The organism is Candidatus Dependentiae bacterium, from assembly GCA_040878395.1.
Taxonomy (GTDB): Bacteria; Babelota; Babeliae; order Babelales; family Vermiphilaceae; genus JAKBEL01.
The window spans coordinates 26,917-133,822 of the sequence record JBBDMI010000006.1; the positions used below are offsets into that span (position 1 = coordinate 26,917).

General features: G+C 34.6%; 108 protein-coding genes. 29 read left to right on the top strand and 79 right to left on the bottom strand.

Annotated elements, in window-relative coordinates; all coding sequences use genetic code 11:
• A partial coding sequence (locus tag WD055_02270; protein ID MEX0849028.1) for a hypothetical protein occupies positions 1 to 562 on the bottom strand: 562 nt, incomplete at its 3' end.
• Between the two features lie 52 nt (positions 563 to 614).
• Between WD055_02270 and WD055_02275 the strand changes: the two genes are divergently transcribed.
• The 4 genes from WD055_02275 to WD055_02290 all read left to right on the top strand — a co-directional run bounded on the left by WD055_02275 (position 615) and on the right by WD055_02290 (position 4,301).
• Positions 615 to 824, top strand: coding sequence for a hypothetical protein (locus WD055_02275; protein ID MEX0849029.1), 210 nt, complete (start codon positions 615 to 617; stop codon positions 822 to 824).
• Positions 825 to 1,277: 453 nt separating this feature from the next.
• The gene (locus WD055_02280; GenBank protein MEX0849030.1) at positions 1,278 to 1,409 is read left to right on the top strand and encodes a hypothetical protein; all 132 of its coding nucleotides are present in this window, start codon (positions 1,278 to 1,280) and stop codon (positions 1,407 to 1,409) included.
• 471 nt (positions 1,410 to 1,880) lie between these two features.
• Positions 1,881 to 3,740 (top strand): ABC-F family ATP-binding cassette domain-containing protein, encoded by a 1,860-nt coding sequence (locus WD055_02285; GenBank protein MEX0849031.1) that lies wholly within the window; start codon positions 1,881 to 1,883, stop codon positions 3,738 to 3,740.
• 66 nt (positions 3,741 to 3,806) lie between these two features.
• A complete protein-coding gene (locus tag WD055_02290; GenBank protein ID MEX0849032.1) occupies positions 3,807 to 4,301 on the top strand; it encodes an adenylyltransferase/cytidyltransferase family protein in 495 nt (164 codons plus the stop codon).
• Between the two features lie 10 nt (positions 4,302 to 4,311).
• On the opposite strand, the gene ligD (WD055_02295) is transcribed toward WD055_02290, so the two are convergent.
• The 3 genes from ligD (WD055_02295) to WD055_02305 all read right to left on the bottom strand — a co-directional run bounded on the left by ligD (WD055_02295) (position 4,312) and on the right by WD055_02305 (position 6,392).
• Positions 4,312 to 5,208, bottom strand: coding sequence for a non-homologous end-joining DNA ligase (ligD, locus tag WD055_02295; protein MEX0849033.1), 897 nt, complete (start codon positions 5,206 to 5,208; stop codon positions 4,312 to 4,314).
• Entirely contained in the window at positions 5,201 to 5,815 is a 615-nt protein-coding gene (locus WD055_02300) for a DNA polymerase ligase N-terminal domain-containing protein (GenBank protein ID MEX0849034.1), read from the bottom strand. Before WD055_02300 ends, ligD (WD055_02295) begins: the two co-directional genes overlap by 8 nt.
• Positions 5,816 to 6,002: 187 nt before the next feature.
• A complete protein-coding gene (locus WD055_02305; protein ID MEX0849035.1) occupies positions 6,003 to 6,392 on the bottom strand; it encodes a hypothetical protein in 390 nt (129 codons plus the stop codon).
• A gap of 195 nt (positions 6,393 to 6,587) precedes the next feature.
• Here WD055_02305 and speE point away from each other — a divergent pair, with 195 nt between their 5' ends.
• Complete coding sequence (speE, locus tag WD055_02310; protein MEX0849036.1) at positions 6,588 to 7,451, top strand: polyamine aminopropyltransferase; 864 nt, start codon at positions 6,588 to 6,590, stop codon at positions 7,449 to 7,451.
• Positions 7,452 to 7,519: 68 nt separating this feature from the next.
• On the opposite strand, the gene WD055_02315 is transcribed toward speE, so the two are convergent.
• Positions 7,520 to 8,314 (bottom strand): GNAT family N-acetyltransferase, encoded by a 795-nt coding sequence (locus tag WD055_02315; protein MEX0849037.1) that lies wholly within the window; start codon positions 8,312 to 8,314, stop codon positions 7,520 to 7,522.
• Between the two features lie 74 nt (positions 8,315 to 8,388).
• Here WD055_02315 and WD055_02320 point away from each other — a divergent pair, with 74 nt between their 5' ends.
• The gene (locus WD055_02320) at positions 8,389 to 9,264 is read left to right on the top strand and encodes a hypothetical protein (protein ID MEX0849038.1); all 876 of its coding nucleotides are present in this window, start codon (positions 8,389 to 8,391) and stop codon (positions 9,262 to 9,264) included.
• A 474-nt stretch (positions 9,265 to 9,738) separates the two neighbouring features.
• Here WD055_02320 and WD055_02325 read toward each other — a convergent pair whose 3' ends face one another.
• Together WD055_02325 and leuS are read right to left on the bottom strand one after the other, a co-directional pair.
• On the bottom strand, positions 9,739 to 10,284 hold the full coding sequence (locus WD055_02325; GenBank protein MEX0849039.1) for an ankyrin repeat domain-containing protein: 546 nt from the start codon (positions 10,282 to 10,284) through the stop codon (positions 9,739 to 9,741).
• Positions 10,285 to 10,374: 90 nt separating this feature from the next.
• The gene (gene leuS / locus WD055_02330) at positions 10,375 to 12,822 is read right to left on the bottom strand and encodes a leucine--tRNA ligase (GenBank protein ID MEX0849040.1); all 2,448 of its coding nucleotides are present in this window, start codon (positions 12,820 to 12,822) and stop codon (positions 10,375 to 10,377) included.
• Positions 12,823 to 13,000: 178 nt separating this feature from the next.
• Between leuS and WD055_02335 the strand changes: the two genes are divergently transcribed.
• On the top strand, positions 13,001 to 14,326 hold the full coding sequence (locus tag WD055_02335) for an Npt1/Npt2 family nucleotide transporter (GenBank protein ID MEX0849041.1): 1,326 nt from the start codon (positions 13,001 to 13,003) through the stop codon (positions 14,324 to 14,326).
• A gap of 286 nt (positions 14,327 to 14,612) precedes the next feature.
• Here the strand turns inward: WD055_02335 and WD055_02340 are convergent, their stop codons facing one another.
• The 3 genes from WD055_02340 to WD055_02350 all read right to left on the bottom strand — a co-directional run bounded on the left by WD055_02340 (position 14,613) and on the right by WD055_02350 (position 16,851).
• Positions 14,613 to 15,401, bottom strand: a complete 789-nt coding sequence (locus WD055_02340) for a hypothetical protein (protein ID MEX0849042.1) — start codon at positions 15,399 to 15,401, stop codon at positions 14,613 to 14,615.
• 117 nt (positions 15,402 to 15,518) lie between these two features.
• Positions 15,519 to 15,671, bottom strand: coding sequence for a hypothetical protein (locus tag WD055_02345; protein MEX0849043.1), 153 nt, complete (start codon positions 15,669 to 15,671; stop codon positions 15,519 to 15,521).
• Between the two features lie 169 nt (positions 15,672 to 15,840).
• Positions 15,841 to 16,851, bottom strand: a complete 1,011-nt coding sequence (locus WD055_02350; GenBank protein ID MEX0849044.1) for a hypothetical protein — start codon at positions 16,849 to 16,851, stop codon at positions 15,841 to 15,843.
• 209 nt (positions 16,852 to 17,060) lie between these two features.
• Between WD055_02350 and WD055_02355 the strand changes: the two genes are divergently transcribed.
• A complete protein-coding gene (locus WD055_02355) occupies positions 17,061 to 17,681 on the top strand; it encodes a hypothetical protein (GenBank protein ID MEX0849045.1) in 621 nt (206 codons plus the stop codon).
• A gap of 56 nt (positions 17,682 to 17,737) precedes the next feature.
• The gene (locus tag WD055_02360; GenBank protein MEX0849046.1) at positions 17,738 to 18,601 is read left to right on the top strand and encodes a hypothetical protein; all 864 of its coding nucleotides are present in this window, start codon (positions 17,738 to 17,740) and stop codon (positions 18,599 to 18,601) included.
• Here the strand turns inward: WD055_02360 and WD055_02365 are convergent.
• Positions 18,516 to 19,577 (bottom strand): HD domain-containing protein, encoded by a 1,062-nt coding sequence (locus WD055_02365; GenBank protein ID MEX0849047.1) that lies wholly within the window; start codon positions 19,575 to 19,577, stop codon positions 18,516 to 18,518. The genes WD055_02360 and WD055_02365 overlap by 86 nt on opposite strands.
• A 191-nt stretch (positions 19,578 to 19,768) precedes the next feature.
• Here WD055_02365 and WD055_02370 point away from each other — a divergent pair, with 191 nt between their 5' ends.
• The 6 genes from WD055_02370 to WD055_02395 all read left to right on the top strand — a co-directional run bounded on the left by WD055_02370 (position 19,769) and on the right by WD055_02395 (position 25,818).
• A complete protein-coding gene (locus WD055_02370; GenBank protein MEX0849048.1) occupies positions 19,769 to 21,001 on the top strand; it encodes a hypothetical protein in 1,233 nt (410 codons plus the stop codon).
• A 56-nt stretch (positions 21,002 to 21,057) separates the two neighbouring features.
• Entirely contained in the window at positions 21,058 to 22,305 is a 1,248-nt protein-coding gene (locus WD055_02375; protein MEX0849049.1) for a hypothetical protein, read from the top strand.
• Between the two features lie 161 nt (positions 22,306 to 22,466).
• Complete coding sequence (locus tag WD055_02380) at positions 22,467 to 24,260, top strand: 30S ribosomal protein S1 (GenBank protein MEX0849050.1); 1,794 nt, start codon at positions 22,467 to 22,469, stop codon at positions 24,258 to 24,260.
• Between the two features lie 2 nt (positions 24,261 to 24,262).
• Positions 24,263 to 24,667 carry a nucleoside-diphosphate kinase gene (gene ndk, locus WD055_02385; protein MEX0849051.1) on the top strand — a complete coding sequence of 135 codons (405 nt, stop codon included), beginning with the start codon at positions 24,263 to 24,265 and terminating at the stop codon, positions 24,665 to 24,667.
• A gap of 98 nt (positions 24,668 to 24,765) precedes the next feature.
• Complete coding sequence (gene ndk, locus WD055_02390; protein ID MEX0849052.1) at positions 24,766 to 25,299, top strand: nucleoside-diphosphate kinase; 534 nt, start codon at positions 24,766 to 24,768, stop codon at positions 25,297 to 25,299.
• A 3-nt stretch (positions 25,300 to 25,302) separates the two neighbouring features.
• Positions 25,303 to 25,818 (top strand): hypothetical protein, encoded by a 516-nt coding sequence (locus WD055_02395; GenBank protein MEX0849053.1) that lies wholly within the window; start codon positions 25,303 to 25,305, stop codon positions 25,816 to 25,818.
• An 88-nt stretch (positions 25,819 to 25,906) separates the two neighbouring features.
• On the opposite strand, the gene WD055_02400 is transcribed toward WD055_02395, so the two are convergent.
• The 4 genes from WD055_02400 to efp form a co-directional block, all read right to left on the bottom strand.
• Positions 25,907 to 26,374: a hypothetical protein gene (locus tag WD055_02400; protein ID MEX0849054.1), complete on the bottom strand. Its 468-nt coding sequence runs from the start codon at positions 26,372 to 26,374 to the stop codon at positions 25,907 to 25,909.
• Positions 26,375 to 26,393: 19 nt separating this feature from the next.
• Positions 26,394 to 27,020, bottom strand: a complete 627-nt coding sequence (locus WD055_02405; GenBank protein MEX0849055.1) for a rhodanese-like domain-containing protein — start codon at positions 27,018 to 27,020, stop codon at positions 26,394 to 26,396.
• Between the two features lie 87 nt (positions 27,021 to 27,107).
• Positions 27,108 to 27,593, bottom strand: coding sequence for a transcription antitermination factor NusB (gene nusB / locus WD055_02410; GenBank protein MEX0849056.1), 486 nt, complete (start codon positions 27,591 to 27,593; stop codon positions 27,108 to 27,110).
• 11 nt (positions 27,594 to 27,604) lie between these two features.
• Positions 27,605 to 28,174 (bottom strand): elongation factor P, encoded by a 570-nt coding sequence (efp, locus tag WD055_02415; protein MEX0849057.1) that lies wholly within the window; start codon positions 28,172 to 28,174, stop codon positions 27,605 to 27,607.
• A gap of 192 nt (positions 28,175 to 28,366) precedes the next feature.
• Here efp and WD055_02420 point away from each other — a divergent pair, with 192 nt between their 5' ends.
• Together WD055_02420 and glyA are read left to right on the top strand one after the other, a co-directional pair.
• Positions 28,367 to 28,621, top strand: coding sequence for a hypothetical protein (locus tag WD055_02420; protein ID MEX0849058.1), 255 nt, complete (start codon positions 28,367 to 28,369; stop codon positions 28,619 to 28,621).
• 67 nt (positions 28,622 to 28,688) lie between these two features.
• The gene (gene glyA / locus WD055_02425; protein MEX0849059.1) at positions 28,689 to 29,969 is read left to right on the top strand and encodes a serine hydroxymethyltransferase; all 1,281 of its coding nucleotides are present in this window, start codon (positions 28,689 to 28,691) and stop codon (positions 29,967 to 29,969) included.
• Here glyA and WD055_02430 read toward each other — a convergent pair.
• The 4 genes from WD055_02430 to WD055_02445 all read right to left on the bottom strand — a co-directional run bounded on the left by WD055_02430 (position 29,966) and on the right by WD055_02445 (position 33,218).
• Positions 29,966 to 30,451, bottom strand: coding sequence for a GNAT family N-acetyltransferase (locus WD055_02430; protein ID MEX0849060.1), 486 nt, complete (start codon positions 30,449 to 30,451; stop codon positions 29,966 to 29,968). The two genes, glyA and WD055_02430, sit on opposite strands and share 4 nt — an antisense overlap.
• Positions 30,452 to 30,740: 289 nt before the next feature.
• Entirely contained in the window at positions 30,741 to 32,132 is a 1,392-nt protein-coding gene (locus tag WD055_02435) for a hypothetical protein (GenBank protein ID MEX0849061.1), read from the bottom strand.
• 13 nt (positions 32,133 to 32,145) lie between these two features.
• Positions 32,146 to 32,358 carry a hypothetical protein gene (locus WD055_02440; protein MEX0849062.1) on the bottom strand — a complete coding sequence of 71 codons (213 nt, stop codon included), beginning with the start codon at positions 32,356 to 32,358 and terminating at the stop codon, positions 32,146 to 32,148.
• 44 nt (positions 32,359 to 32,402) lie between these two features.
• Positions 32,403 to 33,218, bottom strand: coding sequence for a methyltransferase domain-containing protein (locus WD055_02445; GenBank protein MEX0849063.1), 816 nt, complete (start codon positions 33,216 to 33,218; stop codon positions 32,403 to 32,405).
• A gap of 76 nt (positions 33,219 to 33,294) precedes the next feature.
• On the opposite strand from WD055_02445, the gene WD055_02450 reads away from it, so the two are divergent.
• Positions 33,295 to 34,635 carry an oligosaccharide flippase family protein gene (locus WD055_02450; protein MEX0849064.1) on the top strand — a complete coding sequence of 447 codons (1,341 nt, stop codon included), beginning with the start codon at positions 33,295 to 33,297 and terminating at the stop codon, positions 34,633 to 34,635.
• A gap of 329 nt (positions 34,636 to 34,964) precedes the next feature.
• Here WD055_02450 and WD055_02455 read toward each other — a convergent pair whose 3' ends face one another.
• From WD055_02455 to WD055_02500, 10 genes are all read right to left on the bottom strand, one after another.
• The gene (locus WD055_02455) at positions 34,965 to 35,978 is read right to left on the bottom strand and encodes a glycosyltransferase family 4 protein (protein MEX0849065.1); all 1,014 of its coding nucleotides are present in this window, start codon (positions 35,976 to 35,978) and stop codon (positions 34,965 to 34,967) included.
• Entirely contained in the window at positions 35,975 to 37,177 is a 1,203-nt protein-coding gene (locus WD055_02460) for a glycosyltransferase family 4 protein (protein ID MEX0849066.1), read from the bottom strand. The genes WD055_02455 and WD055_02460 overlap by 4 nt, the downstream gene beginning before the upstream one ends.
• A gap of 24 nt (positions 37,178 to 37,201) precedes the next feature.
• Complete coding sequence (gene asnB, locus WD055_02465; GenBank protein MEX0849067.1) at positions 37,202 to 39,151, bottom strand: asparagine synthase (glutamine-hydrolyzing); 1,950 nt, start codon at positions 39,149 to 39,151, stop codon at positions 37,202 to 37,204.
• 46 nt (positions 39,152 to 39,197) lie between these two features.
• On the bottom strand, positions 39,198 to 39,512 hold the full coding sequence (locus tag WD055_02470; GenBank protein MEX0849068.1) for a nucleotidyltransferase domain-containing protein: 315 nt from the start codon (positions 39,510 to 39,512) through the stop codon (positions 39,198 to 39,200).
• Positions 39,512 to 40,249 carry a glycosyltransferase gene (locus tag WD055_02475; GenBank protein MEX0849069.1) on the bottom strand — a complete coding sequence of 246 codons (738 nt, stop codon included), beginning with the start codon at positions 40,247 to 40,249 and terminating at the stop codon, positions 39,512 to 39,514. Before WD055_02475 ends, WD055_02470 begins: the two co-directional genes overlap by 1 nt.
• Positions 40,250 to 40,336: 87 nt before the next feature.
• The gene (locus WD055_02480; protein ID MEX0849070.1) at positions 40,337 to 41,554 is read right to left on the bottom strand and encodes a tetratricopeptide repeat-containing glycosyltransferase family protein; all 1,218 of its coding nucleotides are present in this window, start codon (positions 41,552 to 41,554) and stop codon (positions 40,337 to 40,339) included.
• Positions 41,555 to 41,558: 4 nt separating this feature from the next.
• Positions 41,559 to 42,749 (bottom strand): hypothetical protein, encoded by a 1,191-nt coding sequence (locus WD055_02485; protein ID MEX0849071.1) that lies wholly within the window; start codon positions 42,747 to 42,749, stop codon positions 41,559 to 41,561.
• A gap of 25 nt (positions 42,750 to 42,774) precedes the next feature.
• Positions 42,775 to 43,614 (bottom strand): class I SAM-dependent methyltransferase, encoded by an 840-nt coding sequence (locus tag WD055_02490; protein ID MEX0849072.1) that lies wholly within the window; start codon positions 43,612 to 43,614, stop codon positions 42,775 to 42,777.
• A 233-nt stretch (positions 43,615 to 43,847) separates the two neighbouring features.
• The gene (locus tag WD055_02495) at positions 43,848 to 45,416 is read right to left on the bottom strand and encodes a glycosyltransferase (GenBank protein ID MEX0849073.1); all 1,569 of its coding nucleotides are present in this window, start codon (positions 45,414 to 45,416) and stop codon (positions 43,848 to 43,850) included.
• Between the two features lie 75 nt (positions 45,417 to 45,491).
• Complete coding sequence (locus WD055_02500; GenBank protein ID MEX0849074.1) at positions 45,492 to 46,325, bottom strand: hypothetical protein; 834 nt, start codon at positions 46,323 to 46,325, stop codon at positions 45,492 to 45,494.
• A 373-nt stretch (positions 46,326 to 46,698) separates the two neighbouring features.
• On the opposite strand from WD055_02500, the gene WD055_02505 reads away from it, so the two are divergent.
• Complete coding sequence (locus tag WD055_02505; protein MEX0849075.1) at positions 46,699 to 47,487, top strand: sulfotransferase domain-containing protein; 789 nt, start codon at positions 46,699 to 46,701, stop codon at positions 47,485 to 47,487.
• Between the two features lie 9 nt (positions 47,488 to 47,496).
• Positions 47,497 to 48,162 (top strand): FkbM family methyltransferase, encoded by a 666-nt coding sequence (locus WD055_02510; GenBank protein MEX0849076.1) that lies wholly within the window; start codon positions 47,497 to 47,499, stop codon positions 48,160 to 48,162.
• 83 nt (positions 48,163 to 48,245) lie between these two features.
• Here the strand turns inward: WD055_02510 and WD055_02515 are convergent, their stop codons facing one another.
• The 13 genes from WD055_02515 to WD055_02575 form a co-directional block, all read right to left on the bottom strand.
• On the bottom strand, positions 48,246 to 48,740 hold the full coding sequence (locus WD055_02515) for an FkbM family methyltransferase (protein MEX0849077.1): 495 nt from the start codon (positions 48,738 to 48,740) through the stop codon (positions 48,246 to 48,248).
• Between the two features lie 215 nt (positions 48,741 to 48,955).
• Entirely contained in the window at positions 48,956 to 49,969 is a 1,014-nt protein-coding gene (locus WD055_02520) for a UDP-glucuronic acid decarboxylase family protein (GenBank protein MEX0849078.1), read from the bottom strand.
• Between the two features lie 57 nt (positions 49,970 to 50,026).
• Positions 50,027 to 50,698, bottom strand: a complete 672-nt coding sequence (locus tag WD055_02525) for a class I SAM-dependent methyltransferase (GenBank protein ID MEX0849079.1) — start codon at positions 50,696 to 50,698, stop codon at positions 50,027 to 50,029.
• A gap of 18 nt (positions 50,699 to 50,716) precedes the next feature.
• Positions 50,717 to 51,304 (bottom strand): hypothetical protein, encoded by a 588-nt coding sequence (locus WD055_02530; protein ID MEX0849080.1) that lies wholly within the window; start codon positions 51,302 to 51,304, stop codon positions 50,717 to 50,719.
• Between the two features lie 52 nt (positions 51,305 to 51,356).
• Positions 51,357 to 52,196 (bottom strand): sulfotransferase domain-containing protein, encoded by an 840-nt coding sequence (locus tag WD055_02535; protein MEX0849081.1) that lies wholly within the window; start codon positions 52,194 to 52,196, stop codon positions 51,357 to 51,359.
• 32 nt (positions 52,197 to 52,228) lie between these two features.
• A complete protein-coding gene (locus WD055_02540) occupies positions 52,229 to 52,978 on the bottom strand; it encodes a methyltransferase domain-containing protein (protein MEX0849082.1) in 750 nt (249 codons plus the stop codon).
• Positions 52,979 to 52,996: 18 nt separating this feature from the next.
• Entirely contained in the window at positions 52,997 to 53,704 is a 708-nt protein-coding gene (locus tag WD055_02545) for a hypothetical protein (GenBank protein ID MEX0849083.1), read from the bottom strand.
• 89 nt (positions 53,705 to 53,793) lie between these two features.
• Entirely contained in the window at positions 53,794 to 54,801 is a 1,008-nt protein-coding gene (locus WD055_02550) for a hypothetical protein (GenBank protein ID MEX0849084.1), read from the bottom strand.
• The gene (locus tag WD055_02555) at positions 54,773 to 55,630 is read right to left on the bottom strand and encodes a DUF6492 family protein (protein ID MEX0849085.1); all 858 of its coding nucleotides are present in this window, start codon (positions 55,628 to 55,630) and stop codon (positions 54,773 to 54,775) included. The genes WD055_02550 and WD055_02555 overlap by 29 nt, the downstream gene beginning before the upstream one ends.
• Positions 55,627 to 56,562, bottom strand: coding sequence for a hypothetical protein (locus tag WD055_02560; protein ID MEX0849086.1), 936 nt, complete (start codon positions 56,560 to 56,562; stop codon positions 55,627 to 55,629). Before WD055_02560 ends, WD055_02555 begins: the two co-directional genes overlap by 4 nt.
• Before the next feature lie 134 nt (positions 56,563 to 56,696).
• On the bottom strand, positions 56,697 to 57,674 hold the full coding sequence (locus WD055_02565; protein ID MEX0849087.1) for a glycosyltransferase: 978 nt from the start codon (positions 57,672 to 57,674) through the stop codon (positions 56,697 to 56,699).
• A complete protein-coding gene (locus WD055_02570) occupies positions 57,667 to 58,449 on the bottom strand; it encodes an FkbM family methyltransferase (protein MEX0849088.1) in 783 nt (260 codons plus the stop codon). Before WD055_02570 ends, WD055_02565 begins: the two co-directional genes overlap by 8 nt.
• A gap of 27 nt (positions 58,450 to 58,476) precedes the next feature.
• Entirely contained in the window at positions 58,477 to 59,430 is a 954-nt protein-coding gene (locus tag WD055_02575) for a glycosyltransferase (protein ID MEX0849089.1), read from the bottom strand.
• Positions 59,431 to 59,719: 289 nt separating this feature from the next.
• On the opposite strand from WD055_02575, the gene WD055_02580 reads away from it, so the two are divergent.
• A complete protein-coding gene (locus WD055_02580) occupies positions 59,720 to 60,709 on the top strand; it encodes a hypothetical protein (GenBank protein MEX0849090.1) in 990 nt (329 codons plus the stop codon).
• 91 nt (positions 60,710 to 60,800) lie between these two features.
• Positions 60,801 to 61,601 (top strand): sulfotransferase domain-containing protein, encoded by an 801-nt coding sequence (locus tag WD055_02585; protein ID MEX0849091.1) that lies wholly within the window; start codon positions 60,801 to 60,803, stop codon positions 61,599 to 61,601.
• Between the two features lie 98 nt (positions 61,602 to 61,699).
• Here the strand turns inward: WD055_02585 and WD055_02590 are convergent, their stop codons facing one another.
• Positions 61,700 to 62,635, bottom strand: a complete 936-nt coding sequence (locus WD055_02590) for a glycosyltransferase (GenBank protein ID MEX0849092.1) — start codon at positions 62,633 to 62,635, stop codon at positions 61,700 to 61,702.
• Positions 62,632 to 63,516, bottom strand: a complete 885-nt coding sequence (locus tag WD055_02595) for a hypothetical protein (GenBank protein MEX0849093.1) — start codon at positions 63,514 to 63,516, stop codon at positions 62,632 to 62,634. Before WD055_02595 ends, WD055_02590 begins: the two co-directional genes overlap by 4 nt.
• Before the next feature lie 196 nt (positions 63,517 to 63,712).
• Between WD055_02595 and WD055_02600 the strand changes: the two genes are divergently transcribed.
• The gene (locus WD055_02600) at positions 63,713 to 64,393 is read left to right on the top strand and encodes a class I SAM-dependent methyltransferase (protein ID MEX0849094.1); all 681 of its coding nucleotides are present in this window, start codon (positions 63,713 to 63,715) and stop codon (positions 64,391 to 64,393) included.
• A gap of 97 nt (positions 64,394 to 64,490) precedes the next feature.
• Here the strand turns inward: WD055_02600 and WD055_02605 are convergent, their stop codons facing one another.
• From WD055_02605 to WD055_02650, 10 genes are all read right to left on the bottom strand, one after another.
• Positions 64,491 to 65,273 carry a hypothetical protein gene (locus tag WD055_02605; protein ID MEX0849095.1) on the bottom strand — a complete coding sequence of 261 codons (783 nt, stop codon included), beginning with the start codon at positions 65,271 to 65,273 and terminating at the stop codon, positions 64,491 to 64,493.
• A gap of 158 nt (positions 65,274 to 65,431) precedes the next feature.
• Positions 65,432 to 66,016, bottom strand: a complete 585-nt coding sequence (locus WD055_02610; GenBank protein MEX0849096.1) for a hypothetical protein — start codon at positions 66,014 to 66,016, stop codon at positions 65,432 to 65,434.
• A gap of 72 nt (positions 66,017 to 66,088) precedes the next feature.
• Positions 66,089 to 66,967: a hypothetical protein gene (locus tag WD055_02615; protein ID MEX0849097.1), complete on the bottom strand. Its 879-nt coding sequence runs from the start codon at positions 66,965 to 66,967 to the stop codon at positions 66,089 to 66,091.
• A gap of 24 nt (positions 66,968 to 66,991) precedes the next feature.
• The gene (locus WD055_02620) at positions 66,992 to 67,843 is read right to left on the bottom strand and encodes a glycosyltransferase family A protein (GenBank protein MEX0849098.1); all 852 of its coding nucleotides are present in this window, start codon (positions 67,841 to 67,843) and stop codon (positions 66,992 to 66,994) included.
• Positions 67,844 to 67,854: 11 nt separating this feature from the next.
• Complete coding sequence (locus WD055_02625) at positions 67,855 to 68,727, bottom strand: glycosyltransferase family A protein (protein MEX0849099.1); 873 nt, start codon at positions 68,725 to 68,727, stop codon at positions 67,855 to 67,857.
• 89 nt (positions 68,728 to 68,816) lie between these two features.
• Positions 68,817 to 69,752 carry a glycosyltransferase gene (locus WD055_02630; GenBank protein ID MEX0849100.1) on the bottom strand — a complete coding sequence of 312 codons (936 nt, stop codon included), beginning with the start codon at positions 69,750 to 69,752 and terminating at the stop codon, positions 68,817 to 68,819.
• Positions 69,753 to 69,825: 73 nt separating this feature from the next.
• Positions 69,826 to 70,632: a glycosyltransferase gene (locus WD055_02635; GenBank protein MEX0849101.1), complete on the bottom strand. Its 807-nt coding sequence runs from the start codon at positions 70,630 to 70,632 to the stop codon at positions 69,826 to 69,828.
• The gene (locus WD055_02640) at positions 70,629 to 71,462 is read right to left on the bottom strand and encodes a glycosyltransferase family 2 protein (protein ID MEX0849102.1); all 834 of its coding nucleotides are present in this window, start codon (positions 71,460 to 71,462) and stop codon (positions 70,629 to 70,631) included. The genes WD055_02635 and WD055_02640 overlap by 4 nt, the downstream gene beginning before the upstream one ends.
• 108 nt (positions 71,463 to 71,570) lie before the next feature.
• Complete coding sequence (locus WD055_02645; protein MEX0849103.1) at positions 71,571 to 72,158, bottom strand: hypothetical protein; 588 nt, start codon at positions 72,156 to 72,158, stop codon at positions 71,571 to 71,573.
• A gap of 37 nt (positions 72,159 to 72,195) precedes the next feature.
• Positions 72,196 to 73,005 carry a glycosyltransferase family 2 protein gene (locus WD055_02650; protein ID MEX0849104.1) on the bottom strand — a complete coding sequence of 270 codons (810 nt, stop codon included), beginning with the start codon at positions 73,003 to 73,005 and terminating at the stop codon, positions 72,196 to 72,198.
• 119 nt (positions 73,006 to 73,124) lie between these two features.
• Between WD055_02650 and WD055_02655 the strand changes: the two genes are divergently transcribed.
• Entirely contained in the window at positions 73,125 to 74,015 is an 891-nt protein-coding gene (locus WD055_02655; protein ID MEX0849105.1) for a hypothetical protein, read from the top strand.
• A gap of 11 nt (positions 74,016 to 74,026) precedes the next feature.
• On the top strand, positions 74,027 to 75,448 hold the full coding sequence (locus tag WD055_02660; GenBank protein ID MEX0849106.1) for a glycosyltransferase family A protein: 1,422 nt from the start codon (positions 74,027 to 74,029) through the stop codon (positions 75,446 to 75,448).
• On the opposite strand, the gene WD055_02665 is transcribed toward WD055_02660, so the two are convergent.
• The 18 genes from WD055_02665 to WD055_02750 form a co-directional block, all read right to left on the bottom strand.
• A complete protein-coding gene (locus tag WD055_02665) occupies positions 75,449 to 76,372 on the bottom strand; it encodes a glycosyltransferase (protein ID MEX0849107.1) in 924 nt (307 codons plus the stop codon). It abuts the gene before it with no gap.
• 44 nt (positions 76,373 to 76,416) lie between these two features.
• Positions 76,417 to 77,358: a glycosyltransferase gene (locus WD055_02670; protein ID MEX0849108.1), complete on the bottom strand. Its 942-nt coding sequence runs from the start codon at positions 77,356 to 77,358 to the stop codon at positions 76,417 to 76,419.
• 9 nt (positions 77,359 to 77,367) lie between these two features.
• Positions 77,368 to 78,894, bottom strand: coding sequence for a glycosyltransferase family A protein (locus tag WD055_02675; GenBank protein MEX0849109.1), 1,527 nt, complete (start codon positions 78,892 to 78,894; stop codon positions 77,368 to 77,370).
• Between the two features lie 10 nt (positions 78,895 to 78,904).
• Positions 78,905 to 80,014, bottom strand: coding sequence for a GDP-mannose 4,6-dehydratase (gmd, locus tag WD055_02680; GenBank protein MEX0849110.1), 1,110 nt, complete (start codon positions 80,012 to 80,014; stop codon positions 78,905 to 78,907).
• Positions 80,015 to 80,119: 105 nt separating this feature from the next.
• On the bottom strand, positions 80,120 to 81,061 hold the full coding sequence (locus tag WD055_02685; protein MEX0849111.1) for a GDP-L-fucose synthase: 942 nt from the start codon (positions 81,059 to 81,061) through the stop codon (positions 80,120 to 80,122).
• Between the two features lie 175 nt (positions 81,062 to 81,236).
• Positions 81,237 to 81,515 carry a hypothetical protein gene (locus WD055_02690; protein ID MEX0849112.1) on the bottom strand — a complete coding sequence of 93 codons (279 nt, stop codon included), beginning with the start codon at positions 81,513 to 81,515 and terminating at the stop codon, positions 81,237 to 81,239.
• An 11-nt stretch (positions 81,516 to 81,526) separates the two neighbouring features.
• Positions 81,527 to 81,841: a hypothetical protein gene (locus WD055_02695; GenBank protein MEX0849113.1), complete on the bottom strand. Its 315-nt coding sequence runs from the start codon at positions 81,839 to 81,841 to the stop codon at positions 81,527 to 81,529.
• 25 nt (positions 81,842 to 81,866) lie between these two features.
• Positions 81,867 to 82,820 carry a hypothetical protein gene (locus WD055_02700; GenBank protein ID MEX0849114.1) on the bottom strand — a complete coding sequence of 318 codons (954 nt, stop codon included), beginning with the start codon at positions 82,818 to 82,820 and terminating at the stop codon, positions 81,867 to 81,869.
• A gap of 163 nt (positions 82,821 to 82,983) precedes the next feature.
• On the bottom strand, positions 82,984 to 85,032 hold the full coding sequence (locus WD055_02705) for an ankyrin repeat domain-containing protein (GenBank protein MEX0849115.1): 2,049 nt from the start codon (positions 85,030 to 85,032) through the stop codon (positions 82,984 to 82,986).
• Between the two features lie 170 nt (positions 85,033 to 85,202).
• Positions 85,203 to 86,033 carry a sulfotransferase domain-containing protein gene (locus tag WD055_02710; protein ID MEX0849116.1) on the bottom strand — a complete coding sequence of 277 codons (831 nt, stop codon included), beginning with the start codon at positions 86,031 to 86,033 and terminating at the stop codon, positions 85,203 to 85,205.
• A 93-nt stretch (positions 86,034 to 86,126) separates the two neighbouring features.
• Positions 86,127 to 87,224, bottom strand: a complete 1,098-nt coding sequence (gene gmd, locus WD055_02715) for a GDP-mannose 4,6-dehydratase (GenBank protein MEX0849117.1) — start codon at positions 87,222 to 87,224, stop codon at positions 86,127 to 86,129.
• Positions 87,225 to 87,636: 412 nt separating this feature from the next.
• On the bottom strand, positions 87,637 to 88,758 hold the full coding sequence (locus WD055_02720; protein ID MEX0849118.1) for a sugar phosphate nucleotidyltransferase: 1,122 nt from the start codon (positions 88,756 to 88,758) through the stop codon (positions 87,637 to 87,639).
• Complete coding sequence (locus WD055_02725) at positions 88,742 to 90,115, bottom strand: glycosyltransferase family 39 protein (GenBank protein MEX0849119.1); 1,374 nt, start codon at positions 90,113 to 90,115, stop codon at positions 88,742 to 88,744. The genes WD055_02720 and WD055_02725 overlap by 17 nt, the downstream gene beginning before the upstream one ends.
• A complete protein-coding gene (locus tag WD055_02730) occupies positions 90,072 to 92,234 on the bottom strand; it encodes a bi-domain-containing oxidoreductase (GenBank protein MEX0849120.1) in 2,163 nt (720 codons plus the stop codon). Before WD055_02730 ends, WD055_02725 begins: the two co-directional genes overlap by 44 nt.
• The gene (gene wecB / locus WD055_02735; GenBank protein MEX0849121.1) at positions 92,231 to 94,810 is read right to left on the bottom strand and encodes a UDP-N-acetylglucosamine 2-epimerase (non-hydrolyzing); all 2,580 of its coding nucleotides are present in this window, start codon (positions 94,808 to 94,810) and stop codon (positions 92,231 to 92,233) included. Before wecB ends, WD055_02730 begins: the two co-directional genes overlap by 4 nt.
• A gap of 79 nt (positions 94,811 to 94,889) precedes the next feature.
• Entirely contained in the window at positions 94,890 to 95,615 is a 726-nt protein-coding gene (locus WD055_02740; protein ID MEX0849122.1) for an ankyrin repeat domain-containing protein, read from the bottom strand.
• Between the two features lie 367 nt (positions 95,616 to 95,982).
• The gene (locus tag WD055_02745) at positions 95,983 to 96,339 is read right to left on the bottom strand and encodes an ankyrin repeat domain-containing protein (GenBank protein MEX0849123.1); all 357 of its coding nucleotides are present in this window, start codon (positions 96,337 to 96,339) and stop codon (positions 95,983 to 95,985) included.
• Between the two features lie 36 nt (positions 96,340 to 96,375).
• Positions 96,376 to 96,933, bottom strand: coding sequence for a hypothetical protein (locus tag WD055_02750; GenBank protein ID MEX0849124.1), 558 nt, complete (start codon positions 96,931 to 96,933; stop codon positions 96,376 to 96,378).
• Positions 96,934 to 97,071: 138 nt separating this feature from the next.
• On the opposite strand from WD055_02750, the gene ligD (WD055_02755) reads away from it, so the two are divergent.
• Positions 97,072 to 98,007 (top strand): non-homologous end-joining DNA ligase, encoded by a 936-nt coding sequence (gene ligD / locus WD055_02755; protein MEX0849125.1) that lies wholly within the window; start codon positions 97,072 to 97,074, stop codon positions 98,005 to 98,007.
• On the opposite strand, the gene WD055_02760 is transcribed toward ligD (WD055_02755), so the two are convergent.
• From WD055_02760 to WD055_02780, 5 genes are all read right to left on the bottom strand, one after another.
• Positions 98,002 to 98,172, bottom strand: a complete 171-nt coding sequence (locus tag WD055_02760; protein ID MEX0849126.1) for a hypothetical protein — start codon at positions 98,170 to 98,172, stop codon at positions 98,002 to 98,004. The genes ligD (WD055_02755) and WD055_02760 overlap by 6 nt on opposite strands.
• A 2-nt stretch (positions 98,173 to 98,174) precedes the next feature.
• On the bottom strand, positions 98,175 to 98,459 hold the full coding sequence (locus WD055_02765) for a type II toxin-antitoxin system RelE/ParE family toxin (GenBank protein ID MEX0849127.1): 285 nt from the start codon (positions 98,457 to 98,459) through the stop codon (positions 98,175 to 98,177).
• The gene (locus WD055_02770; GenBank protein ID MEX0849128.1) at positions 98,446 to 98,652 is read right to left on the bottom strand and encodes a hypothetical protein; all 207 of its coding nucleotides are present in this window, start codon (positions 98,650 to 98,652) and stop codon (positions 98,446 to 98,448) included. Before WD055_02770 ends, WD055_02765 begins: the two co-directional genes overlap by 14 nt.
• Positions 98,653 to 99,472: 820 nt before the next feature.
• Positions 99,473 to 99,667 (bottom strand): hypothetical protein, encoded by a 195-nt coding sequence (locus WD055_02775; protein ID MEX0849129.1) that lies wholly within the window; start codon positions 99,665 to 99,667, stop codon positions 99,473 to 99,475.
• Complete coding sequence (locus WD055_02780) at positions 99,652 to 99,939, bottom strand: hypothetical protein (protein MEX0849130.1); 288 nt, start codon at positions 99,937 to 99,939, stop codon at positions 99,652 to 99,654. The genes WD055_02775 and WD055_02780 overlap by 16 nt, the downstream gene beginning before the upstream one ends.
• Before the next feature lie 157 nt (positions 99,940 to 100,096).
• Between WD055_02780 and WD055_02785 the strand changes: the two genes are divergently transcribed.
• Positions 100,097 to 101,407, top strand: coding sequence for a WD40 repeat domain-containing protein (locus WD055_02785; GenBank protein MEX0849131.1), 1,311 nt, complete (start codon positions 100,097 to 100,099; stop codon positions 101,405 to 101,407).
• Positions 101,408 to 101,434: 27 nt separating this feature from the next.
• Entirely contained in the window at positions 101,435 to 101,785 is a 351-nt protein-coding gene (locus WD055_02790) for a hypothetical protein (protein MEX0849132.1), read from the top strand.
• Between the two features lie 7 nt (positions 101,786 to 101,792).
• Here WD055_02790 and WD055_02795 read toward each other — a convergent pair whose 3' ends face one another.
• The gene (locus WD055_02795) at positions 101,793 to 102,818 is read right to left on the bottom strand and encodes an Lpg1974 family pore-forming outer membrane protein (GenBank protein MEX0849133.1); all 1,026 of its coding nucleotides are present in this window, start codon (positions 102,816 to 102,818) and stop codon (positions 101,793 to 101,795) included.
• 26 nt (positions 102,819 to 102,844) lie between these two features.
• A complete protein-coding gene (locus tag WD055_02800; protein ID MEX0849134.1) occupies positions 102,845 to 106,378 on the bottom strand; it encodes a glycosyl hydrolase in 3,534 nt (1,177 codons plus the stop codon).
• Between the two features lie 138 nt (positions 106,379 to 106,516).
• Here WD055_02800 and WD055_02805 point away from each other — a divergent pair, with 138 nt between their 5' ends.
• Positions 106,517 to 106,816 carry a hypothetical protein gene (locus WD055_02805; GenBank protein MEX0849135.1) on the top strand — a complete coding sequence of 100 codons (300 nt, stop codon included), beginning with the start codon at positions 106,517 to 106,519 and terminating at the stop codon, positions 106,814 to 106,816.
• Positions 106,817 to 106,906: the final 90 nt, after the last annotated feature.

Sequence of the window (106,906 nt, forward strand, 5' to 3'; positions counted from 1 at the left end):
ATGATGAAATTACTCGCAAATCATGCAGTTCATGCAGCTCTTGCTCATGCAAACCGTCTTGTAAACAAACCTGCGGATCATGCAAGCAATCTTGTTGTAAAAGATCTACTGAAGTAACACGTTCATCATGCGGCAACAAAAGCTGTTGTAAAACCTCTTGTTGCAAAAAAGAATGTAAACCATGCTGCAAAACATCTTGCAAATCTTCATGTTGCAAAACCAGCAGCTGCAAACCTTGCTGTAATACAAAATCAGTAAAAGCTGATGATGAAATTACTCGCAAATCATGCAGTTCATGCAGCTCTTGCTCATGCAAACCATGTTGTAAAAAAACATGTGGATCATGCAAGCAGTCTTGTTGTTCTAAATCTAAAGAAATAACACGCTCATCATGCGGTAGTAAAAACTGTTGTAAAACCTCTTGTTGCAAAAAGAGCTCATGTAATAATTGCTGCAAAACATCTTGCAAATCTTCATGTTGCAAAACCAGCAGTTGCAAGCCTTGTTGCAATAAAAAATCAGTAAAAGCTGATAATGAAACTCGTTGCAATGTAAATTGCATGTGTGACCCATGCGAATGTGCTCCGGTAAAAGGAAACATCCGATGTTCATGCATGAAACCAAAACCTAAGCCAAAGGCTGCTGAAAATATATCTAAACAAGCAAATAGATGTGGCTGCTCTGGAAGTAACTTTAATAATCAACCTGCCGCTAAACATTTAAACAAAAAAAATAAATACAAAGGCATTATGCCAGAAGCATATTACACACGTGAAGAAGCAACGCGCATCGCTGCAATGCAACAACAGTGTAAACTCAAATAAACAAAGTTATTCTTACTTTGTCAAAGAAGGGAAAACCGGATAAGTTTTCCCTTCTTTGTTTTTAATAATTAAACTTTATTTTCCGACATTAATAAAAATAAATTTCAACTATATCAAGTTTTAAAAATAACATTATAACTATTGAATTCTTGTTTTTTTTATGATACTAATAGAGTAAGCAAGCAGTGCATTTAATATATTTAAAGGAGACATCTCATGTCGCATTTACACAATAGGAGCAGTCTAAACATCTGCCATAGCGGACCACCGCAAAACAGTCTTTATTCTTTATTGACAATTTCTTATGCTTCTTTTATTCCTGCCTATATTTTTTTCAAAATATCTTTCTATTCTAAGCGTATTATTATTACACCATTCGGTGTCTAATACCACTTTTTCATTATAACTTCACTTTATAATTTTGGTAGTGTTTTCAATTCCCAAGGAACCATTATGAAAAAAGGAACAATGACAGCAATGCTACTCATTGTATTGTGCTCAGTGCTAAAAATATGCTCATTAGTCGCATTTTTTACTTATAACATAGGCGCACATCACAGACAAAGCATAACTCAAAACAAATAAAAACAGCTGTGTCATCAGAGGGCTATATGCCTAAAGGCATGTAGCCTACCTTACTTTCGAGCATTTCTGATTGCCATTTTATATCAAAAATTATATAATATAATAGATACTTGATACACATTATTCAGTTTGTTAATAATACAAAAAAGAGCCTTCAGTGGCTCAACTTGGAGATATAGTGCTTTTTATATGGAAAATAATTCCCCCTTATCACTCTCGCGAACGTGGTGATCCGGGCCAATTTAATTTTCATAATCACATACATATCTTCAAAAACAAAATATTCACAATTGCAATTCGAATAATCAACAACAGTTATACCTCATTTTTGCCTGAATCCCAGCATCCACAAAGACAACAAAGATGGTTGTACCGCATAATGATGTGTTAATCAAATAAATCAAAAATTTTATAACTCAATTCATCTCCCTTTATATACTTTATTCATGTTATCAGACAAGGCATTTAATTATGATAAATATAAAAAATTTAAATCTTTCTTTCAGTTCTCGTGATATCTTCAATGAAGTTTCATTCTCTGTTGACCAATCAAGCCGCATGGGTTTAGTAGGCCTTAACGGATCAGGCAAATCTACACTCCTCAAAATTATTGCCGGACAACAAGAATATGATAATGGTTCAATTGCCTTTCTTCCGGGTAAAAAAATTGCTTATATGCCACAAGACGTAGTATTGCAATCTGATAAAACTATCCTACAAGAAGCTTTAGATGCCTGTGGTGATGTCACAACCATCCAAAAAAGGTCTGAATACCTAGAATCACAAATAGAACAAGGCATTACTGACGACCACATCATTGACGAATATGTTCAACTACAAGAACAACTTGCTTATCTTGATCCGAAAAAATTACAGATCGAAGCTGAGCGCATTTTACTTGGATTAGGCTTTAAACAACCGCAAATGAATCAACTGGTCAGTACATTGAGTGTTGGTTGGAAAATGCGGATTGTTTTGGCAAAACTATTATTACAAAAAGCTGACTTTTATCTATTTGATGAACCTACCAACCATTTGGATATTGTTGCAAAAGATTGGTTCTTACATTTCTTAAAAAATACCGATTTTGGTTTCATGCTTGTTTGTCACGAACGTTATTTTCTTGATCAAGTATGCTCAACTATTTTAGCACTTGAGAACAGTAAAGCGAAAATTTATAAAGGCAACTATTCCACATTCGAAAAACAATATGCAAAAGACCTTGAACAATTGCATTCTGCATATGCCCTACAACAAAAAGATATACAACGCCGTAAAGAAACTATTGCAAAATTCCGTGCAAAAGCTAATAAAGCTAAAATGGCACAAAGCATGCAAAAACAACTGGATAAACTGGAACTCATTACCTTACCTCCAACAACTAAAAAAGTCAGCTTTCAATTCCCTGCAACCAAACGCGCCGGACGTATGGTTCTTCAAGCAAATGGCATTGCACACAAATTCGATTCTAAAAAACTTTTTGAAAATATTGACCTCAACATAGAACGAGGGCAAAAAGTTTCTCTTATCGCTGCCAATGGTGTGGGTAAAACAACATTATTCAACATCATCGTTGACAATTTACCAATACAAAATGGATCAGTTGAATTTGGTGCAAACGTTGATTATGCAATTTTTGCTCAAGATCAAAATGAATCACTTGATTTTAATAAAACTATTTTTGAAAATGCAAAAGATCTCTGCTCTAAAAAATCTGAGCAACAGATTCGTTCATTTTTGGGTGCATTTTTGTTCTCATCTGATGATGTTAACAAAAAAGTTGGTGTTCTGTCCGGTGGTGAAAAAAATCGTGTTGCAATGGCAATTGTGCTCATGCAAGATGCAAATTTCTTACTCCTTGATGAACCGACTAACCATTTGGATATGCCCTCAAAAGATATCTTAATTCAAGCATTACAGAATTTTGATGGAACCATTTTATTTGTTTCTCATGATCACTACTTCATTAATAAACTCGCAAATCGCGTAGTTGAACTCACTCCTAACGGTGCATTCGGTTATGAAGGCAACTATGATGCTTATTTAGACCAAAAGAATGCACATAAAGACATTGCTCAGCCGAAACAAAAAAAAGAGACGCAACCGAAAAATAAGCCTCAAAAAAACAACAAAGAAAACTATGAGCAAAGCAAGCAAATACATAAACTGGAACGTTCTATGGCTAAATTAGAAAAAGAGATTGCGCGCATTGAGCTTTCATTTGCTGATCTTGTATTTGGTACTCATGATTTTGATGATGCACAACAAAAATTACATAGTAAAAAAGAAGATCTTGAAAGCTCTCTTAAACAATGGGAAGCACTACAATAGTTGACCTAAGGTATTTTAACAACTATTATGTATGCATTATTTCCACTCATCACTAAAGAGAAAATTATGCATACATATAAAAAGTTACTTTTGGTCTTAAACTTCATTATTTGTCCAATTCATGCAACGCACCCAATTCGTGTTTACGTCGACATGGTAGCTGATCTTTTTCATTTTGGACATGTTCAATTTTTAAAACAAGCAAAAGCACATGGCGATTATCTTATTGTTGGGTTGACAGCAGATGAAGATGTCGCACGCTATAAACGCACACCTATTTTGAATGTCGAAGAACGCGCACAATCAGTAAGCGGATGCAAATATGTTGACGAAGTAATTCCTAACTGTCCTTACTGCATCACAAAAGAATTCATTGAAGAACATAACATTGATTTGGTTATTCATGGTGATGACATGAGTAAAGCAAATTTAGATTATTTCTATGCCGTGCCAATATCAATGGGCATTTTCAAAACGGTACCTTACACGGAAACTATCTCAACAACTGATCTTCTGACACGCATATTCGATCGTGGACGGGAGAATTTATTAAAAAAATAACAACACAAAACTACAGTTTTATCGACTTAATAGACTTTGCATATGCATTAATGTCTTGCCAAGGATCACCAATACGCGAAACACGCCTAAAGATATTTTTGATGGTATATTTTTGTGAGCTTAATTGACTATTAACCTCTTTCCATTGAAGCGGCGTTGCAATTGGAGCGCCCTTTTTTGCTCGTATCGCATAGGGAGCAACACCCGTTTGTGCCCAAGCATTACGCAAATAATCTGCAAATATTTTTCCTTTTCGATTTTCTTTGCGCATTTCCAATGTTAATATTTCAGGATTCTGCTTAACCATAAGCTCTGCTATATCACGTGCAAAACTGCGCACATCATCAAAAAGTGTATCCGGTTTGATCGGCACCGTAACATGCAAACCTTTTGAACCGGTGGTCATAACAAATGGATGTAATCCCAAATCTTCCAATACAGATTTAAATATTTTTGCAGACTTGCGTACTTCATCAAACTGTTTAACCGAAGGTGGATCTAAATCAAAAATTAAACGATCCGGACAATGTATGTTGTTAACTTTACTCAACCATACGTGTGGCGTTATCACTGCCTGATTTGCAAGATACACTAATGTTTGTACATTATTGCACAAAACATGATGTACTACTTTAGTTTTATCAACCTTTTCAATGTCAAAAATCTTAATCCATTCGGGGAAATAACCTGAAGCATCTTTTTGATAAAACCCTTCTCCATCAATTCCATTAGGAAAACGTTGCATACTAATCGGACGATTTTTGATATGCGGTATCATAAATGATGCAATACGTTGATAATATTGAATCATACTCCATTTACTGATACTTGATTTAGGAAATAATATTCGATCAGGATTGGTTATTTTTACCTCTTGTGAGCCAACTTTTAAGAAAAAATCATTCATAAACCTCAGAGTCCTTATCATTTTTTATCTGTTTAAGAGTGCGACCCGTCAATACCGAATAATCTTTTGTTGATACCGGATTTTTACGTGCATCTGCATAATCATCTTTCATTTTGATAAAAAGCCAGTTTTTTTTGCTATCATCTTTACCATATTTTGTACGAATTAATGCGTAGCCACCTTGCAGTTTTTGTCCTTCTAGGAAAACTTCAATACGGCCTTCTTTCAAACTCTTTGCCATAGAAATATCTTTGATGTTTTCATAGGTACCCAAATCCCATACCATAACTTCTCCGGCACCATAACCTTCGGGAATAATCCCCTCAAAATAGGCATAATCTAATGGATGGTCTTCTGTTTGAATTGCTAATCGCTTCACACGTGGATCAGGTGACGGCCCTTTGGGGATTGCCCAAGAAACTAATACACCTTCAATTTCAAGACGAAAATCATAATGCAAATGGCTGGCATCATGTTTTTGAATTACAAAAATAGGTTTTTTACTTTTTTTCAATTTCTTTGCTAATGCATCGCCTATAGGTTCAGGTGATGATGTAAAATCACGTTTTGCTTTATAGGTTTTCAGTACATTCTTTTTTTTTGGCATGATATGCCCTTTAATAACTTTATTAATTTAACACCGTTAAGATAAAACATACAAACAAACAAGTTCAAGAAAAGAGATCATTTAAAAAAGCTATCCAGCTATACATGTAAAACCAACATACACAATCAAAATTCAGCTCACGCTAAAAGATTTATTTTATTTCGACACAAACGAACGTAAATGAATATTAAGCTGCCGGTGCAACTATTTTAGATCTCAAATAATTTATAATGCCTTGATCACCACTTTCTTGGGCATAATCCATTGCTGACTTACCCTTATGATCTTTTTCGAGAATTCTTGCACCTTTATCTACTAGCAATTTAACGCTATCTAATCTTTTATCTTGCACAGCCATGCGCAAAAAAATGTCTCTGGAATATTGAGGTAAATCATGTTTTTCAATTAACTCTTTTGCCTGACCCCAATCACCTGAGTCCATAGCACCTCTTATTTCATTTACTAACCTTAGACGAGCTTGCTCTTCAGGAGAAAAATTAAAAGATGCTGCTGTCTGTAACTGACAAACAGAAACACACAATAATCCCATCATAAATAGCTTTCTTACTGCATTCACTTACTTTCTCCTTAAAATATTCTTTTAATTTCATATTAGCATTTACAATTATTAGATCACAACAAAAATAATAAAATTAAAAATTAGCAAAAAAATCTATTTTGTGGTAAAAATTAACAATCTATAATACTAAAAAAACTTATACTAAAGGATTCTTCTATGAAAAAAATGACAGCACATTTACTACTTAGCTTGATACCATTGGCAGTGAATGCAAACCAATGGTTTACTGAAAGCATTTATGGCAATTGGTGCCAAACATATAAAATCGATGAAGTTTTATATGAAGAAAAAACCGATTTCCATCACATGATTATTTTCAAAAATGGTCTATATGGCACAGTTCTAGCTTTAGATGGCGTAATTCAAACAACAGAAAAAGATGAATTTGTATATCATGAAATGATTACTCATGTGCCAATGTTACAACATGGTAATGCACAAAAAGTACTCATTATTGGCGGTGGCGATGGCGGAAGCTTACGTGAAGTGCTCAAACATAAAACCGTAAAAAAAGCAGTATTAATTGATATTGACACACAAGTGATTGAACTTTCAAAAAAATATCTGCCTAATCATTCACAAGGTGCATTTAATGATCCACGCGCTGAAATCATTATTGCTGACGGCTGCAAATTTGTTAAAGAAACACAAGAAAAATTCGATGTCATTATTTGTGATACCACAGATCCTATCGGAGCAGGTAAAGTACTATTTACTGAAGAATTCTATGCTGATTGCGCAAAACTACTCACCAAAAATGGTGTTTTTGTAAATCAAAATGAAGTGCCCTATATGTGTGATACAATCAATCGCACTTGTAATAAACTTAAACCTTTTTTCAGCACAGTAAAAGGATTTTTAGCTCCTGTACCGACTTATATCGGTGGTTATATGGCGTTCGGTTTTGCAACGAATAATGATATCGTAACATTGCAAGAACTTGAACAACGCATATCCAATATTGATGGCGAACTTAAATATTATACCCCTGAAATGCATAAAGCCTCTTTTGCCCTGCCAAACAAATTAAAACAAAGCTTATATAACGAACGTTAAAAAACAAAAAAGTGTCCTTCGATACACTCCACTTAGTTGAAGTGTATCGAAGGACACTACAATAAAATCTACCGATCCAACGTATACACATAAAAATCACAAATCGAATCAAAACCTAATTGTTCATACAGATGCATCGCTCTTTTTTCTGCTTGCAAAACTGCCACCGCATATTCAGCCATTTGCGCACGCATCAACAGCTCTTGCACCATTGCAGTGCCAAAACCTTTGTTTTGTTGATTTCGTACGGTTGCCAAAGAATGAATACCGGCAACTTTACTATGCAAAGTTAACATGCCGCATGTAACCGGCGTTTCATCAAGATAACCAACATATAATTGCTCATAATCATCTTGAGAAAAAGGAAAATCAACCAATTTTTGATAATATGCTTTTATCGCAGGAGTATCACCAAGAACATCTATCATAATTTGTGCAAAATCTTGCATTTGTGTTGCATCAAGCACACGTTCAACGCGTAATTCACCTTGTTCAAATGCATTTTCTGCAATAGGCAAATACATCCCTACATTTTTTTCTGATAACTTCAAACCCACTTGCGCCAAAAGCTCCGGTAATGTAATCGGTACATCATCAGGACCAACCCACCATGCAAATGATAATGATTCACGCTTAAAATAATCAACCGTACTTTCTACAATATCTAATGCATGATCTTTTAAACGTGTATTAAAAACAAGATTGAAAGTATCATCATCCATTCCTGAATCAACCAAAGTCAACCCTTGGGCTTTAACCACTGAAAAACTTGATAAACGTTCAGGGAAAAAAAGCATATGAGCAAACATGTTTTCTTGCATTGCATGAATTATCGTTTGTTGCGCACTTTCAGTATCGTACATAAAAACCTCTTTTAAACATGACAAAACTATTATTTCTTTTATACTAACATAAAATCAAAAATTCAAGGAACATTATGAAAAGTAGCATTATATTGTTTTTTTCTCTACTATATTCAACAAGCACTTCACCTTCTTCTCATGAAAAACCACGCCCTAAAATAAATCGTAGTGCTCATTGCATAAAAAAAATTGCATTTAATATGCAAGGAACACAATTAGCCTGTCTTTTGGCTGGAGATCAAAAAAAAGACCTGGTTAAGATATATGACATACTAACAGGTAAAGCAACCAGTACATTTAAAGTTTTACCTTCAAGCGATATCAGTTTTGTAAAATTTGGCATAGCAGTTGTGGCATCAGATAAAAAAAGAATTGCATTCTACAAAGCTCAAAGCGGCAAAAAATCGAAAAATGATGCTGTTTTTAAATGTAATTATCCTAAGTGGGATAGCTTTGATGCACTAACAAACGAATCCAACTTTATCTGTATGAAATCAGATCATCAAGGGATTGAGCATTGGAAAAAAAGCGGATGGATAAAATATCTATTAAATCATGAAGTAACCCACATCCATGCGGCAAATCAAAACACTATTGTCGTCAGCTCACCTGAAAAACATTATCTTTATGATATAAACCAAATGACTCAAAAAAAATCTTTTGATGCAATGGGCTGCGCACAACGCGCATGGTTATTTGAAAATATCCTTTTAGAACCGTATCTTCCTCAAGATGGAGCATCTGAGCGTAAACTGTATATACGGAGTATATCAACCGGTGAGATTTTAGCAGCATTATCAATTAACATTGATATGTTCTTTAATAATACCGCAAAAATTTCACATGACGGCGAATATATTGCTGCTATTGACACAAACACTCCTAACAGAGTAGATGTTATGTGCCTCTCACAACTTAAAAAACATATTTCTCGCATCACTCATAAATGAACGCGAGTTCGAAAACACAAAATGCCTGAAATAAAGTAACATTACGATCAGGAATATGCGCAATAAAATGCACTCAATTTACTTGAATAAAAAATCTAAAAAGCATTCCTTTTGTCATTCCCGGCTTGAACGGGAATCCAGCCTGCGCGTCGTAGCTTCCATCTTACGTTGAAACTTACTCCTTCGCTGAAGCTTCTGCGCACAAGTCAGAGGACAGACCTACGAAGCTTTATGCGAAGTACGGTTAGCGAAGACGTGGCCATTTTTACTTTCAAAAAAAATTAATATTGTCAGGAATGAATTCAAATAAAAAGAATAAATAAAACGCACATTCATCTTTAATTATAAGCGTTCAGATCCTGGATTCCCGTTCAAGCCGGGAATGACAAAGAAGAACATTATCTTATAATGTTTAGTCTTGCTTGTGAGAGCCTTGATTTTTCGAACTCGCGTTCATTTATTATTAAAAATCTCTCAATTAATCGATTCTAAATAATCTATGATATCTTGATAGCCTCTTTGGTGAGCATAACACAATGCATCACAGCCACCATTATCTTGCACATTCAGTGTTGCTCCGGCGCTAAAAATCTGCTGTACCAAGTCTAATCTATTATGTTTGACTGCAAATATTAAAGCTGTGCATCCCTTATTTGATTGTAAATCAACATCTATATTGCTATCAAGCAACAACAAAGTAACCATATCAACATTCCTATTATCAACGGCATACATCAGTGCTGACATGCCATAATGATTTTGAGCATTAACATTTGCACCATTATCAATCAATAACTGCATCATCGACAAATTATTTTTTTTTGCCGCAAAAAGCAAAGCAGTATTTTCAACAACACCTAAAAATTCAACATCTGCACCTAGAGAAAGATAAACATCAATCAATGATATGTTATCATCGTATACTGCATCAATAAAACTCGCCGAAACTTCTGTTTTTGTACTGAAAGCGGTAAACAAAAGCATGCCTGCCACAATAATCTTTGATTTAATGCTACTCATACTCCTACTCCTTTTTTTGCAATAAAATAAAAAATTAACTCTTCCAAGCTACGAAGAAATTTTCTTTTTATCAATCAAATACTGTAACAACTACTTAATCACGAAGCTGATTAAACGATCAGGCACAAAAACAACTTTTATTTTATCTTTACCATCAAGCCATTTGAGCACTAATCGCTCAGCTTCAGGTTCAATCTGTTCTTGCGTTGCGCCGGCCGGCATTTCCATAATTGCACGAACTTTACCGTTAACTTGTACTACAATTTTTTTCACATCATCTTGTGTCAACACCGGATCATATATTGGCCATACACAACTTTGTAATTTTTTATGCAGCAACTTTTCAATTAACTCATTTGCCATGTGCGGAGCCAATACCGATAAACTCACCAATACTTTCTCCATACTTTCTTTTGACAAACGCATATTGTTTGCAATTACATCATTTGAAAATTCCATAAAAGATGAAATCGCTGTATTCGGCTTAAAATTATCCAAACGTTCTTGAAAATCGCGTAAAAATTTATGCACTCGTTTTGTTGTCACCAAATCTTCCGCTTCAGTTGATGGCAACAGCGTGTTTGAATCAACTAAACTGTCCCACAAACGATTCACAAAGCGCTTAATGCCATCAAGACCATTATCTTGCCATTCACAATCAAGTTCCGGCGGCCCCATAAACATCATGTACATACGCAATACATCTGAACCGTATTTTTGTACAATATCATCAGGGTTAACTACATTACCTTTTGATTTTGACATTTTCTCAACAAGGCCGGATTTATCTGATTTTTTGAGAACCATACCTTGATTAAACAGATGCGCAAACGGTTCATCAAATGGTACATGCCCTAAATCATATAATACTTTTGTCCAAAAACGAGCATAAAGTAGATGTAATATTGCATGTTCGATGCCACCAATATAAAGATCAACAGGGAGCCAATAGTTCATATCTTTCTGGTCCCAAGCCTTATCGGTTAAGTTTGGATTTGGATAGCGCAAGAAATACCAACATGAACCTGCCCATTGTGGCATCGTGTTTGTTTCACGCCTTGCAGGTTTATTGCATTGTGGACATAGTACATTTACCCAATCTGTAATATCGGCCAATGGTGATTCGCCCGTTCCGGTCGGCTGATAATTATCAACTTCCGGCAATGCTACCGGCAATTGATCTTCAGGAACCGGCACAATGCCACAATCGGCACAATAAATTAATGGAATCGGCTCACCCCAATAACGTTGACGAGAAAAAACCCAATCACGCAGTTTATAATTTGTAGTTCGTTTGCCATAACCATGATGAGCAATATGATCAATCAATTTTGCACGCCCTTCAGTTTTTGCAGGCAATCCATCAAACGGACCGGAATTAATCAATGTACCATCACCGGTATAAACTTGTTGCATATTTCCTTGAGCATCAACTTTAACTTCCGGCGCATTAATCACCTGTTTTATAGGTAAATCAAATTGTTGTGCAAATGCAAAATCGCGTTCATCATGTCCGGGCACTGCCATAACAATACCGGTACCATACTCAGGCAATACATATGATGCAACATAAATTGGTATAGCTTCTTTGGTAACTGGATTTATTGCATAAGAGCCGGTAAACACACCTGTTTTTTCTTTATTATCAACAGAACGGCCCATTGCACGTGTTGCTTTGACCATATCAACATAATTTCGAACCTGTTCTTTTTCTTCCGACGTTGTCAATGAAGGAACTAAATCATGTTCCGGCGCAATTAATAAAAACGTGCTGCCAAAAATTGTCTCCGGACATGTTGTAAATACCGGTAGTTCAAATTCATTACCTTGCACATCTTTTGCTTTGAATACAACTTCAGCACCTTCGGATTTACCAATCCAATGCTTTTGCATCAGTTTTACTTTTTCAGGCCATTCAAGTTTATCAAGCCCATCAAGCAATTTATCAGCATAATCGGTAATTTTAAGCATCCATTGCGGAATATTTTTTTGTTCAACCGGTGTACCACAACGCTCACATGCATTATTGACCACCTCTTCGTTTGCCAAACCGGTCAAACATGAAGGACACCAATTTATCGGTTTTTTTTCAATATATGCAAGTCCTGCTTTGAACATTTGCAAAAAAATCCATTGCGTCCATTTATAATATTCAGGATCGGTGGTATTAATCTCTTTATTCCAATCGTAGATTGCACCGATTTCTTTCAGTTGTTCTTTGAATCGTGCAATATTTTTTGCTGTTGCTTTTTTGGGATGAACACCCTCTTTTATTGCAGCGTTTTCAGCTGGCAAGCCAAAAGCATCCCATCCCATTGGATGTAATACATTGTAACCTTCCAATAACTTTTTACGTGCATAAATGTCAGAAAGCACATAACCACGCCAATGACCTACATGCAAACCTGAACCTGAAGGATACGGAAACATATCAAGTACATAATACTTTTTGCCACTACCGGTTGGCTGTGTTTTTGCAGCCGGTTCATCATCCCACTTTTTTTGCCATTTTTTTTCTATTGATTGGAAATCATACATAATATAAAAAACCTACGGTTTTTAGTTTTTAATCATAACTTTGCTCTATAAGATATTATGGTACGATGAAATAGCTATTTGGTCAAAATATGAAAGTATAAAATAACCATCTAAACTTTACCTTTTATGACATTAGGTTACACTTACAAGATCCTAATATCTTTAAATAATCAACTATATGAAAAACATAGATAAAAAATTTATTTTATTTGGCATGAGCTATTTCCTTCTTTTTTGCGCATACACTATTGCACAAGTAATCAAAGAATCAATATTTGCCAACACAGTAGGTGTTTATTATATAAACTATGCGCGACTTGGCTCAATCTTTATCCTTATTCCGTTTGTACTATTTTATAGTTATCTCATTGATAACCTAGAAAAAAAACATTTAACCATCGCTATGTTCACCACTTATGGCATATTGCAATTTTTATGCTCACTATTTTTAATGCATCCCACTATTGGCTTATCAAATACCAATTCTAATGCTTGGCGTTTATTTGGATGGCTTTTTTTCTTTTTAGTTGAATGCTTTGCTCCTTTTATGTTGAGCGTTTTCTGGGCCTACGTTAACTCTACAAGCTCACCTGAACAAGCAAAAAAGCGATATAGTACCATTATAACCTTCGGCACACTCGGCGGCCTCATCAGTTCAGCACTCTCATGGTTTTTTTTCTCCGGACAAACACATGCTATGCATACCGCTCATATGCACACACTGATCAGCGCCAGCTCTTCATTCTTAATAATTGGATCGGCATACATCATATACTATCTTAATAAAACAATGCCCGATAAACTTCTGGCAAGCTATGCCGAACGCATTGGTGAAAATCAAGCTGAAAAGCCTCAAAAAGAAAGCATTTTTTCAGGTGCAAAGCTGACTATCACCACTCCATATATCTTTGGTATTTTTAGTATCGTCTTTTTTTATGAAGTCACCAGTATGATTATCACATTTTTAAAGCTCTATGCAGTGCAATATCGCTCAACCAACATATCCCAAGCAAGCGCACTGCTCTTTCAGGTCACAACAATGACACAACTGGTAGCTTTCCTGTTCTCTCTTTTTGGCACACGCAACTTAATGCGTAAGCTCGGTGAACGCTCCTGTTTACTACTCATACCAATACTCATAACGATTTCATTTTTATACATGGTATTAGCGAAATTTTCATTTATATCAATCATTATTGGCTTCATGCTCATTCGCGCACTCAACTATTCATTTATTCGCCCAATAAAAGAAGCATTGTATATTCCAACAGACATACAAACGCGTTATAAAGCAAAATCATGGATCGATACCATCGGTACAAAACTTGCAAAAGGAACCGGAAGTGCATGCAACATTGCATTAGCATCACTTACAGGATCCGGTTTATTACTTGGGTTTTCAGCTCTATTTAGTATTATTGCATTCGGTTGGATTGTAGTTTCTGTTTTTCTTGGCAATCGTTATCGTGATATTATTCGCAACAAAGAGATTGTTGGCAATTAAAAAACACCATTTTCCTTGAAAATTGGAACCTCAACTTCCAAATTTCAAGGAAAACATAATATCAATGTCCCAAAGCACAATATCAACCTTGATAACATTTTAAAATAAGAAAATAAATCTTTACTGCAAAATAACAGCATATGGCATTGAAACACTTTCAGGTACAGCATTTGCTAAAAAAGATGAACTTAGGTACATAATTTCACATAAGATAACTACATAGTAAAAATGCCTTCCATTACAATTTATAATGGAAGGCACAACACTAAAAATTTTATTTAGTTAACTAATCTTTTTTCATGTCCACCTTTTTTGAATTTACTAAAATATCCTCTTTTTCTAAACTAGTTAATTTTTTTCCTGTTGCTAATAACATATTCCCGAGCTCCTTCTTCACTGAAACTAGAGCACGTTTAACCTCTTCATTTAATTTTCCATCTTTTTTTTCTGGTTTGACACGTTTTAAATAATCAGCCGTATAAGCTGAAAGCCCAAGTTCAGATCCTGTCCAGCCCAAAAGCCCTACACCAAACAAAAACACATCTATTTCACCCGACAACATACCACCTAGAAACATAACAGATGATATCCCCCCACCTACAAATGCAGAAACTCCTACTCCGGTATTTGAAGCACTCATAACTGCTCGGGGTACAGGCTTATCTGACAAAAGAGCCATACATGTTGCTGCACGCACGGATGCCATAGATCCTAATATTAAAGAATTTCCTATTGGCACGCCCCCTAGAGCCCCAATACCATAAGCAGTCGCAGCTAAGCCATGCGCCACAGGAAGCATAAATGGTTTTTTCTCTATAATAGACTTAATAGTAGAATTAACAGACTTATTTACATGATCAAAAACATTGTAATTCCGCCGTTGTTGATCATGCATTAATAATTTTTGATGCACACTTGAAACCGGTTGACTACAAAGACCGGGAGCCAATAGGCTTCTTCTTTGCATTGCCGGCACCAAACGTGAAACCCTACTCAAATGTGCGGCATGAACTGCCGATACTGTAAGAAATGAAAGTACAAAAACTTTTTTTGTGTAAACAATTATTTGTTGCATAACAATGCACCTTTAATAAAAGAGTTTAAAAATCTATCTGCTTGCTTTCATTACAACTAAACTCTTTTTTATTCTGGCAGAAACATGCCATTTTCCACTACATAAAACATGATCCATTTATTCCTGTACGCGATCATCTAATTTTAAGCTACTCAAAAAACTGGTCGCCAATCCGGCAAGCGCACTCACTTCAGTTGGAACAACAACCAATTTATTATCTTGGCTTTGGGTCAATCGACCAAATGCTGCAATATATTCTTTTGATAACACAAAGCTTGCAGGATCACCCTTTGCACCAATACCGGCATCGAAACACTCTCAAGCACAGCATTTGCTGAAAAAATGAACTTAAATGTATAGATTTACCGCTAATATCAAAGGTGCCTTCCATTAGGATTTATAATGAAAGGCACACAGCACACATCAAATATAATTTATCCTATCTTCTAGAAAAAGAATTTATTACAGCAATTATTGACATTATAGATGCAAAACTTGCATCCGATGCCGCTTTTTTTGCTGCTAATCTAGCACGTTTTGCTTCCTGCTCAGTACGTTCTGCTGCTTCACGAGTAAGCTGCACGTTATAAGCACTGACTCGATCGGCCCAATTTGGCTTATGTTTTATGCTATTCATAGCAACTTCTAATTTATTTTGTAATGAAGGAATATCGTCAAAAAGCTCTATTTTAAGTGGTACTATCAAAGAGGAGTGAACTTTTGCAGACAAGGCTTCATGCTTTTCATGAATGTCAGAAATATCTTCATCCATGCTTTCAAGCCTTTTTTTAAATGTTTTCCAATGCTCAAAGGCCATTACCAAAGGACAATGTTCATTCAAACCAATTTTTTCAACTTCATTAATCAATTGATCCAAATCAGGCTTTCTAGTAACAACTTGAAAATAAGAGTTTTTTAATATTGATTGAAACTCCAAATGCAACGCATAATATTTTTTATAGAGATTCAATATTTCTGATTCAGGTATCTGTCTATAAGCTGATCGTCCATATTTTATAGCAGAAATTGACCCTACCAATGCAGCAGCCATCAACCATCCCATTGTTGCCTCTGGGAATACTGCTGCACCCAATGAAGTACATCCACTACCAGCAAAAGCGGCTAAAGAAGTCGATTTAATAACATTTTGCTTTGATTCATTTGATAATACACTCCAACTTAATTTAGGAAGAAAACGGCTATGTGTTGAAACTGAAACCTGAGGTTTATTTTTTTCTGAATAAGATCTTAAACTAACACTCGACCCAGGCATTAATAAACTTTGCTGCGCATTTAAAGCCAATTGACTACGAAGACCGGGCGCCAATAAACTTTTCTGCATTGCCGGCACCAAACGTGAAACCCTACTCAAATGTGCGGCATGAACTGCCGAGACTGAAAGAAGTGAAAGTACAAAAACTTTTTTTGTATAAACAATGACTTGTTGCATAACAATGCACCTTTAATAAAAGAATTTAAAAACCTACCTGCTTGCTTTCATTACAACTAAACTCTTTTTTTATTCTGGCAGAACTATAGCACTTTTCACTGTATGAAGCAAAAATATAGAGTTTTGTTTTTTACAAAATATGAAAACTGACAAATTCTGTTTTGTTCGTTAAACTGTAGAAAAAAAATAATATATTTTAGGAAAAATCAATGGCATTACAAAAAACAAAACAAACAGCTCCTCAAGTTACCGATGAAACCATTCTAGTAGTAAAACGAGATGATATTTTTGCACAACATGCACCTTTTAATGGACTCCAAAAAGAGCCGCTTGAAGACATGATGGAAGCAATTCAAACAAAAAAACAGTTTTTGCCCCGTTCGCTCATGGAACAAGATCAAACCTACAAGCAGATTATTCCTTATTTAGTGTTTAACTATGCTGATCGCTTCTTTTTAATGCAACGGCAGTCGGCAGCATCAGAACAACGCTTAAAAAATAAATTCTCTCTCGGGATTGGTGGACACATGCGTGAAGAAGATATGCAAAGTGATTCCGTGTTCAATTGGGCATTTCGTGAATTTCATGAAGAAGTGCACTACACCGGATGTACTGCCTTTGAAACTATCGGAATCCTCAATGATGATTCAAACGATGTGGGCAAAGTACATTTAGGTTTAGTACTTCTTGTACAAGGTGAGAGCCCTAATATCACAATAAAATCGGAACTTAAATCCGGTCAGATGCTCACTCTGGATGAGATGAAGCCCTATTATGACCGCATGGAAACATGGACACAAATGGTATATGATTTTTTGTGTAAAAATTAACCATTGACGCTTTTTTGACGTATTTTGTAGATTAATAAAAATAAGGAAGCTACAAAATGCTCAAAAACATATATTATCGATTCAAAAATGGTTTACATTTAGCAGCCGAAAGTTTTGCCATGTTATGGCATCACCCGGTATTGCTCCTTTATTATTTAGGATTACTAGCACTTTATATATTTGTTTTTGTAATAGCCTATAATATTATTGGCCATACAGGAATTGCATCAATTTCAAATGATTTTCAAACACCAAATACAAACTTGCTTGCTGATGTTATCCCCCAAAGTGGCGGATTAATTTATTTAGGATTTTTAGCTTCGATATTTACTAACATTTTTTTACGCACCCTGCTCAGTTTTGCATTAATTTTTCATGCCCATACATTTTTAACCAAAGAATATAGAACTATGAGTGAAATCTATGCACTCACAAAACAAAAATGGCCAACGGTATTAAAATGGTCGTTATTGGTCACTGCAGCCACTTTTGCTGTACAACTATTAACCTTTTCACCCATTGATCAAAAAATAATCACTCCAGTTGTTTCTGCTGCCGGTACTACTTGGTTTATACTAACTTTTTTTGTATTACCTATACTCACACTGACCAAAGCTAATATAATGCAAAGCATCAGCACATCAACCTACTATTGTGCCAAACAAGGGGTAAAAATAATGGGAGGCTTATTCTGGATGGGCCTTGTTTATATCATCTTACTCATTTCAAATCTATTTATAAGCAATTATTTGATACCTGCGCAGCTGAGTGAAGCCTTTATGGATGGCAGTTTATTCTTTATTAATGCACTTTTTGGCACGGTACTCTTACTTTTCAAGACGAAACTATTTCATCAAGTTCAACTGCAGGCCCAAAAGGCAACATTAAATTCAATGCCACCAGATTACTCGCAATTTTAGCGGAAACTAGCTTTGGCTTTTCTGATACTTCTTTTTTTTGAGAAGCATCTTTTTTAGCTATAAAACACTTATATGCAATCAACCATTTTTTATTAACACTCAATGCAAGATTCCAAAACTTCTTGCTTGTTGGATACAGTGACTTGTTTTTTTTGCACTCTGTAAATGCCATAGCTCTTATAAATGGATAAGATGAAGCATCTGAAACAAAAAACAACATTTGCATCTCAAAATATGCATTCATTGATAGCCCAACTGTTGAGCTTAACTTAGACAATGTATTATATGCATCTTTTACTTTCATCTTATACTTTGGCTGAACTAACTCACCTATAATATCATTATCAATCAGAGTAAGAGCAAAATCTATCTCAACACGCGTAAATCCCCATCGCTTGAGAGCTTCTTTGGCAATCGGCACCGTATGTTTATGCTGCTCGTTGCGCGCACCCAAAGGTTTGCCAATATCATGCACTAAAATTGTTGCTATCATCAGTTTTTCCATATCATGTGTGATTTTCTTATAGTACGGTGCATGGATGGAATAAAATTTCTTTTGTTCATTAAATTGATTCAATACATTAAGCGTATGCTGCTCTAAGCTATGATCTTCAGTAATATAAGAAGGACTTTCATACAGTCCCTTTAAATGTGGATATTCTTTTTTTATAATACCGATTAATTTTTTAAAATCTTTACTATCAGCTTGTTTAACATTGGCATTTGCAAAAAAATTGGCGATCTTTGTGTCTGAATGGCTACAACTTGGCTTAAGCCAATAAGAAGGAGCCTTTCTCGGTACATTAATTTCAACTTGTCCTTTTTTCGATACTGTTACCGTAAGTTCGTCTTTTAAATTTTGCATGTATGAAGGCAGAACAAAACAAAGACTGTCTTTATTCCAATAGGTTGGAACAGCCAAATTAGAAAAAAACAACATTAATAAGGAAAAAATAGGAATAAAACTTTTTTGCATTATAAACCTCACATTTATATGTTTATTAAACCATTTCAAGTCATACTAACATAATAATTTTTTTTTGCATAAAGATCAACTTAATGTTTTATGCAAAAAAATTGACATTTCTGCTGCAAGAATTATGTTGATATATATGGCGGTTTATTATTAAGAGCTCTCAAGCTCAATAATTTCAAATGGGTTTTTTTATGACTTATCGTTTTATCACGATCTTACTTACATTAACAGTTCAATTTTGCTCAACATTCAGCACTCAATCACTCACCAATCCAAGCATTATCATTGAAACGTTACTGAATGCACAACCATACCAAAATGTCGATCAACTAGCTCAAACTTTACTTACAAAACATAAAAATAATATGTCACAAACAGAGGCCCATTTTATTACATACGCTCAAAAAAAAATAAATTCTATTCGCATGAATGTATGGAATTCAGTCAACTATTTAACAGCCTTTGAATCTGACCCTGTTTTACGTCAAGTAATGCATGACATTATTACTATTGAAAAAAGAGAAGCAAAAAAAGGCAACTACACCTTTGTACATGGTCAACCATGGATACTCCATTTTTATGAAGAACTCTATACTTTTTTATGGAAAACAATAACAAAGACCAATGTTCAAGACTTTCTCTTTTTACGATTTAAAAATTTATATTTTTCCGATGCTCAACAATTTATTGATAAACTGAATAAACATAAAAAAAAGCATTTTTATTACCTCAAGCATGGCACACACGGATATTACGCCGGCGGCACTTCCGGCAAAACAAATCAAAATTATATAATGTTTTTGAACTATGCACTTTTTAATAATCAGTTCGGCTCAAGCTCTGCACGATATATGGCTAAAGGCGATTCAGAAAATGGTATCAGCAAATGGTTAAAAATTTCTAATATATTTGATTACTTAGGTTTAGAAAATTATTACCTACCGTTTAAAAATGAACTGAAACAACTCAAAAAAAACCATAAAAGGCTTACTCAACAAAAAAATCAACAATATGGACATCCATTAGTGATTTCAATAAGCCCTTCAATGCTGAATAAAGTGGTCTACATAAGCTGGACCGGCAACAAACAACAATTCAACTTAGCTAATGGCAAAAAAACTACTAATGTAAAACAAGTACTAGATCTACTTCGCACAAATCCATATGCATTAGCGGATCAATATTCAGGATATATGAATTCGGACCGTAATGAGTTCTCTATGATATTAAGTTTAGATGGTGCATTGAAACCGAACAATGGAATTTATGTATATAGTATTCCTCCCGTAGAACAACAAAAATGGAGCAGTTTTTGCAAAAAACGTGATGCATTATTTACTCGTATAAAGCAAAGCATTATTGCACAAGCATTTGGATCAACAAACACACAGTATTGGCAATCAGTTGTCAAGATACTTTATTAATATTATTTCACTCAACTCATAAATAATTAATTAATTAAATGGAAGGTTATAAATAAATGGATTCTTTAATAAAATTTTTTATTTGGACTAATATATGTTTCATTGGGCAGCATGCGTTATACAGTGAAAGTAATGTATATAAAGCATTCTTAGCTAATCCTTATCAGCAACCACAATATCATCGCAATGGATACAACAATAAACATAAGAACATTAAAAAATACAACTCACTCGTCAATAATTATACCGCAGAAAGTTACAACCATCTCTCTCAAACTGAAGTTCATCTGGCAAAACATTTTCATGATAAATTACATTGGCAATTGCAAGATCCTCTTGTATCCGATATGTGCCATCGTCTTATCGAACAAGAACTGCGAGAACAGCAAAAAGGAAAATATACGCTTTTACATGCACAACCATGGGAACTAAACCTACTTGAAGATATATATACCACTCTATGGCAAGAGTTACATAATAAAACCTTTAGCAAATACATATTTGCACGATTTAGAAGTCTCTCATTAACAGAAAATGATTTAAAAAAACACATTCATATGCGCAGCCAACTTTCATCCCAAGGACAAAATACCGGGTACAGTACAGCAGGAAAATTTGCTTTATGTGCAAACTTTGGGCTGTTTTGCAATGAAGGCTCCACAAACTCATTTAGTTATTTTAAAAATAATAGTTCAATGGGTATCCCTCATTATTTAAATCTAAAGCACATCTTCAGTAAGCTAAATCTTAAAAAATATTATACTATGTTCCAGAAAGAACTAGACTATTTGAAACAAGAACATAAAAATCTGACTTCATACGGTCACATATTAATGTTCTCCTTGACTCCGGATCTCCTTAAAAAAATAGTTTACCCATCAACAGGAGGTTTTTACAACGCTTCCTATAATTACATTAACAATACACCTAATGTAGCTAACATCCAAGACCTATTAGATACGTTCAGAAAAAAACCTTGGGATATATATACAGAAGGTTACCATTTTTGCATTATTTTGAGCAAAGATTGTGGGCTAATCCCAGGAAATGGCCTTGATATATATGAATTTAATGCAATAGACAAAGCAAAACTGCAAGCTTTTGAAAATAAGAAAAAAGCACTCATGGACAAAATTCTACTCAAAATCAATTTTGATCTATCACAAGAACCATCAAAAGCACAAAAAAAACAGCAAGCAATCATTGCAAAAGCCCATCTATGGAAGAAACATGGCTGCCTAATATCGCAAAACAATCTTTGGAATCAATACTTACAACAACAAGTAGGTCAATTTTTAAATTAAAGATCCTGAGAGGGCACACCAAAAAGCCCTCTCACTCAACTACATTTGTCAAAAAATAAAAATAATGATACTCTAATTTACGTATGTATTTATATTTTTAACCCTCTTAACATCCCTTTCTTAAGGTATTGACCTATTCAGGTCAATGGAGCTCAAAACAAATGTCAAAAGAACTTATACGTCCGGAACAATTTGCAAAAGTTAATGTGATTGCAGAAGATCTTTCATTAGAAATATCACCGGAAATGCAAAAAGAGATTGCTCAATTCTATGACGGCATTCTTGAAAATATGTCCCCGGGCAAACTTGTAGTTGGTAAAGTCATCTCAGTAACCCCAGACGGTGTCTTAGTTGATATTAACTACAAATCTGAAGGCCTTATCTCACGTTATGAATTCGGTCCTCATGAACTGAAAGAACTTAAAGCTGGCGATGAAATTGAAGTCATCCTAGACGAACTTGAAAGTATCGACGGCAACGTTGTCCTTTCTTATGAAAAAGCCAAAGCGCTCAAAGCTTGGTCTGAAATCATTAAATTGTTCGAAGAAGAAAAACCGGTTCAAGGTCTTGTTACTCATAAAGTCAAAGGTGGCTTGAGTGTAGACATCGGTATTCCGGCCTTCCTACCCGGATCACAAATCGACTTACAACGTGTAACTGATTTTGATCAATATGTTGGCCAAAACATTACTGCTAATATCATTAAAGTAAATCAAAAACGTGGGAATGTAATTATTTCCCGTCGTAAGCATCTTTCTGAGCAACGATCTGAAGCTCGTAAGAAAATACTTGATACTCTTTCTGAAGGTCAAACCATTCAAGGTATCGTTAAAAATATCACCAATTATGGTGTATTCATCGATATCGGTGGTGTAGACGGCTTACTTCATATCACTGACATGACTTGGGGTCGCATTTCACATCCAAGTGAATTGGTAAGAATCGGCGATCAAATTACAACTAAAGTATTATCATTCGATAAAGACAACGAAAAAATTTCTCTTGGCTTGAAACAATTAAGCGACAATCCATGGGAAGAAATGGGCGACAGTCTCAAAGAAGGCGCTAAAATCAAAGGTAAAGTTTCTAGCATTACCGATTATGGCCTTTTTGTTGAAATCGCTAAAGGCATTGAAGGCCTTGTCCATATTTCTGAAATTTCATGGACCGATCGCATTGCAGATCTACGTGATAAGTTCAGAGTTGGTGACGAAGTTGAAGTGCTTGTGGTTTCACTTGATAAAGAAAACCGCCGTATGTCATTAAGTATTAAACAACTTGCAAAAAATCCATGGGAAGCTATTGCTGAACAGTTCAAAGTTGGTAACACAATTAAAGGAACTATTAGCAACATCACTGATTTTGGTATCTTTGTACAGCTCATACCTGGTATTGACGGATTAGTACATATTTCTGACCTTTCATGGACTGAACATATTGAACATCCCGGCGATATCTACAAAAGAGGCAGTGAAGTTGAAGCTGTAATTCTTGGTGTTGATAAAGATAGCAAAAAAGTATCTCTTGGTATCAAACAGCTTGCTGACGATCCTTGGAAATTGATCGAAGAGCAATACCCTGTTGGTAAAATCATCGATGGCGAAATTTCAAAAATTACCAATTTTGGTGCTTTTGTTAAATTGCCAAGTGGCATCGAAGGCTTAGTACATATTTCTGAATATGCTGACCGTGGTGTTGACAAACTTGAAGAGATTCTAAAAGTTGGTGAAAAACATCAATACCGTGTAGTTAATGTAAATAAAGATGAGCACAAGCTTGGCTTAAGCCCAAAACTTGAAGCTGACACCAAAGCTGCGCCTGCTGCAAGAGCTCCTAGACAAAAAGTCGCTAAAAAGACTCCTAAAGCTGCACCTGCTGTATCAAAAACAAAGAGCCAATTCCAAATCGCTCTTGAAGAACATGCTGCACGTAAAGACGATAAAGAGGATAAATAATAATGGAACGTACATTAGCAATTATTAAACCTGATGCAGTAAGCAAAAAGATTGCCGGTAAAATTATTAACATGATTGAAGAGAATGGTTTTAATATTTTGCGTATGCAAAAGCTTAGAATGGCTCCTGATCACGGAAAAGAATTTTACGCTGTACATAAAGAACGTCCATTTTTTAATGAATTAGTTGAGTTTATTACATCAGGCCCTGTCATTGTTATGGCACTCGAAAAAGAGAATGCAATCAAAGCATGGCGTGATTTAATGGGTGCAACTAATCCTGCAGAAGCTGCTGAAGGAACTATTCGTAAATTATTTGCTGAAAGTATCGGCAAAAATGCTGCGCATGGCTCTGATGCACCAGAAACTGCAGCACAAGAATTGCGCTTCTTTTTCAATGATCTATAATTGAGATCATAATAGATAGTAAATAAAAAAAGGGTAGGAACAATAATGTTCCTACCCTTTTTACTGTAGTCTCATTTAACATATTAGGATACTGTAACATGCAAACTATTAAAGCAATACTATTATCATTTACTTTAGCTGCCTCTACCACTCAAGCTCAAAGTTGTACATTACATAAAACTGACAGCAACAATACAAAAACCGCAGTAAAAACAGCTCCATCCATTGAACAAACTTTTGCTATGATCAAACCGGAAGCAGTCGCAAAAGGCGATGCAGGCCAGATCATTTCATTAATTGAAAAAAATGGCTTTAACATTGTTCGCATGGAAAAACGTACGTTCACTAAAAAGCAGGCTGAAGATTTTTATACTGAGCACAAAGGACGCCCTTTTTATAACGATTTAGTCGATTATATCAGCTCAGGACCTGTCATAGCTTTAATGCTTGAAAAAGAAAATGCGATTACCGATTGGCGTACATTACTTGGTGCAACCGATCCTGTACAAGCGAATATGGGTACCATACGCAAAATGTTTGCTGAAAATAAAAGTCAAAATGCTGCACATGGCTCTGATTCTCCGGAAGCTGCAAAACGTGAACTTGCATTCTTTTTTAAAAACGAGAATTAATCGATGAAAAACTATTTTTTTTGTTTGATATTTTTTTGCATGAATGCATATAGTGCAGATAATGAACAACAAGCATTAAAAGAATTAAATGCAATGCTTGACCAATATGGCATTCCATTACGTGTTGATGAAAACAAAAACCTTCTGCAATTAGATCCTACTTGTTCGCCACCACCAATTAAAACTAAAAAAGACACACAAAAGACAAGACGCTGGTATGAGTACGGAACGCCTCCAGTTACTTATAAAGAAAATCCAATTTTTTTAAAAGATCATTCAGGCACAAAAAAAAGTAAACAAACAAAACTTACAGCAAAAGCACGACGTCTAAAAAACAGATCGGTTTCCTATGTTATCGCTCATAAAATTGAACAACCTACATCTGATATGGAAGAAACTCATACAGTTATTGAAATGAGTCAAGAAGAACAATCATTGGTCAGTAAGATTGAAAATGAACCTCATGATTCAAACTGGTCTCCAGTTATTAGTAGACTGCTTAGGCTCATAGGATATTAAAAAAAGAGCGAGAGTCTTTTCTCGCCCTTTTTTTATAACTTCAATTTAGTAACTCACTTTTCATAATTAAATAATCATGAATAAATCATTAAAACTTTGTAATCCACACACCATACATACCGGCAGCAATACTCACTACATTCGCTAATGTAAGAAACATAATCAATTTCGCACGATCAACATGTGAAAATATTTTTTGTACAATTAAAACTTCAACAAATACACTTGTCACAACGCCAACTAAATAGGTCAAGATAAATGTTAATAGCGCAGGCAAATGTATCAAAGCTGCAGTTGCATCCACACCAAAGACAGTAACACTACTCATAAAGATTGAAACCGCATTCATGAATAACGTAACACCTAAAATTTTAATCAATGATTCACGATGCGATAACAACAAATACATGATTAACAGCTCTGCTAAAAATCCGGCAATAATAAGATACCAACTTATAGCCTCAACATCAGCCAAATGAGCTGTTTGTAAAGGAACCGCCGCACATAGTGCACCTACATGTACACACAAAGCATAAAAAACTACCAATATATTCATTAAACCATCTCCCGGCTAATTATTGACCACATCTACTTTTAAAACATCTCATATATCTTGTTTTTTGTAACATCGATTTAAACGCATCATCAAATGCCCATTCGAATAAGCAACGATTACATTCTTGATCATGTAAATATTCTGAAGCACATGGGCCTTGTATTGGATATCCCAACTGGAACCAATCTTTTATACCACCAGGATAATCAACAACATGTTCAAAACCCATACAGCGCAATAAAATATAGGCCTTTTCACCCGCATCACATGCATCTAATGCACAATAAACAACTATATCAGTTGAACGATCCCAATCTTGCATTTCATAAATTAACTTATCCAAAGGAACATTGATAGATCCTGCAATATGACAATCCTGATACCATTTTTCTGAAAGAACATTGATCACAAGAAGATCTTGTGATGCTGCCATTTTTGCTTTTAAATCATCGGCTGAAATTTCCGGAATACAGCCAAAATCTTGTTGTACAATCTCTTGCACCTCGTTGGTATCCAAATGATAAATATCATCAATAACATCTTCTAGAACTTGGAATAATGCCGGACTTAATGTTTTACACTCTTTTGTAATAATATGAATAGGAACAATTAATAGGCAGATAAGAAAAAACTGTAGCATTTTCATGTTTTCTCCTTTTAATGAATATACTACAATCAAGGTAACAAGAACGAAAAAAGAAAGCCAAGCATTTAGACTTTCTTTTTATTTATTTTATTCTGAAATTGTCGAAGGACGTCTCTCTTTAGCCGCTTCATCCAAAATACCATTCACAAATTTATAGGCATCTTTTTCTGAAAAACATTTTGCTAATTCAACCGCTTCATTAATAATAATATTCAATGGAACATCTGAATGCTCTATTTCATACATAGCATAACGTAAAATCAATTTAGTACACAAACCGACACGATCAAATCGCCAATTTTGTAAAAATGGCTTAATCGCCATATCAAGTTCATCTGTATGATTAATAATTTCTTGAGCAGTTTTGAATGCTTCACTATCAAACGGAATCTCTATAGCGAAACCATGAGTAATATTTTCTGCGATTGACTCTAATGAATCTTCATATGAATGACCTTCAGCCGCATAAAGCAAATGAAATATTAATGAACGAATTTCTCGACGAGATAAGTCGCTATACATCAATACTTCTGTATCCGACAAAAAATCATCGCCCCTAATTCCTGAACTCATAAATGTTATCCCTAACTTTTTTTTACCCGTTCAATATATTTTGCATCACGCGTATCAACTTTAATAGTCTCACCCTCGTTAACAAAAAGAGGAACCTGTATCACAAGACCGGTTTCTAAAGTCGCCGGCTTTGTTGCACCACCCTGAGCTGTATCACCACGTACTCCCGGAGGAGTCTCTGTTATTTCAAGCTCCATGAATAAAGGAGGAGTTGTGCCAATCGGTTTATCGTTGAAATTTAAAATGGTATAGACTTCTTGTTCTTTTAGATAATCAAGAACTTCTTCAATTTGATTTTTATTTAATTCAACTTGCTCATATGATTCTTGATCCATAAAATTATATAAACCATTATCTTCATAAAGATATTGCATTTGACGATACTCTAAATCAGGTGCTGGAAATTTTTCTCCTGATCTGAACGTTTCTTCATGCATTAAGCCGGTAATCATGTTTTTCATCTTTGTACGGACAAATGCACCGCCTTTTCCCGGTTTGACATGCTGATAGTCAAGCACCATGAACGGTTCGTTTCGGAATAATATTTTACAACCTTTACGAAAATCTGAAGTAGCTATCACAGACATACCTTTTAATAATGCGGTTTATAGGACCTTTTAAGTATAAAAAAGCTATACAAAAATTGCAATGCAATCCGGCTAAATAAAAGGAATTTTTCAACATTTTTCATAAATATAGACTTGAATCAATCTAATATGTTATTATTTTGATAATATCATATCTGTAAATTAATTCTTTTAAGGAGAATTAGTATGTTTGTTTTATATTTTTTCTTACTTTTTTTACCTGCTCTTAGTTTTGGTGATAATACCTCATCATCGCCTGAAAAAAACATATCACAAAGCAATCTCAAAGATCCTGCAGGAGAGTTTTTATCTGAACAAAGATTTAACGCCGAAAGACGCAAAACCAGCAATGTAATTAATCCACATAACTGTTTTGAAAAAACAGCCTCATTACACATGCTTGCTCGATTGGAAAGACGACAGCCAACCTTGGTCAAATAAAACCTTATTTGACCCTTTACAAAATGCCCTATACAATAAAAATATGACCATAAACAAAGGGTATTGAATGAAAAATATACATAAAGCAGATCCTATCATCAGCCAACTGATCACCGCTGAACAAAACCGACTTGAACAAGAACTTAATCTCATTGCATCAGAAAATTACACTTCCCCTGCTGTTTTACAGGCTACCGGCTCAGTATTAACCAATAAATATGCTGAAGGATATCCGGGCCAACGTTATTATGCCGGATGCCAGGTAATTGATCAAGTTGAGAATATAGCTATTGAACGCGCAAAAAAACTGTTTAATGCTGAGCATGCAAATGTACAACCTCACGCAGGTTCACAAGCAAATATGGCAGTTTACTTTGCGTTACTACAACCGGGTGATACTATTTTAGGCATGAGTTTAGCCGAAGGCGGACATCTTACTCATGGACATAAAGTAAATTTTTCAGGCCAATTTTACAAAAGCGTTCAATACAAAGTCAATCCGCAAACTGAACAACTTGATTATGATGAGATTGAACAATTAGCCCTTGAACACAAACCTAAACTTATCATTTGTGGTGCATCAGCCTACTCCCGCATTATAGACTTTGAGCGCTTAAGTATCATTGCAAAAAAAGTTAATGCATACCTACATGCCGATATTGCACACATTGCCGGATTAATTGCAGCAAACTTGCATCCTAATCCATTTCCTCATGCAGATGTTGTCACTACAACAACACATAAAACATTACGCGGCCCGCGCGGTGGCATGATCTTGTGCAAAAAAGAACTGGCACAAAAAATAGACAAAGCAATTATGCCCGGGACACAAGGCGGTCCATTTATGCATATTATTGCTGCAAAAGCGGTTGCATTTGCCCAAGCATCTACCCCTGAATTTGTTAATTATCAAAAACAGGTAATTAAAAATGCCCAAGCGATGGCAAAACAGCTGACTGAATTTGGTATGCGCATCGTTTCAGGTGGCACTGACAACCATCTGTTTATTGTCGATGTACGATCAAAAAACATCAATGGTTTGCAAGCAGAGCAAGCATTACAAAAAATTGGTATAACTATTAGCCGTAGCTGTATTCCATTTGATCCTGAAAAGCCATGGATAACCAGCGGCATTCGCATTGGAACACCGGCAGTTACCACACGCGGCATGAAAGAATTGGAAATGGCCGACATTGCACATTACATTAATCAAGCTCTTACTCATCACGAAAATGAAGATAAGCTTGCACAAATAAAAGAGCGTGTTACCACATTATGCAACACGTATCCTATTTACCGACAAACAAATATGGTCAATGATACTGTATGTGAACAGCTTAATGCTTAACCGGCCGCTTTAGTATGTTGCCCTTGAGAAGCAAGATTTTTTTGCAAAAGAATGGATTCACCCAATGAATGCGGTGTAATTTTTGTTTTATTAAATCCATTCTTTTGGAACAAATGCAATGATGGCTTATTGTTTGCATCAACGCGAGCCTCTATTAATGTACAACCTGATGCTATCATTCTGTTTAATGCAACTTCTAATAAACGTTGTCCGTTGCCTGCATTCCTATTTGATTCATCTACACGTATTAAATCAATATTGGCAACTTTAGTCACGGTTTCTTCATCTGTTTTTTTTACCCGAGTCGCATATATTTTGAACTGTATTTCACCAATCTTCACTCCATTTTCATCTCTTAAGTAAAAAACATAAAAATCCATAGTGCGTGGAATTTTACTCACTTTACCTTCAATTAATGCTTCAGCATACATGAATCCATTCATTAAACTTAAAATAAATAAAGCATAACATCCATTTTTCATCTTACCCCTCCATAATTAAACAACCTTCATTACCACAATGATACTATAATTCACATTGAAATATAAACAATATTATTAAAAACTATATAGAATACTCATTGACGTAGTATTTTTTACATATACTACTATTTAATATATAAAATCATGCAATTTTTTTGAAAATTAATGAATACAAAAAACATTATTTGCTCATCTCAAAAAAATCTCACGTTGCAAAAACATGTGATGATTAAAGATACTCCACTTCTATTAGATCCAATGCATCCACCAGTTAATACGTATCGAAAGACTAGAAAGTCGCTTGGAAAAAGAACATTTTACAGATATGAATCGCATATCCCACACCAAATGAAAATACCCAATAAAATGGGACTATGTAGCGATATTCAATATGTGAAGGAAAAGTGCTCAAGCCAGACAATAAACAGATTAAGATAACAAATAAAGCTGTATATTTTTTGTCACGCCATAATAAAAACAAACCTATATAACCAACTATCAAATATAGCCTCATATAAAGCTGTCGTAACAAAAAACGTATTGCCGAACCAAATGAACTGAATGCGCAAACCAATTTTTGCTTAATACCAACACAATGCGCATAAGGCGATTGTGCATAAAAAATCCATTGCAAACCGGGCAATAAAACATCCGGTAAACGATACAATAATGTTTTTAAATAATGCAATGGCTCTTCGCGTACATTTTGTTTGAATTCTTGCATTGCAACTTCGTCAAATTCCGGTGTACCATATTGCAATCCATATTTTGTGCCAATAAAATCACGCACATACTCATCATTTAATGCATGGCCCCATTTGTTTGGAATTTCGCCCAATCCCTCCAGCATGCTTTGCCCTGCCGGACTGACAACATACCGATTATAATTATCCATATTGAATTTCATAAAAGGAACCCAAAACAAACCGCAACAAGTAATCCAAGTGGAAACAAGAACATACAGTATGTTATCTTTATATTGAGGTTTTTTATACAGGACAATTAATAAAAAAAATGTTGCTAATATAACTGATAGAAACAGAGTTGGCCGCATCCATAAACAGATAATGAAAAACAATAGACAAGAAAAAAATCCAACTTTTGAAATAGCATTACGTAGATAAGACAACATGCCATATACCAGCATCAACAAACCATAATAAGCCCACACATCACGAACCGGCATAAGATTATATGCAATGAGAGGAAAAAACAGCAATTGAGCAATACCACACAAAAATGCTACACCTCTATTACCGAATAATAAAAGAGCAACTTGATAGTAAAATAACATCAATAATGAAAAGATAATAATCTGCATTATTTGTATATCAAAGAATTTAAACGAATGAGTAATTTTCCATAGAAATCCTAACAACACACCATAACCGACAGTATCATTGATGGGAAAAGAAGCTGTCGGTTCCTCAAAATCAAGCTTGTTAATTTGATCAAAATCAATAAGCGTATTCTTTTCTTGCATTTCTTCTTTTATATGAGCTGATAATGCAGGATTTAATTTCACCGAAGCATAGTTAATGAGATTATAGCCAACTTGCCCATGTACTTGTGTTATTGCAAAATAAACATGAGGATTATATATAAACAAAAATATAACATTAACAATTAAAGATAACCCTACAAGCGATAAAGCATATGTATTAAATAATGTAGACTTCATAATAATTTACTTTTTATTCAAGGTTATCTTGTTCACCTAAAGATTCAACTAACTCAGATATTTCCAATAAAATATCACGAATATGAACTCTTTGAGATGATGAAACATAACCGTTCTCTTTACTCCTATCGACTACATCGAGATCTGTTCGACCAAAGAGTGGATTTTCATAAATTTCAACACCTTGAGCCTCCATTGTCTCAAGCATCGCTAGCAAATCATCCATCGGATTCATTATAGACATATAAATTAACAATAAAAAAATATACCTCATATATATTCCTTTTCATTTTTTTGCATTTCAATCATCATAAACCAACCAATTCTATTCCATCCTAACAAGCAGGCAGCACAATAAGCTAACCAACGAAATACACCTAATTTATAAAACAATAAATCATGATTAGTGGCAGGAGCTTTTAACAATTGTAACGTTACCGGATACTTTTTGAGCATTTTCTTTATCTCTTTTGATGTATATGCCTTTGTTCCCGGACTTTCTTGATGATCAAATAAAATATCATCCCATTTGGCAAAAGGCCTACCTTTAAATAATCCTGCCAAAAGATAACGATAAAAAGCAAACAATGAATGTTTATTATATATCATCAATTTAATAGTGCCACCAGGCCTGGTTACACGAATTATTTCTGATAAACATTGCTCCATATCAGGTGAATGATGAATAACACCCCAAGAGTAGGTTAAATCAAACCGATTATCTTGATAGGGAATATGCTCGGCATCGGCAACTTTAACTTCTTTTGCTGATAATCCAAAAAGAGATAAACGTTTTTGCGTATTATAAATTGCCTCTTGTGTTAAATCAATACCATGTGCAACTGCACCTGATCTAACCCATTGCGTAAAATCAGTTCCCGCACCAATACCAACTTCCAACATCTCTTTGCCATGCCAGCGAGGAAATTGTGCAAATGAAAAAATTTCCGGCTCAATAGTATAACGATGCTGTTCAATTTCTTGGAAATAAGCTAACGTATATTTTTCTTTTAAAATATACTCAGTCCCACAACTAGCCTTATTCCAATAGGCTTTCACTTGACTTTTTAATTGCTCATCTTTCATTATTCTAATTCCTTTTTTATGCCTATAAACATTTGTTGTGCTATGCTATTTTACATACATAATCAAAGGATGTTATATGCATTTCACTAAACCAATCTTTTCTGGAGCATACCATATTCTTCAGGAAGTAAAAAAATATCGCCCTATCATTATGCAATTTTTTGTTTTTTCATTTGGCACACTGTTCACTCGTGGCATCTCGCTCATCTTCGCTCCCATCACTATGCATATGCTATCACCAACAGATTATGGTTTACTTGCACTAGCAAATAGTTTTATCAGCATATTATCAGCTTGTTTAGGCCTTGGTTTACGCCAAGCATTACCCTTATTTTACTTTGAATACAATCGACAACAAAAAATTGATTTGATTCATGACATTATATCTTTATATACGTTCATTTCGGTAACTATTGTATGCATCATACTCTGGCAACTTAACTTTGTAAATCAACTCATCTTTGCAAATGAATCCTCACATACATTGCTTATATTAAGCCTATTTATCTCTTTTATATATTTTTTTGTTGAGCTTTTTTATCAACTATTACAATATCGACAAAAAGCCTGGCTGCTGACTAAAATACAATCTTTAATTGCATTGCTCATAATTGTATGCAATCTTTTTTTTCTTTGTATTATGCAATGGGGATTAATAAGCATTTTATTAGGTCAAGCAATTGGTATGACCTGCGTAATAGCAATTGCTATCAGAACATATTATAAGTACCACATATATATGCCAATAAATGCAAAACGAACTATATATACAATGAACTCATACATTTGGTATGGATTACCATTTATTCCCAGCATGTTATTTGGCACCTTATTAGCATCGGGAGATCGATGGGTTTTGGCACATCTTTCATCTATGCATAATGTCGGCATTTACTCATTAGCAAACACATTAACACAACTAATTAATATGATACTTTTATATGCTATTACCGGATCGTATATGCCACACCTACTTAATACATTTCACACACAAAAAAACCGAATCTTTGCTATTGAACAAGAAAATAAAAAGATCATGTGGTTTTGTATGTGTGCAAGTTTTTTAATCCTTTCTATTGGATTTGGCTGTACTAAATCCATTTTATACTGGTTAATACCGCTCAAATTTCATGAAGCGATTAATTATATGGGTCTTTTATTAATCGGATCTGTTTTTTATTTAGGAACTCATTTTTTAAACTGCTTAATACAGTATCATAAAAAAAGTCGTTTTTTAGGCTTCGTACTTATACTGCCTGCAAGTTTAAATATTGTGCTTAACATATTACTTGTTCCTTACTTTTCTATCTATGGATGCGTGATTGCCACATTAATTTCATATGTTATGTATTTTCTTATCACACTACTATACAACAAAAAACTATGCCTTTACTCAAATTTAACTATGCATAAATAGGGCTGTTTACATCAAGATTCATTCGGTTCATACTCAAAGAAAATGAGGTAGTAATACGAGTAAAGAATTATACTCATCAATTAACATTGAAGGATCTGGTATGAAATCTCACCATTACCTTTTATTCATCCATGCTCTTATGATATACGGTAACATTTTATGTTCTCACACCGCTCCTAATAAACCAAAAGTACCGCCTTTACCAATACCCCTCAAGTAACTTCTGATTATATAGAACAACATTACGGAAAACCAAATTCACCACATTTACCCTTAACTCCCAGAACTTCTGCACATATCATTCTCAAACAACTGCTTGAAGCCTTTAGTTAAAATAATTGAGACAAGGCTCGCACAAAATCATTAACATCGCCTGATTTGAAAAGCAATGCCTCTTTAGGGCGCCAACATACATCAGTAGTCACTACCGGTTTACCACACCACAAGGCCTCTTCAATGCTGACACTTGCACCATCACTCAATGTAGGGCGCACAAAAACATCCACTTTTTTCAGTAATGGCCAGAGCTCTTTTTGTCCGGATAAAATATAGATATGATTTTGTAATTCAAGCTGCTCAATCCGCTGCATACATTGCGCAAAATAATCTTTATCACCCATTTGACCCAAAACAAAAATCAAACCGACATGCATATCTTTTTTACGCAATTGAGAAAGTGCATCAATAGACTGATCAAAACCGTATAAATCTTTTCCATCAATAAGTGATAACGCAAAAGCATTACCCAACAACAGATGGTCATGTTCTGCAATAAAATTGAATATCTCTTTGGGATAGGTCTGTATAATAGCTTTTTCTCGTTTCTCATCGGGAGGTAAAAATGCAGATTCAATAGTAGTTATTCGTGCAGGCATAATACTACTTTGCTGATAACTTTGTGCAGTGCGCGAACCAATATATATATGTTTTTGTATATACGGCATTAATCGGTTTAAACTGTCTTTCCAATCTTTTGACTGTTTATACAGATATCGACAGTCATGCTCAATCAATACAACATCAAAGGTTAATATTTTTTTCAACCACACAATAAAACGTAATTCACGCAATCCATTGCTTAAATACAATGTATGCAAATGCAATTCATGCGGTTTATATTTCATTAAAAAATAAAAGAGATGCAACAAATAAACATAAAAAAAACGATAGCGAAACTCTCGACAGGTATTGAAATGTATCACATGATTTGCCTGCTTTTTAAGTTTTGCAATTACACGTTGCACATGAACTGAAACACCGCCCAAGGGCGGTGGTGTTGGCCCCAAAACTGCAATTCGTCTGTTACATATATCATCTGTATACTGATGTTTTAATACATTCATTTACAAAATCTCTCAACATGCGATTTCCAAGTGAAGTTTTGTATCACTTGCTGCTGCAATCTATTGCCAATTTCATTTCTTTGCGCCAATTGCATATTGACAACATGCTCAATTGCATGGACAAAACCATCTATATCATCAGGAGCAATCAACAAATGATCCTTCTTTTGTTCATACAACAATTCTGCTAATTGCTCAATATCAGATGCAATTATCGGTTTTGCCATCGCCATATATTCAAAAAGTTTTGTTGGTGAACCAAAAAATCGAGTGCCGTCACGATTACTTTGTGTTGGGCATAAAAATGCATCACAGGAACTTAAATATGCCGGCACCTGTTCACTATTAATCATGCCGACGAATGTTACATTATCAAGCACATTTTCATACTTGAGCATTGTATATAATGTTTTTCTTAATAATCCGTCACCAATTAATAAAAAATGCACATTCTTATTTTTTCTGACAACACGTGGAATAATATCACCTAATAACTCAACCCCATGCCACGGACCAAAAGTACCTGAAAATCCAAATACACATCGATCTTGTATGTTTAAACTTTTGCGCAATGCCATACGTTCATCATGTAATATATGTGGATTAAATTGGTTAATATCAACACCGTTAGGATTAACTTTTATTTTTTGTTCATCAATTCCACGATCTATCAACTGCTCTTTGAGTACCTGAGAAACAACTATTATAGTATCGGCATGATTTAAATTAAATTTTTCAACTTTTTCAATCAACCATGATAAATGCAGCTTACGCCCTTTTGACCAATGCTTATCTACCCAAACTTCTGATCCATTAAATTCTAAGAACAAGGGAATATTAAATGAAGCACTTAACCATACGCCAACACAATTGAGCATACTATAACGCTGATAAATAAGATTAACATTGTTCTTTTTGATAATTTTTATTGATTTCAAATAAAAGATGATATTTGAAATGAGCGCATTTAATTTAAAACCAAACGGCTTTAGCCATGCTGGCATATGCAATAACGTTACATTCTGTATCGCATGCTGCAGCAATTTATGCATCGCAGAACTTACAATAAACAGGTCATGTCCAAGTTGATTCAAGCCATTGATAACACCCAACGTATGCGCAACTGAACCGCCACCAATAAGATCTTTTGTGCCAAGATCGGTGCGAAGATATATTATGCGTTTTTTTTTATTTTGCATATACACTCTCTTAACTATAATATCTTAAGTGTCACACGCCAAAACATTTTGCACCGCCCATAAATGATACGAATAGTCCACCGATGCATCATTTCTGTTTTGTTGATGCATTTTTTTTATTGTATTCAAATCAAGAATATCTTGCCAATCACCTTGCTTAATTGATAATAAATCACCAAAATAATCATTAAATTGCTTACCTTGTTTGAACCAACGAGTTGTGGGTGCAGCAAATCCCATTTTTTTGCGATAAATTACATCATGAGGCAAAATAGTCTCTGCAGCTTTTTTGAGAATATATTTAGTTACCCCATTATGATATTTAAACTTTTGAGGCATGCTCAATGCAAATTCTACCAATGCATGATCAAGAAACGGCACTCGCGCTTCAACTGAAGCTGCCATGCTCATTTTATCAACGCGCATTAAAAGCAGTTCGGGCAGCCGATGTTTCAATTCCAAATAACCCATTTGTGTCAGAATATCTGCGTTTTTCACTTCTTTGCGTAATTGATTACGATACCAATCTGCCATTGCATAACTATCGGTTAAATGCATCTGAGGAAAAAACATCTGCATAATCTCATTTGCCGGTGTATTTGATGTAATATGCAACTCTGTTTGTTTTACATATTCATTAAACACTACCGCACCACTATAAAAAAGTTCTTTATTATGTGCCCAATTATTGAGAATATCGAGTTTACCAAATTTAGTAGGAAATATTTTTTGTGCCCCATAGAACATTCCCTTTTTTGCAACATCAGGAATAATTTTTTGTGTAGCATACCACCACCGATATGTATCAACATATTGCGCATATTGATTATAACCACAAAAAAGTTCATCTGAACCTTCACCAACCTGCACAACAGTGACATTATGTTGCTTTGCTAATTTTGAAACAAAATGAATAGGTACACAAACGCAATCGCCAAGTGGCTCATCTTGGTGATATACCATCTGCTGAAAAAAATTAAATGCATCTGATTCATTAATAATAATTTCATGATGATCTGTATTATATAACTTTGCAATCTTGCGTGCCCATTTGAGTTCATTATATTCAGGACCATCTGAAAACGCCACGGTAAATGTTTTCACATTATCAGTAAGCTCTGACATCAATGCAACATTCAAACTCGAATCAATACCACCGGATAAAAACACTCCAAACGGCACATCTGACATCATTCTTTTTTTTATTGAACGGCGCAAAAGTGATCGAATACGCTCAATATAATACTCTTCATTCAGATTAGATGCATGCACTACTAACCGTTTTGCTAAATCATACCATTGCGTAACATGCATTTTTTTTTGTGTATCAATTTTAATATAAAAGCCGGCCGGTATTTTATAGACATCTTGCCACATCGTCATAGGTGCAGGGGTGGCAAGATAAGTGAGGTAGTGATATACACTTTCTTTATTTATTTTTTTTTGTATCCAAGGCAGTTGCCATAATGCTTTGATTTCTGATGCAAAACTGACCATATTATCTTTAAAAGAAAAATACAACGGCTTAACACCAATCCGATCACGCACTAAAAAAAGTTCATTCGTTTTGAAATCATATAAACTGAATGCAAACATGCCATGTAATTTATTGAGCAATATATCAATGCCCCATTGCTTATAGCCATGCAAAATAACTTCTGAATCGGAATGAGACACAAAAATATGACCTAATGATGTTAACTCTTGCTTCAACTCTTTATAATTGTAAATTTCACCATTAACACAAATAATAACCTGCTTGTCTTTATCGATCATTGGTTGAGCTGCAGCATCTGATAAATCAATAATACTTAATCGGCGATGTATAAGCGCGAGTTGATGATCATTATCTGACCAAATGCGAAAACCGTCCGGTCCGCGATGCACTAATGCTTGCTGCATGTTATGTAACCAAGATTGATTAATTTCAAATTTATTGTTTTTAAGATTAAAATAACCTGCAAATCCGCACATGCTTCATTTTTCCTTTTATATCAAATTCGATTTTACAAACGCTCTTTTAAGATATCCATAATATTCCTTCGTATAAAATCATATCTTTCATTTTTTGAGGAATTCGATGCAAATCTACAACATCAATTGTATAAACAATATTACTTTCAGCTAACATAGATTTCGCTTCATTAATTGCATACAAAGGAATTTTATCTCCGGTGTCGACAGCAACATCAATATCAGAAAAAGTACTATGCGTTCCTCGAACACGTGAACCAAATAGATATATTTTTGCCTGAGGAAATAAAAGTTTTAATAAACCAATTATTTTATCTTTGTCTTCGGTTGAAATACCATGATCAATCTGATTATTTTTCATTACTTTTTCTCACTATGCACACGCTTTAATTCAAATAACGCTTTGAGCATCTTCATGCCACCACCCATAATATCAAGTTTGCTTCCGGCCTTATCATACCAAACGGTTGGAATTTCACCAATCTTGAAACCATGTTTTTTGGCAAGATATAACAGCTCAACATCAAATGCCCATTGCCCTTCTTGCATATCATTGATAACAGCTTCAATAACCGAACGCTTGAACAACTTTGCACCACATTGATAATCAACGTGCTTAATTCCAAAAAGCATGCGAACTAAATTATTATAGACAAGTTTGCGGCCCCATTCCTTTACCCATGGACGTGGCGCATCGATTTTTGATTCAGACATATAGCGACTTGCAATCAGACCATCATAACCACTCATTTTTTCATACAGTTCATAAAAATATTGTGGTTCAGTTGCCATATCAGCATCAACAAAACCGATAAAACTATTATCACGTGTTAATGCATCGACAAATCCTGCAATGATAGCAATACCTTTTCCGGCTTGCTTTAAATCCAATAGACGAATTTCATCACCTAAATCTTGTTGTATTTTTTGCACAACTTCAAAAGTATTGTCCACACATCCGTTGAGAACAACCAGCAGTTCGAAATCAACAATTTCTTGCTGTTTTAGTGTATTAAAAAATTGATAATAGGCAGATAATGTTTTCCCGATACGCTTTTCTTCATTATATGCAGGTATGATGATACTTATTTTATCCATGTTATAACTCTAATTGAATGTTTACTGTTTTTACTGAGCATAGCATGAATAACAAAACTATAAAAAAATTCAAAAGAAATTTAATTATTAATTACTTAAAAGCATATCTTTTAAACAGTCAACAACCTCATCCATAAGCTGAATCCAATTGTTCGGTTCTTTTTGCCTAAACAATCGCATACTCGGATACCAAGGAGAATCTGATCGATTTTGCAACCAACGCCAATCGGCCGAATAGGGCAGCAATGTCCAAACCGGCAGATACATGGCACCTGCAACATGCACAATAGAAGTATCAGCTGAAATAATCAAATCCATCTCTTTCATGACAGAAACAGTATCCATAAATGGACCATGATCTACATCTAAACCTTCAATCACCTTAAACGGACAATGCGCATCATATTTATTTAATAACTCTTGGCCATCGCCTTTTTGCAAGCTATACACACTCACGCCTGCAATACGAGTTAACGGTTCAAACACTTCGAGCGGAATACAACGTTGCACATACTTATTCTGCTGTAGATTCGACTTGTTTGAATACCAACAAATACCGACTTTAAAATTTGTATCGTTTTTTAATTGTTCATGCCAATGCCGATCTAATGTTGGATCGGAAAAAAGATACGGCATCGGATTTGGAATTGTCTCAACAGATGTTTTGAAAATACGAGGCAAACTGAACATCGGGACACAAACAGCTCCACTATATATAGGATCTTGCATGGTAATGACTTGATCGATATAAGGACATAATGAAAACAGTTTTTGCAATGAACTATGCGTTTGTACCACAATTTTTTTTGCACCGGCTTTTTTAACGTCATGTACATATCGTAAACATTGGATATTATCACCCATGCCCCATTCACTCAGAAGCACCACCTCTTTATCTTCAAAAGAGCGTGGCGTCAACTCAAATAACTTATATTTTTTGTGAATACGCTCAACAGAACCATATCGCCATTCAAAAAAATGAAGCCCTTTTTCATAGTGCCCCAATGTAAGTAATGCTTTTGCGCAACCAAACAAAGCATTTTCATGTTTTGGATCACATTCCAATGCTTTTTTATACCAATGCACTGCCTGATCACACAAACTCAATTGCAATAAAATATAGGCGATATTATAATTTGCATGCACATTTTTTGGATCATGCACAACTGCTTGCGCATAATATGGTAATGCGCGCTCAAAATCATCCTGCTTAATGTACGCAAAACCTTGACAGGTCAAATTGGCTATATCAATTGATGCACACACAAAAGAAAAACTGCATAACAATAAAAATATATATTTCATAAACTCATGCTTCTTTTTGTGCACACAAAAGAACATCATCAAACAACTCTTTCCAGCGGTGCATCATATCTTTTTTATGCTCTGAGGCAAAAGCTTTTATCTTTTTGCGCATGCTGAAATAATCAGTGTTTTCAATTTTATGCTGCAAGTCTTGCCATGAATCATAATACACAATTAACTCTTTATGATCTTTGCAATACCACTCATTGAATTCAAACGTACGGTTTTCCAGCATACTACTCATTACCGGATGAATCGGCGCACCTTCATCTTCAAGTTGTTTTAAAAAACTGATTGAAGGAACAAAATGTACTAATCCACGATGAAAATCTTCAAACAAACATAAATTTGACCATTGATACGGCCAATACATAATACCTTTAAAATCTGCTATATCATTGGTACCATTATAACGACCGGAATATGTTTTAATATTATTTTTTGTGCATTGCTCATTAATGTAATGCATTTGCTGTTCGTTTAAGCGTGGATATAAAAACACCGTACTTTCTTTATCAACGTGAGCAGGCACCGACCATTTTGGATCTCGATAGCGATTAGTACCCTCTACGACACCAATCGGCTTAATGGTACGCAATCCAATATCCACTCCTTTTTGCAATGCATGGTACCATTCGTATGGTGTATACGAAACTACAAACACATTGTTTTTTTTTGTTGCTGTACGAAAGAGTTCATAATATGTTTCATCAGGAAAATCTAACGGCTTATGTGAAGGTGAAAAGAAAAAATCAAATCGATTACACACCCAAATAATTAATGGCTTTTTCCAATTATCATTTTGTAAAAAAATACGACTTAATGGTGCTGTATCGGAAGTAATAATTGCATCAAACTGATCAAAGTAATCTTTATGTTTTTCCCAAACACGCTGTGCACGTTCAGCGGTTATGTTATACACATACAACCCCGCATTTTGTCCTTCAAAATGTTCCAGCGGTTTGTCAAAAATAAACCATGGTGTTACATCAATATCAAGATCTTTTGCAACACGATCAACCTCTAAAATACATCCTTTATGAAAACCAATATGCAAATATTTAAGTTTGCGTTCTTTTTTAGTTTCAACCGAACGCTTTGTTAATTGTTGTTGTCCTTGTTGCATATACCACGGAGTAATCGACATCAATCCAAAATGCATGCATAACAAACTAACTATTAATTGCTTTCTCATTCTTTTTCATCCTTTTGTTATTTTATTAATGCTCTAAACAATCCAAATCTAAATCCTGCAATAACCATAAACCCATTGCTTTACGCTGAACACGTGTTTCTTTTTCTGCAGTTTTTTCCTCAATCAATACAACCGGATGAGACAAATTAAATGGTGATTTTGTCAGATCATAAGGCATATGATGACCAGTGTGTTTTTCCTGATTCAATTCAGTATCCAAATGAGTCGACATTAATAGAAATTGTGAACCACTTGCTTTCATATTGCGCAATAAATTACATGCATCAGCATAATTTAAATGTGCCAATACATCACGACATATTATCATATCCGCTTGAGGTAGCGGATCTTTGGTACTGTCTAAGCATAAAAAGTGATGATTCTCATCTGTAAAATGTTCACGATTTTTTGCGATCATTTCTGGAACAATATCCACACCTAAATAATGACACTTTTTCAAATCAACTGTTTGCATCCAATAATAATCACCGCAACCAATATCCAAAATCGTATCTATTTTTAATGTATCACATAATGTAGCAAGTTCATTACGGACTATTTCAGTTGAAGACAAACTTGAACCTTGACCGGAACGAGATTTGTCACCTAACCAATAATTGGTATGATAAATTTCAGCAAAAACATCGGTCATATTTTTATGCGCAAAATCTTGAGTCATTTGATAACGATCCGGTGGTGTCACCATGTGCGACATATGCACATTGCATAATTCTTGATCAGTTTTACTTTTGATCGGAGCAACATAGGTATTTGTTTGTTTTTCAAATGCTGTATTGCGGCCTACCGTTACCAATCCAAATGCCTGACTTGAAATGAATAATATTATGAATATTTTTTTTTGCATGATTTCATCCTTTTTATATGTATACATATCTTTATTCGAACATTTTTCGCATTTTTCTAATAGTTTTTTACGTTAATACACCTAGCTTTTTCTTCCTTTTGTCATTCCTGCGAAGGCAGGAATCTATAATTATTATGGATTCCTGTCTTCACAGGAATGACAAAATAAAACCTATTTAATAACCTTTTTCACCTTCGAAGGCAACTCAAAAACCTGATCATACTCGAGCCATATCATCTAAACTTAAGCTTTTTCATAGCAAGTGCACACATCCCAAGCAAAATCCACAAACAGTAAAATTTACGGATTTGCGTTGTACCATAGGTACGATCTTTATAATGCACCGGCATATCAACAATTTTTAAATTCAATTTAGCAGCACCAAAAAGCAGATCAAAATCACCAAAAGGATCAAAGTTGCCAAAAAATGAACGATTACGCGCAATCAATTGATAATCCTCTTTCCACAATACTTTTGTACCACATAATGTGTCTTTTACTCTTTGGCCCAATAACCATGAAAAAAGACGACCAAAAAAGTAATTTGCAAAAAAACCTAATAAACGCATTGCACCGGTTTCCATGTTGTATACCAAACGAGAACCATTAATGCATTCACCTTTATTTTCAATCAATGCATAATAAAATTTGGGAATTTCTTCCGGTGGAGCGGTTAAATCGGCATCTAAAATCATAACAATATCACCAATAGCATAATCAAAACCCAAACGAACAGCATCGCCTTTGCCTTTGCCCTTTTGCACATGAATAGAAATTGATCTATCCGGATATTTTTTTGCAACACGCTTCATTTCATCCAATGTACCATCAACTGAGTTGCCATCTACAAAAATTAATTCCGTAAACTTTCCCATTTGTGGCGTACGTTTTACCGCAGCTTCGATATTACCTTTTTCATTCTTACACGGAATCACCACAGAAACGGTATAATCCTGCGCATCACGCTTAATGAACATCGGACGTGCAACAATTGATTGATGCAAACATAAACGATTTATGCCAGGAATATGTTTTATGAAAGCGTTAAACAGTGTAGAAATTAACGGGATATATACCGGCAACAACATAAAATGTGATTGGTGTACAACTTGATAATTTGAAAGATAAAGAACATGTGCAATATCTTCTTGTGTGAGCCAATTTTTGAATTCTGTTTTTCGACGCAATCCGATCTTTTGTGTTAAACGTAAAATAGGTTCCCAAATAGATGAATATGAATCAATAACAATGCGTGTGCCCGCATGACAAAAAGGTTTTAATGATTCAAATAACGCCTGAATATCATACGTATCCATAGTAATTGATGAAAGCATAATATAATCAAATGGCTCTTTTTCATCTAAATCTGCAATGGTACCGGTATAAAAATGATGGCGAGAATAAGTTTCCTTAGCTTCTTGAATCACCATAGGATCCACATCAACACCAACGCCATAACTTGGTTTTACCGCATCGAGTAAATAACCATTTTTGCATTGCAATGCCAAAACACGCATTCCCTCAGGAATAGTAAACCGATAGAATTTTTTCAATCTATGATGATAATAATGATTTTTTTCAAGCCAATACGAAAACGGTTTATAATCTTCAGGTATTTTTTTTAGCGCTCGTTGTTTAGGCACATCTTGATTCAACGAACCTTGGCTCAACGAATCTTGATTCAGCGGATCGTGATTCAGCGGATCGTGATCAAAATGATGTAACTGATCTTTTATAGGCTCTTTTTTTGTTTTTTGCTTTTCTTGAATTCCCATTACATTCATAACCTTTATGTTTTGCACATACTACACTCTCGGCACCTATGCTACACTTTTTTTGTAATTTGGCCAATACCAATTACAGACTCACCATTGTATTTACGCGTGCAAAGCGTCCTGCAAGAAACGCTTATAATAATCAACAGGATTTAAATTTGATGGTTTTCGCGTGACATTATAATCTTTATCATCAAATGCAATAATCTTCTTTTGATATGGTGACTGCCAATGATCAAAATGACAATACGCCGGTGACAAAATCTTGGTCGGTTCAAAATCAATAAAATAACGATTGATATGACTTTCATCATTTGCCCAAGCAACATAACCTCGTGCCAAATCAATATGTATACGCTCACTTGCTGTTTGAGTCAACTGTATAAAGGCATCTTTTGTTCCCCCATAAAACGCACCGGCATAATAATGCACTCCCTCATTTGCATGCACATATGCGGTGGAAATAGGATTTGCTTCATATGGTTTTATCATATCAAACAAATGCACTGATAATATAGTCGCAACGCGATCAGACAAAATTTCATCCCCTACTGCTTGCCCAAATGCCATATCAGCATCAATTGCATACACATAATCTAAATGAGCAAATTTATCTTTATTTTTATAGTATATTTCAAAACGCATCATACTATCATATGGCCATCCCATCTGCTCTTGATACACAGTTGTACATTTTTTGTGTTCATAAGGACTATCGGTAAAAACAAAATAAGTTACATCATGATTGGATAAAAAATAAGCATCTGCCGAATGTAATAATCTATCAACATACTGAATATAATTACCGGTAGCCATGACACAAAGGCCCACTTTTTTTTTATCATTAACGAGTATCTTTTGCTCATGTAAAACAAAAGTATGAAAACCCCAAAGACTCATTAATAAACTGGACACTAACAGTATATTTTTTTTCATTTAATCACCTTTTTATTCTATAGGAATGCCAGGGCAAACGCATTTAAAATTAAAGTTTAAAGGCATTTTTTAAGTATGATCCATCACTCTTTACAACAAAAAATATTTTTCTATTTTGTCATCCCTGAAGGGGATCCAGGCCAATGAAACTCTTAATAATCAAAGGAATATTATCAGAATAAGTCTAAAATAATTCGTAAAAAATTATAAAATTATTCTGGCAGAATCTCTCTTAGGATTATACCGGTTACCGCTGGATCCCCTTCAGGGATGACAAAATAGAAAAACATTTCATTAATAACGCCGCACTATTTTACAAATGCGCGATCTCACATTACCATAAATAAAAAGGCTTTTACACAGGAAATTATCGATGAACATAAAAAAAACCGTATTCATATCGTTATTATTTATTTTCGCCCAATCACATGCAGTTAAAATAGTCACCACCGGTGCACCAAAATCCGGCATTCAAATACTTGCCAATTGCATAAAAGAGATCACCAACATAAAAAAAAGCGCCAATATAAAAGGTGACATGTTGCTCGATGCAAAACAGATGCAACAATATGATTTGATTATAGGAACACCGGTATATAATGAGCGTAATCTGAATATAATTGCAAAACATAATGCAAAAGTCATATACATCATACGCGATCCACGCGATCAAATTGCCTCTACCGCACAAACCATCTATACTTATCGCTCTCACATTCCAGCAGCAAAAAATAAAAGTCAAAATCAAATAATAGATGAACTTATCACAAATGGTTCAGCATTTTATGCCTATCAATATCCATACCCTGAGGTTAAACAGGTAAAAGGAATCGTGGATCTTTATAGTTTCTGGCTCCCCTGGATTGAACATCCAAACACAATTGTGGTAACCTTTGAACATCTCTCGGGCGCATATGGCTCACATGCTCAACAAAAAGAGATCCAACATATCGCCACATTTTTGAATATTCCATGCACGGCACAAAAAGCAACTAAAATTGGCAACAGCCTGCAAAGTGGCGGCCTGTTTGGACTGTTCAAAAAACAACCGAAAGTTGGCAATTGGAAAAACATGTTTAATGCGCAACACAGAAACAAATGCAAAAATATTGCAGGTCAATTATTAATTGATCTCGGTTATGAAACAGACGTAAACTGGTAACAGAACATTATGCTGCAATTAAAAACGCATAATCTATTCAATCAATTAAAAGAAATAATTCCTGACAATATCACGATCGTTGAAGGCGGTGCCTTTCGCGGCCATGAAACCATTGCAATGGCAAAAGCATGGCCGAACAGCACTATCTATACATTCGAGCCGGTTCCGGAATTATACAAAATATTACAAGATAACACCGCACGATTTAGCAACATTCATTGCTTTAATCTCGCATTAAGCAATCAAAATGGTACGGCACAATTTTGGCCATCTGAACACCCAAAAAAAGTTGGCGTCCATTCACAAGCCGGCTCACTTCTGGCACCAAAAGAACGTTTAAAATGGTCAAACATAAAATTCAAAGACCCTTTTGAAGTGGGCACTATCACCTTGAACAAATGGGCAAAACAACAGAACATTAACAACATAGATTTTCTTTGGCTTGACCTACAGGGCTATGAACTTCCGGTCATGCAAGCTGCCCCTGAAATTCTACAACAGGTAAAGTATCTCTATACTGAAGTGCATTTCGTTGAAGCTTATGCAGACCAAAAACAACACACTGAAGTAATTGATTGGATTGAACAACAAGATTTTACCATGATCGGCAAAGACTACCTCAACACCTCCAGCTGGTTTTTTGGTAATGTATTATTTGAGCGAAATCAATCATAAGCTCTTTAATTCGACATTGATTCCAATACGTCTTTCCTAACAAACAAAGCATTGGCAAATCGACCACCTAGAGATTGCCATACTTAATGAAAGCCATGCCTTTTCAAAAATGCTTTTAAATAAATATATTTACATGAAGTTTCTCGAATTTTGCAAAAAGAAATTTCTGTATAAATTGCTTTGACCGTATGCAAAATATCTAAAGATTTTTGCAAAACACAAAGCTCATTACCTTCCATATCAAGCCACATAAAATCAATATGAGAAATATTATTTTTGGTAGCCCAATCGTTTATAGTGACACACGGAACTTGAATAGGCGTTTTATCAAATGCATGCTCATTCCAATGCAGGACAACCAATAGAAGAAAAGGTATTTTTCCTGAATAATTTGTAAGTGCATATGGATAACGAATGACATCAGATAAGTTTTCAGTTTCTTTTTCCATTACTTCAAATGAACTGGGAAGTGGTTCAAAAACATGTACCTCTGCATCAGGAAATATATGTTTTATTCTAATGGTATCTTCACCAAAATACCCTCCCGATTCCAAAACAATAGGAGAATACGGCAACATTTTTTCACATATAAAAACATATTGTCAGGATTCTTAAAAGATGGGTTACATGACACTTAAACAAATAATAAAGCAAATAGCGGTAATGTTTTAGAATGACCAACATTTAGCTGCATTTTTTCCTTTTTTTAAAATTTTCAATCTTTTAGCCTAAAATAAAACGATGAATTATATACACAAAATATAACTAAAACAATAAATTAAACATAATATTCTTAATCAACAAACTTTTTAAAATATTCAATCGTTTTCTGTAAACCATTAATCAAATGAACCTGAGGAGACCAATTAAGTTCTTTTCTTGCCAATAAAATATCGGGCTTTCTGCGACATGGATCATCTTTTGGCAATCTTAAATATACAATTTGCGAGTCACTCTGTATTGAATGTAAAATCATTTCAGCAAGCTGAACTAAATTATATTCATCAGGATTTCCTAAATTAATCGGACCGGTAAAATCTGAAGCTGTATCGAACATCATAGATATGAACCCATCAATTAAATCATCAACATAACAAAATGATCGTGTTTGTAATCCACTACCATAAATAGTTAATGGCTCACCTTTTAATGCCTGCATAATAAAATTACTCACGACACGCCCATCTCTAGGGTCCATGTTTGGGCCATAGGTATTAAAAATGCGCACAACCTTAATAGGAACATTATATTGTCTATGATAATCAAAAAATAATGATTCAGCACAACGTTTGCCTTCGTCATAACATGAACGAATGCCGATCGGGTTAACCAAACCACGATATGTTTCAACCTGTGGATGTACTTCCGGATCACCATAAACTTCACTCGTTGAAGCCTGCATAATTAGAGCATTATATTTTTTTGCTAATTCAAGCATATTTATTGCACCTAACACGCATGTCTTAGTCGTAAAAATAGGATCTTTTTGATAATGTGGCGGCGATGCCGGACAAGCTAAATTAAAAATGTAATCGACTTGAATATCCAATGGATATGTAATGTCATGATGCTTAAATGAAAAACGCTTATCTTCAAATAAGGACTCAATATTATCTAAACGTCCTGTATAAAGATTATCTACTGCAATCACGTTATAATCTAAATCAAGCAATCTTTTACACAGATGACTTCCTAGAAAGCCGGCACCTCCTGTCACCAACACGTTCTTTTGTTGCTCTTGCGTATAAATACAAGGAAAGCTAATCACACTGATCACAAAAAACAACCATTGTTTATAGTTGTTCATTATCATTATAAATCCTATATATTTTTAGGAAATAAATAATAACTTTATAAGCTATTTTTATTTTGTGTTATCAATAAGAAAAATTTGATGCACCGCATTGCCGATTCTAAAATTCATAACTGGTGTTCCATCAATAAAAAACGGTGCTTTTCTTAAATCGATTTTATGACCACCACCCACTTGAATATCAGGGTTATCACTAGACAAATTATGTGGATACACTTCATTGATAATTAAACAATATTTATATTTCTTTAATTGTGGAAGAAAGCGCTTGATATCTTCATTTGGCAAATGTTGAAGCACATGCTTACAAACTAAAAGATCTGCTGACGGCAAATCCATAGTCACTAAATTGCCAAACTCAAAATGAATATTTGAAGAACCAAATCGCTTTATATTTTTATTAATTACGCTCTCAACAACATCACAGCCAAAGTAATCGATACCATTCCAATCGATATACCTTGTTGATTCCCAATCACCACAGCCTGCATCCACTACAGATCTGATATTATGTTCACGCATAAATTTTTCTACAAAATGATTATATTCTAAACAGTTGGCAAGCAAAGAGCCTCCGCCCGAAAAACCTTCTCCCTGTGCATTTTTGCCCCAGACTGCATTGTGATAAATGTTTGAAAAAACATTTTCATGTCGATCTGCATTCAAAAGCACGGCTGAACAAATACTGGCAACAAAAATAAGATGAAATTTTACTGTATTCATTTTTTTCTCCAATATATATTAAGGAACCACTGCAACCATTACATTTTGAGGATATTCACCATCATCACCACCAGGAATATAATACACATCGTAATTAGGATTAATCTCTTTAATTTTAGCAATCAAATCTGCTTGTATTAAACCATCGAAAGCTTCAGTGCCAGCACAATGCATATCATCAATTAAAATAGTATGTGTTTTAATCGGATGCCATGAAATTTGTTCTAGCTCTTCAATTAATGGACAATTTTTACCACCATCGGCGCGCACTGGCCATACATGCGCATCAAGCCAAAATGTTGCAGGCTTATCCAAATCTTTAATTATATCCCAAAGGTCTGTCGCTGAACTCCCTTTATATATGGCTACATTTGAATGTGAAGCAAAACGATTTCTTACTTTACGATATGTGCTTTCCTTAAATTCTATAGACCTAAACTCTTTAAATGCACCAGTTGCTATTGCTTTTTGCAGTCCGTGCCCAGCTGAAGTACCAGTTTCAACAAAATAATAATTTGCATAGGAAGCAAACCCTTGTGGACCTATATTTGCTTTACCTGTAGCAAAAACAAGTAACAAAATATATAACATTTTTTGTATATTCATTCTTTCTTCCTTTCAACCAAATCAAAATTTAAACAACAATAAATTAAGTTAACTAATTTAAATTCCAACTACTATTTTTTTCATATCCCAAATCTATAAGCAAGTCGCCAGCAACATCTTTAAACTCCTCAACGTGATGTGGCTTAAAGTATCTCCTCCAAGAGCCTATTCTTTTCCTTCCATTTGGATCAATTTCCCCATGAGTCTGCTCTGATAACTCCAAAGCTCTTTCGTGGGATAAGTCAATTCCAATATGCCTTGCAATGTTTTTAAGCTCTCTTACTTGCACATCACTTGAGCCTCCACTATAAGCACCCGCTAATTTTTCATAGGAAGTTACATATACAAAATCATCTCCAAATTTTGTCCATTCAAAATATCTATGATACAAATCATCAATTCCTTTAAAATCTTTCAACTCTGGATTGATCCAATGGTTGATGCCCCAATAGAGCTCTGAAGTGTTAAAAATCCACTGCGATAGAGCTTCATCAAAAGATTTTGAAACCAAGCGGGGAAACCACTTTTTCCTTTTCACCATATTAATCATAGACACTGCCTGATCGCGAGGGTCCCTAAAAATAAATACTACTTTAAAACCGGCCTTTTTTAACCTTTCGATATTTTCTGCTGTGGGCAATGCATGTCCTATTATGGCCTTTTTAGTTTTCACATCTTTATCTGTAATCACAAGATGATCATTTTCTGCATGCTTAAACTTAATTTCAGGAGAAATCAAATTTATACAGATTTGCAAAAGCTGTGTTCCACATTTGGGTATAGATGCAATTAAAATGTTACTTGGTACAGCAGATACTTGTAAACTTAACAATAACACTCCCAAGTATAATGTTTTATTTTTGATGACCCTACAATAATATTTATTCATCATACTTTTCCTTCTTGCATAGACCAACATCAATCTTATACATTATTTTCAGGTTTACGTGCAAAAGCCCATGCAATGATTGGACAATGCATATGATTAATTCCAGGATTACTTAACATACGATAATCAGGAAAACCCTGTGTTTCAAAAGCCTTTTTTAAATATTCAAAATTCCCCCATTGACCAATACTTAACAATTCAAATCCCGCCTCTTGAAGCATCGCTCCAATACCGACTGGAGTAAACCCTGTATAAAAATGATAGGGAGTTTCATGCGGAATACTCGTGGTGGGAACGTTAAAATATAAAATCCCACCTGGCTTCATATATTTAAATATATTTTTTAAGCAACGAATAGGATCATAGACGTGCTCGAACGTTTGATTCACCATAACAAAATCAAAATCATGCTCATCCAATTCAAACACATGCAAATCATATTTTTCTGGATTATGAGAGTAATTTATTACTGAAACATGTTGATGAGATATATAAGCCCATTCAGGATCTTTTCCATTGATAGCCAAACCTTTTACCGAAAAACATTGGTTTTCTTGCACAAAACGTTCAAATTCTAAAAGAGCTATTACACGTGGAAAATCTTTGTGCTCCCAACGCCATGCCTTATTATTTTTTGCTATCGGCAATGGGTCATAACGATATGTGTATTCATGAGTGTAATTCGGCTTTACAAATCTTTCATAAATTATATTGATATCAGCTCGATCCAAATAATTTGCGTATGAAAGTAAAGGAGCCAAAACTGATAATATGATTTTTTTCATTAGAACAATTTCCTATCTTTACGTTTTTTTTGATAACACAGCAACATATAGGCCATTCCACCAAGTCTCTGGATCTCCAACTTTTTTGGCTGGCAACACGATTTCATATAAAATAGTATACTCTAACTTCTGAAAAGCTGCCCTCGTTCCTTTTGGTACATTCGGAAAATTCCAATCATCTACAATTGCAATAAATGTATCGGCAAAAACATCATTAAAATAAGTAAAAGCTCTCTCTTGGTCTCTTACCGTATGCTCACCATCATAAAAATATATATTTACCGGATTCTCAAATAATCCATCTTTATCAAGGACAAAACAATCTTGCTCATAAAATCTATAGTTTACATCATTAATAAGACTACAATTTCTTTTAAACTCTTGTTTAGGGCCACCAAATAATGACCAGTTATCACATGCAACAGCTTCAACAACACTTGAGCCATTTCCATAAAGTGAAGCTATAAAAGTAGAACCTTTCCATGTGCCAATTTCAAAATAAGTACTATTTTCAAGAGTACAGATATTATTCAATAAATGTTTGACTTTTCTACTGGTCATACCCTCGATACTAAGCGCTTCAGGAGTCAATTTAGACTGATCATTTTTTGCAAATTCTATACATTTCTTTACATGTTCCACTAAAGAGCGCTCACCGAACATTAAGTGAGTACCAGTTAAAACAATCAAACAAAACATTTTAGAAGCCAAGAGAAAACGATGCATATATATTTCCTTTTTCCATTATATAAAAACATTAACGATTCAAATATCAAATTTCTTTTCGTACAACTGTCTTTTATCCATCATCACGCTCAACTTACAAATAAATGCAATTTTTTACTATGAATGTGAAGATTATTTATCCTACATTCCGTTTTACCAAATCTAGCAAAAGGTACCCGCCGCCCCTTCTGATCAATATTCCAAGTGAAGGATAAAAATGAAGGATCAAATAAACAGCTTTCGTTGATAAAACCCGATTTTGATAGTCCATTCCTTGGATCAATACCACCTAAATACTGTCCTAAAGCTGCTGCATCAAAAATTGAATTAAACTCTGAAAAGAAATGTGCATAATCTTCTGGACTTTGCGCTGTATGACCTTTAGTTGATTTTAATTCACAAACATCAAGATATTCACGCATAATTATTGGTAAGTGCGCAATTTCTTTTTTGCCAAAAGTCTGTCTATATTTTGCGATAATCTGCATATCATTCATCGTATTTTTCGCTTGATGCGCAACAAAATCAACCAATTTTTCAATGGCCAGTTCATGAGCAAAATAAATAAAACCGGCAATACATCTACCATCATTATCGAATGTAGCAGCAATATTAGAATATGTATGAAAAACCGGTAAAAGCTCATTTAAATCAACATAAAGCATATTATCATATTCTAAATGAAAAACGTCTTCAAGCTGATATTGATTCATGAGTTCATGCACTAAAAAAAAACGTTCGGTTGTTTTTCGCCAAAAGCCTTGACGAAAACCATTATCTAAACGATTTTGCTGCTCAAAAAGTTCATGCATAAAACTTTTTTCTAGACTTTCACATGCAACAAAAATAATTTTATCATCATAAAACCTCACATCTGATATTTTTCTGATTGCCTCATTTTCCGCTATCACAAAGATGCGTGCTTCAGTATTAAATAAGCGAGCTTGATGAGTTGCATCAGCTAAATAATGAGGAAGCGTATTACCCAGATGCGCAAAAACAATTGAATATGCATCTATAACATTGCATCCAAATAGCATGAAAAATATACATGCAAACGTGCTATTTTTAACCTTTATATGTGTGACATGAAACATAATGCAAATTTCCTCTTTTTGCTTGATCAAAACACCTGAATGGCACGTTATTCCAATTTAGCTTTCTAATTTTAGGTTGACCCGAACGATTAAGCAAAAAATTAAAATAAAGCTCATATTCTGACATACATGAATGACCAAGCGCTTTTTTATCAACATTTTGGCAAATTGCTCTCCATGGCTCCATGTTATGATTTTTTTCAATAGTTGCAAACAAATCATCCAAGACACAACGCTGAAATAGCATATGATGCGTTATGCCAGAAAATTGAGGATAGGCCCTTTTTAATCCTGGAATAAGCTGGCGCATAAATACTAGATATGGTGGATGCACTTCGTCACTCACATTAAACAGTGGTGCACCGCAACCATTTTGAAAAACAACAGGTTTAAAAAAAATAGTATCTGCATCAACGATCAAAATATTGTTTGAAATATCAGGTATCACATAAGAAGCATATAACTTTAGAAATTGCTGATAAATCCAACCTGCTCGTGATTTTGGACGATCAATATAATCACGGGCTTTTTCCTCATCAAAAAAAATTTCATAAATAATATCATACATATCAAATGGATACTCTTTTTCATCAAACCACTCAACAGTTGCATCTTCAAGTAACTGCTCACTCGAAACAATAATAATTCTTCTATAATCTAAATGCTGCTTTATGCCATTGACAACCAATTCTAATGTTCGACTGTCTTTTTTATGACATGGAATTACAATATCTATAGGATCTAATGTAAATGAATACGTAACACGCTCTTGTGCATGTTGTATTTGAAAGATAATAAAAATAGCAACAATGAGCCACCCAGTCTTCATACAATTCTCTTTTTTTTAGATTGACTTCTCATCTGTCTTTGCATATCACTTAACAACTGTTGCCAATAATCATATGTCATTTTTTCAGTACTTAACGCATGCATATTTTTTTGTATATGCTCATATGACTCATTTAAAAAATCTTCATCCACTACCCGCCAATCATCTACAATCAATACGGGCATATTTTTAAACAATTCATCCATTGGAGAAGATAATACGACAGGAACAACACCAACAATAAGTGCTTCCCATGTTCGATGGCAATCAAACCCATTCCCAGGAGGACTTAAAATAAACTTTGCCTGCAACATTTTCTTTAAATATTCTAAATGATCAGAAGCAAACAATCGTGAACTAAATAATTTATTATCAAAATAATCAAAAACATCTTTTCTTGCCTTCAGATTTGTATGTGGATTAAAATTTATTCCTAACAAAACTGTTTTTTGATTATTTCGTGATTTTAACTGAAACAATGTTGTAAAGTCACTCACATTTCCAGCATTATGCACATAGCGATTCGCCAAACCAATTGGTATTGCAGAAAATTTTGAATGATCCTGAATCGTTGGATTTTGTCCAAACCAATGCAATACTTTTTCGTCACCTAAAAAATCGATAAATCCAGCAGGAACTGCTGCATCAGAATTGTGTGAAATTAATATGTAGGGATTATTTATTTTCACATGTATAGTTGAAAAAAACACATCAAGCAGATCAGATTTAACAAAAACGATATCGGCATATTCAACAGTTGACGCTTCTAGTAATTTATCAGTTTCATCAAAAACATGATCCGACATCGCACGAAACCCATCACCTGAAATATACGGCTTACTAGGCATTCTTTTACCAGAAACTTTCGGTGGCTTTGCTTGATATGAAAATGATATTAATACAATAGATAATATTATTATGCGCTTCAACATGCTATTTTCTACTCTTTATTTTTTTGTTAGAATCTTGAAAAATTAGACCATATTAAATAGCAGTTGTCAACTTACCTCAATAATACAACAATACCCTTAGGTCATAAACCACATAAATTTCAAAAGCAAACAATCTACAATAGGTCCAAAAAATGTCTATACTTAAGCCACCAAGTTGTATGCCAATAATGGATAGCAAAACTTTCAGGACGCGTCCAAGACTTTATTTTATCAATATTTTTTTCGTGCCTAAGCCAGTTGGGCCAAGGATAAAAAGTTGTTGAAGGAAAACCAACAGCAACACCAGTATAGCCTTTACCTAACGCTTTAAAAAAAGATCGAGTAAGATGCCTTGGGCCGGTACGATAAATAATTTCAAGAAAAGCCTCTTTACCATCATTAGATTTTAAATCTTCTATGCAATATTTTAAAATATCACTTTTAGGGGCAGAACCTATTAAACCATTTAAAAATGAAAAGTTTGCGCTATAACTTATACCGGTATAAAAATCACAATAATGATGAAAAATATCAAAAGGCTTAAGACACTCAAAATCAGTATCAACATACAGCCCACCAAACTCATACAAAACTTCATAACGCAATATATCAGATTTTTCTCCATAGTTTCTTGTAACATCATATGCTTCTTGATTCGTCAAAATTATGTCACGAATGTCAAAAACAATAAATTGCTCTTTTTTTTGTTGCAAACATTCATGAAGATCTTCAAAAGTATTTACAACTTTACCTAAAGCAAAATTTAACTCGTTGTCAGTCCACAATATAAATAGCCAATAAGGATTGCGGTCTATCCAACTTTTTCGAAGCTGTGCACACGTCTGAGGGAGCTCACTTCCTAACCAAATATGATGCAAGATAAATGGTATACGAGCATGGTCTGTTTTTTGACCATTAAGAACCTGCTTATCATAAAGCGCTTTTGCATCTGCCCACAACCCCTCTTGCTGGAGAAACATTTCTTTAAAATTTTTATTTGGGGCTGTTCCTTGAATAAAATCTACAAATAAATCTTCTGCTTGAAGGAAAAATGAACTAAATACAAAAAAGCATACTCGATTCACATTTTTATTATAAAAAAAATTACTCATATGAAGCATAAATATCACCCCAAAGTTTTTTTATAACGCTCCAGTCCATCGCGTCAATATCTTCTAAAGCTTTATAAAAATCTTCTGCAGGAACCCATTGATCAAACCAAAATCTATCGCTTGTGGCTATAGCAATATTAAAAGATTTATATCCAAGTTCGATAAGACGATCAATACAACGCCTTGATTTATCCATTGTTTCATGATGACATTCAAAAGACACATAAGGTATTGGTGTTTGAAGCCCTAATAACACTTCATGTTCAAAATCCTCAACATCAATTTTACAAAACTGAGGAATGCCATATTTTTTTACTATGTTTTCCAATGTAGTAACTTCAACCTCCACACCTTCTTCCCAATTTAGATGAGAAAAACGTCCTTCATCAACCCAATCTTTTGAAAATGTTGCCAATACTGAACTATCATGGTGATGTGGATGATACATTTTTAAGACGCCTTCTTTATCAGCCAATCCAACAGGTTCAATAGCGACATCTTCATTGTTTCCATATTTTTCATACAAAATATTAACACATACCGGTTGCGGCTCCACACAAACAACACGAGCTCCACATGCCAAATACTCTCGTGTCTTAAATCCTTTATTTGCACCAACATCAAATACTAAATCTCCAGAACTAAACATGCTTAAAAGCATATTTTTGGTTTGCTCAGCATCGGTCAATTTATAATACTTTTGATCAATACTAGTTCCATTGGCAAATAAAGCAGTTATCAATAAACTAATAGCTATTTTGTTTATGTTACTCATTTTTTTCTCCTCTTAATAATTAATATCTTAATTTTTCCAAGACACATGCCAATAGTGTATACCATAACTTTCAGGCTGAATCCAAGCTTTAATTTCTTCGTTAGTTTTATGCCAACGATCCCAATTCGGCCAAGGATAAAATGTTGTCACAGGAAAACCAACAGCAATACCACTGTAACCCTCACTATAAAATGCCTTTCGAAATGATCGCGTTAATAGCCCAGGTCCGGTCCGGCCAATAATAGAACTCTGAACACCTTGAGGCTTTTTAACTAAATCTTGAATGCAAATCTTTAGTATTAAATTTTTTGATGAACAACCCATTAAACCATTAAGAAGGGCTTGTGTTTTACTATATCCAAGGCCAGCATAAAAATCACATGTATGATGGAAAATATTAAATGATTTTAAACACTCAAAATCAGTGTCGACATATAAACCACCAAATTCAAAAAGGACTTCATAACGAATAATATCTGAACGTTCACCATAGTTATCTGTAATATCATACGCTTCTTGATTTATTAAATTGAGAGAACGCACATCAAATACAATGAATTGCTCTTGATTTTCATACAAAACTCGATGCAAAGATTCGTAAGAACAAACTAGACAACCATATTTAAAATTATCAGGATTATCAGTCCACAAAATAAATTTCCATGTAGGATTATGCTCAAACCACGTTTTTCTCAATGAACTACAAAATTTGGGCAATGGGCTACCTAACCAAATATGATGCAACAATTTAGGTATTTTTTCTTTTTTAGAATATATCCAATTTTTTCTATAACTTTCATAAACTTTTTTTGCCAACTGCCAATCTCTATTTCTAGAAAAAAAATCCTGATTCATTGCCTGATTAGGACACATGCCAGCTTGAAAATCAACAAAATTGTCCTGAGCGCTAGACCGAACGTACATAAATAAAACAATAATTAAGTAAGGCCTATAAGAAAATTTTACTATCATAACCTTCATTTACCTCCTTAATTGATTACCAAGCAAACCTCACATTGCATAATAATTCTTGTATACTATGTATCTTAAATGATTCTCTCGTAATTTTGCAATATCACTCCTGTTATTTTTATAAAATATACTTTTTCCGCCCCACTATTTAAAACTTTATCGGCTTTAATTATAAAATTAGCAAGAGAAAACCAAAAATTATTTAGAAAAAAACATACAGAATTGAATAAAATTTATGTAGACTATAAAAAATTAAACTTAAAACTTTACAATAAAAATATAATACATAAGGAAACAAATGAAGCAATTCATATTAATAATCATTGTATTGTTATCCCAATACACATTTTCAAGCGGCATAACATTTGGACTGAACGGTGGAAGACTAGGAGATAACATTCTCAACTATTGCAAGCATAAATGGATATCTTTAAAATACAATATAGATCTTTATGTTCCTGATTTTAAATACAAAAATAAACTTCCATTGCATCATTATGAAAAATCAAAGCAAGACCTTCAAAATGCAAATTTTTCTCAAACCAAAAAGCTTCATCATGACAGCCAGATAAATACAAATATAAAAAACTGTATTTATGTTGGCAATTACTACCTCACTATTGATGATATTACAAATCGTGATGCATGGCCAAATTACATTTTCAAACTAAGCATCGAACACCCTGAGTTTGGAGCACAATTAAAAAAAATGCTCACTCCTGAAATAAATCATATGCCATTACCACAAGACATTATCACAGTTGCATTACACATTCGCAAAGGAGGAGGAGTTGACTTACCACTTTCTTCGCAACAATACATAGAAGATAAACCCAAAACATCTAATACCTCAAAAGGTGCCGATAAATACCATCCATTAAAATTTCCACCTGAACAGTACTACCTTGACCAATTACTTACCTTATATACTATTCTTGATGAACAACCTCTTTATGCATATATATTCACCGATGACAAGCATCCTGAAAAAATAACTCAACGAATTCAAGCACATTGTAAAAATAAAAACATTATCTTTGACTGTCGCAAAGAAGACAATGTACACAATAAAAATGTTCTTTATGATGTATGCCTTATGAGCAAGTTTGACTATCTTATTCGTTCCGGATCACACTTCCCATGGATATCCCAAATAATTGGCAACCATAAAGGAATTATTTTCCCTCAAGGATCTCATTGGGAAGGCAATAACCTAATAATGGGCCCAATTTTATTTGTAGAGCCAAACAGAAAAAGCAATATCATTGTCGAAACAAAAATTTCATAAAACCTTAAAGAAAAAGTGAGGAAAACATTTGTACCCTTTATTAATTAACAAGATAAGTTTCATTAATAATAATAAAAAAAAGGATTTTAACATGAAAAAAACATTAATAATATTATTACTACTGAGCCTCAACCCTATGACCTATACATATAAACTCATAACCACAGGTGCACCAAAGTCTGGAACTCGCATGCTATTAAAATGCGTTGGTGACATAATTGGAAATAGCAAATATAATGCTGTAAATGGACACATTCTTCTCACACATAGACAACTCAATCAACTTAACGATCAATGTCAGATTTTGGCTGGACACCCAATATTTAATGATCAAAATGTTGCCCATGTGAATCAACACAAAGCAAAAGTTTTTTATATAATTCGAGATCCACGCGACCAAATTGTCTCAATGGCTTTTTGGATATATAGAAACATTCATACACGTCCTGAATATAAAAATAAATCATTTGATGAAGTACTCATGGAACTCATCACCCAAAGCTCTAAAATTTATGGCAAGTCCTATAAGCATGATATCGTTTACAATTTAAAAGGCATAACTGAATTTTACAACTTATGGCTTGGCTGGAAATTAGACCTTAACACATACACTACCCACTTTGAAAAACTTGTTGGTCCTAAAGGAGGGGGAACTGAACATGAACAATTAAAAGAAATAGAGAACATGTTCAAACATTTGGAAATAGAATATACAGATCAAGATATACAATATATTGCCGATAATCTATTTGGATCAACTCAAACTTTCCGAGGGGGACAAATTGGTGACTGGAAAAAACATTTTAAAAAAGAACATATTAATGCCTTCAAAAAATTTGGAGGACAGCTTCTTATAGATCTCGGGTATGAAATCAATTTAAATTGGCAATAACTAATTAAGAGCCTCAACATTTCGAGGCTCTTAATTAGTTATTTAACATCACATTTTATAATAAATACAATAAAAAACGGTTAAAAATAACAATAAGCTTACTTTTGCCAAGAAACTTTCCAATGGTGAATAGCATAACTTTCAGGGCGAATCCACTCTTTAATTCTTTGTCCAGTCTGCCTTCTGTAATGGTGCGGCCAAGGATATAAAAAAGTAACCGGAAATGGAATCACTGGCCCTTGAACCTCAGATACGCGCTTGATAAAACAATCGGCAAAATAATATGGCCCTGAATATGCCAAACTATCGGCTCGTTGACGACGATTTGTTAAGCCATCTATTGCTTCTTTTAATATCGGACATCCTGAAACTGAAGCAATTAAACCATTATAAAGATAAAATGGCTTGTCATGATTTACTCCTGTATAAAAGTCACAACAGTGATGCAGTTCATCAAATGATCTTAAACATTCAAAATCGGTATCAACATATAATCCACCAATATTATATAGAATTTCATAGCGAGCTATGTCTGATTTCTCTCCATAGTTCTTTGCTCTTTTTTCATACGCATACTGATTCTTCAAGGAAACTTTGCGCATATCCATAACAATAAATTGCTCTTTTTCAGGCTGCTTTAAATAAAGTTTGAGCTGTTGAAAACTATCAAGAACAATGCCGCCATACTGAGTCGATGGATGATCCGTCCATAAAACAAAAGTCCAATTAGGATTGTGATCTATCCATGTTTTACGAAACATTTGAGCATATTCCGGCAATGGACTTCCCACCCAAATATGATGGACAACCAATGGAATACGAGCCTGATCACTGTATGTTAAGTCATTAAGAACATTTTTTTCATACAATTTCTGAGCTATTTGCCAACGTTTATTATTAAGTGAAAATTGCACATCATGATCAGGATGCGTATTCATACTTTTTTGAAAATCTACACAAAAGGTTGGCAATAACTTCTCATATCCCTGTGCTGAAAAAAAACAACATAACAATAACACAAATACTTTTTTCACTTTAAGCCCTTTTTATAAGATTCGCGCGCTTCGCTTTGACACATTTTTATTTTTCCAAACCAATATTGAGCAAACATACGATCATAATCATAATCAACTTGATGCATCTCGTCCCATTTTCGATTTAAATAATCCTCAGTTAATATTGACCAATCATCAATCACTAATATCGGCAGCTTTTCATATAAGCCTGTTATGACCGATTGAGGAACAATTGGAATACTACCAACAAGAATCGCCTCCCAAGTGCGATGACAATCAAGCCCAGCCCCTCGAGGACTCAAAACAAATTTTGATCGTGCTATATCTTGCATATAGCCATCAAATGGTTTTTTATTTGCAACAAAACAATAAGGTTTATCTTTAAACATCTCAATGATACCCAAACGTGAATCATGAGTGTTGGATAAAATATTAAGATATAACAGCTTATCTTTTCGTATCTCTTTGTTTATAACAGAATACAGAACTTCAATATTTCCATGTGGCCAATAACGATTTGCTAGTCCTAATGGAATACCATGCAACTTAGGATGATTTTTTATCTGAATATTTTTTGCAAACCACGCAATTATTTTTTCACCTTCAAGATAATTTTTATATTTTCCGGGTGGTGCAAATAATGTATTATGCGTAATCAAAATATACCCAACAGGAATTTCAGGATGTACATACATTAAAAAATAATGAATATAATCACCATTTACAAAAATAATATCCCCATACTTAATATCATTAGAGTCAAAAGCTTTACGCGTTTCATCAAATATATGATCCGCAAAATCTCTAAAAGTATCTCCAGATAAAAAAGGATAACTGGAACGACGCTTTGTTGCATCAGTTTCTAACCAATATGCTGGCTTAACAGAAGACGGAAGCACTATTTTTTTTGCAAAACTAAAAATATGAAAAACAATCATTAAAAATACAAAAAATGATGACAAGGTTATCATTAAAAAAATCTCCTGTTTTTTATCATACTTATATTTTTTTATTGTTTAACTCATACCATGATTTGCTTATTTTGCCAATCTGTTTTAAAATTGTGATCAATTTATTTTTTTTACAGGAAACACAATGAAAAAATTTTTTTTAACTCTCACCACTATTAGTGCATTAACAGTTGCAGAAACAGCCGAGCAAATGCAAATAAAATTTTCAGAAATCTATCAAAGTAATGGCTGGAGAGGAAAAGAGTCAGTATCCGGCACCGGTTCTGACCTAAAACAAACTGAAGCGATCCGCACGAGCTTACCATCACTCTTGAAGCTTTTAAAAATAAATACAATGCTAGATGCCGCATGTGGAGATTTTCATTGGATGCAACAAATTGATTTAAGTTTTTTAGATTTTTATTTTGGTGTTGATATCGTTCCACAAATGATTAAAAACAACCAACAGCGCTATAGCACAAGCAAACGCTCTTTTATGCATAAAAATATTGCCCATGATCTATTGCCTAAAGTAGATCTAATTTTTTGTCGTGATTGCCTCGTACATTTAGAACTAAAAGATACACTACAAGTATTAAAAAATTTTAAAAGAAGTGGTTCAAAATATATACTCCTAACAACATTTACACGCAAAAGTCCCAACACAAACCTCCCATCGTGGCAATGGAGAACTTTAAACATGCAATTAGAACCATTTAATTTCCCTGAACCAATAGCGCTAATTAATGAACAATGCACAGAAAACAATGGTGAATATACAGATAAGTCACTTGGACTATGGAGACTATCTGATATAAATATTTAACAAAAAAAGAGGCATAATTTCACTAATGCCTCTTTTTTTAATTTATCATTTCTTTATCTTTTTAATTTTTTGTAGTATGCCAAATTGTTCCAGAAACTCAAAATGACATATTGCCACTATTTTTTTCATCGGAACTCTTAAGAGAATATCCCATAAATGTTTCCATTTCCCAATTAAGGCTATTATTAACAAGTTCTAAATCACTTGAACTAATTGGAGCATATTTCTTTGGTTCAAATGATTGATTTCCACTGTCTTTATAAGTATTAATTGCAACAAAAGGCTCTTTTTTTGTTAACTCAAAACACTCTGAAACAAACCCAATAAATTGTTCAGGATTTTTTACTACGTCTTCATACCGAACGAAAAGAAAATTTTTCACCTCCATTCCGATCGTTAAAAAATTCTTCATTTCCAAGTTTCTCGCATCTAATATATTCTGAAAACTAGTTTTTTCAGGAATATGCGGATAATGAAACTTAGTAGAAATAAAATTATAAAAAGAAGTCCTATCTTGATGAGGCAAAAGTTCTTTGTGAGAAAATAGGCTCTTGAGCCAATTATATGGATCCCGCACTACCAAAACAAAAAGGCAATTATCTTTGCGTAAAAATGGAAAATCATTAACATTATCTACAACAGGCCAATGATGTTTATGTGGTACTTGTTTTTGATTAATAGGATGATTAAAAAAATAAGATGGAAAATTTGCCTTCATTAAACCTTGGATAAAATTAGTTCCTGAACATCTTTGTCCTATGAGAGCAAGTTCAGTTATTTTATCTCCTGAAGAATGAATCGATGGATGTGAAAAACCACTCATTCCAAGGCCAAAAAGTTTACTCGTTAATAATAGTAAAATAATGTATTTTTTTTCCATTACAAAGCCCCTTTTTTTTATAAGATTTTTTTTAAAAAAACATAGCTTTAGTTAAAAAACAATGACAAATCACTCGAATTATAGAAACTATCTGATATCAGTGTTTAGCAAAAAAAACATGAATAAAATTATGCCTCTTTTTTAAAATCATAGTTTCTTTAGGGAAAAATTACACCCCATTTCTTTTCTTGACAAACATACACAATACAATTTCTTTTTAATTGTTTTGCTGTATCAAACATAATTTGCCATTCAATATCAATGTGTACGTCATCAAAAATAAGTGGAACACTTACATCAAACATTTCAATATTCTCTAAAAAGCCTCTTCTTCCAATACAACGCGGAGGGCCATCAATAAGAATTGCATCATATGATGGAGGTAGTTTTGACTTTAATATGTCTAGATTATACCAGTTATTGACAATAGGCGCATGAATATAATTACTGCTATGTCTATTAACAAATTGATGATTATGTTCTACTGAATACATAATAAAATGTTTTGCTAACTGTCCCGTACCAAAACCACTACCAAACTCTAAAATGGTAGACCCTTGTGGCAATAATTCTTGCATAAAATGATACAGTTCTTGAGAAATTGCCATGCCACCAAAACCATTGATTTTTACTGCTCCAACAGGAACATCATAATTTATAACAGTGACTCTTGGCTTAAAATCAGCTTTCATGCTAAAAATAAGCATCAGTGAAAATGCTAAACTAATAAAAGATTTCTTCATTAAACATCCTTCTTTTTTTATAAAAAATTTAATTGGCATTAACATACCCAGCCTTCAAAATTCTGTCAATTCCTAACGTTGAATAAATGTTGGTTCATATTCCATATGGGCTGACCTATTTTGAATCTGATACAGCGGCCACAAATCAATCTTCTTTCCATCCAAAAAACACTGCAATAATGTCTTTGGACTAAGATCTTTTCTTTTCATATTCGAATTACCAAATTGAGTCTGGACAACATTAAGAGGTAAATTTACAATCTTTGAAGTTGCATAACAAAATCCTTGCCTCCCTCTTATTTTACTCGTAACGCCTGCCCACATTGACTCAAGTGAATTTGGATTGTAATATCCTAACCGGTTCATATCATCTTTAATGTCTTTTTTACGATAAACAGTCATATCCACTGTGTGTGGATACCCCCAGTCTGAAATTTGTGATGCTTGATTAAAGCGCCAAATAAAGCCGTCCCCTACATCTTGTAAAGGCGGAATAGATTGAGCTCGATTCCATGAGTAAAGATAATTTATATAAGGGGATAATCGTAAAAAACAACCATATGCATTATACTGCTCCATAGCTGAAATAGCATGATGTAAATCAATATCATCTTTTACAATAATGTCATCAACCCCAAACAATATATATTCTGCTGTTGATGCATTAAAAGCTTTAAGGGTCAATTGCTTAAAGTCTTTTGCATCCTTTCTTTGTTTTAAATAATGCACTTGTGGAAAACTTTGTTTTACTATTTCATATCCTGATTGAAAATCATCACCACTAGAACGATAAACCACAAAAACATCTCTGAGACCTGAAATAAAAACCGAGCTTGATTCTAATAATGCATAAAGTTGCATTGGACGATCAAAAGAAAAAATAATAAAATCTGCCTGATTTTGTGCATGTATTGCAAAAAAACCGAATATACAAAATAATAATTGCTTCATCTTTTCTTACTTCCTTTTTAATACTTATAATGTAATACGCACATCTCCCAACGGTTGATATGGCTCCATACTACAAATGTAATGACACATACATTGTTGTATTTTTAAGTTTCTTCGTACATCAGCTAATGGATTTTTTGCATTATACATGTATAAAGCTTCATCCTCAAAGCAATAATAACGGCCTGCACACATTTCCAACAAAGGGTACATAATGGCACGATCACATGTAGTTGGTAAGAATGCATCCTTGTACATGAAATCTTTTTTATCGATCTTTTTGAATAACCAAGCATAGTAAGTACGCAAATGCGATGAAACCCATTCACTGCGTCGATATTTATTATCTTTTATTACTTCAGGATCATGACGTTTGCAAAAACCGGTATAACCATCAGGCCAAACTTTAAACTGACCAAATGTCATCCAAACATCAGCGTCTGCATATGCATTATTTACACGTGCAAAAACTAAATCATCTGCAAGCCAATCGTCTCCATCTATATTAAGCACAATTACATGGTCGGGCAATTGATGAATAATGTTATACCAATTTGCCATTGCTCCCATACGCACTTCATTATGTATTAATGTAACTTTTTCATTTAATGAGTGATTACTTAAGTAATTACACAACCTTTCATGAGTATCATCAGTTGAACAGTCATTGATAATATACAGATGATAATTTTCATATTTTTGATCTAAAATTGTCTGAACATTTTTAAGACACCATCGACTGTTATTATAGGTAGGAACCACAATAGCCAACTCTTTTTGACCATCTATTTCATGTTGCTTAATAGCATGCCATTGTTCTTGCGACATTGACTGACATACATGCACACTCAGAAATAAACATAATAAAAAAAACATATCTTCCTTTTTTATTGCACATCAGTTGCAAAGTCTGTAATAATTTCTGCTAGTGGTTCATACGGACGCATCTTAAATATACGATCACGAATTTTTCCCTGATCAATTCCATGTACTCGCATGTCAGAAATAGGATTAACCGCATTATAAATGTACAAAATATCATCAAGACATCTGAATCGTCCACCACACATCTCAATCATTGGTACCATCATGACTTTATCACAGGTAACCTGTACAAAATTGCCATTATACATTAGATCTTCTTTTTTTAATTTTTTGAATAACCACGCATAATAGGTACGCAAATGTGAAATAGGCAAACCACATTGGCGAAAGGCATTTTGTTCAATTGTTGATGCACCATAACCACGACAAAATCCAATTTCACCACGAGGAAACTCTTTATATTGCCCATATGTTAACCAAACATTTGGATTTGCGTATACGTCATTAATATATGAAAGAACCTGCTCATGAGGCAACCAATCATCACCATCAATGTTTATAACAATCACATGATCTTCAATCTGATAAATTGTGTTATAAAAATTAGCCATCGCTCCCACACGTTTATTATTCTTAATAAGCGTAACTTTGTGTCGATTGGAATGATCATTAATATACTGATACAACTTATCAAATGTATCATCTGTTGAAACATCATCAATAATATACAGATGATAATTTTCATAATCTTGCGACAAGATAGAATCTATGTTTTTAATGCAAACATTTTTCCTGCTATTGTTATATGTAGGCACCACAACGGCAATCTCTTTTTGACCATTGACAATATGCTCTAAGACTGCTTGCTCTATTTGATCAGACATTGCAAAATTTGCTGCAACATTAAAGACTAAAATAAAAAGTAAACGCTTCACCGATACTCTCATGATTTAAACTGTTTAATTATTAACAAATTGACAGAGTAAACCGTACGAAATCATACAAAATCTGTCAAACAATTTTCTTACATCCAAGAACAATGCCAGTGATGCACTGCAAAACTTTCAGAGCAAAACCATTTTGCAATTAATGCCCTCTCTGTTTCATTTCGTGCATAGCTCGGCCACGGATAAAAATATATAGTTGGAAATGCAACTACTCTGCCGTTATAACCTTTTTGCAACATATCAAAAAAGCAACGTGAAAAATATTTTGGCCCTGTGCTATTAATAATACCGACAACGCTATTACATGTTATTCTTAAATTATCGATACAACGTTTAAGTATAGGATTACCTGCAGTGGCGCCAATTAAACCGTTCAACAATGAAAAGCTTCCACTATATCCAATACCTGTATAAAAATCTAAATGATAATGCAGGGCATCAAAAGCCTTTAAACATTCAAAATCAGTATCAACATATAAACCCCCGAACATATATAATATCTCATAACGTAAAATATCTGATTTTTGACCTAAGTTTTTAGATAGTTGTAACATATTCTGATTATTCAAAGTCACATACTGAATATCAAAAACTATCTGCTTTTCTCCAAGCATCAAGAGCTCTTGCAACTCTTTAACACTTCTTGCTTGCACGCCATATCTATAATTTTCAGGCTTATCGGTCCATAGAATAAATTGCCAATCAGGATGCTTGTCAATCCAACTGTCACGTAACTTTATATTTTCTTTTGGCAAAGGACTTCCAAGCCAAATATGATGACAAATAAGAGGAATGCGCAAGAATTGTTCAGCTTCATTTCTATTTTGATAACGATCAAACAAATTTTTAACAAAAGTCCACTTCCAATGTTTTTTTTCTGTCAATAAAGTATCATTAAAATTCTTATTTGGAAGCATGCCGATTTCAAAAGATCTTTTATTATTAAAAGAAAACACTAAAGAATATAAAACTAAACAATAAACAGCAAAAAATAACCTTATAACCCTATCCATTTTTTTACCCCTAAAATCAATGGCTATTGTAAGGGCAATATTAGCAATTTTGGAATAATAAAGGCTATAATTTTCAGCAAGGAGCTTGTGTTAACTTTTGATAAGAATTCATTTTTTTGATTGCTTTAACATATTTTTTCCTTGTAGCTTGATTGATATTCACTAAATTTAAAGAATTATCATTATTATAAATCATTAAAATATCCTCAATGTATTTGTGATGGATTCCAGCCATCTCAAACATTGGATACATAGTAGCTAAATCTACAGCCATAGGAAAAAAAGCATCTTCAAACATTAAATCTTCTTTTTTTATATGCTTAAATAGACCTGCATAAAAGGTTCTCAAATGCGAAAGACACCAAGTGTACTTCCTTATTGTATTATTTTTAACCACCTCTTCAGGTACAGCAGAACAAAAACATTTAGGATATCCAGGAATCAATCTTTCATACGATCCATAAGTTAACCAAATATTATCATCTTGGTAAGTTTCATTTAAATAATTTAAAACTTCATCATGAGCCAACCAATCATCTCCATCAAGTATCACAATGACTTCATCATCTTCACACGTATGAATCGATTTATATTGATTTGCAAGATGCCCTTCACGCTTTTCATTACATATCAATTCAACCTTATCTTGCATATCAAATGTTTCTATGCATTTTTTCACCAAATCAACGGCTCCATCTGTTGAGCAATCATCAGTATAAATCAAACGCCAATCAGTATGTTTTTGCTTAAATATCGAAATAAGGTTTTTTTCGCACCATTGTGCATTATTATATGATGCCGTTACAAAAACAAACTTTTTGTCTTCTGCAAGCAAAAACATCGAAGAAACTGATAAAAAAACCATTAAAAAAAATTTCATGCTTTTTGTTCCATAATAAAAGATTGAAAAAACTGCTTACTCAATGGAGCGTATGGCTTTGTGCCCCGTATTTTTGAAAGGCATCTTTTTCTCAGCCTATTGATACTTTTCGATTTACTAAAATTCAAATCATTTAAGTTATTATATGTCACAAGAACTTGCGAAATATATTTATATCTTCCGGCGGCCATCTCAAACATAGGATACATAATGGCTAAATCTACAACTATAGGAAAAAAAGTACCGTCTAAACACAAATCATTTAAATCTATCTTTTTATACAACCCTGCATAAAATGTGCGTAAATGAGAAAGCACCCACGTATGCTTGCGGATTGAATTATCCTCAATTACCTTATCAGGAATCTCTGCACAATACTGAGGATAAGGGGGGCTCGCAGCTTCATAAGAACCATAAGTCAACCAAACATCATCATCCTGATATACTTCATTTAAGTAGCTTAAAACCCCGTTATGAGCAAGCCAATCATCACCATCAAGCACAACAACTATTTCATTATTTTGACATGAATGAACCGCTTGGTACTGATTTGCAAGATGCCCAACACGTTCAACATTACAATCAAGCATCACTTTTTTTTGCATGTTATGTTGAATAATAAAATCATTCACAAGATAGCCTGTGCCGTCAGTAGAACAATCATCAATATAGATTAAACGCCAATTGTCGTAATCTTGATTAAAAATTGAAACTAAATGTTTTTGATACCACTGCGCATTATTATATGATGCCGCAACAATAACAAATCTTTTATCCTCTGCAATTAAAATCGAACCCATCAATACAAACAGTATAAATAATTGTCTCATTTTCAGCTCCAGAATAAAAGATTAACAAAGCTAATTGCGCTTGATATCAATCTGAAGTTATCAAAAAGAGCTCACCATTTAAACCGCCTTACACATTTGCCATCTTAATTAATGTGAAAATATAATTCCATATTGCTTCGTATTAACAGTATATATTTCATAAGATCGCCCTAACATATCAACCAAATCCATCATTAATCGGTACTCTTCCGGCCTGTTAACGTCATCAATGATAATTGGAACATCTTTTCTAAACAGATCAAAATAAACATAAAATCCATAACGCCCAATATTCCCCACCGGACCATCAACTAAAATAAGATCATAATCCTTTGGAAGATCTTCAGCTAAAATATTCGGATCATACCAACTATCTTTTATAGGCGCATAAATATAATTGGTATTATATTGATTTAAAAAAAATGGATCATGCTCGACCGAATACACGGTATAATGTTTTGAGAACTCCCCACTTGCCCAACCACTGCCAAATTCAAGAAGAGTGCTTCCTTTGGGCAACAACTCTTTTATATGATCAAACAACTCTTTTGCAATCGACCAACCACCAAAGTCGCGCGTTTTTGCCAATCGCTCATAATAATCATAAAATTTTGCATGATAAGTTTTATTGGAATGATAAGAGGCCCCTAAAGGAATCACAAACAAAGACAAGATAAGAATTTTTTTTATTTTCACAAAAACCCCCTTTTACACTCAAACAGTATTATTTTTTTTAATGAAACAACTTTTGTAATGGCTCATACTTTGCATATCCTCGAATCGTATTTAAAATAATCCGCTGCTGCTCGCGCCGATCATGAAAAAAACTTAAGCTATTGATATCATTATACATATATAAAATATCCGGGATAAACTTTGAGTGCCATCCTGCCATCTCAATCATGGGAATCATAGTTGCAGCATCAACACTCATAGACAAATAATTCCCATTCAACATAAGATGCTCATGCTTAATTTTTTTATACAAGCCTGCATAAAATGTCCGTAAATGCGATGTCACCCATGGCCCATAGTCACGAATACCATTTTGCTCAATGACATAATTCGGAATTTGACGACTACACCCACGAGCACCACGTTTATAATATTGAAATTGCCCATAGGTTATCCAAACATCATCTTGATACACTTTATTCAGATACGAAAACACGCCATCATGCGCCAACCAATCATCACCATCAACTATAACAATAATTGCATCGTCCGGGCATTGTTGAATTGCGTGATACTGATTATAACAATGCCCCATACGCTTCATATTATGTATAATGTTAACTTTATGATACATGTTATTCTGGCTCACAAACTGCTCAACAAACTCGCCTGTTCCATCAACAGAACAATCATCAATATAGATCAAAGACCAATTGTCATATTCTTGATTGAATATAGATAACAGATTTTTTTTATACCAATCAACATTGTTATATGAAGCAGTTACCACAATAAAATGTTTGTCGATAGACGCGCACATAAAAGTGGACACAAAAAATAAAAAAAAGGTAAAAAAAAACCTTTCCATGAAATTTAGTATAACCATTGCATCTTCCCACTCTCATAATTTATTATTACAGTTAGTATTGTACTTTACTTATAAAGTATATTACAAGATTTTTAAAGAATACTTTTTGAGGAAAAAAAGTGAAATTATATAATCAAAAAAGATTAATTTACAGTTTTTTGTGTATCTTTTCTTTATCCGGAGCAGCTCAGAGCTCATCGTCCGATTTAATTATATTCTCTTACAACAGACCGTTACAACTGGAAAGTTTATTACGATCAATAGACCAACATATACAACATCTAGAAAACTTATTTATTCTTTACCGCAGTGAAGGCGACGCATTTGAATCTGCATATGAAGAACTAAAAGAAATGTACCCTAAAGCAAATTTTTACCAACAAAGTAACCGACCAAGAAATGACTTTAAACCTATACTGCTTGATATGTTAAATTATGCCCAAGCCGATTACATAATGTTTGCGGTCGATGATATCATCATCACAGAAAATATCGATGTAAACAAATGCGTAAACGCTTTGGAACAAACAAATGCGTACGGATTTTATTTACGATTAGGCAAAAATATCACCTATTCTTATACATATAATATGCCATTAAAATTACCTCACTTAACACCAATAGCTGAAGATATATACGCATTTACCTTTGCCGGCAATAAAAGTTATTGGGCCTATCCCAACACTGTGGATATGACCATTTATAAAAAATCAGATATTTTGCCATTTTTGACACATGCAAATTACAGCTCACCCAATAAACTAGAATCAGTTTGGCATCAAAAAGCAAATCTACATCAACAAGGTTTATGCTTCAGTCATTCAAAAATGATCAATACACCATTGAATATTGTTCAAGAAGACTGGAATAATAAACATGATGATCTGTATACACCGGAAGAACTTTTAAGCTTTTGGCAACAAGGACTTAGGATTGATATTAACGATGTGTACAACATTGATAACAATACGGCCCACATATCATATCATCCGATATTCATAAAAAAATAAAGGTGTAAAAAATGAAAAACTATATAACAATTGTCACACTGTTTTTTTGCAGTGCCTTATATACACAAGCAGAAAAGCATATCACTGTTATTATTCCATCGTATAATAACGCCAGCTGCTATAATAAAAATTTAGATTCTGTCTTTTCACAAAATTATCATAACTACAATATAATCTACATTGATGATGCTTCGCCTGACGGGACAGGCAATCTGGTTACATCATATATACAACATCATCCCTTGCGTAAAAAAATAAAACTGATTAAAAACCAATATAACCGCAAAGCATTAGCAAATATATATAAGACGGTCCACATGTGCAATGACAATGACCTAATAGTAATTCTTGATGGAGATGATTGGTTTGCACATAATAATGCATTAACCTTCATTAATAATCTTTTTTTTAATAATGACATTTGGCTTGCTTATGGACAATATATCAATGTTCCTGAACAACTAGCTAAACAACAAAATATCCCGGTATTCGGCTATGCAAAGCCTACACCCGAACACCTGATAGAATCTGGAGACTATAGAAATCATCCAGGTTGGTATTGGTCAGGTCTGCGCATGTTTTACGCCGGACTATTCAAGCAAATTCAATTCAAAGATTTTATTTTGCCATACAATCCATTTAAAGGGAAGTTCTTTCCTACAAGCTATGATGGCGCAATTATGTATCCAATGCTTGAAATGTGTAGCACCCACTTTGCACATATTCCTGAAATACTATTGCATCGCAATATAGATACTCCACTCAATGATTTCAAAGTTAATCGAAACTTACAACGTTTATGTGGCAAAGCTTTGCGCACATTCAAACCATACAGTCAATTAAAAGAAATTCCACAGAAAGATAACAATGCAACTGCAGAGCTTATTATTATACCAAATGGAAATAATGACATGCGTACTGTACTAGGAAAAATAAAATCAAATGATTTTGCACAAATGCATATTCTACATACACCAACAAGAAAAAATCTACCCGCTTATTTGGCAATGAAACGCAGTTATCAACTGAAACCAATAACACCACAAAAAAATATCATGCAACATGTACGTGATATATGCTCAAAAAGTACATGTTCACATATTTTAATTGCAGACAATAGTTTAACCAAGTTTTCAGTGCCAACTGCATTAAAACTACTCGAGCAACTTCCTGCTGATATGCTCTTATGTGATAATGAACATATCGACAGATCAGTACCCATTAAAAATTTGCCACTGGAACACCTGGATGACACTATCTATGGTTTTTGCACAGAATATTACCCCATAGAAGAACTGCATCACATAAGTGGTTTATACAGAAAAGATTTCTTGCAAACCTGCTTGGATAAAGCACAGAACATTCATGAACTAAAAACATTAATAAACGATTATCTTAATGCACAAAACAATGTAGTCCTGTGTACATTATAGTTATTGCTCAAATGCTTCAGGAATCAACCAACTGCCGGCCCAATGATGGACGGCAAATGATTCCGGTTGTATCCAACTTGAACGTGTAGTGTTTTTTTGGTGATAGCCACATGGATAAAAAAAGCTTGTAGGAAATGCAATATCAACACTATCATCTATTCCTGCTCGTGCAATAAATGCACGACTAAAATGAATAGGGCCGCTACGAATAACGATTGGACCAAATCCACGATCTCGTTCAATAGTTTGCACTGCATATTTTAAAATTTCATGCCCAGGATGTGCAGCAAACAATGCAGCGCCCAATTGAGCATAATTGGTGTCTAATGGTTGAATGCCAGTATAAAAATCGTATGCATGATGCAATGGATCAAGCGGTTTTAAACATTCAAAATCACAATCGATATACACGCCACCAATGCGATACACAATCTCATACTTTATAATATCCGATTTTTCGCCATAATTACGTGATGCGTCGAAAAACTTACGATTATCAAATTGCAATGGTGCAACATCAACAACAATATAACGCTCATCGGTCAAAAGAAGCAGATTTTGTAACTCTTGCCATGAATGCACAACAATGCCACGTGGATCATTATCTATGCGGTCGGTCCACAGTACAAATCTCCAATCGGGATGCATATCTTCCCATGTTTTACGCAATGCTTTATCTTCTTGAGACAATGGACGCCCGAACCATACATGATGCATAATTTTGGGTATTTTTTCATATTCTTGAAACGTAACTTGATCAAGATTATATGTTGCATATAATCTTCGTGACAGAGGCAACAGTTCTTGTATTATTGGCAGCTCTTGAAATTGATAACTATCAATTTGCATTGAAGCATCAAAATCAATTGCTGCATACGCTTGAATAAAAACAAAAATTGTTATAAAAAATATATTTTTTTTCATGATTCACTCAAAAAATAAAAGCCTCGTTACAGAGGCTTTTAAAATTAATCATTCCAACATTCAGTCTCTTGATCATTATTTAATTTTTTAAATTGATCCAACCTATAGCGTGATGGCATCCAGCTTTTTGCCCAATGATGAATTGCATAAGCACCTTCTTTTATCCATTTTTCATAAGCCATTCCTTTTTCTTGGCATCCTAATGGATAAGCATAACTTGCGGGAAGCGCTATATCAATCCGCCCATCTTTACCGGCCATCTTAAAGAATGATTTGGTAAAATGTACAGGGCCACTTTTTTTTGGTGCTCCTTTATGATGCCAATCATCTTTGATTGTTTCAATACAATGGGCCAAAATAGGATGTTTTGGCGGTGCGCCGTAAAGTGCTGCACCCAACTGTACAAACTGTGAATCCAGTGGTTGAATTGCAGTAACAAAATCATAGCCAAGTAATGAATCCAATGGTTTAAGACATTCAAAATCAACATCTAAATAAAAACCACCGAAATTATAAATTATTTCCCATTTCATTAAATCAGAACGAACTCCCGGACTTTCAGTTGAATCGAAATATGCACGGTTATGCATATGCATATTTTTTACATCTTCATCTGTCCATAGTTTATAAAACCATCCACGACCCATATGATAATGTTTCCATGATTCACACAGTTGCACAAAAGATTCAGGCAACGGACCACCAATCCAAATTTGATGAATAATACGTGGGATTTTTTCCTCTAATGTAATCCCTTTTGCCTGCAAGGCAGAAAGATTATTTTTTTGATACAGATCTTTGAAAAAATCATATAGTTCTTGACCATCAATTTCTTCAATGATTAATCGAGTTGTTGGTATTGCGCGTGGATATTTTTCTTTACGCATTGAAACATCAAAGTCTGCATAAACCCACGGTTCAACTTCATCTGCACCCATCGCCACACATTGCAATAAAACCAACGAACATATAATTATCTTTTTCATCTAGTCTCCTTATATTTTTACCAAATAATTTCCCTGCTGATTAACTTTATAACCTAACTTAAGCAATGGTGCCAGAAAATCCGGAACTTTCTTTCGTTTATGTACATGTGATCGCTTACAACACAAACCCATTTGATTTAGATCAACAAAACTCATATTCAATAAACGATAAAGATCATTAAAGTTTTGACAGCAGGCTCCATCTAATATTTTTTTAATATCAGATTTCCTTACCAGATTCATGGTCCATGCAAATGGTTGACGCCAATCAAGCTCTGCTTGATTAAATTGCCAAGCATAAAAACCATCCGGTGTTTGAGTAAATAGAGGCTTTTTCATTTCACGCTTAAGTAAGTGAGTTCCGGTTACATCATCACCAAGACTAAAATTGAATGATAATGCTTTGGTTGCCTCTAGCGCATTAACTGCATCAACTAACGGGATTGCTTCAGTTAAAACAAATGTATCAGTAGTCAACAAAAGATAACCGGAATTTTGGCACATCCAATCAAGAAACTGACACAACGAACCCTCTTGATTAAATGTTACAAAATCAACGGTAGGAAATGTTGATTGCAACGCAAGCACTGAAGATGCATGAGGTTCTTCAGTGAGAACTACGACATCCTGTATAGGTAATGCTGAATTTTCAATTTCCGTGAGAATAGCATGCAAATCTGTAGGATTAAGTGAAAAAATAACGATATCAATGGGATCCATTGAACGTTTTGATGTTATATAATTGGTTGCAGGCAAATATTTAGGACTACTACGAATAACGCGATCACAATGTAATTGATAAATCACATTTTTTTTATAATCATTAATTGGCGTTTCTTCATTATAAACATACAATACATCCGGAATAAACCGCATGTGAGATCCGGCCAATTCCAACAATGGCATCATCATAGCCATATCACAAGTAATACTAAAATAATTTCCGTCATGCACAAAATCACGCAACTTTATTTGCTTGAATAAACCTGCATAAAAAGTGCGTAAATGCGAAGTCATCCAGTCGTATTCACGAAAGACATTTCGTTGAATAACTGCACGTGGCATTTGACGACAGTAGCCTAATTTTCCATCCGGATGACGTTCAAATTGTCCATAAGTCAACCATACCTCTGAATCCTGATACTCTTGATTCACACGTTTTAAAACATCATTATGCGCAAGCCAATCATCACCATCAAGATGAATAACGATTTCATCATCATCACACATCCAAACCGCTTTATAATGATTGGCCATTGCACCCTGATTGGTCTCATTGCAAATCAATGTAACTTTTTCATGCAAATTATGTTTATCAATATAAGATTTCACCAAGCTACCGGTTCCATCAGGTGAACAATCGTCAATATATATAATACGATAATTGGTATAATTCTGAAAACATGCCGAATTTAAATTGCGCTCATACCATTGCGCATTATTATACGACGGAATCACAATGACCATCGGTTTTTCTTCATACGAAAAGAGACTAAAAGCGTGTATTAATGTGCAAAAAATAAGCGTTTTTTTCATTATCATCCTTTTACCAATTCATAACAACTGCAGCTTGCTTCATCACATAAACTTCATGTTGAATCATTTCTTTGACCAACTGTTCAAAATTAACTTTTGGTTCCCAACCAAGCTTTTCTTTCGCTTTTGTTGCATCACCAATGAGCAGATCGACTTCAGCCGGTCTGAAATACTGCGGATCAACAAAAACATACGGCGTACCGGTACGTTTATCAAGGCCACGTTCGTTCAATCCTTCACCTTCCCATACAATTTCGATACCAACATGTGCAAATGCAATTTCAACAAACTCACGCACTGAATGCATTTGTCCGGTTGCAATCACAAAATCTTCCGGTTCATCTAACTGCAAAATACGCCACATCGCATCGACATATTCACGTGCATGACCCCAATCACGCTTTGCATCAAGATTTCCTAAATAAAGAGCATCTTGAAATCCGAATTTAATACGCGCAACAGCACGAGTAATTTTTCGTGTTACAAATGTTTCACCCCGCACCGGTGATTCATGATTAAACAAGATGCCATTACATGCATATAAACCGTATGCTTCGCGATAGTTTTTTGTTATCCAAAAACCGTACAGTTTTGCAACACCATATGGTGAGCGAGGATAAAATGGTGTTAATTCTGTTTGTGGAATTTCTTGCACTTTCCCATACAGTTCACTGGTTGACGCTTGATAAAAACGAGTTTTATTGGTCAACCCTAAAATGCGAATCGCCTCCAAAATACGTAAGGTGCCTAATGCATCAACTTGTGCTGTATATTCCGGAAGTTCAAACGAAACGGCAACATGACTTTGAGCAGCTAAATTATAAATTTCATCCGGCTCAATCTCTTTTATTAATCGGATAATATTACTTGTATCGGTGATATCGCCATAATGTAATTCAAATCTGTTGTCCGGAGATTGATGTTTATCTCTATAGATGTGATCTAATCGTGGAGTATTGAATGATGAAGCTCGACGTTTGACCCCATGAACTTTATACCCTTTTTGTAATAACAGTTCAACTAAGTATGAACCATCTTGCCCGGTAACTCCGATGATCAATGCAACTTTGGCATGTATGGATATAACACCTAGTAACAACAATAAAACTAATTTAAACATACTTTTTTTCATTCTCATCCTTTTTTTTACCTTTGTCATCCTCGAAGAGGATCCAGGCTAAAATAACTTTCATTCAAAAAACTATTTTAGCTTATTTAAAATAAACTACTCTGCTTCAAATATATGAAATCGCTCACACCATTCAAGGGTTTTTTCAATCCCTGCTTTTAAATCGGTTTTTGCTTGCCATCCGAGTTCGGTCATTTTATCAACATTGAGCAGCTTACGCGGTGTTCCATCAGGCTTTGATCTGTCCCAAACAATTTCACCTTCAAAACCAACAACCTCTTTTATCATGTTGGTCAACTCGGAAATTGAAACATCAACACCGGTACCAATATTGACTATTTCACTGCCATCATATTGATTCATTAAGAAAATACAAGCATCAGCTAAATCTTCAACATACAAAAATTCACGAAATGGGGATCCTGTTCCCCAAGCAACAAATTCTTTTTGGCCACGCAACTTTGCAGTATAAACTTTACGCAATAATGCAGGCAAAACATGTGATGTTTCTAAATTAAAATTATCATTTGGTCCATATAAATTTGTCGGCATACATGCAATAAAATTTGTTTCATATTGACGATTATAAGCTTGGCACATTTTAATACCGGTTATTTTTGCAATTGCATACGGCTCATTTGTCCATTCCAGTTCACTGGTGAGTAAATACTCTTCTTTCATCGGTTGAGGACAATTGCGCGGATAAATACATGAAGAGCCTAAAAAGAGCATTTTTTTTACTTTAAAATGATACGATGCATGAATAATGTTCGATTGAATCATTACATTGTCATAAATAAATTCTGCTGGTTTGTCACGATTTGCCAAAATACCACCAACCTTTGCCGCACACATAAATACATAATCCGGACGCTCATGATGAAAAAATTTGTAAACTTCTTGTTGATTACGCAAATCAAGCTCATGGTGATTACGCGTTATGATATTAGAATAACCTTCATCTTTTAATTGACGTACAATTGCAGAACCAACCAATCCACGATGACCTGCAACATAAATTTTTGCTTTTTTATGCATCTCTGCTTGGCACGAAACTGCAGCAGTCAAACCTGCCATTACCATCGACAATCCTCTCTTCATCATATCTCCAATCTATAAGCTTTTAATAATGGGACATCTTAGCAATTGTTCCAAAAAGAGTAAAGAGCAGAAGGTACAAGTACCTTCTGCTCTTCGTTTTTATTTTTTGTGTCTATTTTGTATTAGTTATAATTTCTCCGACTATATCTAATACTATAATTCCAGCATAAACGGCAAAGATCGCTAATCCGGCTTTATAATAGACATCACGCCATTCATTATCTACCAATTCTTGAGTGCTCGGACTTATAAGATAAACTGCCTCGCCATTTTTAACCATTTCTTCTGTTTTTTCATCTACATAAAAAATATCTGTATCGATTGTATTTGCATGCAGTAATGAGATATTACCAAAAAAAAGTAAAAAACTTAAAAAAATAATTCGCAACATCAATGTCCCTTTTATACTAATGTCTTTAAAACTTTATTCATTGATTTTAGCTCTGAATTCATTTTAATGAACATCAAAACTGATAGCATCGTACCCCATGCGCATATTAAACCGGTCAACATTTGTACCGCTGAAACACGTGACAAAATACGCGTATATGCCAATTGAAGTTCAGATCTTTTATCTTTCTCAAAAATATTTTGAATTAAAGTTATCACTTTATCTTGCTCTGCTTGATCAATATTTTTTGCTTCTGCTGCATCCAATGGCGTTACCATACACATTATTAAACTTAAAAAAACAATGTTTTTTATATTTTTAATCATTATTAATCCAATACAGTTTTAAAATTTATTTATTCAAATTTATAGATTTCACCATAGCTAATACTCTGCTAATAATGCCTGGATTCAGTCTTGAAAAATCTTTTTTCATTTCCTGTACTCGACACAAAATCTGATCATAGCTTATTGTTGGATGAACTTTATCATTATTAAAGTCCCATGAAATTGCACTTTGAAGAGCATCTTCTAAAACTCTAGGCTCAAAATATTCTGTTTGCTTTGCAATATTACGAATCTGTTCATCAGACATACTGTGTTTTATACTAAGATATCGTTTTATAATTTCAACTCTATGATCTTCTGAAGTCTTTTTTAAATCATAAATAGACTGGCCAAAATGGTGTTGATTATGCTCATCAAGATCATCCCAAATATCTAAGTCTATTCCTCCAATCAAAATAAAACGTCCTCGATATTTTCTTAATAACATCCAAAGATCTGCAGGCATAACAACCTTGTCACAGCATTTTGCACCAAAAAGCAACAATTCATCCATAACTAATGCTATTTTTACATCACTATTTTCTAATTTATCACCAATTTCATATATTTTACTTTGTAGGTATCCATTAAAATTATACTTAAAACGGCTATAGTCTGACTCAACATCAACAAATTCGACTTCTCCCTCAATCATAGAGGCCATCGCATAGATCATATCTCTCTTACTAAAGCCATAACCGCGACATCTTAAAATAATCTTATTAGGTACCAATTTAGTTTGATCCCTATTGAATCGATCAATTTTTTTTGCTAAATCCGGATAAAATTTTTTAATATCTTCAACCAATTTTGGATCAAATTTTCGTCTACCCCATAGGCTGGTATTACTTTCACTGTTTTTTATTTCAATGTTGTCTTTGCTTGAAACACCATCAGGCAAATTACTATCGGCCAATAATATTCCTGCACTCATTACCAATGAAAAAACTATCCCTTTTTGCACTGTTTGCTTTGTCATGCCTTAATCCTTGTATGAGACTTGTTAATCTTATCATTGAGTGTAACAAGAAAAATAAAATATAAAAATGGCAAGTTAAGTTTTTACGATGAAATAAAAATCATACAAAGAAAAAGCCTTGTGTATTTGTTACACAAGGCCTTGTAAATAATATCGATTTTAATTAAAAGCTGTTCATTTGAGTATGCAATTTCCTACTCGCTTTACTTTCATGGAAGCAACGATGATAACACACATCATCTTTGTCAAAGATGTATACAAATGCACCATTAAAACCGGTACGAGTTGAAACATATTGATCATCAATAGCATATGTATAATCATAATACTTATGTTCAATTTTACCTGGAATAACAATTGCATATAAATTTGCCGGAACATATAAACCTATATCATCACACAACTGTTTATACTTACCGTCAACTGTATCATCTATGCGCACACCATAAGACAAATAATCATCGAGTTGATTACTAAAGAGATGAAACTTATCAGTTGCATCTTTATGTTTCTCTTTATAATTGTCATGCAAACGAACTGCCTTTGGTGAATTTTCCTTTGACAATGCACGGCGATTATACAAAACAAGTGTCATAGGATAACGACCCAACTGTCTAAATGCCGCATGTGAATCATCAACTTGCAAGACGCACGTTTCACAATCAAATATATGTGATGGATCCACTTGCAACCATTTTACACTTTTTTGCTTTACTTCTTTTTTATCATCAGGTAACGATACTATTTCTTTCTTTACACTTGCCGGTGGCGAACTGCTAAAAGCATTTTTTCTAGCTAATTTTTTTGCTCTTCTTTTAGCTTGTTGCTTTTGTTTTTGCGAAACTTGTTTTTGTTGTTGAACCATCTGACGCTGTAATAGTCGAGCAATTGCTTTATGGTCATTTTGCTTTGCAATATCAATCGGCTTTTTACCATACTTATCAGCTTGATGCAGATCTGCTTTATAATTAATAAGAACTTCTACCGCATCCAAGCAACCATATTGAGCTGCAAGAAATAATGGCGACACTCCGTGACTATCACTTATATTGGCCAACTTCTTATCATATGAACATAGTTTATTAATTAAATAAGGACGATCATATTGCGCAGCTTTATGCAACGCTGTAAAACCTTCATCAACTTCTACTAACTGCGTACGAGCATTTACTTGATATTTTAATAAAAGATCTACTATATGAGGATGCCCCTCTAAAACAGCAAAATATAATGGCGTACTTCCTTGATGCGCAATAGCATCCTTATTTGCACCATTTCTTAACAAATATGTTGCAATATCAAGATGCCCCTGTGAACATGCAATATGCAATGGAACAATGCCACTTGAAGTTTTTGCATGTATATCAGCATCTAATGTTATTAATCTTTTTACTGCAGAAAGTTTGCCGACATGCACCGCTGTATGCAATGACGTAACTCCTGAATCTGAAGCGATATCAACAGGAACGCCTCTTTCTTTTACCAATAATTCGATAATACCTATAAGATCGCGTTGAGCCGCAAAATGTAACGCTGTATGCCCTTTAGCATTTTGCGCTTTCAGATCAATGCCAGTAGATACTAAATATTTCGATAATTGTTCAAAACTCAATACAATAGCTAAATGCAATAAAGTATTGCCACCAGCTGTTTTGAAATGTAGATTTGCGCCTTTACTCAATAAAAAAGTCACCATTTCAAGTTGATCATTAATAACAGCCATGGAAAGTGGTGTGTGCCTATCTATTGATAAAGCTTCCAAATCTATGCCCTGATCTATCAATAATTCTGCAATTTTAATACGACCATGAAGCGCCGCCAAATGAAGTGCAGTACAATGCTTTTTGCTCACTAATGTCTTATCAGCACCAGCATCAAGCAAAAGTTTAGTTATATCAAAATAACCTTCTTGCGCAGCTATCAACAACGGAGTGCAACCATTATGCCGAACATTAATATCAACTCCCGGAAACTTCACAAAAGCTTTTACTGTTTCAACGTCTCCATTATATGCTGCTGCAACTAAAACAATTTGTTTATATGGTAATAAATGCTTAAGTGCCTCATTTTTATACTGAGCATTGTTTGTTGCACAAGCTAATTGATACACGCTGCTCCACTTGGCAGCTTCGTTGAAATCTTGATCACTAGCTTTTAAATAGCCAAAAATGGATATCAAACAGATAAACATAGAAAATAATTTACGTTTCATATTGAACCCCCATTCAATGATATATACCTAAAAAATAGATTTTTTTAGGTGTTTTCCCGATAAAAAACGGCTTTAACCGTACTATAATTATACAACTTTATTTCATTTTGTAAATAAAATATTGGATCTTAGCTATAAAATATTAGTCAAAGGAAGAAAATAGCTTGCATTCACCGATTTTCGGCATAGCGTAATTTTAAATATTTTTGCCAAATATGTGGAAAGACATGAGCAATATATAGATCAAGCTTACGACGTTCATCAGACGAAACTAGCAAAGCATGATGCTTTGTTTTTTCGCCTTTAGTTAAAGAGGTGTCTTCCTGCTTTTCATACATCGATAAACTTGCTAATTTGTGTTCATCATACTGTGCCATAAAATCGTCTAGATATTCTGGACTAACATTTAAAAAATTCAGTAATTTTTTAAACACCTGCTCAGGCTGTGTAATCAAATCTTCATAATAAATGAGATGCCTTTTGTCAGGACACCATTCATCATACAACTTTAAAATATCAAAATAGTTCATGGTTAAGGTATTGTTAAATAGCTCTTTTGCTGTTGGATTATCAAGCGACCTGTTTTTATTTCGCCGTGAAAGCAGATTAAAAATTCTTGGCAACGCCTCTTTTGGATTACGCACAATCACAATTAAAGTTTCTTGTTGCGAATCGAATGTACCCATCATTTTCATTTGATCAATATAATGTACTTTCCAAATAGGCAACTTATTATAATCAGTTTGCATATCAAACCAATAACCGAAAGGACAGTTGATTTTTGTTATTTTTTCGGTACGCATCTCCAACGTCGGACGCTTGGTTAAATATTCAAGACAATAACGCAACCATGTGTTTCCTGAACCGGGAAATGAAAGTAAATAGGTTTTTGGTGCATCAGTATAGAACCGAGAAAGATTCATCTGATCAACATCAACCCATTCGCCAACTTTTGCATAAAAAGAACAAAAAATAAGTAGGGTGAATAACATTTTCTTCATAGCATTTTACTTTCATTTTGTTGTTTTACTTCCTGTGCTCATCTAGCATTAAATGCAACCTTAACACAAAGATATCGTAATATACCTATAGATCTATATTTCCAACTGTGCTATTTTTTGGCCTACAGTCATAACGCCGGACATTTGTTCATTATTTAGCAACTCTTGCTCATCAGCTTTAATCATGATACTAACCAATTCATAAAAGGTGACCTTTGGTTTCCACTGCAAAATCTTTTCTGCTTTTGAAGCATCACCACGCAATTGCTCAACCTCTGTTGGTCTAAAATATTGTGGATCTACTGCGACAATTTTATTTCCTGTATCAGCATCAATTGCATAAGCATCTTTACCGTGGCCAAGCCATTGCAACTTAATATCCACACATGCAAACGCCAAATCAACAAATTCACGGACACTGTGCATCTGCCCGGTCGCAATAACTAAATCATGCGGTCTCTCTTGTTGTAACATAAGCCACATAGCCTCTACATAATCTTTTGCATATCCCCAATCACGCTTTGCATCTAAATTACCCAAATATAATGTTTGTTGCACGCCATGTTTTATGCGCACAGCTGCACGGGTAATTTTACGCGTTACAAAAGTCTCACCACGCATTGGAGATTCATGATTAAATAAAATACCATTACATGCAAACATGCCATAGGCTTCGCGATAATTTTTTGTTATCCAATATGCATACAGTTTTGCTGCAGCATACGGCGAACGTGGTGCAAATGGGGTATGTTCATTCTGTGGACACTCAGTCGCATTACCATATAATTCACTCGTGGAAGCTTGATAAAAACGTACTTTTTCAGTTAAACCTAAAATACGAATAGCTTCTAACATACGCAGTGTGCCAAGTCCATCAGCTTGTGCTGTATACTCCGGTGTTTCAAATGAAACTGCAACATGACTTTGCGCTGCTAAATGATAAATCTCATCAGGTTGAATTTCCTGAATAACACGGATTAAATTGGTAGAATCGGTGACATCGCCATAATGCAACTGAAAGCGTCGCTCAGGCGATTCATGTTGATCTTGAAATAGGTGGTCAACACGTGAAGTATTAAATGAAGAAGAGCGCCGCTTGATGCCATGCACTTCATATCCTTTTTGCAATAACAGCTCTGCTAAATATGAACCATCTTGTCCGGTGACACCGGTAATAAGCGCTCTTTTCATTGTGCTATCCTTACTTTATTACAAATACAGAGTAAATGCATTTAATTTTGAATCTAAAAACTGTTTTTTAAGTTCATTCATCACTCTTTACAATAAAAATCATTTCCATTTTGTCATTCCTGAAGGGAATCCAGTGGTAACCGGTATGATTTTTAAGAAAACCTTGCCAAAATGATTTATAATTTTTTTACAAATTATTTTTGATAATATTCCTTTGATTATTGAACAATCTTCTTTGCCCAGTCTTTGTCCAAACTATGCCGGTTACCGCTGGATCCCCTTCAGGGATGACAAAATGGGCAAATTACTTTGTTTTTTGCACCTGAATTGTCACATTAAATTGTTTAAACATACTTGATGACAAAATAGGAGGTTATTTCATTTTAAGTAAATTTAAAAACATTTGCCCTAATTACAGATGTTTTTTATAACTACCTTGTTTTAATAATTTTACAATGCCACGCACATTTTCCGCAGCATCACGCTTGGTAATCAACAGTGCATCATCAACTTCGACAACACACAAATCATCAACACCAACAAGCGCAACCAATTTACCCGGGACATCAACTAAATTATTACGTGCATCAACACCAATAAAATTCGCATCCAAAGTGTTATACTGTTGTTTCAATGACAAAAACACCTCAATGTTTCCTACATCACACCAAGAAAAATCAACCGGCATAACCGAAACATGCTTGCTTCGTTCCATAACGGCATAATCAATTGAATCGGCAACAACTTTTTCATAGCTACCAACATTGTCTAAGTAGTTTTTAACACCTGCGAACATTTCCGATGCTTCTTGTTGAAACTCACGCATAAACGTTGAAGCCTGTGCACAAAAAATACTTATATTCCAAAGTTTATTGCCTTGTTCGATATATTGTTGTGCAACTTCGAATGACGGCTTTTCACGGAAACGACTCACTTTATATGGCGCTTGTTGCTCTAATGCATCCTGTGGATCAAATTCAATATATCCATAACCGGTTGCAGGATAAGTCGGCTCTACACCAAGTAGTACGATATCATCATGCTTTGTTGCATGATCAACTGCATGATCTAAAAAGTCTCTACACTTTTCCCAATCACGTTTTGGAATAAACGGATCTGCCGGCAGGAAAACAATAACAGCATTTGGATCAATTGCATGGATTTCCATACAACATAATAAAATTGCAGGTCCGGTGTTGCGCGAACCAGGCTCAACTAAAATACGCCCAACACGATGCTCAACAGATAACCGAATGTTTTCTTCATGCTTAGCTGTTGTACTTATCCAAATATGATCTTTTGTTGTCATCGGCGCAATACGATCAATTGCTTGCTCAAGTAACGTAACATCAGAACCTAATGTTAATAGCTGTTTTGGCTTGCATTGTCGACTCAACGGCCATAAGCGAGAACCATCACCACCGGCTAAAATAACACAATACAGATTTTTTTTATTCATATTAGTTCCGTGTGCTGTAAATGCTGAACATGCGACCAATAAACACGCAAATAGTTTTTTACCATGAAATACCATACCAATGCTCCTTTTTTTTGGTAATATAACAAACAACTATTTTCCATATACCAACCGATGTCAATAACATTAAAATCGGTTCAAAAACAATACGATATCGACAGCATCCGTCAATACCTGTTGGAAAGCTCAAACTGATCATCATTACTACAAAAAACCAGCCAATTAAACTATTCATTTTAAAAACAACATATAATCCAACAATTGTCAGCAATAAACGAATGATTGACCATATCAATTCAAACCATGTAATATTCTCAACCCATTTGTGTGAAGTGCCGCCCATAATATAGTGATGTATACGTTGAGTCAAAGAACCTGATTGCACAAAAAAAGAATGCGCCATTTTATGTCGCTCCGGCTCAAGTAATCTTTTGAGTTGCGTACTATACAAACCAAGCCATGTTTTGCACACATTAACAAACCAAATGCGCACAAATGTAAAAGGATGTTTTTTTAGGTAGGTATAAAAAATTTTTTTTGCCGGTTGCCACCCCTGATCATCCAAACTATGTTTTCCCGCAAAACGCAACTCTGTTTCTATAATCTCTTGTGGATCTTTTTGTTCAACAGAGCCGATTACTTTTGCTAACAAAACTTGATACAGATTCACTTGGGCTGTAGGCGCAAAAGCAAAACAACCGTACTGCACATAATTACGCGTCATATACATGGTTAATGGCAAAAAAAATGAAAACAACAATAATAATATATTTTTTATTTTAGAATGATGCATTGCAAAAAAGGTAATAATAGAAAGGCAAACAACAAACAACATTGCAACTGGTTTTATCAACATTGAAATACCTAAAAATAATCCCGAAAAACACAATGCACTGCTATCATGCGTTTTTAAAAAAGTAAGATAACGCTCAACAAACAATAATAAAACAACCAATAAAAGCGTTTCGGCTAAAATCAATTGTGGATACACATAAAATCCAATAGTACCTAAAAAACAAAAAGCAGTAATGGCAGCTATCATTTTATTAAAAAAAGTAGATGCAATATGCATTAACAATAAAAGTGCACAACTCATAAGTAATATTTGCACGATAATAATTGGTGTAATAGTATGCCCAAATAGTGTAAATAGTACCCCCATCACAAATGGGTATCCCACCGGCTGAATAGGAGCACTATTTACACTATTTGGGTCAGTCAAGGTTCCTGTTTGCGCAAAATGCCAAGCGATTGGATCATAGCCATAGGAATCAACATCATAATGACCCTGCGGTTTTGGCACAAAAAAATATAACGTAGTTGCAAAAAAAAGATACACTAGAATAAAAACAAATGATTCTTTTTGCACGTTAAGCAACATCTTGCGATCCACCACTATTACATGCCAACGCATCAATTATCAAAGTTAGCTCTGCAACACGATCTAAACGCTCATATGAAATTGGCGGGTTAAATGTTGGCTGGCTACATGCATCAAAAAACTGTTTTAACAAAGTAGCATGCCCCTTATCTTGGCAACTGCTTTGTTCATCAAAACCGGTATACAGTCCGTACCCTTTGAGCGTTTTATAATCATCCATAACAATAGATTTACCATCAAAGAAAAGCTCCATGCGCTCTTTTGGTAAATGCTTACTGCCCACAGAAGTATATAACAATGAACAGACAGACCCATCTTCAAAACTCATTTGCACTGAAAAATTATCGGTCGGAAAAATATTTTCATTTGCACTGTGCATCGATTCAACAGAAACTGCAATCGGTTTTGTATTGGTTAAATAGCAAAAAAGATCAACAATATGACATGCTTCACCAATTATTCTTCCTGCCCCAATATCAGTTTGCACCCAATGATCTTTGGAAATAAATCCTGCATTCATACGGTAATGCATAATCATTGGGCCGGAACGTTTATCCGTTTCTTTTTTTATTTTTTGTATAAACGGCGCAAATGAACGATTATAATCAACACAAAATGGAGCGTTCGGATACATTTTTAAGAAGCTACGCATATCTTGTAACTGTTGCCAATCAGTAACCATAGGTTTTTCTAGAAAAACTGCCTTTCCATGCGATAACGCGTCCATAGACTGAGCTGCATGAAATTTGTGCGGAGAAGCAATCACAACCGCATCAACAACATCTTCGGTGAACAAATCAGTATAATCTGAACATGCTTTTGCGGCACCATATACTTTAGAACTATTCATTGAAGAAGTAACATCAACATCTGCAACAGCATTAATTTTTGTATTTTTTAATTTTGAAATAGCGGGCATTAATTTAACTTTTGCAAAACCACCGGCACCAATCATCCCCACCCGAATCACATCTCTACGCGCAGGAATAAATCTAACATCACATGATTTTTCATCTTTTTTTTCATCACTATGCTCTGTATGTTCATCTACATCATAAGCAACTAATACACCCAAGCCATTTTGCTCTCTGATATGTTCATAGGCTTGCGCAATCGTATCAAGAGTTGCTTCCTGCGTTGCTAACATTGAAATATCTATTTCATCTTTTTGCAATAGTTGTACAAATGCCTGCATATTACGATTTTCAGTCCAACGTACATAAGGCAATGGATAATCAACTCCTTGTTGCTCATAGACCGGATCATAACGTCCCGGACCATATGAACATGAAATCTTAAAGTCAATCTCTTTTGAATAAAATGGACTGCGATCAAATTGTAAATTTACATCACCAACCAAAACTACTTTGCCTTTTTTGCGCGTTAACTCCATCGCTTGTTGCACAAGGGTATCACCTTGTGCAGCGGCAGTAATAATAGTTGCATCAACACCATAATGATGAGTAATATAATCAATTTCCTGCTTGATGTTATCACTTGTAGGATGCAATACCCAATCAGCTCCGGCTTGCTTTGCTAAATCTAAACGATCTTCCAGTAAATCAATACCAACAACATTACATCCGGATTTTTTTGCCAACTGCACAGTCAATTGCCCAATCAACCCCAGGCCGATAACACATACATTTTCACCCAACTTTAAATCTGCTTGTCGAATACCTTGCAAAGCGATTGCACCAATTGTGGTGATACTAGCTTCTTTTAAATGCGTTTGACTCACCTTCACCGTCAAATGTTCCGGCACACAAACCAAGTCTGCATGATGAGCATAACCTGCTCCGGCACACGCAACATAATCACCAATGCGCAACTGTCTCACTTTACTTCCGACCGCAAGAACACGACCTGAACATGAATAACCTAATGCTTGTGATTCACCTTTTAATTTACTTTTTATTAAAGCAGCAGTGCCTTCAATGCCATGAGACGCAACCGATTCTAATACTTTTTTTATTTTTGTCGTAGCATTCGAAAACAATGAGTTTTGTTCTGCTTGCGCAATAGTCGCAGATTCAGTGCCTGAACTAATAAACGAATAATGCACTGCAACCAAAACATCGTATGCGTCCATCGCAGGTTGACATACCTCTTTTACAACAACTGCACCTTTTTGCAAAAATACTTGCCTCATCCTAACTCCTGGCTACGTTCGACATGTGTATAATAGTGTACTTCATCTTCCGGCATGAAAAATTCTAATGAACTTGCAGGCCAATACAGATGTTTTTTATCAGTTTGCTTTTCTGTATGCAAAATGCCACAAAAATCTAAAACTTTTTTGTTTTGTAAAATTTTCTTATCAATTGCTCTAAATCGTGTATGTCCAACAAGAAAAACAACGACATCAGCTTTTTGTAAGCCTTCAGTAATTGAAATTGCCTCGTCCGGATAAAGTGCTGTTAATTTTTGCTGATTTAAATGTGGTTCACACACCATCATATTAATACTGCCATTTTCTTTAACCAAATCTGCAATACGAACCGCAGGTGACTCTCGCATATCATCAACATCAGGCTTATAGGTCAATCCCATTAATAAAACATTACATTTTTTTGTAGCTTGATTACACCATTGGCGTGCAGCTTTAAAAATATATTCAACAACCTGTAAAGGACGCCCATCATTTATGTTACGCGCAGACTGTAATAGCTTTGTTTTTGTATTGAATGTTTCAATTAAAAACCATGGATCAACTGCAATGCAATGCCCGCCAACACCACATGATGGTTTTAAAATATTCACACGCGGATGCTTGTTGGCAAGTTCAATAACTTCATAAGGATTCAAACCAACCGCATATGCCATTGATGCAACTTGGTGAGCAAATGCAATTTGCGTATCACGAGAACTATTTTCAATAAGCTTTACCATTTCAGCGGTTTTTGCATCGGTTAAATAAATATTACCGGTTACAAATGGTTTATATAATTCCTGTGCTGCATATACTGAAGCTTGATTAATACCACCCAGTACGCGATCATTTTCTACTAATTCCTTAAAAATCTTACCCGGCAATACACGCTCAGGGCAATGTGCAACAAAAAAATCTGTGCCCACAAGTAAACCTGACTCTTGTTGTAGAAATTGTGCCAATTTTTCTGTAGCACCAACCGGAACTGTTGACTCCAAAATCACAACATCATTTTTTTTAAGCACTGATGCAATTGTCTTGCCGGCACTAAATACATAACTTAAGTCCGCTTGTTTGTTTTCTTTAAATGGTGTGGGAACTGCAATAATAAAAAAATCTGATTGAGTAATCTTAGTGGTTGCACAAAATCTATCTGTTTGCAAAGCAATTTGTAATTTTTCAAAAAGATCCGGTTCTTTAATGACCGGCTCACCTTGGTTAATTGCGTCAACACGTTGTTGATCAATATCAAAACCAACGACATCAAAACCTGATTCAGCACACACAATTGAGGTTGGCAAACCGATGTAACCTAAGCCCAATACGGTAACTTTTTTCATTATTCCCCTTGTTTTACATTTTTCAAAAGGCATATTTTTCATTGAAGACAGATTGTCAATCTGTCCATTTTCTGCCTGTTTTTTACTCACCGGTAGTTTAGCTTCTTTTTTTAAATGTGTCTTTAAAATTTCCGCTATTTTTTCCGATGCAAATCCATCGCCATATATAACAGATGGCAAAGTAGTATCATTTTGCATATAAATGTTCTGCAATGCACTGTTTAATTTTTGTTGATCAGTGCCAACCAACTGTGCAAGCCCCTCAATCACCCCTTCTTTACGTTCCGTTTTTTCACGCAAAACAATCGTCGGTTTTCCCAAACTTATTGCCTCTTCTTGAATGCCTCCTGAATCGGTTAATACAAAATCAGCATGACTCAAAAGATATACTAAATCTTGATAAGGCAATGGCTCAGAAACATAACAATTATTCAGTTCCGAAAGACCAATTTCTTGCAACACATCAACAACATGAGGATTAGGATGAAATGGATATACACAAAAAACATCTTCATAGTTTTGCAAAAAAGTTTGCACCGTTTGCAATACACGTTTTATACCACCATTGAATGACTCACGACGATGCATGGTCAACAACACCAATTTTTTATTATCCGCTTTGCATTGCTGCACCATTTTTTTTATATGGGATGAAATTACAATTTCATTTGATACAATTTTATTTTGCATAATGCGTAATGCATCAACCACCGTATTACCGGTACAAAATAGTTTTTGTTCATCAATCTGTTCTGCACGTAAATTATCTAACGCTAATGATGTCGGCGCAAAATGAAACTGTGCAAAAGTTGAAACAACACGCCGATTCATTTCTTCAGGAAATGGCGCATATATATCGTCAGTGCGCAAACCGGCCTCAATATGACCAACCGGAATTTTGAGATAAAATGCTGCCATCGCAGCAGCCATAGTGGAAGTGGTATCACCTTGCACTAACACCAATGAAGGTTGTACTTTTTGAAAAACCTCTTTTGTTTTTTGTAATAATGATTGTGTCACATAAAAAAGATCTTGCTTAATCCTCATTACACCCAAATCAATATCAGGCATGACACCAAATAGATCAAAAACATCTTGCAACAGTTGATCATGTTGCATCGTTGAACATAAAACAACCGGCACATCTGCTTCCTTTAAAGCAAAATATACTGGTAACATTTTTATACCTTCAGGACGTGTACCAATAATTAAAACAATAGGTGAACTGCTCGCCATTTTTTACCTTGCACTAATTTGTGAATCAAATTGATGCAGTTCACCTTACCATATCGTTTTTTATTCGTAAATTTTGTTTTTACTTTTTATCTGGACGTACAGCTTTGGTCATTGCTCCAGTATCTTTTAACAAATAATCAGGTTCAATTTTAGAATCAGCACCTGCATCAATCAACGCCTTTTTGACATGAATGTCAATTGCATTTAAATATGCTGTCTCTCCCTCATTATTCTGCATATTTACTTCAGCACCAGCTTCAAGTAATAAATTAACTTTAGCTAATGCATCTTGACCATACATCTTTGCTGCATACATCAATGCTGTATTACCATCTACGTCCTGCACATTAACATCAGCACCGGCTGCAATTAAAGCTTTGACATTTTCCAGTGTTTTTCCATCTTGCACAGCATGCATCAATGCTGTCCTTCCATACTCATCAACAAGATTAACATCAGCTTTTTTTTCAATTAACAAATTCACTAATTTAACCTTATAAGGATCAATAACTGCATACATCAATGGAGTCCAGCCATACGCATTTTGTGCATCAACATTTGGCATATCTTCTTTGCGTTTCTTCCCTTTAAGCAATCCTTTAGATGAACTTAATAATTTCTTTACCCGATCATAATCTCCAAACTTTCCTTCGTTTCCAATGCTTGCAAAAAGTTCTCTATCCGGTTGCCGTTCTACACCGGCCAATAAACGCTCGCTAAGGAGCAAATCAGGTTTGTTAAAATCCGCACTAAACAGTTGCCCACTTGAAGCAATTAATAATGAAAGTAATATCATTTTCTTCATACATTTTACTCCTTGAATCTGCAAAAGATTCCTTTTTTAAAGGGTGTTTCTACCCTATATCACACTTAACTATACCAATATTCAGCTCATCTGACCTATCTGCTTTAATTTTATAATAGCAATTAAATAAATGGCATAGCAAGGCTTTTACAGACAAATGATACAAACTTCATTAAATGTCATAAAATAGCTATAAGAGAGGGAGTCAATGATATTACAGGAGGAAATACGTGTGAGGATGCCCCAAGAGTCTTCCGTATTAATTTTATTTTGTTTTTATCTTAACCTGCAGCTTTGCTTATTCCAGCACTTTGAACTGAGTCAATACCATCTTTAAATAAACGATTAACATAAGTACACCAATTTATTATCGGGCTGATTTAGTTAAACCGGTATCCTCAACCTGTGGCAAACCATTTTCTATAAGCTGCGCAATTTCATGACGTCCTTTTTCGCGTGCAATATCCACAGCAGTTTTACGTTTCCAATTTTTAATTGTTGAACGAGCGCCGGCTTCTAATAATCTTTGCACCATTTCTTTCCTGCCGGTTCGAGCTGCATAATGCAATGCTGTCCATCCAAAGCAATTTCTCTTGTTCACCTTGGCTTTATGCTTTAGTAACAAATCCATTACCGACAATGCTTTGGGAGAACGTCGATTGCAAGCAGATATTATCAATGGCGTAGCTCCAAAAGAATCTGTTGAATTTGCATTATCGTTGATAACAAAACAATCTCTATTTTTTTATATCATATAACACTACAAACGCATGTTGCGACCAAAATCCTTTGTTAACCATGCAGCAGCACCAAGAGTTATCCCGCCAATTAACCATCTTTCTCGTTGATCTTCAGGAATCATCTGCAACAATTTATATGACGCAATCACCGTGGCCAACGAACCGGTTATAAAACCGATTTCATATACACGATTCGGCAAAGCAGCTGCAAGCTCTGCATCTTCGCGCGTTGCGAAATCAATCCAATCCTGTTGATCCGGTTGCGCCTGCAAATCATTATACAAACTCCATAACTTTGTTAACTTAACAGCATGAGGTGTCGAAAGAAATGACCCTGCAGCCACCCCCATATGCAAACCAAAATGCCCAGCATAATGTAATGCAGGCACAGTTACTAATGCGGTACCAACGACTGCTTCATAAGCACCACGCGTAGCACCGGCAGCAAATACGCGCGTATTTTGCTCAATTCTCTGGATTCGTGAATAACGGGAATTTGATGGAGACGGAACTATTGAATTATCTGCAGCATATGCTAGAAAACTAAAACATAATACTATTAAAAAATGATGTTTCATGAAAAGACCTTCCGCGTATAAATGAACAAGTAAGTTAAAGTCATAACACAGGTTATATCAAATCATTCTTTTTTGCATCTAATTATGTTATCTATTGGGATATAAACAAAAAAGCTATATAAAATAATTTGGAAAAAAATGAAGCACAAACCAATGTTAGCTAAAATCGGCAAAGAGGAGCTTCTTGAAGATAACGAACTTATTTTTGAACCAAAACTTGATGGCTATCGTGCATTATGTGAAGTTACACCAAAAAGTATGAAGTTCTACAGCCGTCGCGGCATTGATATCACTCAACAATTTCCTGAGTTCGATTTTCGAAATCTAATTGACGCAAAGTCATGTATTTTGGATGGTGAAATTATTGTATACAACAAAAAAGGACTTCCTGATTTCAATCTCATGCAAGGACGCAGTCAACTAACACAACAAGCATTAATTGATGAACGATCCGAAGCTCATCCTGCAACATATGCTGTTTTTGATATATTAACAAAGGATGGCAAATCACTACTAAAAAAACCGTTCATTGAACGGCATGACATATTATATAAAACTATAAAACAAGGCAATCATCTTGAGCTGCTACCTTGGACCCATAACGGCAAAAAACTGTTTCAAGAAATGAAACAACATAAACTTGAAGGAGTAATTGCAAAAGATCCTCAAGGCATATATGAACCGGGCAAACGAACCCGTGCATGGCAAAAAGTAAAATTCAACAAAACAGTTGAATGCGTAGTCCTTGGATTTACACAAGAAAAAAAATTGATCTCTTCTCTCGCCTTAGGACTATATGATGAAAAAGGTAAACTGCACTATGTCGGCAGAGTTGGCACCGGATTCTCTCAAGACAAAATCGATGAACTCTATCCGAAACTGCTCAAATATGAAACGGCAAAACCTGCTGCAAAAAATATTGCCAAAATCAGCAATTTAATTTTAATCAAACCGAACATTGTTGTTGAAATTAAATATCTTGAAATGAGCAAAACCGGCACGTTACGCCATACGTCTTATGTGCATTATCGTGATGATAAAAAACCAAAAGCTTGCACATTAGATCAGTTATGACTTTGTTCGCTTTGCTTTATAATCAGCAATTTTTTTTTTCAGATCTTCGATTTCATCAAATATCGATTCATAGGTTTCAAGATCTAAATATACAGATTCTGTCTTACCTTGTGCATTTTTAAGGAATTGCGGCTTTATTTCGGGATACTTTTTCTTTCTTTTCATGCTTAATACCTTCTATAAACTTGCTTTCTATGAGCAATACCTATAACCAAAATAGTAATAACATTATGCTTTACCTGAAAAACGACACGATAGTCACCAACTCTCATCCGATAGATTGACTCTGTTGTGCCTTCTAGCTTCTTTATATCTTGATTAAAATCTGATGAGACAAGCCCTTCCAATTTTTGATTAATTTTTTTAAGCTGTGGTTTATCAATCTTTTTGAGATCTTTTTTTGCCTGCACAGCAAACTCAATTTTATAGCCAACAAAACTACTTTTTAGCATCTAGAACTTCTTTCATCACTTCATCGTATGGAATCGTTTTAGTTTCTTGAGCAGTACGCTCATAGACCATACAAACATCATGCAGATCTTCCAGCTCATCCATAATCTCGCCAAACTCTTCAAGCTTTAACAAAACCCCTATTTTGTTACCTTCTTCGTCATAAAAAAAACCTGGCTTTATCTTTAATTTCATCACACACCTATAACTTGTAAAAGCTCAACAACATAATACCATTATAAAGGCCTAAATATACCAAATACAATTATATTAAATATATCATCCAATCTCAAAAAATTATGTCCATAAAACTACCCGTTTTACCTTGATTTTTAACCAAAAACATGCAAATCCTTCTTTGATTTTCAACCAAAGTAATCTGAATGTCATCTCAGAAAAGTCGAACACCAAACTTAAGACATAATATTTCTAAATCAACCTTTTTGATGCGCCAAAAAATACTTTTTATATGCATAAGCATTAAGTGAATAACAGCCTACAAGCGCAAAAACATAAATAATACCGAAAACATAATTTTTCCTCGTAATATTTAAAAGTGAAATTTAAAGCCACAAGAAAAATCTAAAAATTAATACCGCCCCCGGCCCACATACTAACAGTATATTTTTGCACCTATTGTTTTTGGCTTTGAATCATGGCTATAAGACAATCCTAAAAGAAGAGCGCTTGGCAACTCATTAATAAAGAATCGATATAAATATGATGCAAAAATACTATTACGTATCAATGTAGCCGAAGAAGATAGATTAGGCAAAGGAGGTTTAATTTCTGCATTAAAACCAATGGTAGCATTATACCCAATGGTTAAATGATGTTTGTTCCAGCTGCTTTGATGTGCTAGAAACAGATCACAAAGATTCCCTCAATCAATATTGAATTTCCCTTTCAAATTTGGCAATTTCGCCTGCACGTTTCTTGGAAAAAAATGAATGAACCGCAAGGCACCAAATAATCTTCGCTTCGATTCAGGTGCATAAATATATGATGCATCACCTTACACGCCAATAGCATAATGACCTGTACCAAATTGAATACCTTCTAAAGAATCATCTTTATGCGTCGGTACGCCTAAAATACCTGAAATAGTTCCTCGTGATTTCTCATTCAACTTGAACCCTCTACCGGCATAAAACAAAATATCATCAGTTTGTGTTCGCTCAAACTGATTTTGATTTAAAGTATCAGCCACATGGCCGACAGCTCCAATACCCTAACATACGATCTACCAAAAGTACGTACATAGTTCCCAATTCCAGCGGTAGTTCTTTGAAACAGATCATTATATAGTCGCCGATATTGATTAACCATTGCAGAACCGGCAAGATTTCCCCGTGTTAAACCTTGTTCAATTTTTTGCAATCTTGTGGTTTCGGCAATGCGCAAGTTATACACAATGGTAACCGCTTGCACTTTAAAAAGGCCAATGGCAGTCAATATCAATAATTTTTGAAATAGCTTCATAATACCTTTATTTCCTTTTTTATGAGACATGAATCAAATATATCACGATATACCCTGTAATCAACCTTGATCGATTAAAAATCATCACCTTGACAATTACTGATAAATATGTATATTTGAAAATATATCAAAAAGATAAAAAATGAGGTTATGATCTATGTATATAAATATCAAAAAACACCTAAAAAGCATGCTTTTTATCAGTATAGTTACACTAAGCTTTACTGCAGTAAAACCTGCAGCAACATCATCACATGAAGCAACTTCTTTCAATAGTCCAAGACCACTGGTTGATATAGTAATTAAGCAATTAGTTAAAGATTTCACTGTTGCCACAAGAGATGTTAACGGTCAAAGCTATTCTTCAATTTCAACACACATACATAAGACCTTGAGTCAACTACCCTTAGACCTCATCGAAGCATTAAATAATGAAATTCGCCGATCTCTTAGTTGGCAAGAACAGCCATACTTAAAAGAAGTAATATCACCAACTAAAAAATATATTAAATATCTTCTTTTTAATAAAACCGGATCAACATTGCTCGCAAGTAGTTTAGACAAAAAGCTATATATAATAAAAATAGATGATGGCTCATTCAAAACTATACATCTGCCCATGGCCGCACGCAGCTTAGCCCTCTCAGATGATGGGCGCTATTTAGCAGCATTATTATATAAAAGAAAACTTATGGTATTAGACTCATACAATCAACAAACAAATATCATCGAAACTCCTGAACTTTTCACACATACGGAACGCAGCCCTACCTCTATTGAAAAAATTGAATTTTGCAAAGATGATCAACTTATTAAAGGAACCTTATACAGCGTCCCTCAATATAACATTGCATGGAAATTAAAAGATATATTCCAACAAGAAATACCTGAACATTTTTTTATTCCAAAAGAACCTACATCATCTTTTGATGATAAAAAACCATTTGCATACATTAATGCATATAATAATCAAATAACTGTTTGCGCAGATACTTCCTATGATCTATCTCATATAGATCGTCCTTCTGCGCATACCTTTTGCCCAAACTATAACTATCTTGCCGTTGGCATGACCAATGGCAAGATCGCCCTATGGCATTGCCCTAACTGGCAGCATTATCTCCTGCAACGAACAATCAGAAAAACAAAAGTAGCAAGAAAGCCGCTTGTATATATCGAACTTATTAAAGCTCTTGAACAAAATAAAAATGATATTTTTCATCAATTGCCAAAAGAAGAACAAACGAAACTTTTAAATGATTTAAAAATAAATATTGAAGCACTTAGGCAATCAGTTTGCGCTACAAATCGCTTTGAAATACTCATCGAACAAAACAATATCGAATTAGCACGTATGCACATACAAAATTTTGCACTCAATCTTGTTCCACAACAAACGAATAAAAGAAAAATAGAACATGCAACTGATACAGAAAATCTCGAAACTCAAAGATTAAAAATCGATTAAATAATCAAAAAATGAAGGTTATAAGAAATGGAAAAAAAATACAATGCAGCCCATGCAATACAAGACAAACAAAGCAAGGCAGTTTCTGCATTTGCATTAATGAACGAACAATACATAAACAACCCAACATGCAATAGTATAAAGCCATATTTAACCTCTGTTGCACATCAACAAATCTATACAACTGCAAGTATTCGCGCACAATTAACGCTTGGCATCATGTATGCCCAAAAAACTGCGGCTTCTCAATCAAAAGTCACACAACAATTTTATGCATTAAAAGCTAAAGAATATCTCGGTGCTGTTGCATTACAAGAGCAATACAGATCCGGTCAGGAATGTGCTCTTGCAATACTACAATTGCTTACAATGCAATAAAAACACCTTAAAATCCAAAGCCGACACGTACGGTTAAACCTTGCAATGCCAAATCGCCATTCACACTCATATTGGCACCGGCATTTACATCATCAAAAAAACGCATCAATTGATTCTGGCCAAAGAAATAAAGTTGTTCCCAACCTGCTTGAATATCAAAATGGTAAGAATCATCACACAGCGTTGTTTGCCAACCTAAACCAAGCATTAAATCAAGACGTGGACGACACATTGCAAAACGATTACACGCAATATCTAAAAAAGTAGTTGGTGCAACTTCGTCAGAAAATGCAATCTCTTCATGCTGTTTAATCTTATATCTGCCATAAAGCAATGCTACATCAAAATTTCCTGATATAAAAAAATCACACCCTAATGCCCAACGTGAACGAATCCCAACTTTGGGACCAACACCCCAAAAATCATTACACATATCAATATCATCATCCAATACAATGGCAACCGGCCCCTGGCTTTGTCCACCATTTGAATTAATATTAAATGTTTGATTAATCCGTGCATAAGCAACACCTAATAATGGCATAATATCAACTGAACAAGTTGGTGAAAACCATGCATGCAAATGTGCATCAAGCATATTAAGATCAAGACGGACACATGCGTTGGCATTTTGTGCTGTTGTTATTGTTGAGCCGGGATTTGTCCACACAGGAAAAAGAACCACCGGAAATGTTTCTGAAAGACAATCGTTACCTTTCGTGCCAAAGCGAGTCCAATATGCAGTTAAACCCATATCACGATGTTCATTATAATAACTTTCACCTATACGAAATCCTCCATTACGATCAAATTTTGCACGCTCAACTTGACCACAGGTATTGATATGTACTGCACCATTATTATTTGTAATCGCATAATCAAGTCCATCTTCATATGCGCGCCAGTACAGTCCATCTACAAATCCATAAAAAGAATGGCATGACTCTTGTTGAGTATCACATCCCTTTTGCATATCACATGCAGTTGCACTTAAATAAGTAAGCATTAACAAAGCTATTTTTGCGTGTTTCATATTCTTTATCCCTCATATTTTTAAAATTACATCACTACTTTACTTGCCCAACGCTTCGCTTTTACATCAAACATTGTAATCATTGCTTTAGTTGCAATATCTGCAAACTGCACTGTAACATCTTCTAAATTTGGATTAAAGGCGAAGAAGGTTGTAGTTCCTCCTTTTGTAAATGCGGCAGTATACACTAATGCATCTGTGTTTGGTGTTGCATGACCATACACCGTCCAATCTGGTGTGCCAAAATGATCAATAATATGCATAAAATGCAACACTTCGTTAATCGATTGTGCCGGATCAGCAAACGCACCACCTTGCGAACCCCACGGAGGTGTCGGGCCGAACATAGTGAAAACATCAAGCATAAATTGATATGGTGTTGGTGCAGTAGCACTTAAATCAGTTTGTCCAAATGCGATACTGTTGTCACCCAACATTCTGAGCATATTCATATTGGAATCGAAATTGATCTGCCAACAAGCATTAGTCGTGGTGATGCCGGCAGGAATAGTATCGACAAAAGCAGTTGTATCCATTGATGCATTCCACGCATGCAGATATTCTTTGTTTCTTCCATAAACTAACGTCCACGCTGAACATGGAAATGCATTAATCACTTTTACATTTTCAGGCGTTTGTCCAAAATCAGAACTATAATTAATCACCGCTTGTGCAATTTTTGGCGTTCCACTACTTGTCGGTTCACCTGCTGCTGTACTGTGAATAGTGGTATCAATAAATGCAGTTCCTGCTGCATAGGTTGCATCACCGGTTTTAGTTGTCACAGGCACAAACGAAACGGTTGGCGCTTGCCCTTTTTTAAGATTTAAATTTTTGTCAAAGAAATAACTATCCATCGCATAAGAGTTTGTTGCATATAGATAAATTCCCAAATCAACAATATCACGGCGCCCGGTTGTCATACCCCATAAAATGATTGAAGCATACGCTTGCAAAGCTTCTCCAATTGAATTTTCATTATGCCCTGAATTGCCACCGGCAATGGTTGCTTGAATACCATCAGCCCAACCATGACCGGCCCATTGATCAAAGAAATTCAGTTTTGCAAAACTCATGCTTGGATTTTTGAAAAAATTCAAATCGGTACCATTATTTTTTTCATTATAACAAATATCCTGCACCAATTGATCAATCGCTTGACCAAATTTTGCAGCTTTCGCCCAACCGTTGCCATCATCCGGATTTGTTTTCCAAGCTCCGTCATATAAACCTGCAAGAGCCGCTGCTGCAATCCAATAACCAAACTGATAGTGATGATCATTAAATGCATTTGCTACACCAAACGATTCCCACACAATACCAATTGATTGACCAAGCATTTTTTCTTGACCGCCAACTTCACCAAAAATATTATGAATCGGCAATGTTTGTTTACGACTCGGCCAAGGAGTTGGATTTGGTGTTGGAGCTTGTGCTTGTCCTGCCGATGGATACAACATCACCATGTGTGCAATTGGATCATAATATGCATAATGACTTAAATTATAAAATGCTTGTGGCGCTTTACCTTTTGTAACAACCGGATTTTTTTGAAAATAATGTGAAAAAGCCCCTTGAACACCTGCCAACATTGGCTTTGTTGTTCCAACCACTGAGGACATTAAACCATCTTGTATCGCTTGCAAACGTGGCTTACTTTCAGGCGCATTAAACGCACCGGGCCGATCAGGCAATGCAATAACATTATTATATTGTTCTTCAATTAACGTTTTGTAAAAAAAGTCATGAAACGGCGCTTGTGCATCAGCACTATCTTGCATTCCTTGAACAAAAATCGCTAACAAACTAAGCTGCTTTGCAGCATTTGAAATGCTTTTGCCAACATCATAAATCCCTTTATCATTGACATAATAGCCGGCGTTCCATGGAGCAAATGCTTTTGAGGCTAAATTATTAATATATTCATTATCAATATTATCAAATAACAATTGACCGATAGTGAATGGTCCTGCTTTTGTACTGACCGGATCGGTCCAAAATGGTGTGGGCATTCCAGGCAAGAAATTTGAAAAAATATAGTTAGTTTTAAAACTATCACCTAAAATAGCTTTTAAATTTCCACGGACTGACCAATAAAACAGATCTGCAGTGCCTGCCGGCATAAATTCTGTCGAACCGTCTAAATCCAATACTGCCGGTCTCAATCCCGGTGCAAATGTTTGATCTTGATATTGATGTGGCTGCAAACACATAACGGTACTTTTTGCTTCAACCATTGTTGCATCATCATAGGGATTTTCTAACGTTGTTTTGAATGTTGTTTGACAAAATGTATTATCCGTTACGCTATAATTAATTGCCGTATCGGTTAAAAAGTTAAATGCATATTTTCCTAAATCTTGCACATATGCATCAACATCATTACCTGTTTCAGCAATAGCCTGTGCATACGTTTTGCCTGCAGTTGGATAGGCAAAAATAGTTGGAACACCAACCAACACACAATAAAATTTTTCAGTTTTATTTGGAAACTTTAAATAACTGTTTTGTGGTTGTGTCGTTACTGTCCCCGGCACAAAAGTTATACCAATATCATTTTTAAAATATATCGCCCAAGTGGTAAAATTATCCTGTTTGCCCGGCGGATTAAGCGTACTACCTTCTGCAAAAATTGCAGGATTATTTTGATTACCACCAAAAGTAGCATAACTCACTTTATCCACACCGGGTACTGCTATTGCTGCAGTTGCAGGCGCTACTAAATCAGTAGAACCGTCGCCAACAATACGATTAGAAATACCTAAAAATTCAAAACCACAACATTCAACAAACAGATATGGCGACCCTTGTGCAACGGTCATTTTTATATATTCACCTTTTCCATTTTTTTCTGAAAAATCTGTTTTAATATACGGTTTTTCAGGATTCTGAAAAATAAGATCAACATCCCAGTCGCCCATACGATCTACCAAAATATTATTGGGAGCCCAAATAGAACCTGATGCTTGTCCATCAACCGGTGCAGTATCGGCAGGAAAGAGTAAAAGATTTTTTTGTGAATCAGTTTGCAATAATAATGGCGCTGTTTTCCATTGGTCATTGGCAGCTTGACACTCAGGGCCATAAGCAGCATCAGGCATATAATAAGGATAAGGGAAACATACATTTATACCGCGTGAAGTTGGATCTGAACCAGCCTGATTTGGCGATTCTAAATATTGCATAATTAATGGATTTGCAATCACCGGCGCTTGCTGAAACAACTCTGCCGGCCAAACATTTGTTTTTGGTACATTGCGCGCAACAAAATAACCATCATTTACATTTGTCTCTTTCTGACCGGTTGCCCATAAAACAGCTCCTCCAAGCCAAGAATGCAAACGATATGGAGCTGTTGGCGCATCAGGATTTTGCACCTTTGTTGTAACACTTACTTTATTCGGTGCTGCAAGTGGAGGATAATAAGTGTCATCTGTTTTTCCTGTTACCGCATCAATATTTTCATTCTGAAAGTAAGCCTGGCCTGATTTAATCGGAACGGCGAGTGCAACCACCGGTAGAATCGATAACCATAGCATTACGGCTATTTTTTTCTGCATTTTTTCTCCTTTTTCAATATGCTTCATAAGCTTTTCATTAGCACAAAAAAATAGAACGGTCCAATTGAAAATAAAAAAAAATTATAGACGATATTATTATATATATGATAACATTGGACAAATGGAAGGATTAAATAAATGAAAAAAATAATGATCTGCGCACTTTTCAGTTTAGCAGCCCATACAACCATAATCGAAAATATTCCTTTGCAATGGTTAAAAAATACCACTTTTTACATTGATGACCATGGTAGCTCTATGCTACTTGGACAATTGCTTATCCGATTAGAAAACAAGAAAATGGATTTTGGACAATTTATTGCTGAACTTCTACAATTACTGAATACTCAAAAAAAAGAAAACCTACAATTAAAATCACGCATTGCTGCACTTGAACATATGCTCCTTCCTCCCGATCAACTACAAAATAAACATTAAATTTCACTTGCAAACAATGCAATTCACCATTTTGGCATCAAGTATGTTCAAACAATTCGTAAAAATCCAAGCACAAAAAAATAAATCGAT

Coding starts and splice junctions, on each gene's coding strand:
- WD055_02740 (MEX0849122.1), bottom strand. CDS start 95,615: ATGAAGAAAATGATATTACTTTCATTATTAATTGCTTCAAGTGGGCAA.
- WD055_02800 (MEX0849134.1), bottom strand. CDS start 106,378: ATGCAGAAAAAAATAGCCGTAATGCTATGGTTATCGATTCTACCGGTG.
- glyA (MEX0849059.1), top strand. CDS start 28,689: ATGAAAAATATACATAAAGCAGATCCTATCATCAGCCAACTGATCACC.
- WD055_02690 (MEX0849112.1), bottom strand. CDS start 81,515: ATGTTGCGAATTATTTTTTTAAGTTTTTTACTTTTTTTTGGTAATATC.
- WD055_02370 (MEX0849048.1), top strand. CDS start 19,769: ATGACTTATCGTTTTATCACGATCTTACTTACATTAACAGTTCAATTT.
- nusB (MEX0849056.1), bottom strand. CDS start 27,593: ATGAGTTCAGGAATTAGGGGCGATGATTTTTTGTCGGATACAGAAGTA.
- WD055_02470 (MEX0849068.1), bottom strand. CDS start 39,512: ATGAAAAATAATCAGATTGATCATGGTATTTCAACCGAAGACAAAGAT.
- WD055_02350 (MEX0849044.1), bottom strand. CDS start 16,851: ATGCAACAAGTCATTGTTTATACAAAAAAAGTTTTTGTACTTTCACTT.
- WD055_02290 (MEX0849032.1), top strand. CDS start 3,807: ATGCATACATATAAAAAGTTACTTTTGGTCTTAAACTTCATTATTTGT.
- WD055_02535 (MEX0849081.1), bottom strand. CDS start 52,196: ATGATGAATAAATATTATTGTAGGGTCATCAAAAATAAAACATTATAC.
- ligD (MEX0849125.1), top strand. CDS start 97,072: ATGAAGCACAAACCAATGTTAGCTAAAATCGGCAAAGAGGAGCTTCTT.
- WD055_02525 (MEX0849079.1), bottom strand. CDS start 50,698: ATGAATACAGTAAAATTTCATCTTATTTTTGTTGCCAGTATTTGTTCA.
- WD055_02665 (MEX0849107.1), bottom strand. CDS start 76,372: ATGAAAAAAAATATATTTTTTATAACAATTTTTGTTTTTATTCAAGCG.
- WD055_02630 (MEX0849100.1), bottom strand. CDS start 69,752: ATGGATAGGGTTATAAGGTTATTTTTTGCTGTTTATTGTTTAGTTTTA.
- WD055_02620 (MEX0849098.1), bottom strand. CDS start 67,843: ATGTTTTTTTTATTATGTTTATTTCTGAGTGTGCATGTATGTCAGTCA.
- WD055_02325 (MEX0849039.1), bottom strand. CDS start 10,284: ATGAGTAGCATTAAATCAAAGATTATTGTGGCAGGCATGCTTTTGTTT.
- ndk (MEX0849052.1), top strand. CDS start 24,766: ATGCAAACTATTAAAGCAATACTATTATCATTTACTTTAGCTGCCTCT.
- WD055_02575 (MEX0849089.1), bottom strand. CDS start 59,430: ATGAAGGTTATGATAGTAAAATTTTCTTATAGGCCTTACTTAATTATT.
- WD055_02670 (MEX0849108.1), bottom strand. CDS start 77,358: ATGAAAAAGATAATTATATGTTCGTTGGTTTTATTGCAATGTGTGGCG.
- WD055_02685 (MEX0849111.1), bottom strand. CDS start 81,061: ATGCATAAAAAAGCAAAAATTTATGTTGCAGGTCATCGTGGATTGGTT.
- WD055_02805 (MEX0849135.1), top strand. CDS start 106,517: ATGAAAAAAATAATGATCTGCGCACTTTTCAGTTTAGCAGCCCATACA.
- WD055_02585 (MEX0849091.1), top strand. CDS start 60,801: ATGAAAAAAACATTAATAATATTATTACTACTGAGCCTCAACCCTATG.
- WD055_02565 (MEX0849087.1), bottom strand. CDS start 57,674: ATGAGTAATTTTTTTTATAATAAAAATGTGAATCGAGTATGCTTTTTT.
- WD055_02515 (MEX0849077.1), bottom strand. CDS start 48,740: ATGTTGCCGTATTCTCCTATTGTTTTGGAATCGGGAGGGTATTTTGGT.
- WD055_02460 (MEX0849066.1), bottom strand. CDS start 37,177: ATGCAAAATAAAAAAAAACGCATAATATATCTTCGCACCGATCTTGGC.
- ligD (MEX0849033.1), bottom strand. CDS start 5,208: ATGAATGATTTTTTCTTAAAAGTTGGCTCACAAGAGGTAAAAATAACC.
- WD055_02500 (MEX0849074.1), bottom strand. CDS start 46,325: ATGAAAAAAAATATACTGTTAGTGTCCAGTTTATTAATGAGTCTTTGG.
- WD055_02320 (MEX0849038.1), top strand. CDS start 8,389: ATGAAAAGTAGCATTATATTGTTTTTTTCTCTACTATATTCAACAAGC.
- WD055_02530 (MEX0849080.1), bottom strand. CDS start 51,304: ATGAATATACAAAAAATGTTATATATTTTGTTACTTGTTTTTGCTACA.
- WD055_02540 (MEX0849082.1), bottom strand. CDS start 52,978: ATGAAAAAAATCATATTATCAGTTTTGGCTCCTTTACTTTCATACGCA.
- WD055_02795 (MEX0849133.1), bottom strand. CDS start 102,818: ATGAAACACGCAAAAATAGCTTTGTTAATGCTTACTTATTTAAGTGCA.
- WD055_02580 (MEX0849090.1), top strand. CDS start 59,720: ATGAAGCAATTCATATTAATAATCATTGTATTGTTATCCCAATACACA.
- wecB (MEX0849121.1), bottom strand. CDS start 94,810: ATGGCGAGCAGTTCACCTATTGTTTTAATTATTGGTACACGTCCTGAA.
- WD055_02445 (MEX0849063.1), bottom strand. CDS start 33,218: ATGAAAGATGAGCAATTAAAAAGTCAAGTGAAAGCCTATTGGAATAAG.
- WD055_02600 (MEX0849094.1), top strand. CDS start 63,713: ATGAAAAAATTTTTTTTAACTCTCACCACTATTAGTGCATTAACAGTT.
- WD055_02555 (MEX0849085.1), bottom strand. CDS start 55,630: ATGAAGACTGGGTGGCTCATTGTTGCTATTTTTATTATCTTTCAAATA.
- asnB (MEX0849067.1), bottom strand. CDS start 39,151: ATGTGCGGATTTGCAGGTTATTTTAATCTTAAAAACAATAAATTTGAA.
- WD055_02780 (MEX0849130.1), bottom strand. CDS start 99,939: ATGAAGCTATTTCAAAAATTATTGATATTGACTGCCATTGGCCTTTTT.
- WD055_02315 (MEX0849037.1), bottom strand. CDS start 8,314: ATGTACGATACTGAAAGTGCGCAACAAACGATAATTCATGCAATGCAA.
- WD055_02710 (MEX0849116.1), bottom strand. CDS start 86,033: ATGAAGAAAATGTTATTCACCCTACTTATTTTTTGTTCTTTTTATGCA.
- WD055_02760 (MEX0849126.1), bottom strand. CDS start 98,172: ATGAAAAGAAAGAAAAAGTATCCCGAAATAAAGCCGCAATTCCTTAAA.
- WD055_02635 (MEX0849101.1), bottom strand. CDS start 70,632: ATGAAATTTTTTTTAATGGTTTTTTTATCAGTTTCTTCGATGTTTTTG.
- WD055_02765 (MEX0849127.1), bottom strand. CDS start 98,459: ATGCTAAAAAGTAGTTTTGTTGGCTATAAAATTGAGTTTGCTGTGCAG.
- WD055_02550 (MEX0849084.1), bottom strand. CDS start 54,801: ATGTTTCATGTCACACATATAAAGGTTAAAAATAGCACGTTTGCATGT.
- WD055_02285 (MEX0849031.1), top strand. CDS start 1,881: ATGATAAATATAAAAAATTTAAATCTTTCTTTCAGTTCTCGTGATATC.
- WD055_02405 (MEX0849055.1), bottom strand. CDS start 27,020: ATGAAAATGCTACAGTTTTTTCTTATCTGCCTATTAATTGTTCCTATT.
- WD055_02725 (MEX0849119.1), bottom strand. CDS start 90,115: ATGCGTTGGCATGTAATAGTGGTGGATCGCAAGATGTTGCTTAACGTG.
- WD055_02355 (MEX0849045.1), top strand. CDS start 17,061: ATGGCATTACAAAAAACAAAACAAACAGCTCCTCAAGTTACCGATGAA.
- WD055_02280 (MEX0849030.1), top strand. CDS start 1,278: ATGAAAAAAGGAACAATGACAGCAATGCTACTCATTGTATTGTGCTCA.
- WD055_02275 (MEX0849029.1), top strand. CDS start 615: ATGAAACCAAAACCTAAGCCAAAGGCTGCTGAAAATATATCTAAACAA.
- WD055_02450 (MEX0849064.1), top strand. CDS start 33,295: ATGCATTTCACTAAACCAATCTTTTCTGGAGCATACCATATTCTTCAG.
- WD055_02705 (MEX0849115.1), bottom strand. CDS start 85,032: ATGAAACGTAAATTATTTTCTATGTTTATCTGTTTGATATCCATTTTT.
- WD055_02435 (MEX0849061.1), bottom strand. CDS start 32,132: ATGAAGTCTACATTATTTAATACATATGCTTTATCGCTTGTAGGGTTA.
- WD055_02340 (MEX0849042.1), bottom strand. CDS start 15,401: ATGCAACAAATAATTGTTTACACAAAAAAAGTTTTTGTACTTTCATTT.
- WD055_02675 (MEX0849109.1), bottom strand. CDS start 78,894: ATGAAAAAAACGCTTATTTTTTGCACATTAATACACGCTTTTAGTCTC.
- WD055_02430 (MEX0849060.1), bottom strand. CDS start 30,451: ATGAAAAATGGATGTTATGCTTTATTTATTTTAAGTTTAATGAATGGA.
- WD055_02520 (MEX0849078.1), bottom strand. CDS start 49,969: ATGAACAACTATAAACAATGGTTGTTTTTTGTGATCAGTGTGATTAGC.
- WD055_02785 (MEX0849131.1), top strand. CDS start 100,097: ATGTATATAAATATCAAAAAACACCTAAAAAGCATGCTTTTTATCAGT.
- WD055_02505 (MEX0849075.1), top strand. CDS start 46,699: ATGAACATAAAAAAAACCGTATTCATATCGTTATTATTTATTTTCGCC.
- WD055_02365 (MEX0849047.1), bottom strand. CDS start 19,577: ATGCAAAAAAGTTTTATTCCTATTTTTTCCTTATTAATGTTGTTTTTT.
- WD055_02750 (MEX0849124.1), bottom strand. CDS start 96,933: ATGAAACATCATTTTTTAATAGTATTATGTTTTAGTTTTCTAGCATAT.
- WD055_02510 (MEX0849076.1), top strand. CDS start 47,497: ATGCTGCAATTAAAAACGCATAATCTATTCAATCAATTAAAAGAAATA.
- leuS (MEX0849040.1), bottom strand. CDS start 12,822: ATGTATGATTTCCAATCAATAGAAAAAAAATGGCAAAAAAAGTGGGAT.
- WD055_02455 (MEX0849065.1), bottom strand. CDS start 35,978: ATGAATGTATTAAAACATCAGTATACAGATGATATATGTAACAGACGA.
- WD055_02395 (MEX0849053.1), top strand. CDS start 25,303: ATGAAAAACTATTTTTTTTGTTTGATATTTTTTTGCATGAATGCATAT.
- WD055_02300 (MEX0849034.1), bottom strand. CDS start 5,815: ATGCCAAAAAAAAAGAATGTACTGAAAACCTATAAAGCAAAACGTGAT.
- WD055_02605 (MEX0849095.1), bottom strand. CDS start 65,273: ATGGAAAAAAAATACATTATTTTACTATTATTAACGAGTAAACTTTTT.
- WD055_02335 (MEX0849041.1), top strand. CDS start 13,001: ATGAAAAACATAGATAAAAAATTTATTTTATTTGGCATGAGCTATTTC.
- ndk (MEX0849051.1), top strand. CDS start 24,263: ATGGAACGTACATTAGCAATTATTAAACCTGATGCAGTAAGCAAAAAG.
- WD055_02485 (MEX0849071.1), bottom strand. CDS start 42,749: ATGAGAAAGCAATTAATAGTTAGTTTGTTATGCATGCATTTTGGATTG.
- WD055_02375 (MEX0849049.1), top strand. CDS start 21,058: ATGGATTCTTTAATAAAATTTTTTATTTGGACTAATATATGTTTCATT.
- WD055_02770 (MEX0849128.1), bottom strand. CDS start 98,652: ATGAAATTAAAGATAAAGCCAGGTTTTTTTTATGACGAAGAAGGTAAC.
- WD055_02650 (MEX0849104.1), bottom strand. CDS start 73,005: ATGGAAAGGTTTTTTTTTACCTTTTTTTTATTTTTTGTGTCCACTTTT.
- WD055_02420 (MEX0849058.1), top strand. CDS start 28,367: ATGTTTGTTTTATATTTTTTCTTACTTTTTTTACCTGCTCTTAGTTTT.
- WD055_02545 (MEX0849083.1), bottom strand. CDS start 53,704: ATGCATCGTTTTCTCTTGGCTTCTAAAATGTTTTGTTTGATTGTTTTA.
- WD055_02475 (MEX0849069.1), bottom strand. CDS start 40,249: ATGGATAAAATAAGTATCATCATACCTGCATATAATGAAGAAAAGCGT.
- WD055_02660 (MEX0849106.1), top strand. CDS start 74,027: ATGAAAAACTATATAACAATTGTCACACTGTTTTTTTGCAGTGCCTTA.
- WD055_02490 (MEX0849072.1), bottom strand. CDS start 43,614: ATGCAAAAAAAAATATTCATAATATTATTCATTTCAAGTCAGGCATTT.
- WD055_02360 (MEX0849046.1), top strand. CDS start 17,738: ATGCTCAAAAACATATATTATCGATTCAAAAATGGTTTACATTTAGCA.
- WD055_02560 (MEX0849086.1), bottom strand. CDS start 56,562: ATGTTGAAGCGCATAATAATATTATCTATTGTATTAATATCATTTTCA.
- WD055_02700 (MEX0849114.1), bottom strand. CDS start 82,820: ATGACAAAGCAAACAGTGCAAAAAGGGATAGTTTTTTCATTGGTAATG.
- gmd (MEX0849117.1), bottom strand. CDS start 87,224: ATGAAAAGAGCGCTTATTACCGGTGTCACCGGACAAGATGGTTCATAT.
- WD055_02570 (MEX0849088.1), bottom strand. CDS start 58,449: ATGAGTAACATAAACAAAATAGCTATTAGTTTATTGATAACTGCTTTA.
- WD055_02730 (MEX0849120.1), bottom strand. CDS start 92,234: ATGAGGCAAGTATTTTTGCAAAAAGGTGCAGTTGTTGTAAAAGAGGTA.
- WD055_02695 (MEX0849113.1), bottom strand. CDS start 81,841: ATGATTAAAAATATAAAAAACATTGTTTTTTTAAGTTTAATAATGTGT.
- WD055_02380 (MEX0849050.1), top strand. CDS start 22,467: ATGTCAAAAGAACTTATACGTCCGGAACAATTTGCAAAAGTTAATGTG.
- WD055_02640 (MEX0849102.1), bottom strand. CDS start 71,462: ATGAGACAATTATTTATACTGTTTGTATTGATGGGTTCGATTTTAATT.
- WD055_02480 (MEX0849070.1), bottom strand. CDS start 41,554: ATGAAATATATATTTTTATTGTTATGCAGTTTTTCTTTTGTGTGTGCA.
- WD055_02615 (MEX0849097.1), bottom strand. CDS start 66,967: ATGAAGCAATTATTATTTTGTATATTCGGTTTTTTTGCAATACATGCA.
- WD055_02720 (MEX0849118.1), bottom strand. CDS start 88,758: ATGGTATTTCATGGTAAAAAACTATTTGCGTGTTTATTGGTCGCATGT.
- WD055_02440 (MEX0849062.1), bottom strand. CDS start 32,358: ATGGATGATTTGCTAGCGATGCTTGAGACAATGGAGGCTCAAGGTGTT.
- WD055_02400 (MEX0849054.1), bottom strand. CDS start 26,374: ATGAATATATTGGTAGTTTTTTATGCTTTGTGTGTACATGTAGGTGCA.
- WD055_02790 (MEX0849132.1), top strand. CDS start 101,435: ATGGAAAAAAAATACAATGCAGCCCATGCAATACAAGACAAACAAAGC.
- WD055_02610 (MEX0849096.1), bottom strand. CDS start 66,016: ATGAAGAAATCTTTTATTAGTTTAGCATTTTCACTGATGCTTATTTTT.
- gmd (MEX0849110.1), bottom strand. CDS start 80,014: ATGTTTAAATTAGTTTTATTGTTGTTACTAGGTGTTATATCCATACAT.